This is a genomic window from Kibdelosporangium banguiense (assembly GCF_017876405.1).
Classification (GTDB): domain Bacteria; phylum Actinomycetota; class Actinomycetes; order Mycobacteriales; family Pseudonocardiaceae; genus Kibdelosporangium; species Kibdelosporangium banguiense.
The window spans coordinates 10332930-10448272 of record NZ_JAGINW010000001.1 but is presented as its reverse complement, the minus strand read 5'-3'; the positions used below and the strand labels follow the sequence as shown (position 1 = coordinate 10448272).

Below are 115343 nucleotides of genomic sequence, written 5' to 3'. Positions count from 1 at the left end.
CGCGGCGCTGCCGGAGACGTTCGAGGAGGTGCTCGCGGACCGGATCGCGGAGGACGCGCCCGCGCTGATCGACGGCGTGGTCGCCAACGACCGAACCGTCTACGTGTTCGTCGGCTCCAGCTGCCATGTGGCGTCCAGGGCGCTGACCGCCACGCTCGACGTCGGCTCGCTTGGCCGTATCCGCAACAACATCGCCGAGGGCGGCAAGGTTGACGCAGCCCTGGTCAACGGCGAACACACGTTACTGTTCTCCGGCGACCAGTACGTGCGCTACACGGGTACCGACTATGACTATGTCGACGACGGATACCCACGCACGCTGGAATCCGGACTGTCCGCCGAACTCGGCATCGGTGCGCTGCCCGACGAGTTCAAGGATGGGATCGACGCCGCCTTCCGCAGCGTCGACGGTATGACGTACCTGTTCGCGGGCAAGCACTATCTGCGTGGCGACACTGCCGCGCCTGCGCCGATCGCCGGGCAATGGGGCAAGGTGCGCAACGACTTCGCCGATGGCTCGAACGCTATCGACGCCGCGTTCGTGGCCCCTGCCGGTGAGCTGTACGCCTTCCGCGGTGGCCAGTATCTCCGTTACCGCGCAGGCGAGTTCACCACGGCCGACGAAGGCTATCCGCGCACCATCAAGGATGACTGGGGGAATCTGCCCGCGTCGTTCGAGGCGTCGATCACCGGCGCGTTCGGCTTCGAGGGCCGGACCTATCTGGTGCGGGGCAACGAGTACGTCCGTTACACCGCCGGCCGCTACCACGAGATCGACCGTACGTACCCACAGACGTTCCGTCAGCGGTGGTCGGACTGCGGTGACTACCGGCTCACGGACGTGGCCACGATCACCCGGTTCGTCGACCTTGCCCGGTCACGCCCGGCCGGCCTCGTGGACCTGCTGCACATCGGCGCCGACGACCCGTTCGAGGTGCTCGCCGGGATCTTCGGCTGGGATGTCGACGAGCTGAGGTGGGTCAAACGCAACGGTGGTTTCCTGCCCGCCGGCCACGACCAGGAGCACCGGTTCGAGATCGAGTTCCTACTCAAGGCACGTGAGCTGTTCGAACTGGCCGGAAAGCTGGGTACCGGGCCGTCCCGCGTGTTCGGCGAGATCTGGTCGCGTGTCCACAACGGCCAGGACGGAGGCCTGGAACAGGCGGCCTCCGTGCTGTACGAGCTGCTCGAACGGCAGCACACCGCCGAGGAATGGCCGGTGCTCTCCGGGCAGCTGCACGACGAGCTGAACATGGCCAAACGCGACGCTCTGGTCGCGGCCGTGCTCGCCGACCCGTCGCAGCCCGGCCTGGTCACCACTCGCGACCTGTTCGAGCAGCTGCTGATCGACGTGGACATGGGCGGTGAGGCGCGTACCTCCAAGGTCCGGGAGGCGATCGCCGCGGTCCAGCTGTACCTGCACCGCTACCTGCTCAACCTGGAGCAGGCCACAGTCGAGACCGGCGCGGACGAGCAGGCCACGAAGCAGCGGCTGAAGCGGTGGTGGACCTGGATGCGGGCCTACCGCACCTGGGAGGCCAACCGGAAGGTGTTCCTGTACCCGGAGAACTACCTGCGGCCCGAGCTGCGTGACCTGAAGTCCTCGGCGTTCCGGCAGCTCGAGGACGATCTGCTGCAGGGCGAGATCACCGATGACGCCGTCGTGCGGGCGTACAGGAAGTATCTCGACGAGTACACCGAGGTGTCCCGGCTGGCCATCGCCGGCGGCTACGTCCACCCCACCGGGGACGACGACCCGTCAGGCCGCGACCTGGTCCTGTTCGCAACGACCAGGACGGACCCGAGGCGGTACTACTGGCGGCGGGCGGAACTACGCGGAACCGAGCGCGTGTCGACCACCTGGGAGCCCTGGGAGCAGGTCAACGTCCAGATCGACGCGGACGAGGTGGCCCCGATCCACGCGTTCGGCCGGGTGTTCGTGTTCTGGGCGACGGCCGACTCGACAGCCCCGTCCGGATCCACGACGTCCGTCGTCGCGGTCAAGGACGGCGACAGCCAGCGGGTGTCCACGACGGCCGCGACCAACCGCGTCAAGATCTGCTACTCGTTCTGCGACCTCAACGGCCAGTGGCTGCCGGTGCAGAGCAGGGTCGTGGACTCCGGGCTGAGCGGCGCGATCAGCGAGCTGAAGGTGGCCGTGGAGCTGGGGCAGTCCTCGGCCGATGGGCACGAGGCCATCCAGGTCACCTGCTCCTACGTCGACATCGTGACCCACCCACGGACCGTCACGACCCGGTTCACCACGCGGTTCGCGTTGCCGCCGGAGCTCTCCCCGATCCCGATCGGGGAGACCAGGGAGAAGGTTCTCGGCGAGGTCGCCCAGGACCAGGACAAGGCGTTGCTGCGCAAGGAGCTCCTCGACGACGCGCCGGGTAACCACAGCACCGAGGCCCGGATCGTCACGTTCAACAGCACCGAGGGGGACGGCGACTGGTTCAGCCTCGACCATCGCGGCGGCAGTTTCCTGTTCCGGCCGGGTGTGATCGGTGCCGGCGAGGCAGTCGAGTCGTTCTCGCTGAAGAAGGACAACGTCGGGCTGCCCAAGTGGAGCCATGTCGACGCGGCGGTCGAACTGCCGGGCGGGACCAGGCTGTTCTTCCAGAACGGGCCGTCGACCCCGCGCTACCTCGTCGTGCCCAAGTCCACGGACCCGGACGCCAGGGACAGCACCGAGGATGAGGACAACGCCGAGATCGAGGACACCGGCAGCCTCGGCGGTCTCGGCAGTCAAATCGGCCACATCGGCCACGGCGGCCGCGGTTGGGATCGGGGCGGCAAGCCAGGGCCGGACACTGGCCCGGTCAGGAAGACAACCCGGCCACAGCCGATCAGCAAGCGCTGGAATCTGCCGACGGTGACCGCGGCGTACGTCGCCAACGACGCCTTGTACCTCATCAGCGGCAAGACACTGACGCGTTTCGCCATCGTGGACGGCGAGGTGGCGCGGGAGGCCGACCAGGGTTTCCCGGTGGAGTTGCCGCACACCGTCGACGCGGTCTTCCAGCGAGATGACGCCCTTTACGTGTTCGACAGGGGGGAGTACGCCCGCATCGACCGTTCCGTCGAGCTGCACCACAGTCTGTTGACCTGGCAGAAGATGGAGGGCGGCTGGGGCGGCCTGCCGCGGGGCTTCGACGTGCGGTTCGACTCCGTGCTGGACGGCGGCACGCAGCTGTATCTCTTCTACGGCAGTGAATACGTCCAGTACGCGAAGCACGTCCCGGTCCCACGCCCGTACAACCGGGCGACCCAGCCGTACGAGGTCGTCCGCCTCACCACCAGCACCGCGCACAAACTCAACGAGAAGCTGCTGATCGGCGGGGTTTCCGCGTTGCTCGACCCGCGCACCCAGGAGTTCGACGAGGTTCCCGCGTGCAGCACGAAGTTCTCCGGCGAGACCACGATCCATGTCCGCAGCACCCGCGTGACCGAGGACCGGCTGCCGGCCAGTACGCACCTGGACTTCGACAGCGCCAACGGGATCTACTACTGGGAGATCTTCTTTCACGCCCCGCTGCTCATCGCGCAGGCGCTCAACAAGGCGCAGCGGTTCGAGGCCGCGCGGCAGTGGTACGAGGCCGTCTTCGACCCCACCGAGACCACGAGCTACTGGCGATTCCTGCCGTTCCTCGCCGTGGATCCGGAGGCACTGGCGGACGGCTGCCTGGATGACCTGAAGGCACTCGAGCGGTCGGCGGACTCCAAGACGCTGGGCAAGGCGCATCTCGCCGCCGAGGACATGAGAGGCCTGGTCAATCCGTTGCTGGCGAAGGCCGGCCGGCTCGTAGGGGTGTTCCGCCGGTACAGCAGGCTCGACGACGACCTCGCCGCCGATCTTGCGGCGCTCGCGTCGTCCACAGTGCACACCGAGATCGAGCGGCGGATGCTCGGCCTGCCCGGCACCGTCGGCAGGCAAACACTCGGCACGCTCAACGGCCTGCGGGAGAAGACCGCGATCATCGCCGGGCTACGGCGGCAGTACTACCTGCTCGGCGACCCGGACAAGCTCGTCGGGGCCTACCAGGACGACCCGTTCGACCCGCACGCGATCGCCGGGTGGCGTCCGGTGGCGTACCGCCGGTCGGTCGTGATGGCCTACATCGACAACCTGCTCGACTGGGGCGACATGCTGTTCCGCCAGTACACCCCGGAAAGCATCGACGAGGCCCGGATGCTCTACGTCCTGGCGTACGACCTGCTCGGGGCCCGGCCGGAGGCACTGGGCACGCGGCTGCTGCCGGCGCCGCGTGGTCACGGCGGGTTCGAACCCGGTGAGCTCGACCCGAGAGTCGTGCTCACCGGTGACGGTGTCCTGCTGGAAGGCGAGGGTTCGGTCCACCGCGGCGTGGGCAACGAGTACTTCACCGTTCCCGGCAACTCGATGTTCGCCGAGTACTGGGTCCGGGTGGAGGACCGGCTGCGCAAGATCCGGCTGTCCCAGAACTTCCTCGGGATCAGCCAGCCCGTGCCGCTGTTCGCGCCGCCGATCGACCCGATGGCACTGGTCGAGGGGGTCGCGTCCGGTGCGGGGCTGGACCAGATCACCGCGAGCGCGGCCGCGCCGGTGCCGCAGTACCGGTTCAGTTTCCTGTTCCGGCAGGCGCAGGCACTTGTCGACCGGGTGCGTCAGCTGGGTGGTGACCTGATCGGCGCACTGGAGAAGCGGGACGCCGAGGAGCTCAACCTGCTGCAGAACCGGCAGGAGGCCACGATCCTGGACATGACCCGGGCCATCAAGGACGCCGAGGTCAAGGCCGCGCGGGAGAACCTGGCCGAGCTCAGGACCGGGCAGGAGGCCGCGGGCGGCCGGGTGAAGTACTACCAGGGGCTCGTCGACGAAGGGCTCACCGACCTGGAGGTGGCCCAGATCGCGTCGCTGGCCACGGCCGGCGCGGCGCACCTGTACTCCAGTGCCAACAAGATCGGTGCGGCGTTCGCCTACGGCATGCCGCAGGCGCTGATCGGCCCGTTCATCATGGGCACGGAGATGGGCGGCAAGCAGGCCGGCAAGGTGTTCGACAAGTCGTCGGAGATCTGGGAGTCGATCGGCGAGAGCTTCAGCATCATCGGCGAACTGCTCGGTGTCACCGCCGCGCACCAACGGTCCATGGGCGAGTGGACCGACCAGCTGCGCGAGGCCAAGAGCACCGTGGTGCAGATCGGCCACCAGGTGGCCAGCGCGGAGCAGCAACTGGCGATGGCCGAACGGGAACGGGACATCCTCCTGCAGGACATCGCGCACAAGCAGGCCGTCGCGTCGTTCCTGAAGGACAAGTTCGGCACCGCACAGCTGTACTCGTGGATGTCCGGCCGGCTCGGGGAGGCGTACTTCCAGGCCTACAACCTGGCCTACGACATGGCCAGGTCGGCCGAGCGGGCATTCCAGTTCGAGCGTGGACTCGATGAGGCGGACGTGCGCCACATCCGGCCGCAGTACTGGGAAAGCCGGCACAACGGGCTGCTCGCCGCGGAAACCCTGGGGCTGGACCTGGAGCGGATGGGCAGGGCGTTCCTCGACGCGGACAGCCGGGGCATGCAGATCACCAGGCAGGTGTCGCTGCTGGAGCTCGACCCGGTCGCGCTGCTGCGGCTCAAGACCGGCGGCAAGTGCGAGATCGCGCTGACCGAGGCGATGTTCGACCGTGACTTCCCAGGGCACTACCGCAGGCAGATCCGGACCGTCTCGGTCACGTTCGCCAACACCGACGGCGAACGGCTCGGTCTCAACGCGACACTCAGCCAGCTCGGTCACCGGACTGTGATGGCGCCGGACGCCAAGGCGGTGCGGCACCTGCTCGACCCGAAGGGCCCGGCTCCCGCGACCGTACGCGCCGACTGGCGGGCCAGCCAGCGAATCGCACTGTCGCAGGTGGACCAGTATGCGGAGAACAACGGCCTGTTCGAACTGCGTTACGACGACGACAAGTACCTGCCGTTCGAGGGCACCGGCGCGGTCTCCACGTGGCGGCTGGAGCTGACCGGGCGATGCCCCGAGGACCTGCTCGACGTGGTGTTCACCGTGAAGTACACGGCCCAGGCCGGCGACTCGGTGTTCACCAACGCGGTGCGGGGCGTGCTCAAGCCGTACCCGGCCGCGCGGTTGTTCGACGTGGCCGGCGAGTTCCCCGCGGAGTGGACGCGGTTTCTGACCGGCGGCGACCCGGAGCTCCGGTTGCCGATCACGCCGGATCTGCTGCCCGGCATGGTGAGCCGCCAGATCACCGGCATCTATCCGAAGTACCAGGGCGCCGGGCGGTTCGTACTCGGCGGGGACGCCAAGTTCGCGCTGAACAACGGGCAGTTGCTGCCGACTCCCGGGCTTTCGTTGCCCGGCAACGGCGATGCGGGGCTGGCCTTGCGATTCGACGGTGACAGGACGGCCTTGACCGGTCTGGGTCTCGTCCTGACCTATAAGTCCGGCAACTGAAGCTGCGGAGAGGACTACAGGCATGAGTGGGGCGTTTACCAAGGCAGGGAAATTAACACCATCGGGGGGCCATAAGGCGGTCCGGTCCCGGCCATCGTCGATCTTCTCGCAGAACTCGTTCTTCTCGAAGAAGAACCCGGTCTTCCCGAAGAAGAAGACCAAGAAAGAGCCCTGGCTCAGCGGATTCGGCGAGCAGACCAAGACGTTCTTCAAGTTCGGGGCAAGGCGAGTCGAGATCCTGTTGCTGAAGGACGCGCACAGCGGTGCCGTGATCGGGACCTCGTATCCCACCAAGCAAGAGGACACCTTGCAGGTGACCAAGTGGGCCGGAGTCCCCAAGCGCACCTCGGACGTGTCATACCTCAAGAACCTCGGCGCGAAAGGGAAGTCGGGCAAGCAGGGCAAGACAGGCAAGCAGGAGCGGGTGCCGTCCCCCTGGGCGGGAAGCCAGTTCTTCTACACGCACGCCCATGCCAACAAGAAGATATTCGCTGTCTCGCTGAAGGCGACGAAGAAACAGCCCGCCCAGAAGGTGCTCATCGATGGGGCGACCTACGCACGGCTGCTTGCCCGCAGCCCGTTCCTGCGGAAGTTCTTCGCGAAGAACCCGACCATGATGCTGGTCATGCTCTCCTGCAGTGTGGCGCATCCGGAGGCCGTATCAGGGAAGACCGCGGTCGAGAAGTTGCGCGAACTGGGTTTCACGGGGGACGTTTTCGCACCGAGCGGAAAAGGCACCCGGCTCGTGTCGGGTGACGAGAGAACAAGTCGGTACGGCGTCCAACCGGACACGACTTCCAAGGGCGAACCCGTGCCCGGCGAGTTCGTCGGATTTCCCGGCACGACTGTCCGGCAAGAAGAGGAGTGAGGGAGAATGGTCGTCATGGTGGATCAGCAGCCAGCGCCGGAGGACACCGCGGACTGGGCCGTACTGCTCGACCCGGGATGGCAGCCCAGTACCGAGGACGAGGTCCCGCCCGTCCAGGCGATCGTCGGCGGCTGGTCGCTCGACGAGGAGGGCAACCCCGGCCGGTTCGAGCCGAACCCGCAGTACGTGCCGTCCGACGCGTCCTCCCCGACCGACCTGGCCGATGCCGTGATGCACATGATCATCGCGGGTGAGGCCGACGTGGCGGTACTGATCGACGTACTCGGTGAGTCGACCATGGAGATCGCGGTGGACGAGGAGGGCTATCCGCTGGTCGGCCCCGCCCCGGACGACGTGCCGTGTGTCGCCGTGATCACCTCGGAGCCGCACCGTGAGCGTGTCGGTGCCGAGCATTGGGCGACGGTCACCATCGAGGAGCTCGTCGAAGGTCTGCCGCCGGACACCGACATCCTGCTGAACCCGGGCAGCCCGGCCTCGACCCGGATAGTCGCCCATACTCTCCGGGAGAGCATCGCCGGCAATTCCTGACCAGCCGCCATGGCCGCCGGGCACCCGGCGGCCTGGCAGGCAATGCGCGGTCAGCTCACAAGCACTGCTCGTCACCAGGTGACAGGCAGGCGCCACAGTGCCCGGACAGCGGCGCTCTGCCTCCATTCGAGTTCGGTGTGCGGGACTGCGACGTCGAGCTCGGGGTAGCGGCGCACCAGTGCGGCGAGCGCCATCCGCATTTCGGTTCTGGCCAGCTGGGCGCCGATGCAGAAGTGCGGGCCGTGGGTGAAGCTCAGGTGTTGCGACGCGTTGGCTCTGGTGATGTCGAGCTGGTTGGGGTTCTCGAACACGGCGGGGTCGCGGTTGGCGATGTTGGGCACGCCGATCACGGCGTCCCCGGCCTCGATCAGGTAGCCGTCGATGTCGACTTCCTCGGCCGCGATCCACGGGATGGTCGCCAGGATCTGCTTGTCGTAGCGCAGCAACTCCTCGACGGCGTTGTCGGCGAGTTCGGGATTCCGCCGTAACAGGTCGAACTGGCCAGGGTTGCGTGACAGCGCGACGATGCCGTTGGAGAACTGGTTGAGGGTCGTTTCGAACCCGGCGACCAGCAGGGTCTGAATGTTGATCACGAGTTCGGCTTCGGTCAGCCGATCACCCTCGTCATGCACTTCGACCAGCGCGGTGGTCAGGTCGTCGGCCGGGTGTGCACGCTTGGCCGCGACCAGTCCGGCGAGATAGGCGCCCACCTCCTGGTGGGTGGTGGCCATCTCCTCCGGTGCCCCGGCGGTCATGAACCGGTGCGCCCATCCACGCAGGTTCGACCGGTCCGACTCGGGCACGCCCAGCAGTTCGCAGATCACCGTGATCGGCAGCGGCGCGAAGAACATCTCCATCAGATCGGACGGCTTGTCGAAGCTGTCGAATCCGTCCAGCAGGTCGTCGATGATCGACTGGATCCGCGGGCGCAACCGCTCGACCATGCGCGGAGTGAACGCTGCGGCGAGCAACCGCCGCACCCTGGTGTGCTTTGGCGGATCCATTACCGAGATGACGTCGGTGACACCGACAAGTGCCGGCACAGTGACCGGAGCGTCCGGACTCGTGACCGGCTGCCGAGCGAACCTCAAGTCGGACATCACCTGCCGGTTGGCGTGGTAGCCGAGTGCCAGCCAGACTTCCTTGCCACCCTCGGCCATTCGCGCTCTGGCCATCGATCCCTCGGCGAGCAGGCGCAGGCCCTCAGGGTCGGTGTCGTGGCCGGGCGGCGTATCGAACGGGAAGGCCGGAAGCGTGGATACAGCCTGTGTCTCAGTCATGATTACCTGTCCCCACTCTCTGGTACCCGGATTTTCCCGCCGAAAACGAGACGGCGATAGCGCCGTTTGCCGACGTGGTTTCCACCGGTGAAAGACGGGCGTGGGCGCACCGCGCCGGTTCCGTGTTCAGCCATCACAAGCGACGATCCGTCCGCGCACCTGCGTAATCGGGTCCGTGCGGCCGGCCTGGCATCAGACGGCAGCGGAATGCGGATGGACGTCCTGAGTGGACAGATACAGCAGTTCACCGGTTGCGCCGCCGAAGCGGCCGGCCGTCCGCCTGGCGAACCTTTCCTGGATATGAGTGTCGTGGCGGTATTGCTGCGGGAGTTCCTGGCGGGGACGGAACGCGCGCTCAGCGCCCGGTTGCGCCAGAGCCACCCCACCGAGGCACACGATCACGCGGGGAGCCCAGGTGTTGTCCGCCGCGGTGATCGCGTACACAGTGGCATAGCGACATCACGTCCGGGTGGGGCACTGGCAGGCAGTTGCCCGGATCCGCGCCCCTGCCAGTTCGGCGTGGCGCGGGCTCGATACCGGCCGAGTTCAAGATCTTCCCAACCGTCGATGCGGCGATCGGATGTCCGAGCCCGACGAGCTCGCCCTGGATCCTTCTGTGCCCCCAGCGTGGATTTTCCCGGGCCAGGCGAAGGACAAGCTTCTTGATCGTTGCATGGGTGGGTGGCCGTCCGGTGCGTTGTCGGAGTGCGCTGTAGTCCCACTTCCAGGCGACGAATCTACGGTGCCAGGCGAGGATCGTCGCGGGTTGGACGGGGAAGGCGTGCCAGCGGTGGCGGGGGAGTAGCGAGGAAAGGGCGGTGAACCAGAAACGGTCCATTGGTTCGTACCGGACTTGACCAGTGATTTGGCGGCGGAGGACTGCGTTCTCGTGCCGGAGCACGAGCAGTTCAGCGTTCTTGGTGCTGTCCTGGCGTAGCAGCACGGCGGGGACGGACAGCAATCGTCGGGTCAGGTGGTACAGCAGCGACACGATCACTGGAACGTAGTCTCAGCGCCTGATCTGATGGCCTGACCAGGCGCTACGACTTTTCGAGCGGTTCAGGTTTCGAAGAAGTCGCAGCCCAGCAGGACTTCCGCCTGGGAACGGAGGAACTGGGCCCAGATGCTGGACGCGCGTTCGGGTGCGGGGTCGATGCCGGTGTCGGTGAGGATCTGCCAGACGGTCGAGGCGGCGAGTTTGATGCCGAGGACGAGGAGTTCGCCGTGGATGCGGCGGTAGCCCCAGTTCGGGTTTTCCTTGGCCAGGCGCAGAACCAGGACTCGAATAGACCGGATGGTGCGCGGTCGGCCCGGGCGTTTCGGTCTCGACATCCTGGCGTGGTGTCGGCGGAGTAGGTCGCGGTGCCAGCGCAGGATGGTGTCGGGGCGTACCAGTAGGCGGAGTCTGTGCAAGATTTGGCGTGGTAGTCGGTGCAGGAGCGCGGTGAGTAACGCCCGGTCAGCCGGGCTGAACCGCACCCTGGTGTCGCCGAGTTGCCGTTGCAGTACTCCGATCTGGTGGCGCAATGCGAGGATCTCGATGTCTTTGTCCCGGTTGCTCACCGGGATCAGGCGAAGTAGGGCGAAGGTGTTGGTCAGGCCGAGGTAGGCCAGTCGCAGCAGCACGGCCGGTCATCCTGCCGTAGGACCGCCGAACGGTAAGTGGACGGTGCTGATTCACCGTGTGCAGCGTCTGACCAGCACGGATGAGATTTTCGGCAAGCGCAACGTTCCTCACGCTGCGGCCGGAACAGGCTGCCCGGTTGTTCGGCTCGGTACGGCACCCAGACGCCACGGACCCCTCAGTGGCGCACGACTGACCATCCTTTGTGGACCCGCGAAGATGGCTCAAGAAGGACCACGTGACCGGCAAAACCAGGCAGGGCAGGGGCAGGGCGGTTGCAGGTAGTGCGGCAGGGCGACGTGGGTGGTCCGGTCAGCGACCTCGCTGTCACCCATGACGGTGCCTCGTGGGCGTGGGTCGTCGGAGACCGGCTATGGGTAGGTGATCCCGTTGGCGCTGACCAGGGTTCGGCGCCTCTGCCGGGTGAGGCCGCTTACCGGTGGTTGCCGTCCGGGCGAGGTCCGTGCGTGGCGAACGGCACCGGTGACGAGGTGCGGGTGGAGATCCGCACGCTGGACACTCGGGGTGCTCGGCGCGAACGAAACCGTTTGTTCCACTGTCAGGTTCGTCGGGATGTTCGCGGGGTACCGCGGCAATGGAGCGTACGGGGTATTCGCGCAGTAGCTCGGCCGCTTGGTCGGGTTTCCGGGCGACGGTCGCCTGCATGATCTTGCAGGTGTTCTCTGATTGTGTAGCGGCCGGGCGCGACGGACCATTGCCGGTAGAGCTTGGCCTCGTCTCGAAGGGCTTGGCGATCTCGACCAGGCGCCGGTTCTTGCCACCGCCGAGCAGGGCGACGTTCTCGTGCCGGAGCACGAGAACGTCAGTGCCTTGACGAGCCGCTACAGCTTTCGAGCGGCACAAGATGCCAGCAAGATCACGGAAGATCGAGTCTAAGGCGCGAGGAGGTACCACCATTGGCTTGTGTAGCCGTCGCGGCATTCGGCTATCACTACTGGGGTTCCTTTCGCGTTGGAGCCCAGGTCCATGCATTTGCCGTTGCCGCCGTAGTTTCTGATGGTTCGGTCGGAATAGCGAACCCACTGCTGGCTGGAGTAGAGGTAGTGGCAGTCGGTGATCCCGACGACTGTTCCCGACGCGTTCGAGGCGATGTCTGCGCAGTAGCCGTTGTAGTTGCGGAAGGTTTCGGTGCCTTCGTAGCTGTAGAAGTACCACCACTGGCTGGTGTAGTTCGGGGAATGGCAGTCGTTCATGCCGATCACGGTGCCGGGCCGGTTGGCGGCGATGTCCATGCAGTAGCCGTTGTAGTTCTGGATGCGCCAAGGCCCTGAGATGCCGGTGATCCCTTCCGCCTTCGCCCACGGCGGTCTGGTGTCCTCTGCGTCAGCCAGGGCATTTGACGCGAACAGCAAGGCCGTTACCACTGCGACGACAGAGAACAGTCTTCTGGCAAGCATTTTTGACCCCCTATGTTCGAAACCCCGCCTTCTCTGAGCATGCCAGTAGTGGCTCACGCTTGTATAGATGTGAGTGTCAGTGAGCGGTGGGTGGGCGAAACCCATGGATTGGTAAAGCTTTGAGGTGCTGGGTGGGTGTAGTCACCTCGCGCGCAGACGATCGATGTTCGGCTGCTCATGTTTTCCAGGCGTGCCAAGGCAAAGAGACATGCTGTGTGGGCCTGGGTTTCAACCCGGCACTGGCCCTGGACCTCGAGCCGACCAGGGTGCGGGCCACCGCCCTGGCGATCAACGCCCACCTCGCCGTCGTGCAGGGAGACATCCCCGCCGCCACGGCCATGGCGCAGGAGTGCCGGGACTGGGCCCAGTCGCGAGGCGAGGAGGCGGTACTGGCCTACGCCGTCTTCGTCCAGGGAGCCGCCGCGAGGTTCAGCGGCGACCTCCCACGCGCACAGACGCTGCTGGAGGATGCTCTGGCACGTTTCCAGGCCCTCGGCGAACTGAACAGCACCGTGGTCATCGCCTACGTCACGCTGTTCGGAGTAGCCGTGTTCCAAGGGGACTTAACGAGCGCCGTCGCGCTGGGCCGGCACGCCCGTGCGCTCTGCGGGCAGCACGGCGAGCAATGGGCCCGCGCCGCGATGGCGGCCATTCGAACACTCGTGTGGTCGGAGTCAGTCCGTTTCACCCGCCAGTTCCGTGGCGATGCCTGAGGCGATCGTGTACGTGTCACCGAGTGGGCGGGTCGGATGCGCCGCTGCGCGCCGCGCCCAGTTGTCCGCGCGCGAGCACCAGTCGTTGAACACCGGCGGGATGCCAAGATCGACCGTCTTCGCCAGTTCGGTGAACCACCGCTGCCATCGTGCGCGGTAGTACTGGCCGACCAGGCCGTGCCAGTCGCGGTTGGCGTACTCATGGAGGACCCCGCAACCCTTGATCGTCCAGATCGTGAGGATCGATCTGGCGTTCCACAACAGGATCTCCTCCTCGAACGGGGTGCTGGCCCACGCTGTCGCGCGCTGCTCCCACGGCCCGAGCATCCACTGTTCATGGGTGCCGAGTATGCGGTCGGTCAGGTCGGCGTAGTGCAGGAAGCGTTCGCCGAGTCGTTCCACGTCGAGTCGGTTCTTCGCCTGGTAGGCCGAGCGCACCCGGTCCAACAGCTTGCGGGCGCGGTTGGCCAGCACCTGCCGGGTCACGTCGACCAGGTCGTACCGGTAGGTGCTGAGTTGGCGCAGCATGGGATGCACCCGAAGCAGCGCCGTGAGGGCGGGTTCGAACTGCTCCGGCGGATAGCGCCATATCTTGGGCGCGAACGACGACGCCGAGGTCACCGTCAGTGCGGGTTCCGCGGCGAACGGCGTCTCGTAAGGGCCGTCGCCGCTGGTGTGCCCGGTCGAGGAGTACGAGTAGGCAGTGTTCAGTAAGACCCGCCAGGCCGTCAGCGCGTTCTGGTCGGCGGTCCCGTAGCGCCGCCGCACGTAGTCGGCGATCCACCCGTCAAGCTCCACCGGCTGGTCGTGCCAGGTCATCTCCGCGAGCAGGTCTGCGACGACCGGGTTGTGGTAGGTGCCCTCCAACACCATCGCGGTACCGGTGAGCCGCTCGCGATCGGGTGCGTTGCGCACAGCGGGCAGGGTGCGTCCGGGCTCGACGAGGTTGCCGAACATGCCGAGCCGGCCACCGAAGTTCTGGATAGTGCCCCACGCCCACGGCGCGCCCCAGAAAGTGTTGGTCTTGTTCCACAGTGGACCGTCGTCGGAGTCCAAGTCCAACACGATGACCCGGTTCTTGTCGATCGACTCGATCAGCTCCTTGCGCGGGTTGTCTTGCCACGCCTGGAGAAGCCAGGTCGCATTGGGCACCGCCTTGGTGAGCGCGTTCTGCACCTCCCGCCCGGCATCGCCGATCTTGACGTCTCCGAGCACCCCGCCCTCGTGCATCAGGTCGTTGGAGTAGTGCGTCGTGGTGCCGAAATGCGTGGCCTGCAAGCGGTAGAACTGTTCGGCGAGCCGCGGCCACAGTGGATCAGTGGCCGCCAGCCACCACGGCCTCGGATGCCCGGCGGAGTCCTCCTGCGGGATCACCTTGGCGAAGGGGTTGCGCTGCGCGAAGACGCGGTCCGGCACGTGGCCGATGAAAGCCGGGAACACCGGGGTGATGCCGAGCTGCCACATGCGTTCGTTGATCCGCCGGCCGAGCTCGGCGCGCTTGTGCAGCAGCTCCACGCTCACCGGGCCGCTGTAGGCGGACTCGCCGTCGTCATAGCCGGTGATCTCGCCGTACCACTGCCATGGCTGGTGCGCGGGCTGCGCGATCCATTGGCGCACCTCGTACTCGTTGAGCCCGAAGCCCTGGAACAGCTCGTACCAGATGATCTCCTGGCCCACCATGGACAGCACGCGGTTGTAGCCGCTGGCGGCGAGTAGGTCGAGCTCGCGCTCCCAGTCCTGCCACGACCAGAACGGCATGGTGTAGCCGAAAACCGTGAAGTTGTAGGCATAGCGGTCGGTCAGCGACGTCGTCCTGGTGATCGGCTGGCTCGGCGCGGGCAACAGACGGGGGAGGTCGAGCCGGTCACCGTTGGTCGACAGGTGCCCACCCGCGACGTACTTGAGCCACCAGCCGAATCCCGACATCAGCGCGACCGGGCTGCTCGCGCCCAGTTCCACGGCGCCGCGTTCACCCGCGATGTCGAAGACGTCATAGGCTCCGTTCGGAGGTTCCAAGGGGCGTAGGTCGAATTGTTGCGCCCATCCGGTATTCCCGCCGAGCAAACGGGTGATCGCCGCTCTGAGCGCTGTTGCGTCGAATGTGCGGGGCGGACGCGAGGAATCCGCTGACGTCAAACCGGGGGTGACCGCCCCCAGTGCTCCGGCCAGCGCGGTCTGCAGGAAGCCGCGGCGGTGGAAACGCGTCATGTGATCGCCTCCAATGCCGGTTTCCCTGTACCGCTCGAAAAGTCATCGCGGCTGGTCAAACCACGTATCGGTCTTCGTTGGTGACGCCGCCGACGAACGGGAACATGGCGGCGCGCCGCAAGCACTGCTCGCGCACTGTCACCACTACGCCGTCCTGCGCAACCAGATCACCGCGGGTCCGAGGCCCGCGCCAGGGTTTGAAGACTGTTCGGTCCCCGCATCCTCAGGGTCTCACGAACGAGCACAGTTATGCCGCTTGACGTGCAGCGATGACTTTTCGAGCGGTACAGGGATCGGCCGCCAGTACTGCCGCTTCCAGCCGACGCAACTCACGCCCCGGTTCGATCCCTAATTCGTCGACCAACGCGGTCCGGGCGCGCTGAAAGGCCGCGAGCGCGTCAGCTTGGCGGCCCGACCGGTACAGCGCCAGCATGAGCAGTTCCCACAACCGTTCCCGGAACGGATACCGGATCACCAACGGCTCCAACTCACCAACGAGGGGGAGATGCTCACCCACTCTCAGCCGGGCACTGATCAAGTCTTCAGTGGCGGCCAGTCTGGTCTCGGTCAGGTGGGCCGCTTCGGCGCGCACCCACTCGCCCGGTCGGCACTCGACCAACGGGTCCCTCCGCCACAGCCCCAACGCCTGGCGCAGCAACTTCACCGCGGTTTCCGTCGCTCCCTCTGCCAGCGCCTCCCGACTCTGATCGACCATCGTCTCGAAACGAACCACGTCGGCCGCCTCGGCCGGGGCGAGCAGCACATAACCAGGCCCCTGGGCGGCGATCAACCCCGCCAAGCTCGCGTCCTGCAACTGATGCCGCAAACGCGCAAGATGGCTATGCAGCGTCTTGGTGGCCGTCGGCGGAGGCAACTCCCCCCACAAGGCGTCGACCAGAGCCTCCCGTGACACCGTCTCACCAGGCCGGACCCCCAACCGAGCCACCAGGGTGCGTTGAACAGACCCGTGCAGCACCACCAGACCACGCGCCGCGGCCATCTCCAGCGGCCCCAACAACCGAATATCAATATTCGCTGACATCACGTCCCCGTACGGCTAGCCTTATCCGGCAGTACAGCTATTCCGGAGATCTCCATAATATCTGAAGGCCTAGAACCAGACGAACTGAAACTCGATTCGACTAATAGCGAAGCAAGATGCCGTGAAGCCACCTCCAAAGGCGCCATTTGGCCAATGACACAATTTCGCGATGCCGGAGGCGTTGATATCCGCGTATTGGGGTCGGTGGAGGCCACCAGACCGCACGGCTTGGTGGAGCTGTACGGAGGTGGTCAGCGAACGCTGATTGCCCGCCCGCCTTCTGATGGACCCGAGCAGACGCTGCTGCCTCCGGTCGCTGCGCGGCAAGACTGGTCGCAAGCCGGGAAACAGCCGAGGGCGCAAGGGTTTTTGCTGGAACTGGTCGACGATCCAGACGAGATCATCATCGCCACCTGCCCGAGTGCTGCCAGGGCTGCGGCAGCGGGCTGGAGGCGGCGGTGCCGGCGGGCGTAGTGCGCCGCCAGGTCACCCATATCGCCCCCGGCGTTGGCTACGGTCACCGAGCACCGCTTACACCAGCATCGCTGCGGGTGCGGGCAGCTCACCGCCGCGCTGGCCCCTGCCGGTGTCGCTGGGGCACCTGCATGAACAGATCCTGCGAGCCGACCCGGCTCTTGACGCGGTCGTCCCGGACACGGCGGGCGGTGTCCGCACAGAGGTCGTTCAGGCACCGGCCGGGCCCGGGACGACTGAGCAGGGGCAAACACCGGCCTGGCACGCGCGGCGTTCCCGGTGTGCCAGCTTCCGCCCGCCGTCACTGGCGTCCCAGGTGCTCCGGAACGCCGCAGCTGTGTTCCGGAGCAACAGCGACCGAAGAAACGAAGCCGAATGCCAGCAGCTACTGGGTGGGCTGGATATCGCCCACCACGATGCCGTCGCGGCGCGCCTCCACCGGGGGCATGCCGTGGCTGTGGCGGTCGCTGGATGCCAGCGAACAGGTCAAGGCAACGTGGGGAGATCCTGCACCAACTGGATGTGCGGGCGAGCTCATCAACCTCTTGCTGACCGCGCTGCCTGACCACAGCGACGAGCCCTCAACGGACCAGCAATACGCCATCGAGAACCTGCATTCCGCCCTGCGGCACTGCCCGCTCTCTTGGACGGCAACGCACACGTTGTCACCACACATCCCCGCCGCCTCGACGGCGCACCGGCGGACCTTCCCAGCGGCACTCTGGGGTTCGCGCGACCAAGGCATGGCTGGCAGCTCCTCGTTGATGTCGGGTTGCGCGACCCCGCAGCCGCTCTGCAGCCCCATTGCAGTCGACTGTCGGTGCACTGGCTGACACAACGAGTCGACGACTCACTTCCGCGTTTCCTTATTACACAAGGAGCACGACCAGTGTTCACGACCGCACCAGCAGGCTTGAGCCTCTCCCGACGCCAATTTGCCATGCTCCAGGCTATCGCCGCGGGTCGCGGCGAGATCACCGGCAGTTGCGAACCCGATCTGTTCATCGACGGCCTGGCCTGCTGCGACCAGAGCGCCGCCCACCACCTCGCGCACGCCGGCCTCGTGCATGCCACGTGCGCAGCGGATGTGGGTCAGCGCGTTCCTGCCGAACTCACCGCCCCGGGCCACGCCGTACTCGCGACGCTGGCAAACACGAACTGGCCGGCGCACCACTCCCGGACAGGCGCCTTCGACCCGCCCCACCGCATCGGTGCGCTGCCCGAGGGCCTGGGGCAGCGAGATCGTCGAGTGCGACGCGGAAACACCCTGCGGCACGCCGCCGAGAAGCCATCCGGGCAAGCAGGCCGCCTCGACAGAGGCCATTGCCACCCGGAACACCACCACCGTTCGCGACCGGGAGGCTGCCGCATGACCATCGCGCCACTCACCACGCCGTCACCCGTTAGATCCAGCCCGGAAAGGGACCAACGAGATGTTGCTCTACGAAGTTCTGGCCAGAACCCAAATGCGCGAGGCGGAACAGTTCGCCCACCACCACCGGATGGCTCGCGAGCTCCGCTCCAGCCGACGATGGCGCAGACTGGCCACATGGGCCCAGCAGAAGGCCGAGCGGGCCGAGCGTTCGCTGTGACTGGCGACTGTGCCGTGCCGCTCTCCCTCTCTCCGGGGCCGAGAAACGATGCTCATGGGAGCCTGTGGACAGCAGAGTTTCCAAACAGGGGCGCCCGATCAGGGGATGGCGAGAATCGCAGAGCGAAGTGTCGTTTTGAACCACAACGAACCAGACGACGTCGGTTGCCAGCACCAAGGTCAATTGGTTCGACGCCAAGCGAGGTTCTCCGCGCAGCGAGCCCATCACATTGTCGACCCACCCGACCAGATACGTCATAAGAGCAGTATCCAAGCCTCGGCGGATTCACATGGTCGTCGCAATACGGTCTGGTTAGGACTGTAGCGCCTAGGGTGAGCATCCACGAATACCGTCGGTGCGACCTAGAAGATGTCGGCTAGTTCCGGGTCGTCGGGTGGCAAACACTGCCGTGTTCCGTTGTGAGAGTAGTCCGTTGTCGACGGAAGCCCGGGACGGTGGTCCGAGTTGTTCTGTCAATCACTGGACCAACAACCGCCTGCGATCGGGGTACAGGACCCGCGGCCGTACGGCAACCCCTCCATAACCAGGTGGTGTCTCATTGGTGGTGAAAGGCGTAAGTGTGCAAACGCGCTGGCTGTGGGATGGGAGGCGAGTCGTGGTAGCCGCCGGTCGTCCCGGAGTGATCTTTGCCCAGCCAGGATTGGGTTCCGAAAGCAGTGAGATCGCCGCGATCACGTCGCGTCCGGCCACCCCGAAATTGACTGGTCATCGTAGGCAGCGAAAGGAAGGGTCGGGCTTTCCGGAGGCTCGGAATGGAGAAGGAATGCGGGGCGGTGACGTAGGACTGGGAGACGGTGCCCGTCGTCTGGTGGGGCGCGTGCGGGAGAAGGAGTTGCTCGAGCAGGTGCTCCTCGATCGTCCGCGCGACGAGGTGACCCGAGTGATTGAGGTCGTGGGCGAGCCGGGCATCGGCAAGTCCCGGCTGTTGGGTGAGATGCGCGCTGGGGCGTGTCGTCAGGGCTGGATGGTGTTGGCCGGTCATGCCACGGAGCTGGAACGTCACAACTCGTTCGGGGTCTTTCTTGATGCGATGGGTGATCATGTCGCCTCGCTCGACCCGCATGATCTCGCCGGGCTCGGGACTGAACTGGTGGGTGAGCTCGCGATGGTGTTTCCGGGGATCTTAGTGCCACGGGACTCTGCGGAGGCCACACACGAACGCTTGGCCCTCGGCGTCGAGCGTTACCGGTTGCACCTGGCGATATGTGCTCTGCTGGGGCGCCTGGCGTCTCCCTTGGGGTTGGTGCTTACCCTGGACGATCTGCATTGGGGAGATGTCGCCTCGTTCGAGCTGCTGGGGTATCTGCTCCGCCACCCACCTCGCGTGCCCGTCGTGCTGGTACTTGCCTACCGTCCCGGTCAGCGACCTGGTCGGCTCGCTGCCGTGCTCACCCAGGCCATGCGGGAAGGGATGGTTCGCCGGATCGAGCTCGGTCCGCTCAGCCTGGACGAAGTCGCCGAATTCCTTGGTCCCGATGTCGACCGGGTACGGTGCCGGGTCCTGCACCAAGCCAGCGGTGGCAACCCGTTCTACTTGGAAGCGCTGGCCCGTGTTCCCGAGGTGCAGTTACCTACGTCGGCGGTGGCGGAGTCGCGGTCGGGTGCTTTGCTGACTGCCCAATCGCGAAGCGCGGTGTTGTCGCTCGATGATGTTCCTGCCGTTGTTCGCGCGAGTCTGCAAGCCGAACTGGCGATGTTGCCCGAGCGGGTCCGCTTGGTCGCGCACGCGTCCGCTGTTGCTGGTGATCCCTTCGAGCCTGATCTCGTGGCCGCGGTCGCGGGACTGAGTCGTCAGGGGGCCGACCTGGCTCTGGACGAACTGGTCGCCCGTGATCTCGTCCACCCGGCGGGCCCTGGCCGTTTTTCCTACCGCCACCCGATAGTACGCGCCGCCGCGTACGAGGACGCTGGCGCTGGCTGGCTGGTACGGGCTCATGCCAGGGCGTGGAACGCACTGGAGGAGCGGGCGGCTTCGGTGGTGCGGTGTGCGCCCCATGTCGAGCATGCGGCGCTTTCCGGGAATGACAAGGCGATCGCGGTGCTGGTCGCCGCCGCCAAGGCGGTGGCCGGCCGGGCACCGGCCGATGCCGCGCATTGGTTGTCCGTGGCACTGAGGTTGCTGCCCGATGAGGGCGAGGGCGACGTACGCCGCCTGGAGTTGCTCACGGACATGGCGACGTTCCTCGGGATCAGCGGCCAGTTGTGGCAGGCCAGGGACGTCCTGCATGAGGTGTTGAGGCTCCTGCCCCGCACGGCGGCGGATCGGCGGGTGCGGGCGGTCTCGTTCTGCGCCGCGCTCGAACATCTGCTGGGCCGGCACGCCGAGGCAAGTGCTCTGCTGCTGACGGAACTGCGAGGACTGCCTCAGCTGGAGGACGGCGGCGCGACGGCGCTGCAGCTCGGCCTGGCTGAGGCCAGCCTCCGGCGTGGCGACGTCGCCGGTGCCCGCACCTGGGCGGGCACCGCTCACATGCTTGCCAACCGTCATGAGGATCGCGCCGCGCGGGCGACCGCAGCCAGTTTCGCGGCCTACGCCGACTATCTCGCCGCCGACATTCCAGCTGCGCTCAAGCACTGTGACCATGCGGCCCTGCTGGTCGACGGGCTGACCGACGGCGAGTTGGCGCAGCGGCTGGACAGCGTGGCGTGGCTCGGTTGGGCCGAGCACGATCTGGAACGCTATGACGCGGCAGGGCGGCATCTCGAACGCGGCCTCGCGCTGGCCCGCGCCACCGGTCAGAACTATCTGCTGACCACTCTGCTGGTCAGTCGTGGCAGCGTGTTGTTGTGGCAAGGGCTGCTGACACAGGCTGAAGACTGCTTCGCTGACGCGGAAGAGGCCGCATTGCTGGTGCGCAGCCAGTGGTTGCACGCGTTCGCGCTCGCCATGCGGTGCCGAGTGGCGGCGTTGACCAGGGAACCCGATCAGGCGCTGCGGTTGGGACAGCAAGCGTGCCGTCTCGCCGGACCGCCTGCCGACTGGCTGTCACTGTGGACGGCCAAGCTTCTCGCACACGCCCACCTGATGACCGGCGATCCCGATGAATGTTCGTCCATTCTGGACATCGCCGGTAGCGACCCGGAGCTATCGACGGTCGATCCGGCTCGCCGGCCGGCCTGGTTCGAGTTCCTCACCACAGCCGCCCTGGCCCTGGACCGCGCGGCGGAGGGCGAACAATGGGCCACGCGCGCCGAAGCAGCGGCCACCAGCCTGGTGGCGCTGCCGGGCCGCAGGGCGTTCGCGCGACTTGCCCGTGCCAGAGTGCTGTACGCCTCCAGCGACCCGGCACACGCCAGTACAACGGCCCGGACGGCCGCCGCGGAGTTCACCAAGAGCGGCAATCCCCTCGACGCGGGCCGAGCCTGGCTGGTGGCCGGCACCGCGACAGCCGCCGCCGGCGAACGGCCCCGCGCCCTGGAGGACCTGGAACAGGCTCGTGCCCTATTTGCCCACTGCGGCGCCAGCGGACTGCAGGAGCGGGCCAGCCGCGAACTGCGCAGGCTGGGGCGCCGGGTGCCGCGCGGCGTTACCGGACAACGCAACCCTCGCGATGCCATCGGACCTGCCGCGCTGACCTCCCGGGAGAGGGAGGTGGCCGAGTTGCTGGTCACGGGGATGACCAGTCGGCAAATCGCCGCGAAGCTGTATCTGAGTCCCCGGACCATCGACCACCATGTCGAGCACATCACCGCCAAGCTCGGCGTCACATCCCGAACCGGCGTCGCCAGCGCGCTTGCCATGGTCGGTGGCGATGTGGGCAGTGTCCCGGATGTCTCTCATTCGTGCCGGCAGGCACGCTGAACTCCTCGGCAGGCACGACCGGCCGGGAGGGAAGACGGCGTGAGGCGCGCGCTAGGGATGTGCGCTTCACGTCGGCCCCGGTGGGGCCCAGGCAAATGGCTCCCTGGGGTCCGCGTGACCGTATCCACATCAAGGCCGGCGCGGCCGCACGGGCGGTCAAGCAGGACAGCCCAACCACACCGGTCGCCCTGACGCTGTTCTGGGAATTCGGCGCTCGGGGACCGTCCACCGCGAACTCGCCGTTCAACCGGATCGGCCCCGACTCCGGCAATCTCCAGTGGACAGACGGTGACGGCGTCAAACACGACCTGCTGGCCAACGTCGACGTCGTGCTGCTGTCGATCTTTACCGACAACGCCCCGCTGAGCATCTCCATCGATCGAGTCATGTCCACCCTGGACAAGCGAGTGTCCGAACTGTCCAAAAAGCTCAAGAAACTAGTGAAGGTGGGCATCGGCGAACTGGGCTACTGGTGCGGACACGACCCGCACCAACCTCCATCAGTGGACGACCTGGTGCACAAATGGTGTAAGGACATGAACCGCGTGTGGCCGCTCGGCAGCACCCGTACGGACAACGCCAGCATCGACGCAACTCGCGCCTACCTGGTCGATCAGTACACCCACGCGGCGCTGGCCACCGACCACGGTTTGGGCGGCGGCTTCTACTGGTACGCGCTGCAAGAGATGTTCCCGCACAACACCACAACCAGCCTGCGCGCAGCACTCAAGAATGTCGCCGACGCCGTCGGTCCCAGGCCGGCCAGCCAATCCGATACGGCGGTGCCCGGGAAGCCCTGCTGACCTTCAGCTGCGCAACGCCACCATGGCGTTGCGCAGCACTCATTGGCGGGTAATTGCAACCTGCCATGTAGGCAGTGAGCCTTTTTCATCCTGCGGTGACCTCGTAGTTCTGTAGGACGTGGATGGCCTTGGCGAGTCGGCCGATGCGATGCGGGCTGACACGGACTTTGTGCAGGATGCGCCAGTACTTGAGCTGGGCGTTGGCGCGTTCGCCGGGGCCGCGCAGCCGAGCGTGAGCGCGGTTGGCATCCTTCTGCGACTCGGGTTTGTTCTTGCCCTTGTACGGGGTGATCACCTGTTGGCTGGTCTCGTCGTAGCCGTGGTAGCCCTTGTCACCCAACGCGATCAGCCCCGCATCGCGCAGCGCGGCGAGGATGTTCCAGATCCGGGCGGCCGCGGTGTCGTGCGTGCTGCCCGGCAACTCGCCGGACACCCACAGGATCGTCCCATCCGGAGACGCGATCACCTGCAAGTTCACCCCATGGCGCTTGTGCTTGCCGGAGTAGAACGGCCGGTCGACGGCGATCCGGTCGATCGGGATCAGCGTGCCGTCGATGATCACGTACGCCATCTTCTCGCGTTTGGCCTTCCGCAACGCCGCCCGGAGCTTGGGCGCCCGAGCAGCCAGCAACTCGACGGTTTCGTTGACATACCGCCAGCAGGTCGCGGTGGAGATGTCGAACCCGGCGCCGACCTGCGCGAACGGTTCACCCTTACGCAGATACACCAGCACCGACAGCGCCTGCTGGCCTGGGTTGAGCTTGCGCCACGCCGAGCCCAGCTCTCGGCGGTGAGCGCGGATGAGATCGGACACGAAGGTCAGGGTCTGACGTGACAACGGCAGCGCGGCACGGTAAAACAGCATCTGAAGCCCTTGGTTGTACGGACATGGATCTTGGTCGATTGCTGTCCTACCAAGGGCTTCGTCACGTCCGCGGTAACGACACGCCGATGAACATCACCTTGTCACCTCGGATCCCTTACCCACCAACATATCCACACCAGGATGAAAAGCGCTCAGTGTCGCGGACGTCTTCTTTCGCGCCGCAGTGCAGGCTGAACTCCAATCCCAGATATCAAGCAGTGAAATCAGTTCGGGCAATCTCAGCGTGGGCTGGGAAATCACCCCGCTGAGGGGCCCGGGTTCTGTCCTCAGCTACATCGAATCGTCGGTTGGTTCCCAAGTTTGGAGGAACAATGAAAAAGGTCTCCGTCGTGCTCGCCGCGATGCTGAGTCTGGGTTCCCCGTCGACTATTATTACGGCCCCAGCGGCTGGCGCCGCCAATCCGCCTGCGCACGCCTACACCAGCGTGACCGGCCATCAGCGGTCTGTCGTCTCGTTACCGGATATCTGCTCGCGAATGGACGCAGAAGGGTTATGCGCCAGCGCGGGTGATGGGAGCCGCCGCGGCGCGACCGGCCAGCGGGTCCCGCACCAACGGGCTGCCGAGGAGTTGATCGACCATCTCAACGCCATCGGCTGGCCCCAGGAGAGAAAGTACAACCGGTACCGGCAGGGGCAGGAGGAGACCATCGTGCGATGGGGACAGCCCGGTCGGCCCGACACCTACAAAAACGTCTCGCAGTGCGCCTCGTTCGTCACCGAAACGCTGAAGCACACGTACTCACACTGGGCCACCCTCAGCTTTTTCCATACTCATTTCGGCAACTACAGCCCGTTCGCGCGCGATTACCACGACGCGATCGCGAACAAAAAGCCGATACCACACTTCAGGAGGGTCACGAAAGTCACCGATCTCCGGCCGGGCGACCTCATTGCGATCAAGTATCCGGAGTCACAAGACTTCACCGGCCACGTCATGCTGGTACGCAGAGTCACCGGCCGTGAACAGACCGGCCCAGCCCTTGACGACGCCACGGCGTACGTGGTGGAGATCATCGACACCACCAAGGCCGCGCACGGCCGCGTCGGCCAAAGTGGTGCTTACCGGGACACGCGGATCACCGCGAGCACAGAAGAAACCGGCGCCGGGTACGGCCATATGGTCTTCTACGCCAACAACAAGGAGCGCACATTCGCCGGGTACCGGTGGAGCGTGACCAGCCACCAGATCGTCCCGGTGGACAAGCACCCCATCGTCGCGGCCAGAATCACCCCCTGACCAGATCCGTAGTGCGGTGGCACGTCGCACCGGCACGGATGCACCACCGGATCCCGTCGATCAACTGTCCTTCCTCTATTCCCTAACGACGGCCTTGTGGGTTGCCGAAAACTCCGTCCGTGCTGTTCATGCGGACCGGTAGCACTCGACGTTCAAGCCCAGGACGAGGAGTTCGCCGTGGGAGCGGAGGAACTGTGCCCAGGTGCTGGACGCGCGTTGGGGTGCGGGGGTGATGCCGGTGTCGGTGAGGATTTGCCAGACGGTGGATGCGGCGATTTTGATGCCGAGGACGCGGAGTTCGCCGTGGATGCGACGGTAGCCCCAGTTGGGGTTCTCCTTCGCGAGGCGTAGGACCAGGATTCGGATGGATCGGATGGTGCGTGGCCGACCGGGGCGTTTTGGTCGGGATGCCTTGGCGTGGCGTTGGCGGGAGTATGTCGCGGTGCCAGCGCAGGATGGTGTCCGGGCGTGCCGGCAGTCGGAGCCTGCGCAAGCTCTGGCGTGGTAGTCGATGCAGGAGTGCGGCGAGTAACGCTCTGTCGGTCGGGCTGAATCGCACCTTTGACCAGCACGGATGCGGTTTTCGGCAAGCGCAAGGCCTCCGCGGCCAGGCAGGCAGTGGGCACGTGATCAGAATCGGCGGCCCTGGAACGAGACCACCGGCACGATTTCGGTGCTGAATCGCTGAGTCGCGGCGCGGTAGGGGCCGAACCAGCTTTCGTCGCCTGCCGGGACTGCTGCCAGGAACTGTGTGCGGTTGCCGGTGTGGCTGATTTCGCGGACCTGGTTGCCGGCCTGGAGCAGGAAACCGATGACGAGGTCCTCGAAGGCGCGTTGCTCGGGCTCGGTGAGCGGGCGCTCGAAGTAGTAAACGTGCCATTGGTCGGCGATCGGCTGCGCACGTTCGGCGGCATCGATCTCGGTCCAGTCCAGCCGGGTGATTTCGGGCCGCCGCAGCAGTTCGGCTGTCGCGGCGGAGTCGGATCCCGGCTGGATCACCGCTCTGATTCGGGGACGGCCCAGGTTCCGTGCGGCCAGCAGGTACTTGTGGCCCCTGGTTACGACAGGGCCGCCGGGTTCGGCCCGGATTCCGATGGCCGGTGACGGCTCGAACAGCGAGAGGTAGTGCTCCAGGTGCTCGGGCACGAGCGACGAGTCGCGGTCGGGAAACCGGGACTCGTCGATCACCGGCAGGTCGGGCGGCATTTCGATCAGCTCGATGGGCACGGTGTCGCATCCTGGTCGGGTTGGTCGTCTTGGTCGGAGTAGGTCGCCATCCGGTCGAACTCGTCGAAATTCTCCATCGGGATCCTGGTCTCGGTCTGACCGGGGGTGGGTGGCTGCGGCACCGGAGTCTCCACTTCGATGCCGTGTCGCCTGGCGAACTCGTCGAACTGGTTGCTCGGCACCTCGACCCGCAGCACGCCGGGCCCCATGCCGCGGCCGTTGCCGCCGGCCAGGTCGGCGTAGTACCGCGCGGTGTCCTCCTGCTGCGTCAGGTAGGCGCCCGGGCCGTTCGCCGGCGGCATGGCGGCCTGGTTGGCGCGGATCCGGTCAGCGTCCAGCGCCTGGTTGGCGACGACCTCCTGGAGCGCGCCCCACGTCATGCCGCGGTAGAAGACCGTGGTCTCCGACAGGCCGAGCGGGTCGATCCAGTGCATCGCGTTCGACACGTAGGCGTGCGGGTTCGGACCGGCTGCCAGCCCGAGCGGGTCCGGGCTGGCATACCGGCCGGACAACGGATCGTAGTAACGGTGGTAGTTGTAGTTCAGCCCGGATTCCTGGTCGCGGTACTGGCCAGGGAACCGCAACGGGCAGTCAGCTGGGCTCTCGGCCTCGTCCAGGTCGACGCCCCACAAGGTCGTGCGGCCCTGCCACGCGACGGTTCCGTCCGGCGTCACCAGTTCGGTGGGCGTGCCGACCATGTCGGTAACGATCGCGTAGAACTGCGCGTCGATGGACTCCTGCTGGCTCACCGCGCGGAACGTGCCAGGTTCCCAATCCCAGGTGGTGGTCCGGCCGTCGTGCGCCTGTTCGGCGAGAACCCGGCCGTCCCAGGTAAAATCGACGCGCTCGGCCACCGACCCGTCAGCGTCCAGCCTCCGCTTGCCGATCCTGCGGCCGAGCGCGTCGTAGCTGTACCGCCACTGCTCGCCGTCCGGAGTAACCACAGTGGACAGTTGGTCGTGCGGATCCCAGTCGTAGCGCCACGTGCGGTCTCGCTGCCGCCGTTGGACGATACGGCCTTGCGCGTCGTGTGTATAGCGGGTCTCTCCGGCGCGTTGGATCAGCGTGCCCGCATACTCACGTTCGCCCGCAGCCGAAGCGCCTGCCGAGGCCGCATACGCGATGTTGCCGAGCGAGTCGTAGGCGTACTGCTCGGTCCAGTCACGCCCGTGCACGGCCGTGATCCGGCCAGCTGGGTCGAGATCGAACTGCCGTGCGCCGGACAGTTGGTCGACGACCGCCACCAGATGCCCGGACTGTCCATAGCTGTATGACCGCCGCTGGATGAGCTGGGCGTCCGGCACAGAGCCCGCCAACGACTGGGACCGCAGGCGGTGGTTTCCGTCCCAGATCTGGGAAAGGACCGTATCGCCCACGATTCGTTCGATCTCGCGGCCCGCGGCGTCGCGGCCGAACCGAAGCGTCTCACCGGCTGTGTGCAGCGCGGACGGTTTATGGTTGCCGTCGAATTCCCATGTGCATTCCACGCCGCTCGGTGTACGGCGGTGTACACGCCTGCCCAACGCGTCATAGGCCGAGGTGAGCGTGCGGCCGTCGGTTGTCTCAGCCGTGATCCGGCCCAGCGGGTCACGTGTCAGAACGAGATCCGCGTCCCGGTTCGTCGCCCGCACCATCCGGCCCACCGAGTCATAGGCGAACGTCGCGACGTCGCTTATGTCACTGCCGACTTCCCGCCGCACCACGTTGCCGAGTGGATCATGTCGATAGCGCACAACGTCACCGACGCCGTTGACGAATTCGACCAGCTGCCCGGCCGCGTCGTAGCCGTATCTCATCTCACGGCCGTTGAAGTCCTTTTCCCGCAGCAGGTTTCCGGCCGGGTCGTAGTCGTAGCGCCACACCTGCCCGTGCGGATTGGTCACTGCCACCAGGCGCAACTCGGTGTCGTACGTGTACTCCGTCCGCCCTCCGCCTGCGTCCGTGCGGGCCGCCAGCCTGCCGAAATGCGTCGTCTCGAACCGCTCCTGGTTTCCGGCGGCGTCGACGTGCTCGGTCATGTTCCCCTGGCTGTCGTATCGCCAGCGTTCAGTCGATCCGTCCGGCAGGGTGCGCGACGCCAGCCTGCCCTCGACAGTCCAGCTGAAGTGGGTGACGCCGCCTATCGGGTCGGTCATCGCGGCTACGCGGCCGAAAACGTCTCGGGTGAACACCGTGCGTGCGCTCATAGCGTCGGTCACGGCGATCGGCAAGCCCGCGGCGTTCGTCTGGATACGCCGGGTGCTGCCGACTGGATCGGTGACAGCGATCAGATGTCCTTGTGCGTCATAGCCATACTGTGTGACCGCGCCCGTCGGGTCCGTCACGGCAGTCAGATTGCCGCGCTCGTCGTACTCTTGATGCCACGTCGCTCCGTCTGGGTACACAGTCCGCACGGGGAGCTGCAAAACGTTGTAAGAGACGGTGATCGCCGTACCGTCGGGGCGCGTCACCCCGATCAGGTTGCCGTCGGCGTCGTAGCTGTAACGAACCGTACGGCCGAGAGGGTCCGTATGGGACAGCAGACTGTCGTGGCTGTTCCATTCGGACACTGTGACATTGCCCAGAGCGTCCACTTCTCGGACGACCTGGCCGTCCTCGTTGAGGTGGAACACTTTCCGGTGGCCGAGGGAGTCCGTGTAGGTCGTGACGCGGTCGCCGTACTCGAACGTTCCGGCGAGATACCCGTCCGGGCCACCGGTCCGCACACATCGGCCGCGCTCGTCGTAGACGTAGTGGAACCAGCGACCGGTACGGTCCTGCCAACGGGTGATCCGTCCTTCGCTGTCGTACTCGTAGCGCATGCCACGTCCCGACGAATTGATCACCTCTGTCAGGCGTCGGGCCTCGTCGTAGCGATAACCGACCACACGCACGGCGCCAAGGTGCAAGGCCGTGATCAGACCTTCGCTGGTCTCGGCCCTGAGGTGGTAGCCCCCGGAATGCCGGATGCCGGTGAACGTGCCGTCCGGGGCGTAGTCGAAGTCGATCCGGTTGCCGTTGCGGTCGGTCATCGCCCGGAGCGCCAGCACTGTGCTCTCGTTGCCCGGCGCGAAATGCAAGGACTGGCCGAGGACCGGATTGGTGATCGTGTATCCCGAAGCGGTCACGGTGAGCGGCCAGCGCGGTCCGTGCTCCGGCAGGACCGGTGATTCGCCCGTGGGCAGGGGATAAGCCAGCAGCATCCCGTCGGCGGCCGCGAAGTACAGGCCGCTGTCGACTGCCTCGATCCGCTGGTCCAGTGTGGACGCCCAGGACCGGCCGAAGCCGCGGCCCACCCGGTAGGACGAGATGTGGGTCCTGGCCAGCACCAGTGGCAGTGCGCCGGGAAGGCGCAGGTCGAACTGACTGAGCACCATCTCCCCGCTGGCCACGTCGATCGGGTCGTTCTCGCAACGACGGCCGTTGGCCTCGCGTGAGGTCTCCGGTGACGTGTTGCTCCTGACGTCGTCGCCGGATGCGCCGTTCCTCCCGGGGCGTGTGTCGTTTCCGCCGACGCTGCCGGGTTCGTCGGTACCGGTGCCAGTGCCTGATGTGTCGGTGCCGGGCGATGACGGGCCATCCGCTTGGGCGCCAGGTGCTTTCGTGGAGCTGGGGCTGGTACTGCCGGGTGCGTCGCCCTTGCGGCCGAGCTTGCCGAGTTTCGCGATGATCTCGTCGAGTTTGTCGATGACCTTGCGGATGCGTGGCGTGACGTTGCCGATCGTCTTGACGAGTTTGCGGACCAGGTCGCTGATCTTGGCGATGACCTTCGAGATCGCGGTGGTGGCCTGAGCGACGATCACCGGCGTTCCCAGCCCGAGGGTGGCCACCGCCTCCAGTGCCCACGTGATCAGCTTGCCGACGATCTCCGCGACCAGGTCACGCACGAGCTCGCGGACCGCGGCGACAACCTCACCCATGATCATCACACCGGCGGAGATCCCGTCGGCCAACGCACCCGCGCCGGCGATCGCGTCCGCGGTCTCAGTCGCCTTGCCGCGGTACGTATCCGCAGCCTGCCCCGTCCAGGCTGCCGTGCCGGTCTTGACCTCGTTGCCGTAGTCCGCCGCGATCCTGCCGACCTCAGCAGCGACGTTTCCCCAGGTCTCGCTGAACGACCGGATCACCGGCGGGTCGCCCGCGAACCAGTCCAGCGCCTCCTTCAACGGCCGCACATGCTCGATCAGCCACGACACGCCATACGACGCGACAGTCCCGATCGGATCAATAACCATCGATAAGACCTCAAGACCGACGCCGACCGCACCAAGACCAGCCGCGACCCAGTCACCACTGCTGATTCCGTTCGCCAGGTCCATCGACGACTCGGCGATCCCAATTCCCGTGACAGCGGTCGTATCGCTCTGCGCGCTCGCAACAAGCGGATTACCTTCGGGCATAACGTCCCCCAGGCGGTTCGGACTCGATGCGTCCGACGGGCCTGCGCCCCAATCAGTTCCGCACCACGCACGAATACGACCGTCATCCGTAATGGATTAGCCCGAACAGCCCTATGGCAAGTCGAACTGGTCCCAGCGCGCACCGGCGTCCTCAATGGACTGATCAACGAGTACCGTTACGCGGCTTGACGTGCAGCGATGACTTTTCGAGCGGTACAGGGGATGCAGGCGACATTGCTTGACACCATGGCGTCCGGGTCGATGGTGTGGATCACGTTGTATACACGTTTGTGTGCTTGCGCCAAGCGCAACGGCATCATCGGGTGGAACGACCCGAGGCGCATCTCCTGTGCCATGTAGACAGTCGCCTCGTTGAACGTGATCCACATGGTCACGTCACCGGCATACCGCCGCACGACCTGCTCGGCGTCGGCCAGCCACCGGGGTGCATCCCGGCGTTGCCCCAGCAACCGGTCCACGCCGGGTACACCCAGTGGTCGAGCGTGATCATCGGCCGCGTCCCGGCGGCCCGGACGCGCGCGAGGACGTCGTCATAGAACTGGAAGTCCCACGACCCGGGCTCAGGCTGTACTCGCGCCCACTCCACGCACAGCCGGAAGACCTGAACACCGAAGTCAGCGGCCAGCGCGATGTCCTCGGGGTACCGGTGAAAGAAATCCACCGAGTCCTGGTAGTTCTGGGAGTGCCGACGCCAGTTACTGTCCGGATCCGACCCTCCGGCTGGAACCCGGATGCCGCCACACCCCACAGAAAACATGGGCTTCAGGCGAACGGGTTGTGACGGTATTTCACTCGACTGGGTGGTTCGTGACACGAATGGGCAAGACTTGCCGGTTTCTATGCTCCTAACCCCCTGCCCAACTGTCTTATGAGTCGTGACAACCGAGTCCGAGAGTCTGGCTTTGCTGTGCGTCACTCACCGCGCGCTGGTGTTCAAGACGTGCCGGCAGATCCTAGACAACGACCAAGACGCCGAGGACGCCACCCAGGAGGTCTTCGAGCGGGCCACCCGCTACCTGCAGGGCAAGAGCGTCGAGAAGCCCTCGGCCTACCTCACCCGTGTCGCCAGAAACGCCGCGTATGAGCTGCTGAAACGCAAGCTCAAGCGGCTCGAGACCACACCTTTGCCCGAAGACATGGTCCCCGCGCAGGCCTCCCCGGACGAGGCGGAGGAACGGCTCACCCTGCTGGCCGCACAGCAGCTCGCCGAGCAGATGAGGCCCTTCCTCACCGCGAAGCAGTACAAACGGCTGCAGACCCGGATCGCCGAGGGCGCGGGACGGATCTCCGAAGACGAGGCGGCCGCCGCGCTGGAGATCAAACAATCCAGCCTGCACGCGACCGACGCGCAGATGTCCAAGATCCTCACCGATGCGGCCATCGCCGCCCGCTTCACCGCCGCGCCGACATGCGACTGCATCGCGCGCCTCGCACACGAGGAACCATCCCGCGCGCTGGCGAAGAAGATCGAGGCGCACATCGAGACCTGCCAGGTCTGTACCGACCGGCGCACCCGGGAGAAACGCCGGATCTACGAGACGTTCTACTCACTCCCCGGCGTGCTCACCGTCCCCAGCGGCGCGAAGTTGGTGGCGATCAAGAAAGGCCTCATCGTCGTCGGCGTCGGAGCCGCGGCATGCCTCACCATCGCCGTGGTCAAGACAAGCCCGTTCACCACCGACCTCCCCGCCGAGCAAGCCGCCCCACCGCCAGTCGCAGCCTCGGCGACCACATTCCCCACGGCCACTGTGGTCGCCTCGACGACCGCATTCCCCACGGCCACTGTGGTGGCACAAGCCCAAACCAGTGTGGCCCCACCGAAACCGACCCCGGTGACCCTGCCAAGCACACGCCCGCCCAGCAACGCACCCGCGCACCCAGCCGCCTCATCACCCGCCGTCCGCACGGACACACCCCTGACGATCACCGTCGGCCCCGACGCGATCGGGAACCGCACGATCACCCCAACCGGTTGCGCCGGACCGAAAACCTCCGCCATCCGAGTGGGCATCACCTCATCGGACGGCATCTACCTGGTCAGACTGGCTACGCAGCTCAACAACAAGACCAACACCACCGAAATGCGCAACACCGGCGGATCCACCTGGACCGGCACGGTCGGCCCGTATCGGTCCACAAAGGGCGGTCCTGTCAGGATCGCCGTGGTGGCAGTGGACAAGGGCGGCCGGATAGCCGAGCGCTACATCGGAATAGTGATCCTCGACCCTTGCGGCCGATGAAAGGTGGGGCGGCTGCGGTGGCGCGGTCCGCAGCCACCCCACGACCTGGAGCCAAGATCACCCACAAGTGTTCGAGAATGACACAGCAGTGGGAACCTGTCGGAAAACGCTCTCCGGGACTCTTGATCGAGAGTCTTTATAGGCGTGATAGGAAAAACGGAGCTGGAACGGCTCTATCGTGAGTACTTGCCTTTCGTTGTACTGGTCGAAAACTCGGCTACCGGTTCTGGCCTGGACTTTCATGCGGCGGGCCGGTACTCGTTGAGCGGTCCGCCGAGAGTCGGTCGGCGTCGGGTCCTGTCGATCTGGAGCCGGTCGGTGCACTCTCGGCGGACGGAGCCGATCCAGCGTTCGGCGAAGGTGTTCATCCGTGGGGCTTGCGGTGCGGTGAGCATGATCTGGATGTCGACGGAGGTGAAGACGGCGTCGAAGGCGGTACCGAACTTCGCATCGCGGTCGCGAATGATGTGTCTGAATCGGTGCCCGGCCTCTTCCAGATCGCTGGCAAGTTCGCGGGCCACCTGAGCCACCCAGTCCGTGGTCGGATGCTCGGTAATGCTGAGCAGGTGGACCCTGCGGGTCTTGATGTCGATGATGAACGCGACGTACAGCCGCTTCAGTGTCACGGTGTCGATGTGGAAGAGGTCGATAGCGAGCAGGCTGTCGGCTTGGGCGCGTAGGAAGGTGCGCCAGGTGTCGTCGCGGCGTGTCGATGGTGGGACTCCGTTGGCCCGCAGGATCTTGCGGATGGTCGAGGCGGCGACCCTGCGTTTGCCGAAAATGTCATCCGTGCAGGTCAAGCGGCGTGGTGGTGCTCGTTGAGGATGCCTGTCCCGGTCGAAAAATCGGTTACCGGTTCTGGCCTGGACTTTCATGCAGCGGGTCGGTACTCGTTGAGCAGTCCGCCGAGACACTGCCGGCGTCGTCCTTGTCGGTGCTGCTTGTGGGTAGCAGCCGGAGGAAAGCGAACATGCCGGTGATGGCGAGGTAGGGGAGACGCAGCACAACGGAGCATCCTGGTGTGCTCGGCTGCTGGCGATCCTTGAGGTCTGGAATTCGCAGGTCAGTGCCCATGGATGTCGTTTTCGGCACCCACACGGTCGTCCGCTCAGGCGTCGGCGCGTGCTGTAGTCCCATTTCCATGCGATGAACGTGCGGTGCCAGGCCAGGATTGTCGCGGGCTGGACTGGGAAGATCGCGTGCCAGCGGCGTCGGGGGAGCAGCGAGGACAGCGCGGCGAACCAGAGCCGATCTGCTGGCTCGTAGCGGACCTGGCCGGTGATTTGGCGGCGGAGGATGGCGTTCTGGTGCCGGAGCATGACCAGCTCTGCGTCCTTGGCGACGTCACGACGCAGCAGCACCACCGGAAAGGACAGCAGCCGTCGGGTCAGTTGGCACAGCAGCGACACGATCACCGGATCATGATCCCAACGGCTTCACTGTAGTGCCCTGACCAGCTGCGACGACTTTTTCGAGCGGCACACGCTGTCCGCTGCTGCAGCGGACCACCTGGTGCTGCGGCCATCTCCCCGGTCGGACAATGGTCGGCGAGAGACCCGGCCCACCGGTCCGGTGACGCAGCGCCTGTTGATCAGGAAGGGGTCCGCATCCCACCTGCACACGGACCCCTGAGCCGCTATGTCGTCCTGCCCTTGCCGGTGTGTGCTTTCTCGAACGCCCGGATGACGTTCGCCGGGATGCGGCCGCGGTCAGCAAGCTCGAAGCCGTTGCGGCGGGCCCAGCCCCGAATCGCCTTGGTTTGCTTGCGGCTTGCGGCCGGTGTGGTCGCCGTGGGCAAGGTGCCGCGCTTGACGCGGCCACCGGTGCGGCGAGCAGCTCTGACGAAGTCGTCCAGTTGATCACGGAGCTTGTCCGCGTTGCCGGGCGTCAGGTCGATCTCGTACACCGTGCTGTCGAGGCCGAAGGTGACCGTCGTGATGTTGTCGGCAGCAGTGCCGTCCAGATCATCAACAAGCTGTACAACAACTTTCTGCGCCATGCAGTTCTCTCTTTCCATCTGTGGTCCGTGCTTCACGGCAGCGAGGCGACGTATCGGTCCGCATACACGACGTTGGCATCACCGTTACGGCGCAACGGCGTGTCTCCGCCGCCCGGATGTTGGCGTGATCATTCATCGAATCGCCCGATCGGGCGGGTTGACCGCCGACGTTCGCGGGTCGCGAGGGTGACGCATCCCGCTCCAGCCAGTGGGGGTACCACTGCACCGACTCCCGGCCACAGCTTCTTCTTCGTGATAGCAAGGTAAGCGTCGACGCCGGCTGCGGCGACGACCATCGTCGCGAGGGCCGCCCATACGGCCGCACGCCGAGCAGACGGCGCAAACGGACGGTTGGCGGGTGCTGGTCATGACCGGCCATCCTTGGGGATACAGCCGGTATTGCTGGCTGCACAGGCAGGGTTACGAACCATACGGCGTGATACCGCATGTCCGGCGCCTCACAGGTTTCGATGGCTTCCCGCCTACTTATGGTCGTAGGGATGGTGTTGTAGGCCGCGAGCCAGCCGTGGAGAGGTAGTCGCCGCGGCAGGTGAAGACGGTAGCGCCGCGCATGCTGGGCTGGTGCCGTTGTCGCTTGTGGGGTGGCGGAACATCCTGTTCGCGCCTGAGGAGCGGACTGGCAGATCTGTCCTGTCGATGGGCGGATGGTGGCGGCGTTGGGGCAGGCGCTGTCGAGGCTGTCCGGGTGGTCGGTGAAGGTGGTGTCGGTGGCGCGGTCGCGCCGCAGCGCGAGGTGGCCAGGTTCGTTGAGTTGGCAACGGTGCGGTGGGCGGCCGGTGGGCCAGTCGGGATTGCTGATGTCCCGTTCGCCAGCAAGTTCGTCGCGCCGTCTGGGCTCCATCGATCGCTGCGGCGATCGAACGGCTCGCCGCAGCGATCGTTGTGCTCAATAACCCGGCATTCGTTAGTCACCTTGGCACCTCTTGGAGGAATCATGCGTGACGAGGGGGCAAATCGTCGCACGCCTCGGCGCACCGACGTTGTACGGCATGGCCGGGCTGATGGCGCGTGCCCAGCGTGGTTTCCGCATCCAGCTGCCAGGCCCGCCACACGATCGGTCCACAACGGATTCGATCAGCCGAACCGGTCGACGCTTGGTCCTGTACCCGCGATATTCCGCGATGTGCGGGGGTTGAGTGTTTCGAATCAGGGCAATGGTCCCAGAACCGATCCTGAGTGGACGATGGGAACCAACCTGCCGGCTGTTACTCCTCGCGTACCAGACTCGGGTCGTGCTCGTTCGCGTGCTCGGCGTCAGCGGGCGCTGGCTGCTCGAAGTAGGCGCGGCGGACGGCCCGGACGGTGTGCACCCGCAGGCGGAGGATGGCCTGCTGGAGCAGGGACAGTGCCTGCCTGGCGACCACGTTGAACAGGCCCATGGTGATGTCCGGCTCGCCGAACACCACCAGCAGGATGGAGCCCTCGACCGGGAAGACGGCGACGTAGCCGGACGCGCCTTCGAACATCGCCGCGCGCGGCGCGCCGAGGTTGGCCTGCCCGGTGAACTGGGCGGCCAGCCCGACCGCCGCGGCCGCCATCGCCGCGACACTGCCCTCCTCGATGCCATGGGTGGCGCTGCCCAGCACCAGCCCGTCCCGAGTGGCCACCAGCAACCCGATGACACGATCGACGCGGCCGCGGATGTCTCCCAGCGCCTCGGTCACCGCCGCCTCGGCCAGCGTCAGCGCCTCGGCGGCGTCCGACGGCGGCGTCACCATCGGCCCAGCCGGCGCAGGGGCCCGCCGCGCAGAGGCGGGCCTGCGCGTGGGCAGCGCGACGGGATCCGTGGCCGATCTGGTCTGCGTCTCGGTCATACGATCAGGTCGGCTTCGATGCGCTTGAGCTGATGCCGGGCCAGCGCGAGGTTCGCCCGTTCCCGATCCAGGACCAGATAGAGGAACAGCGTCGAGGTGCGCTTGGCCGGGCGCAGCAGCCGGATCAGATGGTACTGGCGGTGCAGGGTGATCAGGATGTCCTCGATATCATCGTTGAGCCCGAGGGTGGACATCACCCGCAGTTTCGACCGCACCACCTCGGTATTGCCTGCCGCGGCAACATCCAGGTTCAACCAGTCGCCACCGCCCAGCGTGCCCAGCGACATCCCACTCTCATAGTCGACCAGCGCGGCACCCACCGCGCCGGCAATGGACATCGCCTCTTTCAGCGCCCTGTCGATATTCATCGTGAATATTTCTCCTCGTGTCGATACGGGCACGCGACCGACGGCGTGCCTAATGGTCCCGCCCGCTACAGAGGGGCCCTAAGGACCGCTCGGCGGATCACCTTATGCCACGGTGGCTTACGAGTACATACCCGTGGGGAGCAACATCGATACCCGTCGGTAACGAACGATATTGCTTGCCTGGCGGCATCAAACGATCTTTCACGCAATACGGAGTAATCGCGACATGCGCATCCGCACTGTCGCACGAACCGCTGCAGGCTGCCCGGTTACTGTCCAACCGATCCGGAGTGGACCTGACGGCTCGACGTGAAGATAATTCGGTTTCCCGATTCCTGTCGATACAGGAGCTGTGCGTCCTGAATTCCACATGTCGCATATCAGCCAATGACGTGCTACCGCCAAGATCTCCGGCGTCGAATACGGAAGCTCCCAACGCCTCGGCATAACTCGGCATAGTTGCGCAGGCGCTGACGAAAGCGGACGAGGAACAGCCGCAACCCGCGCTGATCGGCTGGTTGCCGAAGCCGTGACGACTGGAGAAGGCCGCCTGCCGGAATCCACGGCCGACGTAGGGGACGGATCACGGCCGGCGATCCGTCCGGTCGAAGATCCCTTACCGAGGCAGCGTTCCGCTGCCGCCGTGGCCATGGGCAGGGCAAGCTCGGTCTGGCCAGCCACAACGCGAGGGCCGTGTCGTTGCCGAGCACGGCGACGGCTCGGGCCACGCCGCGCGCATCCACCGACTGACGGCGGTGCCGCGCCGCGACGTATCAGTGGTCCGTGTCCAGGCCGACCGCCTCGGCGGCGCAGCCCCCGTCGCTGCGATACCGCTGGTCATCACCGTGATACTGATGATCGCCTGTGATGCTTACCGATATAGGCTTGGCTGTCTTGCGAGAGGGACATGGGTATCGGGTCTGGTGAGGATTGCACAAAAGGGGGCTTGGCAGGATGGCGGATCCCACCGGTTTGCCCGCGGTGCACCGGGGAGAGGGCACCGGGCAGCCGCCGGAGGTCGACACCAGCAGGGCCAGCATCGCCCGGGTGTACGACGCGTTCCTCGGCGGCAAGGACAACTTCGCGTCCGACCGGGTCGTCTACGACGCGATCATCGAGATCGCCCCGCAGTGTGCGGAGGTCGCCAAGGCGAACCGGCGCTGGCTGAACCGCACGATCAGCTACCTGTCCGCGTACGTGGGGATCGACCAGTACCTCGATCTCGGCGCCGGGCTGCCCACGGTGGAGAACACTCATCAGACAGCGCAACGCTTCACTCCGCACGCGGTGGTGGTCTACGTGGACAACGACCCGGCCGTGAACGCCTACGGCCGCGCCTTGCTGGAGGAGAACGACCGCACCCACTTCGTCACCGCCGACCTGACCGACCCGGCCGTGCTCCTGGCGCACCCCACGGTGACCCGCGCCCTGGAGTTCGACCGCCCGATGGCGCTGATCCAGTGCGCCACCCTCCACCACGTGGACGATGAAGCGAATCCCGCCGGGATCATGCGCCACTACATCGACACGCTGCCGTCCGGCTCGTACATCGCGCTGACCCACTGGTGGGACCCAGCGGACGGCAGCGAAGGCTCCGCGCTCGCCCACGAACTTGAGCGTCGCTGGCGGACCTCGAGCATGGGCACCGGCCGCTACCGCACCCGCGAGGAAATCCTGTCGTTCTTCGACGGCCTGGAGCTGCTGGAGCCCGGCCTGGTCGAGCTGGACCAATGGTGGCCAGCCGGACCCCCGGTCCGGAAACTCTCGCTCGTCGAGCACCTGATCCTCGGCGGTGTCGGCCGCAAACCCTGACCGGCAATCCGGTTGCGGGACAACGCCATCGAGCCGGTCAACGCCGCATCCGCCGCGCCCTCGACGCCTGCAGCGGGCCGGAAAGTCCGCCCAAGACGCTGACCTGCGGGACGTTGACCGACCACTCGCGCCCGGACCTGTACCGCTCGAAAGTCATCGCTGCACGTCAAGCGCGTAACTGTGCCTTGGTCAGGCCCTGAGGGTCCTGGTGCGGAGCAGTCTGTGAGCCCTGACCGATCACCGGCGGATCCGCGCACGCGTGGTCTCGTTGGTATTGCGCCGCCGCGTACCTGGTCGTTGGTAGCGTTGTCAATGAAGACCGACATGTGGTTTGACGTGCAGTGATGACTTTTCGAGCGGTACCGGATAGGGCTACGGCCGGGCGACCAGGTTTGCCGGGTCGATCTCGAAAGCGAAGGGTCGGGTAATCGTTGTGCGGGTGCCGGCCGGGGCGGTCCCCAGGTGGACGTGATTGCCGGTGTGGTGCAGTTCGAATACCAACAACTCCGGGGCGGTTCCCTCCAGTTCCAGGCGGAAGTACAACGGCACTTTCGCGGCCGCGTACAGGTCTGGTTTCACCACGCGGTCGTTGATGTGGGTGGACGGGCTGACGATCTCCACGACAGCCAGGACGGACCCTGGCGGGAATTTCGTTGTGTCCTCGTCAGCTATCTGTCGGTCAACGATGGCGATATCTGGTACACACAGACGATCCGGTAGTCGAGCAGGCCTGGTCGGGATGACGACGTTCACAGCCTCCAGGATCTCCACGTTCGCCACGCCGGCGGCGGCCGCCGCTGATTCCAGGAGGTTTGCCAACCGCCGCGATGCGCGCTGGTGCAGCGGTTCCGGCGCTGCGCTCACCGTGAGTACACCAGGGGCAAGCAGTTCATAACGGTTGTGGGCCCCCTGGTCCTGGATTTCCTCTACATCCGCGATGGTCCAGAGGCCGGTGTGTTCAGCCAGGGCGGTGCTCACGGTCTGCCCCCTTCCTGCGTCTGGTCTGCTACGAGTGTCCCATGAAGCTGCCCGTAGTGGGCACATCACCAGGACACGGTGCTGTGTTGCCATCCGGCACTGCAGGCTACGAAGGCGCGGGCATCGGCGTGCACACCCCACTCAAACAACCTGCCGGTGACCAAGTACTCGACGCGGACAGCCGCACCTACAACGCGCTCCTACGCGGACTGCGCTGCCTGGGTGAACGCGGCTTCGCGCTACTCACCGGCCGCTGGCGCACCCTCCACCACATCACCGCCAGCCCCCGCAAGATCGGCGACATCGTCAAAGCCGCACTCGTTCTCACCCATTTCGAACACGGCCGACTCACCTGAAGTAGGTGAGATCACCTCAATGGGGTTGACATAAAGAAATGAACGAGGAATATCGGCCCGTTGAATTTCAACGTACCACGGCGCCCGTGTGCGCTCGACGAATTCATGTGAATAGACCGCATATGAAACAAGCCCGTGGGTGCGGCCTGGACTGTCTGCGACTTTAGTTGTACGTACGGCTACCTAAGACGGTGGTTGGCGATCGGCGGATCGGGGAAAGATCAGTGCATGGTCTGGCGCCCTGTGATCGCACTGTTACTGCTGGCACCATATCTCGGGGAGGTGCTGTCGACTGCTACTTCTCCGCTCAACCTGCTGGTGCCGTGGAAGTACGCGATGTTCGCGGCGCTCTACGGCAGCGGGGCCCTGCTGTGCCGGGAGGTGGCGCGCCGGTGGGGGCTCGGTCTGCCCGGGCTGATTCTGCTCGGCATGGCGTACGCCGTGTACGAAGAGGCGCTGGTCGACCGGTACTGGTTCGATCCGGCCTACGCCCGCGACACCGGGGTCGGCGCGTACTCCGAGGTCTGGGACACGAACCTGTTGCTCGCCACGCACCTCACGGCCTTCCACACCGCGGTGAGCATCTGCTCGTCGATCCTCATCGTCACCTGGCTGTTCCCAGACTATCGCGACCGCTCCTGGATCCCCGCCCGCGGCCTGGTCGTCCCCGCGATCGCGATGCTGACGGTCCTGTTTCTCACCACTGAGACCTACGTGCGGCCGCCGCGCGGTCCGGTGTTCGTGGCGATCGGGATCGGTGTCCTGCTCGTGGTGGCGGCGTTCTACACCCGGCGTCTGCCGCCTCTGAATCGCACGCCACCGGCTCGCCCACGACCACGCTTGCTCGCCCTTGTGGCCCTCGTCTGTGCGGGCACGCACTTCACCCTTGTCTATGCGGTCCCGGCGATGGGCATGCCGTGGCCGGTTGGACTCGTCGTCACCCTGATACCGCTCGTGGTCGGTGCCCTGGCCGTCTGGCGCTGGATCACAACGGGGCCATTCGGACACGACTCGCTCTGGGTGGTCACGGGGATCATCGCTTTCTTCATCGGGCTCAATGCCTACGCCGGACTCGGCGGCCGCTACGACCTCTCCATCGGCGCCTTGCTCCTGGCCGCGGGTTTGGTCTGGCTGCACCGCCGTGTCAAGGCGACCGACGCGACATCCGTGGGTTGACAACGACAAGCCTCTCGGGGTCGGCGGTCGGAAACGCTTACGGGTAGCGCATCTGAGGCCAAAGCTTGGCCAACGACTCGTGCGGGTCCTTGCAGAGGACCAGGGGCTGGCCGGTCAGCGCGCCGGCGTTGCCCTGCACGACACCGAGCCGCTGCACGTTGCCGAAGAGCTTGTCCATGTTGTCGTTCCAGCCGACGAACAAGAAGGTGCGGGCGTCCGCGGGTGGGGTGCCCATGTAGCCGTATCCGACCGAGAAGCTGTAAACCCGCTTGGGCAGGCCGCGCTCAGGGCCGAGGACCTCCAACGCCGCAGCACTGGTGTACTCCGTCGTGACGATGACGGTGTCGCGCCGGGTTTCCTCGGGCAGCGCGCGATATGTGGCGGCCACCGAATCAGCCAGCACCGGCCATGTGACCTGCTGTGCCCAGTCGGTCCAGCCGACCGCCAGCTGGTCCTCCAGGTTGTCCTCGCTGATCTGCTGTCCCGCCGAGATCTTCGCGTTGGTCTGCTCGACCAACGACCGTGGCAGCAGTGCCAACGACGGCACCGTCAGCAGCGCGGACAGCACGAACACCGGCCAGCTGACCGTCCAGCGCCACCACCGGGCGGGCTCGCCCAGTTGCATCTGCACGGCCGCCGCGGCGAAGACCGCCGGGAAGATCGCCGCCATGTAGGTGAACCGGCCGTTGACGATCATGAAGACGACGATCATGGCCAGCGTGGCCCAGCCGAAGAAGCGGTAGTCCCGCAGGTGCGGCGAGCGCAGCAGTTTCCATGTGCCGTAACAGAACAGCACGAGCCCGACGGCGATGCCCGCCATCAGCAGCATGTTGGGCAGGAACCCTGCCCTGCCGCCGAGCAACTGATCGTTCTGCTCGCCGACCATCCTCGCGTGCTTGAGCTGCGGCCACTCGTTGGCCGCCTGCCAGATCAACCCCGGCAGCGCGGTCACCACGGCGATACCGGCGCCTGCCCACAACAGCGGGCGGCGCAGCATGTCGCGTGGTCCCGAGAGCAACACGCCGATCGCGATCGCCACCCAGAGGACCGGCACCAGGTACTTCGTCTGCAGCGCCACCGCCGTCGTCACGCCCGCCCAGAGCAGCGGCATATGCGCCGCCCGGCCGGTGACGCCGTCCTGCCGCAGCCGCACCCAGCGGATCACCTGCCAGATGATCATCAGCCAGAGGATCGCGTTGAAGGAGTCGGTCTGCAGCAGGTTGCCGAACGGTGCGAAGGCGATCGCGTACGCGGCGGCGGCGACGACCTGCGCCTGGCGTCCCCCGCGCATCTCCCTGGCCACTTGGGCCGTGAGGAAGACACCCACCAAGATGGCCAGCAGGGACGGCAGTCGCAGCGCGTACACCGAGCCTGGGAACAGGCTGTCCATCAGCCACGCCACCAACGGCACCAGCGGCGGCTGGTCTGCGTACCCCCAGTCCAGGTGGCGCCCTGCCGCGATGAAGTACAGCTCGTCACCGTCGTAGCCGTATCGCCCGAGCAACAGCAACAGTGGCACCGCGATCGCCGCGGCGATGAGCGACAGCGGCTTCCACGCCAGTGGCGCGAGCGCGCGGCCGGCCTCCGGCGGCACCTGTCGCGGGGATTCGACAACGCTCATTTTACGAGTACCTCCACCTGACCCGGTGAGTCGTGCGGCTGCTGGGAATGCTCGGAGAAGTCCGGATGGATTGCGGATGCTGCGCAAACGTGCATGATCCTGCAATCCGAGAACGTTACGTGTTCCGGCGATCACGGGATCAATTCCTTCGCCGCGGGAAAGATAACGTCGATGCAAGTGGATTGACCGCTCCGTGCAGCGAGCGGTTGATACGTGTGCCACGCAATTGACTTCGCATGGATTGTCTTGCCAGCGAGACACGGCCACCGCGAACATGCCTGGTATGGCCACCGGGCGCCGCGCCACGAGTCCGCCCCAGCTCACTTGGCACGGGCCGCCTGCCCCAAAAGGACGGTGCCGATGGTCCGGCTGTCCCAGTCCGGATGTCCCGCTGAACCGGCAATCCGATGATGGTCCGTGACGGATGTTCAGCGCGCGGCCCGTCCGAATGGGCAGTTCACCGCCGATACCCCGGAAAAACCTTCGGCTATTGCCCGACTTGTTACGGGGGATTTTTCCGAAACGCTATGGGCGGGGTCGCGAGGCGTGAGACTATGCGCCACGCATGGGGAAACTACTGGGGTCTGGGGCGAAAGAACAGCGATGAGACTCTTTGCCGGGGGAGAGGGGGTGGAGCCAGTGCTGCTCGTCCTCGTTACCGAATGCCCGCCGCCAGGTGGACCGCTCGGCCGGGGCCTTTGGCAGCGGCGGTTGCGACGGATGGGCGCCGCGTGCCCCTCGGCCGCGGGGACTTGACACAACACGCAACGGATAAGAGGGCGCGCTCGTCAGATGCGTGCGATGGGGGTACTGGGGACGAGTCGAAGTCTCGGCGCATCACACGGCATCGTTAAGGGGTCGCTTTGGGGTTACGCATTTTGGGTCCGCTCGAGTTGATCTCGGACGGCCGGTCGGTCAAGATCGGTGGGCCACGGGAGCGTGTTGTCCTCGCCGCGCTCGCGCTGCGGGTCAACCGGGTGACCTCCTTCGCTCAGCTCATGGAAGCCGTCTGGGACGACGATCCGCCGCTGACCGCTCGCGGCCAGATCCAGAGTTCCGTCTCGGCGCTGCGCAGGCTGTTCACCGACTGCGGCCTGCCTGAGGCCATCAAGACGCACGCATCGGGCTACCTGCTCAACCTGAGCGACGACGACCTCGACAGCGAGCGGTTCAGCAAGCTGGTCGCCACGGCGCACCAACAGATCGCCGAGCGACGGACCGCCGACGCGGCGGCGACCCTGCGTATGGCGCTGAGCCTGTGGCGCGGGCCGGCGATGGACGGTGTGCAGAGCGACCACGTGGCCCGCGCCGCGTCGGTGCTCGACGACGGCCGGCTGACCGCGACCGAAGAACGTCTGCGGCTGGATCTGGAACTGGGCAGGCACGAAGAGCTCGTCAGCGAACTCCTCACGCTGCTCACCGAGAACCCGTGGCGGGAACGGCTGTACGGATTCCTGATGCTCGCGCTGTACCGGTGCGGGCGCCAGACCGACGCGCTCGACGTGTGCCGGCGGGCCCGGGCCGTCCTGGCGAACGAGATGGGTATCGAACCCAACCAGGAACTGCGGGGTCTGGAACAGGCCATTCTCAACCGCGACCCGTCGCTCGACTCGCCGTCGGACGCCGGATCGCGCGGCACCGGCGAACACGTGGCCTGCCCGCGCCAGTTGCCCAGCAGCATCGCCGACTTCATCGGCCGCGACGACCACTTGGCCGAGATCAAACGCATCCTCACCGACGAGCAGACGGACGCCGCACGGTACGCCGTCCCGGTCATCGCGATCTCCGGGCGCGGTGCGGTCGGCAAGTCCGCGCTGGCCCTGCGGGCAGCGCACGAACTGGCCGAGTCGTACCTGGACGGCCACATCTACGCGGACCTGCGGGGATTGACCGGGGGCAACGCGACCTCGGCACTGCTTGCCCGGTTCCTGCGGGCCCTCGGCGTGGAGTCGGTCCTGCCCGACGACCTCGCTGAGCGAATCGAGATGTTCCGCAGCCGCGTCGCTGGCAAGCGGCTGCTGATGGTGCTCGACGACGTGACCAGTGAAGAGCAGGTGTTGCCGGTGCTGCCCGGGAGCCCGCGCTGCGCGGTCGTCGTGACCAGCCGGGCCCGCCTGGCCGGTGTGCCTGGTGCGCACTGGATCGACGTGGACACCTTCGACGACGCGACGTCGATGGAGATGCTCGCCCGGATCGTCGGGTGGCCCCGCCTGAAGGCCGAGCCGGAGGCCGCGGCCCAGCTGGTGACGTACTGCGGCGGGCTCCCGCTGGCCCTGCGGATCGCCGGTGCGCGCCTGGCGTCCCGGCCGCAGTGGCGGATCGCGGAGCTCACCCGTCGGCTGAAGTCCGAGGTGCGCAGGCTCGACGAGCTCAGCCATCGCGGGCTGGAGGTGCGCTCCAGCATCGCGTTGACCTACCGCAGCCTGCCCGAGCAGGCTCAGCGGCTCTTCCGGCTGTGCGCGTTGATCAAGGCCCCCGACTTCCCCGGCTGGACCGCGGCCGCGTTGCTGAACACCGACCTCCGGCAGGCCGAGGACGCGCTGGAGCGCTTGGTCGACGTGCAGATGCTAGACACGAAGGTGGGCGAGGACGGTCAGCTGCGCTACAGCGTGCACGACCTGATCCGGGTCTACGCGCAGGAATGCCTGACGGAGTCCGAGACGGCCGAGGAACGCGACGCCGCGCTGCGGCGGATGCTCGGTGCCCGGCTCGCGCTCGCCGAACGGGCCCACCGCAAGGAATTCGGCGGCGACTACACGATCCTGCACGGCAGCGAGCCGCGGCTGGACTTGGCCGAATGGGACACCCACGACCTGATCGGCTGCCCGATGAAGTGGCTGGACAACGAGCGAGCCGCGCTGGTGTCGTCGGTGCGGCAGGCGGCCGAGGCAGGCATGGACGAGCTGTGCTGGGATCTCGCGCTGACCTTGATGAGTCTTTTCGAGATCAAGGGGTACACCGACGACTGGCGGGAGACCAGCGAGCTCGCCCACGCCGCCGCTGTCCGGGCAGGCAACCGGGTCGGGATCGCGGCGATGCTGTACTCGCTGGGAACGTTGCACATGACGCAAAACCACTTGGCCGACGCGGACCACTCGTTCACCTCGGCGCTGGAGATATTCGAGGCGGAGAACAACCTGCACGGTCAGGCTCTTGTGGTGCGCAACGCGGCGTTCATCGACAGCACATGGGCGAGGTTCGGCACGATGCTGGCCAGATACAACTCGGCTCTGGTCAAGATGCGCGCCGTCGGTGACCTCATCGGAGAGGTGCACATCCTGACTTCCATGGCCAAGTTCCGTGTCGACGAGGGCGAGTTCGACGAGGCGGACCGGATGCTGTCCGGCGCCCTGGCGTTGTGCGGCCAGGCCGGTTACGAACGCGGCGTGACACATGTGCAGACGAGCCTGTCCGAGCTGTACCTGGCCACCGGACAACTGGGGTTGGCCCGCCGTGCGTTGAACGACGTGCTGCGTACCGCAAGGGAGATCGGAAACCGCGTCGGCGAGGCGCATGCCCTGTATGGACTTGGAGTCGTGCGGCGAAGAGAAGGCCGGATGGACAGTGCCGAGGCCACCCTGGCGCACGCTTTGTCTGTCGCCGAAGGGGTCGGTGACCGGATCCTTGTGGGGCAGGCGCGGCACATGCTGGGCGACATAGCCATCGCCAGAGCCGACTACGCCACCGCCGGAAAGCACATCGAGCAGGCCATGTGGCTGTTCGAAGAACTCGGAATGCTGTTGTGGCAGGCGAAGGCGTTGATCCTGCTGTCGGAAGTGCACGATGACGCGGGCGAGAACGAACTGATGAAGGCCGACCTCGAACAGGCGCGCTGTCTGCTGGCCGGGATCGGTGCCAAGCAGTCGGATCGGTTGTTACGCCAGCTGGACGAGGCAAGATCCGCCTTGGTCCCGGAGTCCTCGCGGGGGTGACCGGCCTAGCCGTTCACCCCCGTCGGCGACTGCCTATCCCGCCGACATCCAGCCGTCGGCCACCTGGTCGGGTGCCTCCACGGCCGGATCGCCCCGGAGCATGGCCAGATGCAGCCGCTGTGTGGCGTTCGACGGTTTCACACCGAGCTCCTCGGCCATGGCCGACCGCAGCCGCTGGTACATCTCGAGTGCGCGCCACTGCTGGCCGGAGCGGTAGAGCGCGAGCATGTACTTCGTGCTGAAGTTCTCCGACATCGGGAAGCGCGCACACAGCCCGGCCAGCTCGCCGAGCAGCCCGCGGTGCCTGCCCAGCCGCAGGTCGGCCTCGATGCGCAGGTCGAGATCGCTGAGCCGGTTCTCCTCCAGCCGTACGATCTCGACCATCAGGTGCTGGCCGGCGACCACGTCGGACAACGCGGGCCCGCGCCACAAGGCCAGTGCTGCCGCGAGATTGCGGCTTGCCGTCTCATGGTCACCACGGTCGGCGGCCAGCCGGCCAGCCTGCGCGAGCTGTTCGTAGCGGCCCACGTCGATGTCACTCGCCGGCACCCGCAAGCTGTAGCCGATCGGTTCGGTCACCAGCAGCCGCTTGGCGTCGTAGCCGGAATGGTCGCGCAGGGCCGTTTCGAACTCCCGGCGCAACTTGCCGATGTAGGTATGCATGGTTGTGCTAGCGGACTTGGACTGCTCCGTGCCCCACAGTTCGTCCATGATCATGGACACCGACACCGTACGGCCCGCGTTGAGCGCGAGCAGAGCGAGTAGCTGCCGCTGTTTGGCCGCGGACGGTACGGTCGGGATGTCATCCAGCCTCGCTTCGAAGCTGCCCAAAAGTTTGATCGTGCAACGCACGCGTAAACCCCATTTACGTGTCGCCGTTCGGTCGGCCGAAGCCGTGTGTGCATGTCGCACAAGGGATGCAGCTCGATGCCGGGACCCCCAGTCGAGCTCGGCGACCCCAGCAGGGTGTCGCCAAGCCCGGCATTCATCCCCGCAACCAGTGGTGTCCGGCAGCGCGATGGCTGCCGTCTCGATCCCGCCGTGGTGATCGAGCCCTGCCCGGTCGGCTGGTGCACCACTGTGTCGAGCGGGCCGGACGGCTCGGCGGAGCGCAGCAGGTCACCTTTGCGCAGCCGCGATGCGGGTCTGCCATAGCGATCGCTCCTCCGGAGTCCGTGCCGTACGGGCTGTACTCCAATGATCGTGATCGCGATCCTCAACCGATCCTCAACCGGTCTGCAAGAGCTGCAATGGCCGGGTGCCGAGGAAGTATCCGGACAAAAGGCAAGCCAGTTGGCGTCACGATCCGTCCGGTGGCGGGTCTGACAGTCCGACTGGACCGTGTGCGCCCATGGAAAATGGGCCCGGCGGCAGGTGCCACCGAGCCTACATTCGTCCTGATGGCTCTAGACGTGCAGTTCGGCTCCGTGGTCGGCATAGTCAGGCACGAGGACCTCCGTTGCCGCGCGGTCGAGCATCGTCAGCACCCACTGGTCAAAGTCGACTCCCACGCGGTCGGCCGCCTCACGCCACTTGCCGACGCGGTTCTTGGGCACGTCGATCCGCGAGTTGGCATGCACCGGTCGCTCAGACTGGGTGCTATGGCACTGCGCGACGGCGTTGCGCAGCTGCTTGGTCGTCCACATCTCCTGTTCGGCCTGGTCCAGCAACCGGTCCTGCTCCTGGAAGGGCAGCGACGCGACCTCCGTGTGGTGTTTGAAGGTCAGCTTCGGCCGTCGCCGGCTCATCTCGAACCGGCGCGCGACCCACGCGTAGTTGCGTAACGTCTGGTACCGCAGACCCGCGTTCTGGATGGCGAGCTGGTAGCGGTCGGAGTAGTTCGTCTTGCCGAATACGAGCCAGTCCCCGAGCCACCACGCCGACGAGTCCGCGATGCCGGACAGCTGACGGCCCGTCTTCTCCCATTCGTCGTACCGCAGACCGACGGGAATCTGCAGCCCGATACCGGTCATCCGAACCCGCGGGATCGGGGACCGCACCGCCGACTGTGGCGTCACCCCCGGTGCGACGTCGTTCGACCTCGTCAACTCAGCCATCTCGGCCACGAAACCTCCCTCTGCGCGGAACGCGACAAGATCCCCAAGCGTTCCTGGACCCGTAGACCATGTTGGGGGACAGGGGTTGCCGCAGCCTCAACGCTCGTGCTGGTTGCGACCGCACGTCCGGCTTTACTTTGCCTTGAGTGGCGCTCAAGCGGCTGGATCGCCCGTCTCTGCCGACTTGCGGATCCGGGCCCGGGCGTCGTGCAGGGCGTAGAGCCGCGCTATGTCGTGGAACGCCTCCTTGGGCTCCCATTGGGCCGGGTCTTCAGGATTGACCTTCACCACACCGAACGACGCCATGTCGAGATCGCGCTGGGGGTCGGCGAAGTGCGGGTAGTCGCGCAGGGCGAAGGTGTACACGAAACAACCGTGTACGCCGTGGCGGTTCCAGAGGTTGATCAGTTCGCCCACGTAGGCGGCCTGGACGCGCTCGCTGCGCACGTTGCCCTTCCTGATCCGGGGGTGGATCCCGAACCAGGAGATGATCTTGAACGAGCCCGGCCCACGCTGCGCGCCGCCGATGTGGGCACCGCAGCCGAACTCGGTGATGACCAGCGGCTTGCCCGAGTTCCGCACGTGGTTGCGCAGCCGTTCCTCGAACACCGGGCCGTTGTTGCGGGTGCGGTAGAGGTTGATCCCGCAGTAGTCGAAGGCGGACCAGTCGACCTCCTCCCACGACGCGGAGGCGTAGGTGATCGGACCGTGGAAGTTCGCCCTGGCCACCACGGCCGCCCTGCCGAGCAGCTTGTTGACCATCCGGTTGATCCGGCGGCGGAAGAACCGCCGGTACCTGATCATCATCAGCCGGATCGTCTCGGCCATGCCAGGCAGGCCCGCGCCGAGGTGCACCGAGAACTCACAGCCGACGACAAGGGTCACGCGACCGGGGTGGCGGCTGCGCAGTTCCTCCGCCGCGATCGCCGTCGCCTCGAGGTTGCGCAGCACCCTGCGGTGCGTGAGGTCGATCGGATGCGGCTCGATCCAGGCGTCCAGCCCGATCTGGATGGCGTACTGCGCGGCCGCGATCATCTTCTCGATGTCCATGCCGATGAGGATCACGGCCGTGCAGTGCAGCTGCGTGCGGATGACGCGCAGATCGGCATGGGCGACTTCGGCCGACACCTCGTCGACCATGTACGAGATTCCCCTGATTTCCAGCGTCACGGTCGTCCTATCGTGCGGCGAGCGCGTCGTCGGCGGCCTGGTCCAGCAGGTCCCGGGCGGCCCGCACCTCCGCGGCCATCGGCCGGTCCGCGTCCAGTGGTGGGGACACCCGTGCCAGGTCGGCCCAGAGCCCCGACTCCTCGGCCGGGTGACCGGTGATCGCGGCGAGCTGGGTGACGCCGAGCGCCAGGGAACCGATCACCAGCCAGCCGAGTTCGAGCGCCTCGGCGACGGAGTTGGCTCCGTTGAGCGCCATCGGCACGTGGTCCTGGTTCCAGCCGTTGGTGGGCAGGGTCGTCAGCGAGGACGGTGCGGCCAGCTGCCTGATCCTGGAGACGAACGACGTGGCGCTGATGTGCACGCCGGCGAGGCCGCACCCACGACCCGCCCGCGGGGTGAGCATCGGTGGCAGGTCTCCGTTGGTCGCCGGGCTGAGCAACAGCCCGAGCTGACGTTCGGCGAGGTAGACGGCCATGTGCATGGCCAGTCCGATCTGGTCGGAGGTGAGCCCGACCGGCATGGCGTGGAAGTTCCCGCCGTGCAGCACCCGACCGTCGAAGGTGATGGGATTGTCCTGGCAGCCGGCGACTTCCCTGGCCAGCACGTCGCCGGCGTTGTCCAGTTGGTCGAGCACGGCGCCGAGCACCTGCGGCGCGCAGCGCAGGCTGTAGGGCTCCTGCAGCGGGCGCTCAGGGTTCCTGGTCATCCCGGCGGGCAGCTCCTGGCGGATCCACTCGGCCGCGGTGAGCTGGCCGAGCTGACCGCGGGCGATGCCGTGCCCGGCTTCGTAGTGCTCGGGGTTGGCACCGAGCAACAGCGCGAGCCGGCCGGTCAGGATCGCCGCCGCGCGCGTCAATCGCATCGCCGACTGTTGGTTGAGCACGGACATCGCCAGGCTCGCGCCGGTGCCGTTGACGAAGGCGAGTGCTTCGCGGACAGGCCACTCGAACGGCTGCGCACCCAGCGCGGCAAGCGCTTCCCGCGCCGGCACTGCCGACCAACGCCCGTCGCGGTCGCGCTGCCACGCCTCACCGAACCCGGTGAACGCCAATGCGGCGTGCGCCAGGGGTTGCAGGTCGCCGCTCGCGCTCACCGTGCCGTGCCGGGGGATCACCGGCGTGAATCCCCGGTTCCACAGGTCGGCGACGGCCTGCCAGAACTCGGGTGACACCGCGGAGTACCCCTTGCGCATGTTCTGGATCCGCAGCCAGAGGATGAGCCGGGAGACGTCCGGGCTCAGCGGCTCGCCCTGGCCGGTGCCCAGGTGCGAGATCAGCGAACTTCCTTGCTCCAGCTCGGATTCCGCGCCGTACTGCACGAGCGGGCCGAAGCCGCGGGTCAGGCCGTAGATGGGCAGGTCGGCCGCGAGGTGCTCCTCGATGGTTCGCGCGCTCGCCGCCATCCGGGCGATGTCCTCGTCGCCGCACGGCTGGAGCTCGGCGTCCCACCCGGCGCTGTCGACGACCTGTGCCAGGTACCTCGTACTGGCCAGTTCCGGCGCGGGGCTCTGGGCGATCTGCGTCACGGTGTCACAACCTCTGCTTTCTCAGTGTTCGACTGTGGGTGTGCGGTGGCTTTGCCCAGTGCGGACCGCTCGATGCGCGGCACCACCCGGAGGCGTCTGGGACGCACGCCCAGCCGCCGCACGGCGGCCGGGATGTCCAGTTCGGACAGTTCTGTGCCGGGTTCGAGCACGACGAGCAGTTCGACGTGCTCACCGATCAGCCCGTCGGCGACCGGCACGAGGGCGAGATCCGCGCAGCCGAGCACGGCACGGACGGCGTGTTCGGCCTCGTCGAGGTTGATCCGGCGGCCGTTGACCTTGACCAGTCGCCCGGACCGGCCCACCATCCGGAAAGTCCGGTCGTCCACGGGCACGACGAGGTCATCGGCCACCCATTGCTGTGGCGGTCGCTTTCCCGGCTGGAAGGCCATTCGGGGACTGCGCACGGCCAGCGGGATCTCCTCGCGTACGTCGGCCATCGCGGGCTCGGCGAACGAGACGTCCGGGAACAGTGTCCACGGCGGCGGCTCGCCTTCGTTGAATCGCCTGGTCGCCACGCCGCCCGCCTCGGTCGAGCCCATCACCTCGACGACCGCCGCACGCTCGCGACCCGCTTCCCGCAAGAATTTCCCGGCCGTTGCCGGCAGCATGGCGCCGCCGTAGAGGACGGTGATGTGGTCGAACCGGCGGACCCAGTCGATGTGCTGGAGCAGCAGCTGGAAGATCCAGGGCGTGGCCATCACCGCGATCCGGCGGTGCGGCAGATCCGGCATCTCGCCGACGAACGCGGCGCGGTACCACACCGTGATCCCGAGCTGCGCCGGGACCAGCACAGTGGCCAGTGCGCCGAACAAGTGCCTGGGCGGGACGAAGGAGACCACCGCCTCCGGCCGGTCCGGTGCGATCAGCCCGGCGAGCATGCCCGCCTCCAGCCAGACCTTGTCCCGCGACCGTTGCCAGCAGTGTGACGGCCCGGTCGAGCCCGAGGTGTGGAAGTCGATGACCGGCGGCAGCTCGCTCGCGCAGAGGCCGGCCGGGTCAGCGACGCTGTCCCAGCGGCTGCACCACACACCATCGGTCACCTCCGGTGCGGTGAAACCCAATGATAGCAACCTTTTCGGGGACAACGTCGGATAACCCACAGGAACTCCTCGTCGAAAAATATGGCTCACCGTCCCGGAGTCCCATGATTTCCTGGACGCCGTTGCCGGGCAAGGGGAAACGGTTTGTCCCGCCAGCAGGACAATGAAGGAATCGCCTATTGGTGAGGATCCAGTCGCGACAGTTGTCCGCCTGGCGACCCGCGTGGTCATGTTGTGCTTTCGTGGCAATCGAAACATATCTGAATACGCTTGCGGTCGTCCTGAAAGGAGTATCGCGTGAAGGTTCTCGTCACTGGTGGTGCTGGGTTCATCGGCTCGCATTTCGTGCGCACCATGCCGGATGCCCGTGTCACCGTGCTCGATCTGCTCACCTATGCCGGCGACCGGGCCAACATCGCCGGCGCCGGCCACGAGTTCGTCCACGGTGACATCTGCGACGCCGAACTGCTCAGCCGTCTGGTTCCGGGACACGACATCGTGTTCCACTTCGCGGCGGAGTCGCATGTGGACCGCTCGATCGCGGGTGCCTCGGATTTCGTGCGCACCAACGTGCTCGGCACCCAGACCCTGCTGCAGGCCTGCCTGGAGGCGGAGATCCCCAAGGTCGTCCAGGTCTCCACCGACGAGGTCTACGGCACGATCGAGACCGGTTCGTGGACTGAGGACGAGCCACTGCGGCCGCGCTCGCCGTACGCGGCGACCAAGGCGAGTGCCGACCTGATCGCCATGGCCTACGCCACGACGCACGGGCTTCCGGTCTCGATCACCCGCTGTGGCAACAACTACGGGCCGTACCAGTTCCCGGAGAAGGTGATCCCGCTGTTCATCACCAACCTCCTTGAGGGCAAGAAGGTCCCGCTCTACGGCGATGGCGGCAACGTCCGCGACTGGATCCACGTGGACGACCACTGCCGCGCCATCCGGCTGGTCGGCGAGAAGGGGCAGCCAGGCGAGGTCTACCACGTCGCGGGTACGGCCGAGCTGAGCAACGTCGAACTGACGCGGCTGCTGCTGGACGCGGTGGGCGCGGACTGGTCGTCGGTCGAGCAGGTGCCCGACCGCAAGGGCCACGACCGGCGCTATTCCCTCGACGACAGCAAACTGCGCGCCGTCGGCTACCGGCCTGCGATGTCCTTTGAGGAGGGTCTCGCGGCGACTGTTCGCTGGTACGTTGACAATCCTTCGTGGTGGAAGGCGAAGCGCTGATCGGCCGGAGCCCAGCGGGAATCCGGCACCGGACATCGGGCACGTGTGGCCATGAGACGTCGTCGTGTCCCGCTGGCAGGACACGATGCGCCCTGCGGCGAAATGACGAACTCCCGTTGAAATCGTTGATACATATCGAAGATCGGATGGGATCGTGAAAGGTATCGTTCTCGCCGGCGGCAGCGGCACGCGGTTGTACCCCTTGACGAAGGCGACGTCCAAGCAGCTGCTCCCCGTCTATGACAAGCCGATGGTGTACTACCCGCTCTCGGTGCTGATGCTGGCAGGCATCCGCGAGATCCTGATCATCTCCAACCCCGAGAACGTTCCGCAGTTGCGTGCGCTGCTCGGCGACGGGTCCCGTCTGGGACTGGAACTCACCTACGCGGAGCAGGCGGAGCCGCGCGGGATCGCCGAGGCACTGGTGATCGGCGCGGACCACATCAACGGTGAGCCGTCGGCGCTGATCCTCGGCGACAACATCTTCCACGGTGCCGGCTTCCAGGGCATCCTGCGGGAGGCACAGACGGGACTGGACGGCTGTGTGCTGTTCGGCTACCCCGTCTCCGACCCGGAGCGGTACGGCATCGCCGAGACCGACACCGACGGCAACCTCCTCTCCATCGAGGAGAAGCCGCTGCGGCCGAGGTCCAACAACGCGCTCACCGGCCTGTACTTCTACGACGCCGAAGCCGTGGAGATCGCCCGCGACCTCGCGCCGTCGGCCCGCGGTGAGCTGGAGATCACTGACGTCAACAAGCACTACCTGAAGAACGGACGGGCCAAACTGGTCCGGCTCAGCCGCGGTTTCACCTGGCTGGACGCGGGGACCCACGATTCACTGCTTGCCGCGAGCCAGTACGTGCACGTGCTTGAGCAGCGCCAGGGTGTGCGGGTGGCCTGCCTGGAGGAGATAGCCCTGAACATGGGGTACATCGACGAGGAGCAGTGCCACCGGCTCGGCGTGGAGATGAAGAACTCCGAATACGGGCAGTACCTGATGCAGGTCGCACAGTAGCCGGGACCCTAGGATCATGAACGAGGACCGGGACGCCGAAATCCGCGGGCTGCCCACACGTGGCCGGCGCCGACGCCAGGAAGAGAAGGGCTGACAGTATGGACCTGCAGGAGCAGGACCGGTTACACATCCACCAGAAACTGTCCCTGTCGTTCCGGCGCTACCAGGTCTTCCTCGACGACGGCGCGGGCAAGGCGGGCGACAGCCAGATCGCGTTCATCGAGCAGGACAAGTCCTCGTTCAAGGACAAGGTCGTCATCTACACCGGCGAAGACAAGTCGCAGGTGCTGGCCGAGGTCAAGGCCCGCAAGCTGATCGACCTGGCCGCGGGCTTCGACGTGGTGACCCCGGACGGTGACCCGATCGGCGGCTTCAAGAAGGACGTCGGCAAGTCCGTCATACGCACGACGTGGACGCTCGAGCAGGAGGGCGAGCCGCCGATCACCGTGATCGAGCGCAGCAAGGCGATCGCGATCAGCCGCAGGCTCTGGACGTTCCTGCCGGTGGTCGGGGAGTTCCCGTTCCCCATGCGGTTCCACTTCGACTTCGTCCGCGACGAAAAGGTCGTCGGCGGCGTCGACAAGACCTACCGGCTCAGCGACAACTACCTGGCCTGGACCGACCAGCCCAAGCTGGACCGCAGGCTGTTGATCGCCATCGGGGTGGCACTGGACTTCCGGCAGGGCCGCTGACCCGCGGATCCGTCTGTTTGTGAAAGGAGGGCCGGGCAACCGGCCCTCCTTTTCGCTTTGACAGGTCCTGTTGTGGGTCAACGAGATCGCGCTCCTCGGCTCGGTTTGGGCAACCGCGGGTTGGCGCAGATGGAAAAGCCCAGTCGCACGTGGTGATGTTGCCGTCAGGCGGTGCGGTGCTTGGTGGTGAGTTCCTCAAGCCTGCCGACGAGTTCGTTGGGACTGGGTAGGGCGCGCATCTCGTCGCGCAGGCGCTGAGCTCCCTGTTGGAAGGTGGGGCCGAGCAGGCGATGGACGGCGTCGCGGACGGCGTCGCCGGATGCCTCGCTGGGTGGGATGCGTAGGCCGGCGCCGAGGGCGGCGAGGTTGCGGCCGAGGATGGGCTCGTCGAAGTGGTAGGGGAGGGTCAGCTGCGGGACTCCGTGGACGGCGAAGGTGGAGAGCGTCCCGCCACCGGCGTGGTTGATGGCGGCTGAGCAGGTCGAGGCGAGTGCGTCCAGCGGAACCCAGGTCTCCAGGCGGGTGTTGGCCGGCACGCGGTCCAGTTTCGCCTCCTCGGCCTCGTCGAGGACGGCGACGACTTCGATGTCCAGGCCGGCCAGCTTGTCGAGGATGTCCTGCAGGCTGAAGGCGAAACCGTTGAAGAAGCCGGTGGCGGTGAAGCCCATGGTGATCGCGATCCGGGGGCGTTGCGCGGACACCTGCAGCCAGCGGGGGATGCTGGCCCGACCCCCATAAGGGATGTAGCGGCTGTGCAGGTAGTCCAGGCCCTCAGCCTCGATCTGCAGGCCGCGTGGGTACTGGTCGATCGTGAAATGCCCGCACGTCATGTCCTCGGTGAACTCCGCGCCGTACTTGCGGGCGTAGCCGCCGAGCCAGTCGGCGAGCGGGTCGGCCTGCTGCTCCGGCGGTCGCGCGTCCTTCAACTGGAGGAATCGCTGCCGCGCGACGCCGAACGCGTCGATGCCGAACAGCATGCGGGCGTGGGCAGCACCGCAGGCCTTGGCGGCGATCGAGCCGGCCAGGGTGAACGGTTCCCAGATGACGAGGTCCGGCTGCCACTGCCGGGCGAACGCGACCAGCCCGCTGATCATCGGGAAGTTTTCGTACTTGGACCGCTCCGCGTCCTCGGCGTACGCCGACAGCATGCCTTCCCAGGTGGCTGTTTCCGGACAGTCCACGACGTCGTACGGCGGGTGCAGGCCGGGCCGTGCCTCCTCGAGCATCTCGGGCGTCACCCGCATCGCCGTGAGCAGCCGGTCGGACGTGGTCTGCCGGCCGACCGGAACGGAGGTGAGCCCGGCCCCGGTGACGTGTGGTGTGGCGAAGTCCTGGTTGGCGACGCGGACCTCGTGCCCGGCGGTGCGCAGTGCCCAGGCGAGCGACACCATCGGGTGCAGGAAGCTCCCGTCGTTGACGGTGGCGAACAACACCTTCATGGTCGCTCCTGACGATGCTTGATGGTGAGTTCTTCGAGTTGGCCGACGAGCTCGTTGGGAGTGGGCAGCGCGAAGATGTCGCTGCGCAGCTGCTGGGCGCCGCGCTGGTACGCGGGGTCGTGCAGCAACGCGCGCACCCCTTCGACGACCGCGGTCCCGGTGACCTCGCCACCCTGCAGCGTCAGCGAACCGCCCACCTGCGCCGAACGCCGGGCCAGTTCGGGTTCGTCGAAGTCCCACGGCAGGTTGAGCTGGGGCACGCCATGACGGGCGGTGGTGAGGAATGTGCCGGGCCCGGTGTGGTTGATCACGACCGAACAGGTTGCCGCGAGCGCGTCGAGCGGGACGTAGGAGACGAGCCGGACGTTGTCCGGGAGGGTGCCGAGCTTGTGCTGCTCGGATTCCGCGATGGTGGCCACCACCTCGATGTCCAATTCGGACAGACAGCGCAGCATGCCAGCCAGGTCGACAGTGTAGCCGGTGAACTGTTCGGTGGCGGTGCTGCCGAGGGTGAGCGCGACCCGGGGGCGTTCGGGTCGCGCGTGCAGCCACTTCGGTATCACCGCCGTCCCGCCGTAGGGCGTGTACTGGTACGGCAGGTAATGCAGGCCTTCCGCTTCCATCCGCAGGGAATCGGGCAGTGGGTCGATGGTGAAATGCCCGGTGACCAAGTTCTCTGTGAAGTCGAATCCGTACTTGCGGGCGTAGCCGCTGAGCCAGTCCGCGAGCGGGTCGGGCTGTTCGCCCTTCACACGCAGGTAGTTCTCGCGGGTGACACCGAAGACGTCGATGCTCCACATCAGACGGGCATGGGCCGCGCCGCACGCCTCCGCCGCGAGTGCGCCGGCATGCGTGGTGGGCTCCCAGATCACGAGGGCGGGCTGCCACTGGCGGGCGTAGCTGACCAGGCCGTCGATGAGCGGGAAGTTGTTCACCTTGTGCCACAACGCCAGCATGAACCGGTAGCCGGTGTGCATGGCCTCCCGGCTGATGTCCTGCGGGCGCATCACCGCCGTGTCGTACGGCGCGGGCAGGCCGGGCTCGGCGTGGTCGGGGTTGGCCTCGGCCAGCCGGTGCCAGCTGGTGTCGTGCCCGTCCACCGGGACAGCGGTGAGCCCGGTCCGGGTGACCTCGTCGGCGAATCGCGACTGGCACGCGAACCGCACCTCGTGGCCCGCGGTCCGCAGCGCCCAGGCCAGCGGCACCATGCTGAACAGGTGCGTTCGCTGCGAGTAAGTGGTGAACAGGATGCGCATCGTGGTTCCCCCAATGGGATCACCGCTGGGTGATCAGCGGGTGCGGTACTTCACAGTCAGCTCTTCGATCCGGCCGACGATGTCGTTCGGCGTGGGCAGCGCGAAGATCTCGTCGCGCAGTGCGGTGGCGCGCTCGCCGAACACCGGCTGGGTCAGCAGCCGCCGCACGCTGTCCCGGACGTTGTCGCCGGTCACCTTGCTGGCGTGGATCTCCAGCCCGGCGCCTTGCTCGGCGAGCATCCGGCCGAGCAGCGGCTGGTCGAAGTGATAGTGCAGGGCGAGCTGGGGTACCGGATGACGCGCGGTCGTGGCGAGTGTGGCGAGACCGGCGTGGTGGATGACCGCCGAGCACGTCGGAACGATGGCGTGCCATGGGACATAGGGCACGAGCCGCACGTTGGCCGGGACGGCGCCGAGCTTGTGCTGCTCGGACTCCGCGACGGTGGCCACCAGCTCGATGTCCAGTTCGGACAGTGCGGTCAGGATGTCGATCAGCGGGACCGTGTAGCCGTTGTAGACATCGGTCGCGGTGCTGCCAAGGGTGAGCGCGACGCGCGGCCGTTCTGGTGGCGCCTGCAACCACTTCGGGACGATCGCGGGTCCGCCATATGGCACGTACTGCGTGCGGACGTAGTCCACGCCATCGGCCACCATTTGCAGACTGCGCGGGAACTGGTCGATGGTGAACTGCCCGGTGACCATGTCCTCGGTGAACTCGAACCCGTACTTGCGCCCATAGGCCGAGAACCAGTCCGCGTACGGGTCTTCCTGCTTCTCAGCAGGCTGCTCCGCCTTCAGCCGGAGGAACTGGTTACGGGTCTCGGCGAACACGTCGACGCTGAAGAGCATCCGGGCGTGCGCCGCACCGCATGCCTTGGCCGCGATCGGGCCGCAGAGGGTGAACGGGTGCCAGACGACCAGATCGGGCTGCCACTGCCTGGCGAAGTTCACCAGGCCGCCCAGCATGGGGAACATCTCGAACTTGAGCGACTCGAGCGCGCCCGCGCACGCCTCCAGCGTGTCCTGCCAAGTGGCGTTGCCGGGGTCGTTCACGATGTCGTACGGGGGCGGCAGCCCGGCACGGTACTTCTCGACGACCTCGGGTGTCACGCCCCGCGCCACGAGCATCCGGCCGTCGCCGGTCGGCCGGCCGGCCGGCACGGCGGTCAGCCCGGCCTGGGTGATCGTGTCGGTGAAGTCGGGCGTGCTGGCGACCACGACCTCGTGGCCCGCGGTGCGCAACGCCCACGCCATCGGCACGAGGTACAGGAACGTGCTCTTCTGGGGCAGAACGGTGAACAGGATGCGCATGGTGTCCTCGGTCCTGACGTCTCAGTGGGCGCGGTACTTGGTGGTGAGCTGCTCGAGCCGGCCGACGAGCTCGCAGGGTGGGGGCATGGCGGTGATCTCGTCGCGTAGCCGGGTGGCGCTGTCGCGAAATCCGGGTTCTTCCAGCAGCCGCAACAGTTGCTCGCGGATGTTCTTGCCCGTGACCTGCTCGCCGCAGAGCATCAGCGACGCGCCCTGCCGCGCCGAGCGGCGGGCCAGCTCCGGCTCGTCGAAGTCCCACGGCACGTTGAGTTGCGGTACGCCGTTCCTCGCTGTGGTGAGGTATGTGCCGGGTCCGGTGTGGTTGATCATTACTGAGCAGGTGGCTGCGAGGGCGTCGAGCGGGACGTAGTTGACGACGCGTGTGTTGTCCGGGACCCGGCTGAGTTTGTGTTGTTCGGATTCGGCGATGGTGGCTACGACTTCGATGTCCAGTTCGGACAGTGCGTCGAACGCGTCCTGGACGGAGAAGGAGTATCCGGCGAACCGGTCGGTGGCGGTAGTGCCGAGGCTGAAGCCGACGCGGGGGCGCTCAGGTCGCGTCCGCAGCCATGTCGGGACGACGGTCGGCCCGCCGTACGGGATGTACTGGATGGGTACGTAGTGCAGGCTGCCGGCTGTCATCCGCAGCGACGGGGGCATCTGGTCGATGGTGAAATGCCCGGTGACCATGTCCTCGGTGAACTCGTAGCCGTACTTGCCGCCGTAGCCGCCAAGCCATTCGGCGAGTGGATCACCGTGTTCCCCAGGCGGAGCTTGTGCCTGCAGCCGCAGGAAATGCTCACGCGTGGCGCCGAGAACGTCGATGCTCCAGAGCATGCGGGCGTGGGCGGCGCCGCAGGCCTTGGCAGCGATCGCGCCGGCGTAGCTGAGTGGTTCCCAGATGACAAGGTCGGGTTGCCAGTGGCGGGCGAAGTCCACGACCCCCGCGATGATCGGGAAGTTCTCCGGCTTGTGTCCCTTGGTCACCGCGTGCAGGTGCCCGTACAGCTGCTCGGGCCAGGTGATGCCGTCCGGGTCCTCGACGATGTTCCACGGAACCGGCAGGCCCATCCGGGATTTCTCGAGCAGGTCGGGATTCATGCTGTCGACGCGCCACAACGAGGCGTCCCGGCCGACCGGCACGGCGGTGAGCCCGGCCTGGGTGATCGTGTCGGTGAAACCGGGCGCGCTGGCGACTACGACCTCGTGTCCTGCGGCGCGTAAGGCCCATGCGAGCGGCACGGTGTGCAGGAACGTGGTCTTCTCTGGGATGACAGTGAACAGGATGCGCATCGCAGGCCCCTACGACACCCGGGTCCGGTGCTTGACCGTGAGTTCCTCAAGGTCCGCGACGAGCTCGTTGGGAGAGGGCATGGTGGTGATCTCGTCGCGCAGAACACCGGCTTGCCTGCCGAACGCGGGTTCGTCGAGTAGCCGCAGTAGGTATTCGCGGATGTTCTTGCCCGTGACTTCCTCGCCGTGGAGCATGAGTGAGGCGCCGTGTCGTGCTGAGCGTTGGGCGAGTTCGGGCTCGTCGAAGTTCCAGGGCAAGTTGAGTTGTGGGACCCCGTTGCACGCTGTGGTGAGGTATGTGCCGGGTCCGGTGTGGTTGATCATTACTGAGCAGGTGGCTGCGAGGGCGTCGAGCGGGACGTAGTTGACGACGCGTGTGTTGTCCGGGACCCGGCTGAGTTTGTGTTGTTCGGATTCGGCGATGGTGGCTACGACTTCGATGTCCAGTTCGGACAGTGCGTCGAACGCGTCCTGGACGGAGAAGGAGTATCCGGCGAACCGGTCGGTGGCCGTGGTGCCGAGAGTCAGCGCCACCCGGGGCCGCTTTGGCACGGCGTGCAACCACTTCGGGATGACAGCGGGCCCGCCGTACGGGATGTACTGCAAGGGCAGATAGTGCACGGTCTCGGACCGCATGCCCAGACTGGCGGGCATCTGGTCGATGGTGAAATGCCCGGACGTCATGTCCTCGGTGAATTCGTAGCCGTACTTGCGGCCGTAGCTGCCCAGCCAGTCGGCGAGCGGATCGGCCTGCTGCTCGGCGGGTTGCTGCTTCAGCATTCGCAGGAAGTGGTCGCGGGTGACGGCGAAGACGTCGATGCTCCAGAGCATGCGGGCGTGGGCGGCGCCGCAGGCCTTGGCAGCGATCGCGCCGGCGTAGCTGAGTGGTTCCCAGATGACAAGGTCGGGTTGCCAGTGCCGGGCGAAGTTCACCAGACCGGCGACGATCGGGAAGTTCTCCGGTTTGTGACCCTCGTCCACCGCGATGGTGAATCCCTCGAGCAGGTACTCCCACACGGCGTTGCCCGGGTCTGTCACGACGCTCCACGGCAGCGGCAGGCCGGCCCTGGACTGTTCCACCAGTTCCGGGTTGATGCCGTCGACGCGCCACAGCGGGGCATCGCGGCCGACGGGGACCGCGGTGAGCCCGGCTTGCGTGATGGTGTCGGTGAAGCCGGGCGCACTGGCGACGCGGACATCGTGCCCCGCGGTGCGCAGAGCCCATGCCAGGGGCACGGTGTGCAGGAACGTGGTCTTCTCTGGGATGACCGTGAACAGGATGCGCATCGCGGTGTCCTCGTATCGGTTTGGCCGTCAGCGAGTGCGGTATTTGGTGGTGAGTTCTTCGATCCGGCCGACGAGTTCGTTGGGGGTGTCCGTGGCGTGGACTTCGTCGCGTAGCCGGCCGGCTTCCTTGCTGAACGTGGGTTCGTTGAGCAGGCGCAGCACGCCTTCGCGGACGGTGTCGCCAGTGGTGTCGGCGGGGTCGATGGCCAGCCCGGCACCTTGCTCGGCAAGCTTGTGGCCGAGGATCGGTTCGTCGAAGTGGTAGGGCAGGACCAGGTGGGGGACGCCGTACCGGGCGAAGGTCGACAGTGTGCCGAAGCCCGCGTGGTGGATGGCCGCCGAGCACGTCGGAGCGAGGGCGTGCAGCGGTACGTACGGCACGAGCCTGGCGTTGTCCGGTATTCGGCCGAGCTTTTCCTGCTCGGACTGTGCGATCGTGCCGACCACTTCGATGTCCAAATCAGACAGTGCTTCGAGGATGTCGCGCACGCTGACGGCATATCCGCCGAAGTGCTCGGTGGCGGTGGTGCCGAGGGTCAGCGCGATTCGGGGCCTTTCAGGTGTGGTGTGCAGCCACTTCGGCACGACGGCGGCTCCGCCGTACGGGACATACTGCGTGCGGACGTAGTGCACGTCGTCGGCGTCGACCTGCAGGCCGGGCGGGAGCTGGTCGATGGTGAACTGCCCGCATGTCATGTCCTCGGTGAACTCGGCGCCGTACTTGCGGGCGTAGCCACCGAGCCATTCAGCCAGGGGGTCACCTCGGTCCTTGGGTGCCTGCCGGGCCTCCAGACGCTGGAAATGCCGGCGCGCCAAGGCGAAGACATCCACGCCGTGCAACAGCCTGGCGTGCGCGGCACCGCAGGCCTTGGCCGCGATCGCCCCGACCGGCGTGAACGGCTCCCACAGGACCAGATCGGGCTGCCAGTGCCGGGCGAACTCCACCAGGCTGCTCGCCATCGCGAAGACCTCGAACTTCGCGTGCTGAACCGTGTGGTGCCATGCGACGAGCAGGCCGTGCCAGTCGGCGTTACTGGGCTGCTCGACCACGTGGTACGGCCACGGCAGGCCCCGCCGCACCACCTCGCGTTCCTCGTCGCTTTCCCCCTGGGCGTCGACGAGCCGGGAGACGCCGAGGTCCCTGCCCACCCCGACAGCGGTCAGCCCGGCCTGGGTGATCTCGTCGGCGAACAACGGCTGGCTGGCGACGCGGACGTCATGACCTGCGGTGCGCAGTGCCCAGGCCAGCGGCACCACGCAGGTGAAGGTCGCCGTCCCGGGATTGATGGTGAACAGGATGCGCATGATGTTCGTCTTCTCCGTGTCAGCGGACCCGGTGCTTGGTCGTGAGCTCTTCGAGGTCACCGACCAGCTGGTTCGGCGTGGGCATGGTGTACAGCGCGTCCTGCAGGTGCGCGGCGCGTTCACCGAACGCGGGCTCGTCCAGCAGCCGCGCCACGTTCTTGCAAACGATCTCGCCGGTCGCCTGGTCGGCCCTGATCATCAGCGAGCCGCCCTGTGCCGCGGCACGGCCGGCCAGCAGCGGCGAGTCGAAGTCCCATGCCGCACTCAACTGCGGAACACCGTGTAACGCAGCGGTGAGGAACGTGCCGAAGCCGCCGTGCGTGATGATGGCCGAGCACGTGGCCGCCAGCGCGTCCAGCGGGGCGTAGGAGACGATCCGCGCGTTGTCCGGGACCCGGGTCAGCTTCCGTTGCTCGGACTCCGCGATGGTCGCGACCACCTCCACGTCCATTGTGGACAAGTTGTCGAGGATGTCCTGCACGCTCACCGAGAAGTCCGCACCGTGGTCGGAGAGGCTCACGCCCATACTGAGCGCCACGCGGGGACGCTCCGGCCGGGCGTGCAACCACTTCGGGATCACCGCGGCACCGCCGTAGGGCAGGTACCGCATGGGCACGTAGTGCAGGCCCTCGCCTTCCAGCCGCAGCGAACCGGGCAGCTGGTCGATGGTGAACTGCCCGGTGATCATGTCCTCGGTGAACTCGGTGCCGTACTTACGGGCGTAGCCGTCGAGCCATTCGGCCATCCAGTCCTTGCGGTCGCCTTCCGGCTGCAGGCCCTTGAGCCGCAGGAACTCGCTGCGGGTGTAGCCGAAGACGTCGACGCTCCACAGCAGTCGTGCGTGCGCCGCGCCGCAGGCCTTGGCCGCGATCGGGCCCGCGAAGGCCAACGGCTCCCACAGGATCAGGTCGGGCTGCCAGTGCCGGGCGAAGTTGACGACCCCGCCGATCATCGGGAAGCTCGCCTGCTTGTGCCAGACCAGCAGCGTGTTGCCGTAGCTCTGGGCCATGTGCGCCCAGGTGGCCTTCTCCGGGGATTCCGCGACGTCGTACGGCGGGTGTTCCTGCAGGCCGTACTTCGGTTTCCAGGTCCAGTCCCGGAAGTCGTCGTGCCGGGGGATCAGGTCCCACAGGTCGACGTCACGGCCGACTGGCACGGCGGTCAGCCCTGCCTGGGTGACGGTGTCGGCGAACCTCGGCTGGCTGGCGAACATCACCTCGTGACCCGCGGTCCGCAGCGCCCATGCCAGCGGTACCAGCGCATAGAAGTGCGCCTTCTCCGGGTTAACGACGAACAGCACACGCATCGCTGTCAGCTCCGTCCTGCGATAGCCGGGGCGCGGCGGTGGTCAGAGGCCAGCTTCTCGAGATAACGGACCAGCTCGTTCGGGCTTGGCATCGCCATTACCTCGTCGCGCAACCGGTCCGCGCCTTGTTGGTATGCGGGCTCGGTGAGAATCCGGACCAGCCGGTCGTGCACGAGCGCGCCGGACGCCTGGGACAGGTTCAGGGCGAGGCCAGCGCCGTGTGCCGCGACCTTCTGGGCCAGCGAAGGCCCGTCGCTGTTCCAGGGCACGACCAGTTGCGGCTTTCCGTACTGCGCCGTGGTGAGCAGCGTGCCGATGCCGCCGTGGTGCATGATCGCCGTGCAGGTGGGGACCAAGGCGTGCAGCGGGGCGAAGGTCACCATTCGGACGTTGTCCGGAACGGTTCCGACGTGCTGCTGGGCTGTCTTGGACAGGGTGGCGACTATCTCGACGTCCAGTTCGGCCAGTCCGGCGAACAGGTCCGGCAGTTCGATGGCGTGCCCGGTCAGCTCGGCGGTGCTGATCCCCATGGTGATCGCGACGCGCTGCTTCTCAGGCTGCTTCTGCAGCCAGGCAGGCACAGCGGCCGGGCCGCCGTAGGGGACGTAGCGCATCGGCACGTAGTTCAGATCGGCCTCGACACTGAGGGACGGCGGCACGACAGTGATGGTGAACTGGCCGGTGACAAGGTCCTCACTGAAGTCGAACCCGTACTTGCGGGCGTACGGCCCGAGCCAGTCGGCCAGCGGGTCGGCCTGCTGATCGGCCGGCTGCTCGGCCTTGAGCCGCAGGAAGTGCTTGCGTGCCACGCCATAGGTGTCGAGGCTGAACAGCAGCCGTGCGTGCGCGGCGCCGCACGCCTCGGCGGCGATCGCGCCCGCGTAGGTGGACGGCTCCCAGATGACCAGGTCCGGCTGCCAGTGCTTGGTGAAGGCGACCAGGTCCGGGATCAGCGGGACATTGCTCATCTTGTGCCACCGGGGCACATGCAGGTCGTAGCCGAACTTCAGGTAGTTCCAGGTGACCTGGTTCTCGGGCCAGTCGACCGTGTCGTAGGGGATCGGGATGCCGTTCATCCCGACGGCCAGCCAGTCCAGGTCGTTGGTCATGACCTGCCAGAGATCACGGTTGGAGCCGATCGGTACCGCGGTCAGCCCGGCCTGGGTGATGGTGTCGGCGAACTTGGGCGCGCTGGCGAAGACGACCTCGTGGCCTGCTGTGCGCAGCGCCCACGCCAACGGTGCCATGGCCAGGAAATGGGTCTTCTCCGGGTATGTGGTGAAGAGGATTCTCATTGTGTAGTCCCAAAGCTGGTGATGGCTGGTGTGTCAGCGCGTGCGGTACTTGGTGGTGAGCTCCTCGAGCGTGCCGACGAGCTCGTTGGGGGAGGGCAGCGCGAACATCTCGTCGCGCAGTGCGGTGGCGCGCTCGCCGAACTGGGGTTCGGTCAGCAGGCGTAGCAAGCTTTCGCGGACGTTGTCCCCGGTGACCTTGGTGGTGTGGATCTCCAGGCCCGCGCCCTGCTCGCGCAACAGGCGGGCGAGGATGGGCTGGTCGTAGTGGTAGTGCAGGGACAGGTGCGGAATCGGGTGCCGGGCCGCGGTGGCCAGGGTCGCGGCGCCCGCATGGTGGATGATCGCCGAGCAGGTCGCCACCAGCGCGTGCATCGGCGCGTACGGCACCAGTCGCGCGTTGTCCGGGATACGGCCGAGTTTGGCCTGTTCGGCCTCGGTGACCGTGCCGACCAGTTCGATGTCCAAATCGGACAGCGACTCGAGGATGTCGGCGATCGGCACGTTGTAGCCGCCGTACACCTGGGTCGCGGACAACCCCAGGGTGAGTGCGACACGGGGCCGCTGCGGCGGGGCCTGCAGCCATTTCGGGACGACGGCCGGGCCGCCGTAGGGGATGTACTGCATCCGGACGTAGTCAAGGTCTTCGGCCTCGACCTGCAGGCTGCGCGGGAACTGGTCGATGGTGAAGTGACCGGTCGCCATGTCCTCGGTGTACTCGTAGCCGTACTTGCGGCCGTAGCCGCCGAGCCAGCCCGCGAGCGGGTCGGTCTGCTCGGCGGCCGGCTGCTCGGCGTTCAGCCGCCGGTACAGCTGCCGGAAGCTGCCGTAGACGTCGATGCCGAACAGCAGACGTGCGTGCGCGGCACCACAGGCCTTGGCCGCGATGGGGCCCGCGAAGGTCAGCGGGTCCCAGATCACCAGGTCCGGCTGCCACTGCCGGGCGAACTCGACGAGTCCGGCGACCAGCGGGAAGTTGTCGAACTGGTGCCAGTCCACCAGCGCCTCGGCCATCTGGGGTTTGACGTAGTCCCATGTGGCCTTCGCCGGGTCCTCGACGGCGTCGTACGGCGGGATGATCCCGGCCCGCTGCATGTCGGCGTCACCGCCGAGTTCCACCATGCGGCGCAGGTCCAGGCTGCGGCCGACCGGGACAGCGGTGAGGCCGGCCTGGGTGATCTCGTCGGTGAAGCAGGGCTGGCCGGCGAACCTGACCTCGTGCCCGCCGGTGCGTAGCGCCCAGGCGAGCGGGACCATGTACTTGAAGACGGTCCGCTCGGGATTGGTGACGAACAGGACGCGCATCGGGTGTCCTCCTTTTCCGTGGTCAGCGCTTGACGGGGCGATGGTCGGCGGTGAGTTCCGCCAGTTCGCCGACGAGTTGGTTCGGCGCGGGAAGCGCGAGCATCTCGTCGCGCAGCAGCGCGGCCCGCCCGGCGAAGGCAGGCTCGTGCAGCAGTTGCAGCACGTGCTCCCGGATGGCCGCGCCGGTCACGCGTCCACCCGGGATGGTCAGTGCGCAGCCCTGTTCTGTCGCCAGGCGGGCCAGCATCGGCTCGTCGAACTCCCAGGGCACGTTCAGCTGCGGCACCCCGTTCAGCGCGGTGGTGAGCAGCGTGCCAGGGCCCGCGTGGTTGATCACCACCGAGCAGGTGCGGGCGAGGGCGTCGAGCGGGACGTAGGAGACGATCCTGGTGTTGTCCGGCACGCGGCTGAGCTTGTGCTGCTCGGACTCGGCGATGGTGGCGACGAGTTCGATGTCCAGATCGGACAGTGCGTCGAGCGCGTCCTGGACCGAGAACGTGTAGTCACCGAACCATTCGGTGGTGGACGTGCCGAGAGTGAGCGCGACCCGGCGGCGTTTGGGCGGTTCGCAGAGCCACTTCGGCACCACGGAGGCGCCGCCGTAGGGGACGAACCGCATCGGCAGGTAGTGCAGGTCGGCGTTCCGGCGCAGCGAAGCGGGCATGTGGTCGATGGTGAACTGCCCGCTGATCATGTCCTCGGAGAAGTCGTATCCGTACTTCCTGCCGTACGCGGCAAGCCATTCGGCGAGCGGGTCGGCCCGGTCGGACGGTGGTTGCCCGTTCAGCAGTTGGAGGTACCGGTCACGGGTGAGCCCGAAGATGTCGACGCTCCACAATAGACGGGCGTGTGCGGCCCCGCACACCTTCGCGGCGATCGCCCCGGCGTAGGTGGTCGCCTCCCAGATGATCAGGTCTGGTTGCCAGGAACGGGCGAACTCGACCAGGTCGGTGATCAGCGGGACGTTGTTCTGCTTGTGCCAGATCTCCAGGACGTGGCGGTATCCGTCGCGCATCGCCGCCCAGCCGATGCTCTCCCCTGGGTACGCGGCGTTGTACGGCTCGGGCAGCCCGACCCGCTCGGACGAGGCCCGGTCCGGGAACGCCTCGGTCAGCCTGCGCCAGTTGTCGGTGGCCTGTCTGCCGACCGGGACCGCGGTGAGCCCGGCCTGGGTGATGATGTCGGTGAAGAACGGCTGGGTGGCGACGTGGACCTCGTGCCCCGCAGCGCGCAAAGCCCATGCCAGCGGCACCATCGGCTGGAAGATGGGCTTCTCCGGGTATGTCGTGAACAGGATCCGCATTGTGTCTTTCTCTGTGTTCGTATCGGGTGCGGCGGTCGGCGGGTCAGGCCGGACTTCGCACGCCTCGGTACTCGGCGGTCAGCTTCTCCAGGTCGCCGATCACCTCGTTGGGGGCGGGCATCGCCAGTACCTCGGCCTGGAGCCGGTTGGCCGCCAGCTGGAACTTCGGCTCGCGCAGGATTCGTGTCAGGCGGTCCTTCACGGGTCTGCCGGAGCCCTGGAACACATGCAGGGCGAGACCGGCACCCTGCGCTGCGACCTTCTGCGCGAACGAAGGACCGTCGTTGTTCCATGGCAGGAGCAGTTGAGGCTTGCCGTGCACCGCGGTGGTCAGCAACGTGCCGAACCCACCGTGGTGCATCACCGCGGTACAGGTGGGGATGAGCGCGTGCAGGGGCACATATGACACGAGCCGGACGTTGTCCGGCACGGACGGAATGCCCCGCTGCGCCGCCTCGGACAACGTGGCGACGATCTCCACGTCCATGTTGGCCAGTTCGGTGAAGATGTCCGGCAGGTCGACCGCTTCCCCGGTCAGGTCGCCGGTGCTCAGCCCCATGGTGATCGCGACCCGCGGCCGGTCTGGCTCGGCGTTCAGCCACGACGGCACGACCGCCCGCCCGGCGTACGGGATATGCCGTACTGGCAGGTAATGCAGCCCGGCCTCTACCCCGAGTGACGGCGGCACAAGCGAAATCGTGAACTGGCCGGTGATGAGTTCTTCGCTGAACTCGAACCCGTAGCGCGGACCGTACGAGGCGAGCCATTCGGCGAGCGGGTCGCCGCGCTCGGCCGCCGACTGCTCGGCGTTGAGGTCCAGGAAGCGCTCCCTGGCAACGCCGAAACCGTCCACACTGAACAAGATGCGCGCGTGCGCGGCGCCGCAAGCCGCCGCCGCGATGGCCCCGGCATACGTCGACGCCTCCCAGATGACCAGGTCCGGCTGCCACGCACGGGCGAACTCGACCAGGTCCCGTACCAACGGGACATTGCACATCCGGTGCCACATCGGCACCTGGATGTCGTAGCCGTCCTTCAGATAGCTCCAGGTGACCCGGTCGGCCGGCCAGTCCACAGAGTCGTAGGGCACGGGCATCCCGTTCAGCCCGATCCTGAACCAGTTCTCGTCCCTGGCCATGATCTGCCGCAGGTCGCGGTTCGCGCCGACCGGCACCGCGGTCAGGCCCGCCTGGGTGATGACGTCGGCGAACTTCGGCTGGCTGGCGACGCATACCTCATGGCCGGCCGTGCGCAGCGCCCATGCCAGCGGTGCCATCGCCATGAAGTGCGTGTTCTCGGGATAGGTGGCGAACAGGACTCTCATCGCGCCGTCTCTCGTCGTCGTTCCACCGTTGTTTTCACCGGGTGCGGTGTTTCGCGGTGAGTTCCTCCAGGGCTGTCACGACCTGGTTCGGCGTGGGCAGTGCTTCGGTTTCCGCGCGTAGCCGGTTCGCGCCCTCACGGAAGGCCGCGTCGGTCACTAGGCGCTGCACCGCGTCACGGATGCTGTCGCCGGTGGCGACGGACGAGTCGATCGTCAGCCCTGCGCCCTGGCTCGTCAGCCTGTTCGCGAAGATCGGCTCGTCGAAGTGGTACGGCAGGGTGAGTTGCGGTACGGCGTGCTGGGCGAAGGTCGCGAGCGTGCCGAGCCCACCGTGGTGCACGGCCGCGGCGCAGGTGGGGGCCAGCGCGTGCAGGGGCACGTAGGACACCAGCCGAGCGTTGTCCGGGACATGGGCGAGCTTGCGCTGCTCCGCTACCGGGACCGTGGCGACGAGTTCGATGTTCAAATCGGACAGTGAGTCGAGCACTTCGGAGAGCGGTAGGTTGTAGCCGTCGAAGATCTCGGTGGCACTCAACCCCAACGTGAACGCCACGCGAGGGCGGTCGGGCGGCGCTTGCAGCCACTTCGGGACGGTGGCCGGGCCGCCGTAGGGCACGTACCGCATACGGAGGTAGTCCAGGCTGCCGGCCGGGATCTGCAAGCCGGGCGGGAGGTGGTCGATGGTGAAGTTCCCGGTGACCATGTCCTCGGTGAACTCGAAGCCGTATTTCCGTCCGTAGCCCGAGAACCAGTCGGCGAACGGGTCGGTCTGCTGCTCGGCGGGCTGTGCTCGGTTGAGCGCCAGGTAGCGCTCGCGGACCCCGCCGAAGATGTCGATGCTCCACAGCAGACGGGCGTGCGCGGCGCCGCATGCCTTGGCGGCGATAGCACCCGCGAAGGCGAGCGGTTCCCAGATCACCAGGTCGGGCTGCCAGTGCCGGGCGAAATCGACGAGGCCGGCGATCATCGGGAAGTTGGCTGTGCGGTGCCAGCCCCACACAGCCTCGGTCATCCCCGGCTTGAGGTACTCCCACGTGGCCCTGTCCGGGTCGTCGAAGGCGTCGTAGGGCGCCATGATGCCCTTGCGTACGGCGGCGAGCCGGTCCGGCTGGCTCGCCGTGATCCGCCAGAAGTCGCTGGCGTGGCCGACCGGAACGGCGGTGAGACCGGCGTTGGTGACGACATCCACGAAGCCGGGCAGAGTCGCCACGCGGACTTCGTGCCCGGCGGTGCGCAGTGCCCACGCCAATGGCACCAAGTGGTAGAAGAAGGTCTTCTCCTGGTAGGTCGTGAGCAGGATGCGCATGGTCAGTCTCTCGTTGCCGGGTCAGCGGATGCGGTGTTTGGTGGCGAGGGCTTCGAGCTGCGGGACGAGTTGGTTGGGAGTGGGCAGGGCCAGGATCTCGTCGCGCAGGGCCGTGGCGCGCTCGGTGAACCGGGGTTCGGTCAGCAGCCGCTGCACGCTTTCGCGGACGTTGTCCCCGGTGGCCTTGGTGGAGTGGATTTCCAGGCCCGCGCCGTGCTCGGCGAGTTTGCGGGCGAGGAACGGCTGGTCGAAGTGGTAGTGCAGGGCGAGCTGGGGGATGGGGTGCCGTGAGGTGGTGGCGAGAGTGGCGGCACCGGCGTGGTGGATGACTGCCGAGCAGGTGGGAACGAGAGCGTGCCAGGGCACGAAGGGGACGACGCGGACGTTGTCCGGGATGGTGGGAAGTAGGTGTTGCTGTGACTTGGCAACGGTGGCGACGAGTTCGATGTCCAGTGTGGACAATTCGGTGATGATGTCGGCGACCGGCTCGTTGTAGCCGTTGAAGTGCTCGGTGGCGCTCAGGCCGAGGGTCATGGCGACGCGAGGGCGTTGCGGCGGGGTATGCAGCCATTTGGGAATCGACGCGGCGCGGCTGTACGGCACGTACTGCATACGCACGTGGTCCAGCTCGCCGGGCTTTGTCTGCAGGCTCTGCGGGAACTGGTCGACAGTGAAGTTCCCGGTGACCATGTCTTCGGTGAACTCGAAGCCGTATTTCCGTCCGTAGCCAGAGAACCAGTCGGCGAACGGGTCGGTCTGCCGCCCCTCGGGCTGCTCGGCGAGCAGGCGCAGGAAGTGCCCGCGGGTGACGCCGATGACGTCGGGGCCGAAGAGCATCCTGGCGTGCGCGGCGCCGCATGCCTTTGCCGCGATGGGGCCGGAGAACGTCAGCGGGTCCCAGATGATCAGGTCCGGCTGCCAGTGCCGGGCGAACTCGACCAGGCCGCCGATCATCGGCGCGCAGTCCATCCAGTGCCATCCCCGTACGGCGCCGGTCATCCCCGGCTTGAGGTAGTCCCAGGTGGCCTTGTCCGGGTGGTCGAAGGCGTCGTAGGGCTCGGGGACTCCGGCCCGATCGGTCTCAAGCAGGTCCTCCTCGGTGCTCGCCTCCTCCATGGACCGTGCTGTCGAGGAATGGGCGGCCGCGGTGCCGATGCCGTTGCGGCCGACAGGCACAGCGGTCAGCCCTGTGCCGACGATCTCGTCGGTCAGACAGGGCTGACTCGCCACGCGGACCTCGTGTCCCGCGGTGCGCAAGGCCCACGCCAACGGCACCAGGTACATGAAGATGCTGGGTGCCGGGTTGACGGCGAACAGGACGCGCATCGTGCCGTTTCCTCTCCGCCCCGTCACCAGACGGGGGTGCGGTGCTTGATGGTGAGTGCTTCGAGCTGGGGGATGAGGTGGTTGGGGGTGGGTAGCGTGAACATCTCGTCACGCAGGGCGGTGGCGCGCTCGGTGAACCGGGGTTCGGTCAGCAGCCGCTGCACGCTTTCGCGGACGTTGTCCCCGGTGACCTGGGTAGTGTGGATTTCCAGGCCCGCGCCGTGCTCGGCGAGTTTGCGGGCGAGGAACGGCTGGTCGAAGTGGTAGTGCAGGGCCAGTTGGGGCACCGGGTGACGTGCGGTGGTGGCAAGCGTGGCGGCGCCGGCGTGGTGGATGACCGCCGAGCAGGTCGGAACTATGGCGTGCCACGGGACGTAGGGCACGATGCGCACGTTGTCGGGAATGGTGTTGAGCAGGTGCTGTTGTGATTCGGCGACAGTGGCGACGAGTTCGATGTCCAGTGTGGACAACTCGTCGACGATGTCCGCGACCGGGACGTTGTAGCCGTTGAAGTAGTCGGTCGCGCTCAGGCCGAGGGTCATGGCGACGCGGGGGCGGCGAGGCGGCTCCTGTAGCCACTTCGGCACGACAGCCGCGCCTCCGTACGGGATGTACTGCATCGGCAGGTATTCCAGGCCGGACTCCAGGCGCAGCGAACCCGGCAACTGGTCGATGGTGAAGTTGCCGGTGGTCATGTCCTCGGTGAACTCGAAGCCGTACTTGCGCCCATAGCCGGCCAACCAGCCGGCGAGCGGGTCGGCCTGCTGCTCGATCGGCTGGCTTGCCTTGCGCAGCAGGAACTGCTCGCGGGTCGCGCCGAACACGTCGATGCCCCAGAGCAATCGCCCGTGCGCCGCGCCGCATGCCTTGGCCGCGATCGAACCCGCGTAGCAGAGCGGTTCCCAGAGTACGAGGTCCGGCTGCCAGTGCCGGGCGAAATCGACGAGGCCGGCGATCATCGGGAAGTTGGTCAGCCGGTGCCAGCCCCGCACCGCGTCCTGCATCCCGGACAGCAGATAGTCCCAGGTGGCCTTCTCCGGGTGGTCGAAGGCGTCGTAGGGCTCGGCGACGCCGCCACGCAGGTCGCCGAGCTTCTCCGGGTTGTTGGCCGCGACCCGCCACGGATCGCGGTCGTGGCCGACCGGGACGGCGGTCAGCCCGGCCTGGGTGACCGTGGCGGACAGGCGCGGCCCGCTGACAACGCGGACCTCGTGGCCGGCCGTGCGTAGCGCCCAGGCCAGGGGTACGAGGTAGTTGAAGTAGCTCTTCTCCGGGTTCAGCGCCACCAGGATCCGCATCAGGTCCGCCCCTTCAGGCCGTACTCGGTGACGAGTGCCGTGTCATCGCCGCGGCGAGGCAGTCCAGCCCTTCGAGCAGCGAGACCTGCGGCGCCCAGCCGGTGGCGTCCTGGAAGGCCGACGGGTCGAGCACGAAGTCGAGTTGGTCGGTCGGCATCGAGTGCTCCGCGGGCGGCACGCTGGTCACCGGGACCGGTTCGGCCCCGGTGTGCGTGGCCACCGTCTTCGAGATCATCTTGAACAGGCTGGCGATGCTGACCGCCTGGCCGGTACCCACCAGCCAGTACCGGCCCGCCGTGCGCTCAGGCCGGTCCAGCGCTGCGACGAACGCGCGTGCCACGTCGTCGACGCACACCAGGTCGCGCGTGACTGTGCCGTCGTGCCACATGGTCAACGGCTGGTCCGCGAAAGCCCTACGCATCATGGCCGACACCACCCCGCGGTCGAGCGCAGGTGAGTCGGTCCCTTGCGTGTAGAGCGTGGCCAGTCGCAACGTGGTGCCGCGGATCAGGCCTTCTTCGGTGGCGGCCAGGATCGCACGTTCGGCGTCGAGCTTCTGACGGTCGTAGGCGGTCAGCGGTGCGTCGGGCTCACTGCCGTCGATCCGGTCCTTTGAGGACTTGCCGGCCTGGGACATCGACCCGGCGAGCAGCACGACCGGCGGCCGCGCCGGCTGAGCGGTCCGCACGGCTTCGATGAGGTCCTGCACCAGACCGAGGTTGACCCGTTCCGCCACAGGGTCGGTCGAGGACACCCGCCAAGTGCTCGCACCGGAGATGTGCGCGACGAGGTGGATGACGGCGTCGGAGCCGTCGATCGCCTCGGCCACCGCGCCGGGCTCCGTGAGGTCGACCGTGCGCATGTCGATCTCGGCAAGCGGCTGCGGGGGAACGGTGGTCGGCCGCCGCCCGACCAGACGCAGCCGGATGGGCCGCTGCGCCAGCTCGCGGGTGATCGCGGTACCGACCAAGCCGGACGAGCCGAGCACCGTGATGAGTGGTTTCGCCGCGTTCGTGTCCACGGTTCTCCTTGCGTTTGCCGTCGAGTGGATCGAGCCTCCGGAGCGGGACTCCGTAGGCCTAGTCGGTGCCGCTCACCGCGGGCTCGGGGACCGAACGGACCTGGTCCCAGCTCATCTCCCCGATGGGCGGGGGAAGGGCCGCGATGTCGCGCAGGTCCGCCTGGGTCATTCGCAACTCCGCGGCCGCCGCGTTCTCGCGCAACCAGCGCAGGCGCCGTGTTCCCGGGATCGGTACGACGTTGTCGCCCTTGGTCATGATCCAGGCGATCGCCACCTGTGCCGCGGTGGCGCCGTGCCGCTCGGCGATCCGGTTCAGGCCGTCGACGATCGTCAGGTTGCGTTGCATCGCCTCGGTGCCGAAGCGGGGATCTCCCCTGCGGGAGTCGCCCTCGGCGATCTCGCCGGGACCGAGCACACCGGACAGATACCCCCGGCCGATCGGGCAGAAGGCAAGGAATCCCACGCCGTTGCGCTGTGTCCACGGCAGGATGTCGCCGAGGTTCTTGGTGACCCAGACCGAAAGCTCGTACTGGACCGCGGCGATCGGGAAGATTGCGTGCACGCGCTCGATCTCGTCGAGTGTGGCGTGCGAGATGCCCAGGGCGCGGACCTTGCCCTCGGCCACCAGGTCGGCCAGCGCGCCCCAGGACTCCTCGATCGGGACCTCGGGGTCGACGCGGTGCAGCTGGTAGAGGTCGATGGCCTCGACCCCCAGCCGCCGCAGCGAGCCTTCGCACGCCGCCCTGAGGTGCTCCGGGCGGCAGTCCCGGCCGAACTTGCCGCCCGGCCGCGGCACGAGGCCGCACTTGGTCGCAATCTTCACCTCGTCCCGGTGCGCCGCGAGCGCCTTGCCGAGCAGCAGCTCGTTGGTGAACGGGCCGTAGACGTCGGCGGTGTCGAAGAAGTTGATGCCGAGCTCGACGGCGTGGTGCAGTACGCGGACCGATTCCTCGTCGTCCCGGTCGGCCGGTCCGTATCCGTGCGACATGGAGCTGCAGCCAAGGCCGATCTCGCTCACGGAAAAGCCGTCGGTGAGTTTAATGTGCCGCATTTTTGCCCCCAATTTCACCTTCAGTCGGGTGATCCGGTTTTTCCGGACTGGGCGGTGGTGATGCCTTTTCGATGAACTCTGCTGCCAGCCAGGGGGTGGCACCGTTGATGAATGCGAGCGCCTGATCGAGTCCGGCGTCAGGCGCACGATAATAGCGATGGCCCGCTGCCGTCGGTATACCGACGGTCATTCTTCGGGCCACCCGCTGGAAAATTGTCTGCTGCAATTTCCAGCCGGCGACGGCACGGGTCTGCAAGGCAACTGTCGCCTGGCCCGTCGCGCCACTGCGCACCACGAGGTAGTCCCCGGCGAGCGTGTGCCCGAGCGTGTAGTAGGCGATCACGCCGAGGGTCCACGTGAACGGCAGGAACAACAGCGGGATCTGCCAGATCCAGTCCGCCCAGACCCCGGTCGCGCCGAGCCAGAGCATGATCCCGGCCACCGCCGCGGGTACGTAGGTGGCCCGCATCAGCCGTTGCCGCAACGCACTTCGTGGGTGCCGCAGCAGCGGCGCCTCGAGCGGCTCGACATCGCCCGGCAGCACGTACTTCGCCACCCGCCGGGCTTCGCCGACCGGGCAGCGCGGCAGGATGTTCGCGGTCTCCTTGCGCATGGCGTGGATTCCGGTGGTGACGAGTGTGGTTTCGGCGAGTCGCATCCACCGCAGCAGCAGCGGCTCGTAGATGTGGATGCCGCGGATCCGGCGATCCTCGCGGTACACCGACTGGGTGGTGAACAGGCCCTGCCGGGTGAGCAACGCGCCGCTCTGGTCGACCGTCCGGACCAGTTCGAAGTTCCAGAACTTGGCGACGAACTCGAACGCGAGCCCGAAGAAACCGAGCACGAATACCGCGGCCACGCCGACAAGCACCGAAAGGCCGGTACCGAGACCGGCCGAAGCGGCGGCGTTCTCGACGATCTCGATGAGGTCGATGTCGAACGACCGCAGGAACCAGTAACTGGCGTGCAGGAACATCGCGGCCGCGAAGAAGGCCCAGAACTGGAACATCGTGTAGAAGATCCAGTACCAGCGGAACCTCGCTATCACGGTTTCCTGCTCGGCAGGTTCGGGGTGCTGGTCGGGAATCAGTTCCCTGCGCAGCTGCGCGGCCATTTCCTTGCGCAGCGCGTTGAGGCTGAAAGTCGACTTGAGCCCCGACTCGCCCGCTTCGATGTGCACCACACGCAGCTGCGCGATCCGGTGCCTGATCCGGGCACTCGTGTCAATGCTGCGAATACGTTCCCGCGGCACGCCGCGGTATTCCAGGAAAAGCCAGCCGGTCCGCTTCTCGACGCGCTCCTCGGTGATCCGGTAGCGCGTGGTGAGCCAGCGCTGCAGATCCAGTGCCGTGGTGAGCACACCGAACCCGCAGGCGACCAGCAACGGCCAGACGTCGCCGCTGGGGAACAGGTACAGCCCGAGCAGGCCGGAACCGAGCGACAGCAGGAAAACCGTCGCGTTGACCCACACCACCCGGATGTCGAGGTGCTTCCACGGCACGGTGTCACCGGCGCTCGCCGCAGCGGGCTCGGCCGGCGCCGTCTGCGCGGTCACGTCGCATCCCCGGGGGTGTTCTGGGTGATCTCGTTGAGATGCCGGACCGCTTCCCTGGCCACCTCGGCGTCCAAACCCTCGATCTTGACCGAGCCCTCGCTGGAGGCGGTGATGACCTTGATCGTGGCCAGCCGCAGTGCCCGCTCCAGCGGACCCTGCAGCGTGTCGATGCTCTGGATCCGTGAGATCGGGACGATCCGCCACTCGCGGCTGATCCAGCCGCTGAGCGCATACACCATCTGATCCGTCGTTTCCCATCGGTGCACCAAGTAGCGATACGTCGGCATGAACAGCAGATTGACCACGAAAACGCCGGCCGCGACCCAGGTGATCGGCCCAAGCCACGTGCGGATGGACGGAAAAATCGCGTACAGCGTCACAAAAACGCCAATGACACCGATTGCCCAGAAAAACGTGTTGAGCGTGCGCCACAGAATGAACCGCGGGTTCAGCCGGTGTCGCGGCTGGCGGATCCGGAACGAATCAGCGCTGCGCTGCTCCAGCTCCTCCGCGGGTGCCGAGGAGTCCGAAGTGGACAGCGACGTCTTGTCCATCGGATATGAGTCCGATCTGTGCGGAGTTGCTTTTCTCTCCGGTTTACGGCCGGTTCGCGACGGTTGTCGCGCGAGTCGGTTCCCGTCTCGCTGGCGAGACATTCGCCCTTGGCGCCGGCCGGACGGGGTGTCCGGCAGTGCGGCGTTTCCGGCGCCAAGGCGGCCTGTCAGGCCCGGGCGGAACCGTCGGTCACGGCTGCGGCCGGTGCGTCGCCGGCCTCGTCCTCTTCGCCGTTCGGGTGCTCGTTCTCCCACTTCACGATGGCCACGATGTGCGTGGCCAGGTCGCGGAACTCCTCGCCGTACGAGTAGCTCTCGAACTTCTCCAGAAGCTTGCGGCCGGTGGCGTTCTCGATCTGCAGCAGCATCTGGATGACCGAGAAGGAATCCATATCGGCCAGGCTCTGCGGCTCGGGCATGTCGGGCTGCTCGTCACAGATGACCTTCGCAATGTCCCGCACCAATTTCTCGACCTCGTCGACGTTCGCCAGGTCGACCTCGGCAGCGCCATTCTCCTCGTCATACATGTCTTGATCGGCCCTTCCCGACTAATTTGGCGAATTACCTCGTTGTTGTGGACGCGACCGTAGCCACGGCTCGCTTTCGCGGTCAACAAGAACGAGTCCATGTCCCGCTGGCGGGACGGGCACTCTGCCAACGGCTTTATCGCAGCGGTGTCCCGGTGTACTTTTTCGACAGATCTCCCCGGTGCCCATCCGTACTTATTCGACGGATCCTCGGTACCCGCCCGCATGCTTTATCCGAGCTTTATCCGATTGGGTAGCGGCTGACCCTCTGGAGGTGACCTGCCCTCATGACGCAGTACGTCTGGGGTTATTTGCCGGAGTACGAGAAGGAACGGGACGACATCCTCGACGCTGTCGACACCGTGTTCCGCTCCGGCAAGCTGGTGCTCGGCCCGAGCGTCGCGGCGTTCGAGCAGGAGTTCGCTGCCTACAACGGCGTCGAGCACTGCGTCGGTGTCGACAACGGCACGAATGCCATCGTGCTCGGCTTGCGTGCGCTCGGCGTTCGCGCCGGCGACGAGGTGATCACGGTATCGAACACGGCGGCGCCCACGGTGATCGCCATCGACCAGGTCGGCGCCAAGCCTGTCTTCGTCGACGTCGACCGGGACACGTACCTGATGAAGATCGACCAGGTCGAGGCCGCGATCACCGATCGCACCCGCTGCCTGCTGCCGGTCCATCTGTACGGGCAGTGCGTCGACATGGCGCCCCTCAAGCAACTCGCCGAGAAGCACGGCCTGCCGATCCTCGAGGACTGCGCCCAGGCACACGGTGCGCGGCACCACGGCCAGATCGTCGGCTCGTTCGGCAAGGCCGCAGCGTTCTCGTTCTACCCCACCAAGGTGCTTGGTGCCTATGGTGACGGTGGCGCGACGATCACCTCCGACAGCGAGGTGGACGCGCGACTTCGCCGGCTTCGCTACTACGGCATGCAAGACGTCTACCACGTCGTTTCCACGCCCGGTTTCAACAGCCGCCTCGACGAGGTACAGGCCGAGATCCTGCGTCGCAAGCTGACCAGGCTGGACGAGTACATCGCACGACGCAGACTGATCGCGTCGCGCTACGAGGAGGCCTTCGCGGGCACCGACCTCGTGACGCCGCGCTTGGCGCCGGGCAACGACCACGTGTACTACGTCTACGTCGTCCGCCACCCGAAGCGCGACCAGATCATCGAAACGCTCAAGCAGCACGGCATCTCGCTGAACATCAGCTACCCCTGGCCGGTGCACACCCAGAAGGGCTTCACGCACCTGAACTACCCCAAGGGTTCGCTGCCGGTGACCGAAGAGGTCGCCGACGAGATCTTCTCACTGCCGATGTACGCCTCACTGTCCGATGTGGAGCAGGAGCGCGTCGTCGACATCCTGCACGGGGTGCTGGCAAACCTCTAGACCCGCCGAGGGCCGCGGCATCGTGCCCCACCGTTGACGTACCTGGAGGCTCACGACCATGAAGCGACTGGCGGTTCTGCACGAGGAACTCAACTTCCGACCGTGGACGCCTGACGGCACGCTCACGTCCACCGGCGAGTTCCACGACTGGTGGGCCGACCGGCACGCGAACGGGCACTTCGCCGTCGAGCAGGTGCCGTTCGAGCAGTTGAACGACTGGCACTTCGAGCCGGAGACCGGCAACCTCGGCCACTCGAGCGGGCGGTTTTTCACCGTCGAGGGGCTTCAGGTGCGCGACGGCGCGGTCGACACCTGGTCACAGCCGATCATCAACCAGCCGGAGATCGGGATCCTCGGCATCCTGGTCAAGGAGATCGGCGGGGTCCTGCACTGCCTGATGCAGGCGAAGATGGAGCCGGGGAACGTCAACACCCTGCAGCTCTCGCCGACCGTGCAGGCGACCCGCAGCAACTACACGCAGGTGCACCGCGGCAGCAGCACCCGGTATCTGGAGTACTTCGTCGGCCCCGGCCGCGGCCAGGTGCTGGTGGACGTGCTGCAGTCCGAGCAGGGCGCGTGGTTCTGGCGCAAGCGCAACCGCAACGTGGTCGTCCTGGTCACCGGGGACGTGCCGGTGCACGAAGACTACTGCTGGCTCAGTCTCCAGCAGATCGGTGAACTGACCCATGTGGACAACCTGGTCAACATGGACGCCCGCACTGTGTTGTCCTGTATCCCGTTCTCGCTGCCAGACGAGGGCGACGCCCCGACCGGTGAGTTGTTCCGGGACGCGCTGGTGCGCTCGTACCAGTACCAGAGCCGCGGCGGGCCGGTCCCGGCGCTGCACACCGCGGGCGGCATCCTCAGCTGGTTCACCGAGGCCAAGACCCGCTGCGAGTGGTCGGCCCGGCTCACCGCGCTGAAGTCGGTGCGGGGCTGGTCGCGCGACGAGAACGAGATCACGGCCGACAACGGCAAGAGCTTCCGCATCATCGGTGTGGAGGTCCACGCGGGAACGCGCGAAGTGAAAAGCTGGCGTCAGCCGCTTCTGCATCCGCGCGGCAACGGGCACGCGGCCTTTGTCGCCAGGCCGATCAACGGCGTGATGCACCTGCTCGTCCAGGCACGTCCGGAGTACGGCCTGATGGACATGGTGGAGATGGCTCCGACCGTGCATCTGTTGCCCGGTCAGCATGTTTCTGATGTCCCGGACGCGTTCCTACGCGACGCGCTGACGCCGGGCGGCGGCAAGATGCACTACGACCGCGTGCTCTCCGAAGAGGGCGGCCGGTTCTACCACGCGCTTACCCGCTACCAGGTGATCGAGGTCGGCGAAGACTTCCCGCTCGAGGTGCCTGCCAACTTCTGCTGGATGACCGTGCGTCAGCTGATGGACCTGTTGCGCCACGGCCACTACCTCAACATCGAAGCCCGCAGCCTGCTCGCCTGTATCCACAGTTTGTGCTGACGGGTTCGCTCGGCCAAGGCTACGAAGGGAGGTAATTGTGCGACTGCTGTTCACGACCGCGCCGCTGAGCGGTCATCTGTTCCCCATGGTGCCGCTGGCATGGGCGGCGCGGGCCGCCGGCCACGAGGTCCTGGTCGCGACGACCAGGAACTTCGCGCCCACTGTGCTGGCAACCGGGCTTCCCGCGGTGTCGTGGGGACCTGACGCGGACTTCGTCGGCATGGTCGCCGACGAGCCTCCTATCGAGGCGGACAACGTGCCGCAGCGCCGTTATGCCCACGGCAAGGCGTTCGGCCGGATAGCCCGGCGTGCTTTGCCTGGGGCGCAACGAGTCATAGCCGCGTGGAAACCGGACGTGATGGTCTGCGAGCGTGCGGAGTTCGCCGGGCCGGTTGTCGCTGCCGCGAATGACGTGCCGTACGCGGTGTTCCACTGGGGCGTGCCCGCTCTCGAGGAGTACCGCGAGGCCGCGGCAGGCGAACTCACGGATGTCCCGGGATTCTCGGCGTTGCCCGCGCCGATCGAGACGATCAACCCGTGGCCGGTTGGCATGCGTTTGCCGTATGCGGCAACCCATCAGGGCCTGCGGAGCATCGCCTACAACGGCGAGGGGGCGCTGCCCGACTGGCTGTTGCAGCCTGCCCGGCGCCCGCGGGTGTGCGTCACCTTCGGCACGTTGCTCCCGCGCGTCGCGGCGCTCGGGCTGCACAGTGTCGTGGCCCCGACGCTGGCGCGACTGGCAGGGCTCGGCGTGGAGCTGTGCCTCGCCGTCGACAACGACGTTCTGGCGCAATGGCCGGAGCTGACGGAATCGGCGACCGTGGCCGGCCGGATGCCGCTCGGCCAGGTGCTGCCCACGTGCGACCTCATCGTCAACCACGGCGGACAGGGCACGGTGCTGACCGCGCTGGCGGCCGGTTGCCCGCAACTTGTCCTGCCGCACATGGACGACCAGTTCGACAACGCCGCGGCCGTGGTGAAGGCGGGGGCCGGCATGAGCCTGTCCCTCGACGAGTTCATCCCGGCCGTGGTGGGCGAACGATGCGAGACCCTGCTCGGCGACCCCGGTTTCGGCCGTGTGGCGGCCGATGTGGCGACCGAGATCGAGGCACACCCGTCTCCCGTCGAGATCGTGGACCTCCTCGCGAAGCTGGCCGCCTGATGACCGACCTGGAGAACGACCTTGGGAGTAGATGGAGTATGCCGGGCTCACTGAAGATCGTCGAGATGACGATCCCCAACGCCTACCGGCTCATCCCGGAGCAGTACCCCGACCGCCGAGGAAGCTTCCACGAGGGATTCCGGGCCGACGAACTCTCCGAGGTGATCGGTTACCCGTTCGTTGTCGGGCAGGCGAACTACTCCGTCAGTTGCCGCGACACTGTCCGTGGCATCCACGGCACTTTGCTCCCACCGGGCCAGGCCAAGCTGGTCACGTGCATCGGTGGCGCGGTGATGGACGTGGCGGTCGACCTGCGCATCGGGTCGCCGACGTTCGGCCAGTACGACATCACCTACCAGGACGAGGACTCCGGGATCGCGGTGTATCTGGCCGACGGCCTCGGCCACGCGTTCCACGCGCTGACCGACGGCGCCCGCATGAACTACCTCTGCTCGGAGGAGTACGTGCCGGGCACGATGCTCGAGATCAATCCGCTGGACCCGGACATCGGCATCCCGTGGAAGCTCACCGGGGAGCCGATCATGTCACAGAAGGACGGCGGCGCCCTCGGACTCAAGCAGGCCGAGGCCGCGGGGCTGCTGCCGACCTATGAGCAATGTCTTGCGCACTACGCCGCGCTGAAGGCGAACGGGCCTTCGCGTTCAGCCAAGGGGATAGCGGCCGCCGAGTGACGATCACTGTCCTGCACATCCACTGATTACCGGAGTTTGCGCCGATGACGAGTAACGACACGGCCCAGCGGCTACGTTTTGGGGTCATAGGCTGCGCGGACATCGCGTGGCGTCGAACCCTGCCGGCGATGATCACCAACCCCGCGATCGAGGTGGTCGCAATCGCCAGTCGTGACCTCGGGCGCGCAACCGAGTTCACCAACAAGTTCGGTGGTACCCCGCTGGCGGGGTACTCCGGGGTGGTCGAGCGCGAGGACGTGGACGCGGTCTACATTCCCCTGCCCCTGATGATGCACGGCGAGTGGATCGAGCGGTGTCTCGACGCCGGCAAGCACGTGCTGGTCGAGAAGCCGATGACCGACAGCTACAAGGAGACCAGCAGCCTGATCGACCTCGCCCGGTCGCGTGGCCTGGCACTGATGGAGAACTACATGTTCCTCCATCACTCCCAGCACGCCACGGTGCGCAAGGTGCTCGCCGACGGCGTCATCGGTGAGGTGCGCGGCTTCCGTGGCGACTTCACCATCCCGCCCAAACCTGCCGGGGACATCAGGTACCAGTACGACGTCGGGGGCGGGCCTTTCCTCGACTTCGGTGGCTATCCGCTGCGTGCGGCCCTGCACGTGCTCGGCAAGAAGCTCCAGGTGGTGGGCGCGGTGTTCCGCCGCGACGCCGATCTGGACGTAGTGATGTCCGGCGGTGTCCTGCTCGCCACCGAACAGGGCGTGCCGGTGCAGCTGACCTTCGGCATGGAGCACTCCTATCGGAACTCCTACAGCCTCAGCGGAAGCATCGGCAGTCTGACGCTCGACTGGGCGTTCACGCCGCCGCACACCCACCGCCCGGTCATGCGGATCGAACGGCAGGATCACCGCGAGGAGCTGGTGCTCACTGCGGAGGATCAGTTCGCCAACGTTGTGGACATCTTCGTCGACGCCGTGTTGTCCGGCGACGATCTGCGGCGGGAGCACGAGGGGACGCTGGAACAGGCGGCCCTGATGGAACAGATCAGGATGGCGGCAGTGACCGTCAACGTCTGAGCAAGCGCTGAAAGAAACTGCCTGCCGGCGGGCGACGATGCCCGCCCGTCGGGCGCACCAAATACGAACAACGTCGCGCGCGGGTTTGACAGCGTCACCCTTGCGTTGTTGACCGGTCTGTAGGAGTTCAAATGTCGAACAGTTCCCAGTGTCGTGTGTGTGGCGGAACCGTCACCGAGTTCTTCGACTTCGGGCGCCAGCCGTTGTCCGACGCGTTCCACAAGCCGGACGCGGACTTCGAGCAGGAGTTCTTCTTCCGGCTCGCCGTCGGGTTGTGCGACACCTGCACCATGGTCCAGCTGATGGAGGAGGTCCCCCGGGACCGGATGTTCAACGAGGAGTACCCGTATTTCTCCTCCGGCTCGGCGTACATGCGCACCCACTTCGAGTCGCTGGCCAAGCACCTGCTCTCCGCCGAGCTCACCGGTGACGACCCGTTCGTGGTCGAGATGGGTTGCAACGACGGTGTGATGCTCAAGACGATCGCCGATGCGGGCGTCCGGCATCTCGGCGTCGAGCCGTCCGGCAGTGTCGCGGACGTCGCCGCCGCCAAGGGAGTCCGGGTCCGCAAGTCGTTCTTCGAGGAGTCCACCGCGCGGGAGATCCTGGCCGAGGAGGGCCCGGCGGATGTCATCTACGCCGCGAACACCCTGTGCCACATCCCTTACATGGACTCGATCCTGACCGGTGTCGCGACGCTGCTCAGGCCGACCGGTGTGTTCGTCTTCGAGGACCCGTACCTCGGTGAGATCGTCGCGCGTACGTCGTTCGACCAGATCTACGACGAGCACTTCTACTTCTTCACCCTGCGCTCGGTGCAGGAGATGGCCTCACGGCACGGCCTCGAGCTGGTCGACGCCGAGCGGCTCACGGTGCACGGTGGTGAGGTCCGCTACACCTTGGCGCCCAAGGGATCCCGTACCCCGACCGACGCGATGAAGGCACTGCTCGCCGAGGAGGAGGCGGCCGGCCTCACGAAGATCGAGACGCTGCGGGGCTTCGGCGCCAAGGTGGAGAAGAACCGGGACGACCTGCTGGAACTGCTGCGCACGGCGAAGGCCGAGGGCAAGCGGGTGGTCGCCTACGGCGCCACGGCCAAGAGCGCGACGGTGACCAACCTCGCCGGCATCGGCCCGGACCTGGTGGAGTTCGTCTGTGACAGCACGCCTGCCAAGCAGGGCCGGGTCACCCCGGGCACGCACATCCCGGTGGTCGAGTCCGCCGAGTTCGCCAACCCGTACCCCGACTACGTGCTGCTCTTCGCGTGGAACCACGCCGAGGAGATCATGGCGAAAGAGCAGGCATTCGCCGACGCGGGCGGCAAGTGGATCCTGTACGTCCCCGATGTCCGGCTGGTCTGACGGTCGCGCAGGCCCGCCCTCGTCGAAAGGAATCGCTGTGAGCACACAGAGCACTTTGGTCGCCGTCCCAGGGGCACGAACTGCGGCGGGCATCTTCAACTCGGTGGTGGCGGGATTCGCCGTCGCCACCGCGTGGGAGATCGGCGTGCTGGACGAGCTGAACGATGTCGGCAGGCTGAACGTCGCGGCGTTCAGCGCGAGCCACGACCTGCATCTGGCGTCGGTGCGCAGCGTGTTCGCCGCGCTGGCCTCGGCCGGTGTGGTCGTCCGGGCGGGCGACACCGTCTCGATCGGACCGCAGTTCGCGGACGTCTACCAGAACAAGGCGTTCTTCCACTGGCTGACGATCGGCAGCGGCGAGCTGTTCGCGGCGATGCCGCGGATCGTGCGCAACCAGAACAGGTCCGGGGAATTCCACCACCGGGACGCGGCGGCGATCGCCTTCGCCTGCCGGGAGATCAACGCGCGGTCGTTCGACCCGGTGTTCTGGCAGGCGATGGGATCGCTGGACTTCCCGCTCACCACCGTCGCCGATCTCGGCTGCGGCAGCGGCGGCCGGCTGGCACAGATCGCGGACCGGTTCCCCGGCGTGCAGGGCATCGGCATCGATATCTCGGCCGACGCCCTGCACGCGGCCGAGACTTTTGTGGACGAGGCCGGGTTCGGCGGCCGGTTGCGTTTCATCGAGGGCGATGTGCTTGCCCTGCAGCCGGACGAGCGGTTCGCGGACGTCGAACTGCTCACCTGCTTCATGATGGGGCACGACTTCTGGCCGAGGGAGCAGTGTGTGGCGACACTGCGCCGGTTGCGGCAGGTGTTCCCCAACGCACGCCGGCTCCTGCTGGGCGACACCGCGCGCACCCAGGGAATTCCGGACGAGGACAAGCCGGTGTTCACACTGGCCTTCGAGACGGCACACGACCTGATGGGCGTGTACCTGCCAACGCTCGCCGAATGGCAGGGCGTGTTCGAGGAAAGCGGATGGCGTTGCGTGAACGTCCGCGAGGTGCACACACCCGCCGACTCGGTTCTTTACGAGCTGGAGGCGCTCCGCTGACGGGACGTGCCACATGATCACGCGGTCAGGTGTCGTCGCAACTGGGGGGATCGGCCTGTGTCGACCGTGCGGACCGGGACCGCGGTGTGTCGGCAGTGCGCAATGCGCGGTGAGGCCGATAGAGCGGCTATACGGCCTTGGTACGCCGGGTGGTCCGAGGGCTGGAGGGCGGGAACTCGCCGCGCGCGACCTGCTCGGCGACGCCGTGCCAGAATTTCAGCGCGGCCTGTTCCAGGCCCAAACCGAGTTCCAGCGTCACCATGCGGGCCGCGACGTCGTCGAGCCCGGCGAGCTCGTTGAAGAACAACTTGATCTCCGCGATGTCGCGGAGCTCGAAGTGTGCGTTCACCGGTTCGGCGAGCCAGTCTCGTAGCGCCGCCCCGCCGTTCGTTGTGATCGTGTACAGCTTCCGCCTGCGGCCGTGCTGCTCCTCCTGGAGGTCGAGCAGCCCGGCATCCTCGAGCCGCTTGGGCTATAGGAATACAGCTGTGCGTGCGGGAAAGTCCAGAAATAACCGATGGACCGTGTAGGTGCCGACAATTACGTCCGTCGAGGTCAGGCGGCGTGGTGATACTGGTGGAGGATGCCGCCGAGTCGATCTTGTCGTCGGATGTCGAGGTATTCGAGTGCGTGTGGTTTGGTGATGGGTGGCGGAAGTGGCCGTTGTGGTGCGGCGGCGTGTAAGGCTCGGTTGGGTCGGTGGTGGTTGTAGAAGTCTTCGTATTCGCGGAGCGCGTGGAGTAGGTGTCGCTGGTTGTAGATGAGGGTGCGGTCGAGGAGTTCGGTTCGGCAGGTGCGGATCCAGCGTTCCATGATCGCGTTCATGCGTGGCATGCGGATGCCGGTGGTGATGGTGGTGATCCCGCTGTCGGTGAGGACGGTGTCGAAGGCGGTGGTGTATTTGCTGTCGCGGTCCCGGATCAGATATCGCACCGTAGTGGCGCCGGCGTCCTCGAGGTCCATGACGAGGTTTCTGGCTTGTTGAGTGGTCCAGGCCGCGGTGGGGTGTTCGGTTGCGTCAAGGATGCGGATTCGTCGGGTGGTGTGCTCGATGACGGCGAGGACGAACAGCCTGGTCCCGGTGAGTGTTCGAGCTTCGAAGAAGTCGGCAGCGAGGATGGCGTGTGCCTGGCTGCGCAGGAAGTTGGCCCAGTTCTGTCGGTCGCGACGAGGTGCCGGTTCGATGTTGTTGGCTCTGAGGATCTCCAGACGGTGGAGGGTGCGATTTTGATGGCCAGGGCGGCCAATTCACCATGGATGCGGCGGTAACCCCAGTTCGGGTTCTCGCGGGCGAGCCGGAGGACGAGTGTTTGGATGCTGCGGATGGTGGGTGGTCTGCCTGGCCGCTTTGGTCGGGATGCTCGGCCGTGGCGTTTGTGGAGCAGGTTGCGGTGCCAGCGCAGGATAGTGTCGGGGGAGACGATGAGGTGGAACGTGCGCAGTGTGGGTCTGGGGAGGCGGTGGAGCAGGGCGGCGAGGAACGCGCGGTCGGGTGGAGTAAGGCGTGGTTTGGGGACGTGGCGTTGCAGGATGGCCTGTGCACGTCGGCTGCGGCTTCGAGAGGGAGGATCTCGGTGACGGCGGCTTTCAACGTGCCCGCTCCGACCAGCCGGAGGACGTCGTGAAGTTCGGACTCGCTGCAGGACTTGGTCCCAAGGAGTGCGATCTCTTTGAGGATCAGCCGCGCGGGAAGCAGCTTCAAGCTGATCCTACAGCGCCCCAGCCGGATCGCTGGTGCCCAAGACACGCTCGAGTGCCGCACGCATGCTCGTCGACGCGCTGGCGTTGAAGGCCACGACGTGCGGCAGGACGATGGTGTGGATCTCCGCGTGAGGTAAGGCCGAAGGTGCCGCCGAGCACGTGGCAGAGCTTGTGATGCTGGGTTTGCCGTTTGTGTTGTGGCGTGAGTCGGCATTGGCCGGTACGCGTCAGCAACCGGTATTGACCGGGTGCTGTTCTGGTTGATTCTGAGCTTGTGGGCGGTGCAGGGCAGCGGTCGCGAAGGGGAAACCTTCCGGAGGACCTGAACAGCTTTGTCGGGCGCCAGCAGGAGATGGCCGTGGTGAGGAGGTCGCTGGAGTCGGCGCGGTTGCTGACGTTGACCGGTCCGGGTGGGGTGGGCAAGACCCAGCTGGGGTTGCGGGTGGCCAGGCAGGTGCGGCGGGCGTTCGCGGACGGTGTGTGGCTGGTCGAGCTGGCCGCGTTGCAGGATCCGGGGTTGTTGGCGCAGTCGGTGGCGGATGCGTTGGGGTTGCGTGATCAGTCCGTTCGTTCGCCGTTGGCGGTGGTGGCGGATTATCTCCGGGACAAGGAGCTGCTTCTTGTTCTGGACAACTGTGAACACCTGCTGGAGGCGTGTGGTCTGGTGGTGGCCAAGCTGCTCGGTGCGGCCGGGGGGCTGCGGGTGCTGGCCACCAGCCGCCAGGTGTTGCGGCTGGAGGGTGAGCACGTTGTGCCGGTCGGCCCGTTGTCGGTGCCGGACCCCGATCGCCTGCCATCGCAGGGGAATGTGCACCAGTACGAGGCGGTGCGGTTGTTCGCTGAGCGGGCGGTGGCTGTTGTGCCGGGGTTCGAAGTCGATGCCGGCAACCGGGCGGCGGTTGTGGGGGTTTGTCATCGGCTGGATGGGATGCCGTTGGCGATCGAGTTGGCTGTGGCGCGATTGCGGGTGCTGTCGCCGGAACAGTTGCTGCAACGGTTGGATGACCGGTTCCGGCTTCTGGTGCGGGGACCCCGGTTCAAGCTGCTGCGTCATCGCACGCTGCGGGCGACGATCGACTGGAGTTTCGACCTGTGTGAGCGGGAGGAGCAGGCCTTGTGGGCGCGGGCGTCGGTGTTCGCTGGTGGGTTCGACCTGGACGCGGCGGAGGCGGTCTGCGGTGACGGCGGGATCGACCGCGACCAAGTGCTCGACCTGGTGGCCGGACTGATGGACAAGTCGATCCTGGTCAGGGAAGGGCACGGGTACCGTGCGCGTTACCGGATGCTGGACACCATCCATGCTTATGGGCGGGACAGGCTGCGTGAGTCCGGTGAGGAAGCGACGCTACGCCGATGGCACCGGGACTATTACCTCGGTCTGGCCGAACTCGGCAAAACTGAGTGGTTCGGCCCTGACCAGGTCGAGGTGTTCCGGCGCACCCAACGTGAGCACGCCAACCTGCGCATCGCGCTGGAATTCTGCCTGAGCACCGCGGGCGAAACCCGCACCGGCCTGCATATGGCCGCCGCGCTGCACTTCTACTGGGTCGGCTGCGGCTTCATGGCCGAGGGACGCCGCTGGTTCGATCGGGCCCTCGCGGTCGACACAGAGCCCAGCTTGCCGCGGGCCGCCGCGTTGTGGGCCAACGCCCACCTAGCTGGCGTCCAGGGCGCCCACCGGTCCACGAACGACATGGCCGAAGAGTGCCATGCCCTGGGGCTGCGGCTTGAAGATGAGACTTCGCTGGCGTGGGCCCTCCTGCTGCGGGGACACCATGCCATGATGACCGACGATCAGTCGCTCGCGGTGGCGCTGTACGTGGACGCGCTGGCTCGCTTCGAGGCGCTCGGAAAACTGAACAGCATGGCGATCATTGTCTATATATTGCTGGTCTTCGTGTTTGTTTTCCTGGGCGACTTCGCCCAGGCGGTCACCGTGTGCCGGCAAGGCATCGCGATCTGCGAGCCCAACGGCGAGCTATGGGTCCGCAGTTATCTGCTTTATACCCTCGGCTGGGCGGAGTGGTCTCAAGGCGAGATGGAGCAAGCCACTGTACACGCGCGGGAATCGTTGTCTCTCAAGAAGGCATTGAACGATCTCCTGGGCATGGCTGTAGCGGTCGACCTGATGGCATGGATCGCGGCTGCGGCGGGTGACGGTGAGCGGGCGGCGACGTTGCTCGGCGCGGTCGGGCAGCTGTGGGAGTCGACGGGTGGCCGGGCCCAGTTGGGTTCGCCAGCCTGGATCGTCCCGCACGATGCGTGCGAGCGGCAGACCCGCAAGGCCCTGGGTGACCATGCCTTCCGAGCGGCCTTCGCTCGCGGTTACGAATTCGGCCTTGACGAAACGGTCGCCTACGCGCTCGGCGAGAAACCGCAACCCACCACCGAAACGGACACTGAAACGGGCAGCGCAGAGGTGTCGCTGACTCGGCGGGAACAGCAGGTCGCGGAGTTGGTCGCCGAAGGGCTGACCAACAAACAGATCGCGGACCGGCTGGTGATCGCCCAGCGCACCGCCGAGGGCCACGTCGAACGCATCCTGGCCAAGCTCGGTTTCACTAAACGCGTCCAGATCGCCGCATGGATGGCCGAACAGCCGGGAACCCGAGGCACGTGACAACCGCAGGCCAAGTCAGACATTCGGAGAACGACGGGTTTTCCGTGGTAGCCGCCACGAGCAGCACGAGCCGGTCCTCGACGGCTCCGAGCAGCGCGTCCTGCTGGGTCTTGGAGAAGTGGTGCACCTCGTAGATGAACAGCACAGTTTGATGGTCGCGGCGACGGCGCGCATCGTTGATCATCTCGCACAGTTCCTTGACACCGCTGGTCAGCGCCGAGAAAGCGACGAAGTGCCGGTATCGACGGTGGCGAGCAGGCGCGCGATCGTGGTTTTCCCGGTGCCGGGCGGGCCGTCGAGCAACACCGACGCCCTGGTCGAAAACTCGGTTACCGGTTCTGGTCTGGACTTTCATGCGGCGGGTCGGTACTCGTTGAGCAGTCCGCCGAGACACTGTCGGCGTCGGATCCTGTCGATCTGGGCCGGGAACGGGATCGGTTCGTCGTCGGGAGCACGCAGACGCATCCGGTCGCCTTGGTGGCTGCGTCCGGCGTTGTGGTGGGCGACGTAGGCGTCGAGCACGTGGCGTAGATGGCGTTCTCCGGTGATAAGGACTCGGTCGGTGCATTCTCGACGGGCGGAGCCGATCCAGCGCTCAGCGAATGCGTTCATCCGCGGAGACCGCGGTGCGGTGAGCACGATCTCGATGCCGATCGAGGCGAAGACCGTGTCGAAGGCGGTACCGAACTTTGCGTCACGGTCGCGAATGAGGTGTCTGAATCGGTGCCCGGTCTCCTCCAGATCGCTGGCAAGTCCGCGCGCCACCTGAACCACCCAGTCCGCAGTCGGATGCTCGGTAACGCCGAGTAGGTGGACCCTGCGTGTCTTGATCTCGATAGCGAACGCGACATACAGCCGCTTGAGTGTCACGGTGTCGATGTGGAAGAAGTCGATGGCAAGGAGGCTGTCTGCCTGGGCTCGCAGGAAGGCGCGCCAGGTGTCGTCGCGGCGTGTCGATGGCAGGACTCCGTTGGCGCGCAGGACCTTGCGGATGGTCGAGGCCGCGACCCGATGGCCGAGGCGACGGAGCTCACCCTGGATACGAACCACGCCCCAGGTCCGGTTCTCCCTCGCCAGGCGCACGATCAGGGCGGCCAGTTCATCGCCGATCGGCGGACGACCCGGCGGTGTCGGCTGTCGCCACCGCGCGGCGATTAGCCTGCGGTGCCAGCGCAACAACGTTCCCGGCGTGACCATCCGGTGGACGCGTAGGGCCTTCGGAAGCATCCGGGCAAGCCCGGCCAGGACCGCGCGATCCGGCCAGGACAGGTGAGGTCTCGGATTACTTCGTCGCAGCACAGCGACCTCATGTCGCAAGGCAAGTATCTCCGCGTCCTTTGACGCTGACGATCGAGCGAACAGGGCAAGCCAGGACAGCACCTGACCACAGAGCCGATAGACCAGACGAACAGACACGACCACCGATCATTGGACGTCACGATCACCCAGGTCAAACCGGGTTACCGAGTTTTCGACCAGGACAGGGATCCGCAAACGCTTGAGCACGCGGCGGACGCTCGATGCGGACACGCGCTGACCGAGCTTAAGTAGCTCGCCCTGAATCCTGCGATGTCCCCAACCAGTGTTCTCTCGTGCCATTTGTTGGATCAGCGCGACGATGCTGCGGTCGATCGGAGGGCGTCCTGTCCGGTGGGGATAGGTCCGCTTCTTGGCCACCAGGCGACGGTGCCAGCGCAGGAGGGTGCCTGGTGTGACCGACCGCTGTCTCCGGAGCAGGCCGGGTAGTCGCCGCGCTAGTACGGCGAGCACCGCGCGGTCGGCCCAATCCACGCGTGGACGGTGGGTTCGTGCGCCGCAGCACGGCGATCTCGTGCCGCAGGACGAGTAACTCCACGTCCTTGGATGCCGAGGACCGGCCGAGCAGGACGAGCCAGTCACTGAGCCGGATGAAGATCAGGTACAACAGTCGCAAGCCCACGCCACACGATCATGCCTCAGCATCAAAGCGTGGATCGCCGCAGGTCACGACCTCGGCGCAGAGTTCTGAAACCCCACAGGCCGCCGCGAGCCAGGTCGACGAAAGTCCGAAGTGGCCGCATCGGCGGAGCAAGTACCTACTGGTGTCCATAAGGGACTAGTCCATAAGAGACTTGCTGCGTTGAAGATCCTGTCGTAGAACTCGTCGATCGCTCAGGTTTCGTTCGAGGAGGGCCGTCCAGAGCGGGCCATGGCGCAGTAGAGGGCGGGCGACGACGGCGCTTCCGGCAACGGCGGGAGCGGGGCATCCGGGGAGGCGAAGGCGCGGAGCATCTGCCCAACGAGCCGGCGCCAGGCCTCGGGCGCGTCGTCGATGGTGGCGGCGATGACGCCGGCGTTGGCCATGAGCAGGACGACGAGGTCCTCCGAGGCGAAGTCGGCCCGCAGGTGGCCGGTGGCCTTGGCGCGGGCAATGAGTTCCAGGAAGCCCTCGTAGGACTCGGCACGCCGGGCTTCGAGGGCTTTGGCGGCGGGAAAGGTCATGGCCAGCACAGCGGCGAAGCCGCGGTCGGCGGCCTGCATGGCGCAGATGGCCTCGATGTAGCGCGTGAAGGCGCGCCAGGGGTCGGGGTCGGCGAGCGCCTCGGCGGTGGCGGCGGCGTAGTTGTCCATGCGGTCGGCGAAGACGGCGTTGATCAGGTCCTCGCGAGTGGTGAAGCGGCGGGACAGAGTGGCCTTGCCGACACCCGCTTCGCGGGCCACCGAGGCCATCGAGACCCCGAGGCCCTCGGTGGCGTACAGCCGACGGGCGGCGGACATGATGCGCTCACGGTTGCGCTCGGCGTCCGCACGCAGGGCGGTTTCGGACTGCTGACCTGGTGGTTCGGGCGGTGTCACGCCTACCACTCTACTAAATGGAACGCCCTTCCCGATTACGTGCTACGGTGGTGCCAGGAAACGGGAAGGCCGTTCCACTTACTGTGAAGGTGGTTGTCCGTGCGTGCTGCGACATTGGAGTCCGTCCCGGCCAGCCCTGCTGTCGGCGAGGTTGAGATCCCGCGTCCGGAAGCGGGTGAGTTATTGGTGCGGGTGGCTTCGGCCTCGGTGAACGGGTTCGACACCGCTACCGCCGCCGGTTACCTGCAGGGGCTGATGGAGCACCGGTTCCCGCTGGTCGTGGGCAAGGACTTCGCCGGGACGGTCGAAGCTCTTGGCGAGGGTGTCGACGGGTTCGCGGTGGGGGACGCGGTCTTCGGCGTGGTGATGAAGCCGTTCCTGGGCGCGGGTTCGCTGGCCGAGTACGTCACCGTGCCGGCCTCCTACGGTGTCGCCCACATCCCGGACGAGCTCAGCGTGCGCGACGCCGGTGCACTGGGCCTGGCGGGCACGGCCGCGCTGGACACGCTGAACGCAGTGGACCCGGACAAGGACGAGACGATCCTGATCTCCGGCGCCACCGGCGGTGTCGGCAGCCTGGCCGTGCAACTCGCCGCCGCCCGGGGTGCCCGTGTCATCGCTACCGCCCGCCCCGGCGCGGATACGGACTTGGTCACCGGCCTCACCGACGCCGAAATCCACGTAGTCGACTTCACTGACGACCTCGACGCCCAGGTCCGTACATACGCGCCGAACGGCGTGGACACCGTGCTGCACCTGGCCGGTGACGGCACCCAGCTCGCGGGCCTGCTGCGCCCAGGCGGGCGCTTCGCCTCCACCCTCGGCGTCACTCCCGACGGCATCACCGCCTTCTCGGTGATGGCCGACCCCACCCCTCAGACCCTTGCCCAGCTGGCCGCCGACGCCGCCTCCGGCGCTCTGCGGGTCCCGGTCACCGCGACCTACCCCCTGGACCAGATCCACGAAGCGTTCACCGCATTCAACGCAGGCACGCTCGGCAAGGTCGCCATCACCTGCTCCTGACCCCGCACACCTCGCAACGATCTCGGAAGGAATCTCGGCATGACCTCAACGACCCCTGCCCCATGGGAGACCGTAGACCCAGCCCTGATCAACCCCCGCGCGGTGCGTCTGGTCGAGGCATTCAAAGACGCCCTCGCACGCATGCGCGACGAACACGGCCTCACCTTCGACGACCTGAACACGGTCACCACACTCCTCACTCAACTGCACGACGCCACCGGCGTGCCACTGTCCTTGTGCGCGATGCCCTTGTTCAGCGAGGTCTTCCAGGGCGGCGGTGACGGCTACACGATCTCCGAGGACGTCGACAGCCCGACCTGCATCCCCGGTTCTCCCATGATCGACAACCCAGGCACGCTGCCGATGCGCCCCGACGAGCCGGGCGTGCCGCTGGTCGCCTCCGGCCGCGTCCTGGACGGTTACGGCAACCCGCTGGCCGGCGCGGAAATGGTGATCTACCACGCCTCCAACGACGGCATCTACTCCGGCATCTGGGACGACGGCCAACCCAAGTACAACCTGCGCGGCCGCCAGATCACCGACACCGAAGGCCGCTACGCCTTCACCACCATCACCCCGGTGCCCTACTCCAACACACCGAGCCAGGCCGTCGACGCCGTGGCGGCGGCTGCCGCGGCGCTGGGCCGCAGCCTCTACCGGCCGGCCCACATCCACTATGAGATCCACCACCCCCGCCTGCTCAAGCCCTATCGAGGCGAGGTCTACTTCGCCGGCGACCCCGTCATCCCCGTCGACTTCGTCGGCCCCAAGATCGCCGCACCATCCCTGCAGGCCGACACGACCCTGCACGACGACCCGCAGGACATCGCCGCCCACGGCTTCGACCGCCCCTTCAACACCGCAGTCTTCGACTTCGTCCTCAAGACCCCTACCAGCCCCGACACCGCCGTCCGCCCCTTGCAAACGGCATGGCCAGAGCCGAAGCCGAAGCCTCAAGTGTGGCCTTCCTGAACACCACGTTCACCCCTCCGTTTTCCCCAATGAAAGTTGTCTCGAAAGACATCCCAGGAGCGTAGATGTCAAGCGGCAAGCGACTCGATGTGATGAGACCAGGCGGTTGTTTCGTCGTAGAGGGTGCCGGTTTTGAGGCAGCCGTGGAGGATGCCGACGAGTCGGTTGGCGAGTTGGCGCAGGGCGGCGTTGTGCTCGCAGCCACGGGCTCGTTGCCGGTCGTAGTAGGCGCGGGCGCCGGGAGAGTGTCTCAGTGCGCTGAAGGCTTGGGTCATGAGAGCGTCGATGAGCCGGTCGTTGTGGATGAAGCGGGCCAGGGCGACCTTCTTTTTGCCGGACGCGCGGGTGATCGGGGAGGTGCCGGCGTAGTTCTTGCGGGCTTTGGCGGTGGTGTAGCGGTGCGGGTCGTCGCCGAACTCTGCGAGCACCCGGGCGCCGAGCACCTGTCCCAGGCCGGGCTGGGAGGTGATGATCTCAACGGCCGGGTGCTGGCCAAAATAGGCCTCGACCTGCCCTTGCATGGCGTTGATCTGGGTGTTGAGTACGGTCAGGACCGCGATCAGTGCCTGGACGGAGGCGGCGTAGGCGGCGGTGACGACCTCGGGCTGGCCGAGGTGCTCAGCGCGCAGCGCGGCCTGGATCGCGGCTGCTTTGTCGGCGATGTTCTTGCGGCGGGCGCGTGTGAGCGCGGCGCTGATCTGCGCGGTGGTCAGCCGGGCGGCCTGCGCCGGGGTCGGGGCCTTGGCCAGCAACTGCAGGGTGTCGGCGGCGTCCAAGTCGGTGAACGCGACCAGCGCGGCCGGGAAATAGTCGCGCAACGCGTGACGCAGACGCTGGGTGTGCCGGGTCCGTTCCCAGATCAGGGTTTTGTGGGTGCGGGTCACGACTTTGACGGCCTCGCCCTGCGCGGTGTCCCCGGCGATCGGCCGCAGCTCGTGGGCGTGGGTGCGGACCATGTCGGCCAGCACGTGTGCGTCCCCCGGGTCGCTTTTGGCTCCGGAGACCCCGAGCCGGTCACGAAACCTGGCCGCCTGCAGCGGGTTGACCGCCAGCACGGTGTATCCGGCGGCCACCAGCGCCCGCACCCAGGGGCCGCGGTCGGTCTCGATGCCCACCAGCACCTCGACCTCGTCGGCCTCGTCTCCGGCCAGCCCGCCCAGGATGGTGTGCAGCCGGGCCATTCCCGCCACGCCCTCGGGCAGCCGGGCTTTGGCCAGCCGGCGGCCGGAACTGTCCATCACCTCCACATCGTGATGATCCTCAGCCCAGTCATCACCTACGAACAACCTCAACAAGCTCTCCCGTCTCCACACTGTCGATCACCCGGTGCAGCCTGCGAGAGAACCATCAGCGACCTAATCAAGCAGTGCTCACGCCAACCAGCAGCAGGCACGACATCCCATCAGCGATCAACTCTCTCGGCCATCCGGCAGGGGCACGATCTTTCGTCAGGACTCATACGTCCAGGAGCACAAAGTGCTCACCTGCCGGCGGCTACCACCAGGAGTCTGCCGGATGGCAACTCCCAGAACTGATTAGGATCGCTATGCCCAGCATCGCCATTGTCGGAGCCGGCCCCGGTATGGGCCTGGCCATCGCCCGAACCTTCGGCGCCAACGGCTTCGACATCGCCCTCATCTCCCGCAACCGCACCAAACTCGACGAACTGGTCGGCCGACTGAAGGACGAGGGCATCACCGCCGCCGCGTTCCCCGCGGACGTACTCGACCGCGACGCGCTCACCCAGGCGCTCAAAGACGCCGCTACGCACTTCGGCGGCATCGACGTCTTGGAGTACTCCCCGGTGGGAACGTTCGGCTCAACCGTACTGACCGTCCCCACCGAGACCGACCCGTCCCACGTGCAGCACGAGATGGAGTTCCAGCTCTACGGAGCCATCACTGCCACCAAGGCGGTGCTGCCCGCCATGCGCGAGGCCGGCGCGGGCACCCTGCTCTACACCACCGGCGCCGGCTCGATCGACCCCGTCCCTCAGGTCGGCAACGTCAATGCCGCCGCCGCGGCGCTGCGCAACTGGGTGATCAATCTGCACAAGGAGCTGGACGGCACCGGCATCCAGGCCGCGCACGTCGCCATCGACGTGATGATCGGCGACTCGGACACAGTCGTGCCCGGAATCAAGTCGGTGCCAGCCGAGCAGATCTCCCCCGTCTACTGGGACCTGCACACCACCGACCGCGACAAGGCCGAGCGCGTCTTCAGTGGCTGACGACGGCACCCGCACAGACTCTGCGGGACTGTACAAACTTTCGGCTCTGGCCCGTAGTCGGTGGTGACCCTGGGTACCTGTCAGGGCAGAAGGATGCGGTGGCGGAGAAGGGTGAATCCGGCGCGTCCGTGCATCTGTCTCATGATCCTCTTGGTGCGGGTGTTGACGCCTTCGGTGCGGCCGTTGTGGTAGGGCAAAGTGAGACCGGCGTCCACAGCGGACCGGTCGATCTCGAGACCGTTGGTGAAACTGCGCAGATGCGGCAGATTAACGGCGCGAGCCGCCGCGATCCACTCGGTGAGTTTCACGTCGTTGCCCGCGGCCGGTGTCAGCATTGCCATCGATCGCTGACCTGCACCGCGTCGGGCAGGGCACGGCGGACGGCTTCGGCGTAGGTGGCCGAACCGTCCCGGCACACGACCTTGACACCGGGATGCTCGCGTAGCCAGGATTCCTGGGTGGCCGCGTCGCGGCCGGGCAGCACCGCGACACGTCGACCGGTCTCGGCGTCGATGACGATCGTGGCGTAGCGCTGGCGGCGACGCAGGGCAAAATCGTCCACGCCGATCACCCGCGGGACCGACTGCTCAGGCAGCGGCAGTTGTAATAGACGGCGTAACGCGGTGCTGCGGGACACCGGCATGGCCAAGAGGTTGGTCAGGCGTGCGGCCGCCCGGCCGCACAACTCTTGCGCCACATGGGATATCTGGCGGACAAGCCGCACCGTGCGGCGCTGGTGGCGTTCCAGGAGGCCGGGAATCTGTTCTCGGAAGGTTTGCCGCCGGCAGCCCTGCATCGGACAAACCAGTCGCCGTACGCGCAGGTGCACGACGACGTGGCGGCCGTCGACCGGCACGTCGGTCACCGTTCGGCGATGGTACCCATGCACCTTCGCCGTGGCGGTCCCGCAGACCGGACACGGCACAGCCACATCCCGAGTACGGGCCGTGATCACCACCCTGCCGCCGCTGTCCCCCACGTCCTGAACGACCAGCGCCGACAGGCCTTGGTGAACCACCACTGCACCGCCCCGGTCGGGCTTTGGCGCTCGTAGGCGGTCCAGACTCGCTGAAACTCCTGTGCCACCCCGATCGCCGCAACACCAGACCGACCAGTCGCGGCCTGGCGGTCCAGGTATGGACGCATCAACCCCAGCTTGCCGCCCACATCGTTCTTGCCGAACTTCACCCACGGGATGTCGTTGGCATCCGCGAAATCCGACACCGCCCGACGGAACCGGTCACCCAACTGCTTGAACAACGCCGGCGACGGGAACGGATATCCCAAGTAACCGGACAGGAACGCCACCACCTGCGCGCTGGTCTGCAGCTTCGGCACATAAGCGTTGAGATAGATCCGGTCCAGACACTGGATATCCAACGCCACATGCCCGTCGAGCACATCGTTGACCGTCACCACATGCCCGCCCATGACCCGCCTCCATCACCACGGCTACGCAGGCGAGCATGCTCCAATCCGCAACGGGCACGCCAGACCAGCCACCCCGCTCGGCGGTCAGAGGCGACGCCTCACTACTACTCCAGCTGGGCTTCGTGATCTTGGCTGGTGAGGGGTGGACGTCGCCAGGGAGGAGGGCCGGCTCGACGAGGCCGAGTACAGCGGTCGGGTCGACTCCCTGGTGACCGCGACGACCCGCGGTGACCTGGTCCGGATGACGGCGGATCTCCCGGAACGCAAGGGAGTTCGGGAGTGGGCCGACGGCCTGCGGGTGCGTGGCGTGGACCGCGAGGACGCCCGCCGCTGGCTCGATGAGACGGCGGCGCGGGGACGTTTGTCCGACCAGGAGTATCAGCAGCGGCTGGTCGCGCTGTCCACTGTGGCGACCTACGACGCGGTGGCCGACGGGGCGGTGAAGCCGGTTGAGGCACACGGCCTGGAGGCCGCCATCCGGCGGGCTCACCGGCGCCGGGACATCGACCTCCTGCTGGCGTCGCTGGCGGAACGGACCAGCGACCGGGAACGCCAGCACACCGTCGACGCCCTGACGGCCGCGCACCAGGCAGGCCAGCTGGACGCCACCGAGTACACCGTACGGGCCGGCCGGGCACAGAAGGCTGCCACCGACTCCGACCTGGCGCCACTGATGGCGGACCTCCGCTGGCGCCTGTCCGAGTCCAACCGGCAGGCGGTCGCCGACCAGCTGAAGCGCGCATTCGACGAGGGCCGGCTGAACCTGGCCGAGTTCGACGAGCGGGTCGCCGCCGCACACGCGGCCACGACCGAGGCAGACGTCGCGCCCCTGGTGGCCGACCTGGCCGCGCCGCCACGGCCGAAGCGCCGAGGATGGAGCGACGACTGGTTCGACCTCGTGGTGGCCAACTCGGCACTCATCACGGCGCCGCGCCACCAGATCCTCAAGGTGGTAGGAAAGACGTACCTGGTGGCGGTCGCGCTGGTCTACGCGTACTTCCTGGTGCGGCACACGATCGTCGCGGTGACGGTGTTGTGGCTGGCGGCCATCGCGATGCTGGCGGCCGGACGCGCGTTGAGGTTGTTCGCGGGCCCGGTGGCCAAGCGCGAGAAAGCCGCCCTCGACGGGCTACGAGTGGACCTCCTCCGCCGACTGCGTAGGAAACACGGTGAAATCAAGACGATCACAGTCGAGTACCCGGCCGTCAAGACCTACCACGAGAACGGGCAGTGGAAGGCGGCGTTACGTCCGGGCGGGGCGCAGCTGGATAGTGCACAGTCGCGGATGGTGTGATGGCATCATCGGCGCGGTGAGTATCCGTGTTCTGGTCGCGGACGATCAGCAGGTGGTCCGCCGAAGCTTTCGGCGCGTCCTGACCAGTCAGGCCGATCTGTCGGTGGTGGGTGAGGCCGGGGACGGAAGGACCGCCGTCGACCTGTCGAGGGAGCTTCGGCCGGATGTGGCGCTGGTCGATGTGCGGATGCCCGGTGTGGACGGGATCGAGGTGACTCGTCTGCTCGCCGGACCTGATGCCCTGGTCCCGGTGCGGGTGGTCGTGGTCACCACGTTCGATTTGGACGAGTACGTCTACCCCGCGCTGCGGTACGGCGCGTCCGGGTTCCTGCTCAAGCGGGCGGGCCCGGGGTTGCTGATCGAGGCCGTCCGGGCGGCGGTGGCTGGTGACACGTTGATCAGCCCGTCGGTGACGGTGCGCCTGCTGCGGCATGTGATCTCGCCCGGTCCGGCGCCACACGTGCCGGCGGAGAGGTTGACCGAACGGGAGGCCGAGATCGCCGGCCAGGTGGCGACCGGCAGGACCAACGGGGAGATCGCCGCCCAGCTGTTCATCTCACCGGGCACGGTGAAGACCCACGTCGCGAGCATTCAGCGCAAGCTCGGCGTTCGCAACCGGGTCGGCATCGCGGTCTGGGCGTGGGAGGCGGGCCGTGCGGGCCAGTAACCTGGCTCGGTCCTGCGCCGCCGTCGGGATCGTGTTGCTGAGCGTGGTGTCGTTCGTCAGTCCCGGGACCGGGGTGGGCGTCGTGCTGCTGGCGTGCTCGGCGGTGGCCGTGGCGGCGGTGTGTTGCCTGCGGTGGCCGCTGGGGCCGGTGTCGTTTCCGGTGGCCGCCGGTGCGGCCGGCTCGATCTCGCTGGCCGTCGATGTCGCCTACGGAGGGCCGAAGGCGCTGGTCGCGGCGTGGCTTCTGGTCGAGTTCCCGGCCCTTCTCGTGGTTGCCTGGCTGGTGGTGCGCCGGTTGCCGGCTCGGTCGGCCGCGTGGCTGACGGCCGTGCTCGGCCTCGCCGTCGTGGCCCTGCCCGTGCGGTTCGCGCTGAGCCGGGACCACCTCGCGTGGGCTCCGACGACGTTCCTGGCCTCGACGGCGTTCTTCTTGCTCGTGTGTGTGTTGGCGGTCGCCTACTACCTCCGGGTCCAGGAAGGCCGCAGGCGCGCGGCCGTCCTTCGGGCTCGCCGGGCCCAGCGCCTCGGCATCGCCCGCGATCTGCACGACTTCGTGGCTCACGAGGTGACCGGCATCGTGCTGGAGGCGCAGGCCGCGCGTGTCGACATGCATGGGGCTGAGGCATTTCTGGAGCGGATAGAGGAGTCCGGCCAGCGCGCACTGTCCTCTATGGACGACATGGTGCACGCGCTGCGGGACGAGGACGGCGCGCTGGCCGGCAGGCACGGTCTGGTGGACCTGCCCGCGCTGGTGGAACGGTTCGCCGCCACCGGCGAAGCCGAGCTGGACATCGCGCCCGGCGTCGGGGTCGTACCACCTGACACGCAGTCCTTGGTCTACCTCGTCGTGCTCGAAGCGCTCACGAACGTTCGACGTCACGCCGGGGCGGGCGCCACGGTCCGCGTCCGCGTCTGGGTCGACGACGGGGCCGTCCGGGTGTCCGTCGTCGACGAAGGCGGTGGGCGCCTCCTGCACACCGGTCGGCGCGGCGGCACCGGCCTGGCCGGTCTGGCCGAGAGGGTGGACGCGGCCGGTGGCCGGTTCACCGCGGCTCCGTTCGGCAAGGGCTGGCAGGTCGCCGCGGCTTTCCCACTCCGGGATTCGTGAGGCGATATCTGCCGATCGGGAGATGTGCCCGCACAGGGCTGTCCTCGAGGCTGGCGCCATGTCACAGGGATCAGATAGTCCACAACGGCGCGCCACCCGCGGGTGGGTCGCGATCGCTCTCGCGGTCGGGCTTCTCGCAGCGGCGGTCATCGCCGGTGCGCGGACGGCTCTCGGAGACGGCACACCGGACCGGGCGGCCATCGCCTGGCACGGTTGCCAGGCCGGGCCGGAGGACGAGGTCGGAAAGGCACTGGACGAGGCCGGGGCGCAGTGCGGCGAGATGACGGTCCCGCTGGACTACGCGCGCCCGGATGCGCGCACTATCACCGTCGCGGTGTCCCGGATCAAAGCTGCGGATCCGGCGAACCGGCGCGGCGTCCTGCTGATCAACCCCGGCGGCCCCGGGGTCCCTGGCCTGGAACAGGTGCTGATCAACCAGCTCGTGCCCCAGGTCGCGGCCCGGTACGACCTGGTCGGAATGGACCCGCGGTTCATCGGACGCAGCACTCCGCTGCACTGCCGGTGGACCACGAACACCTTCCTCCGGTCGGCCGGTCCCGATCGGCGCACCTTCACCGAGAGTTCGGCGTTCGCCGAGGACCTGGCCGCGGGCTGCGCCCGGCAGAACAGGGACCTGCTGCCATACGCCTCGACCCGCAACACCGCCCGCGACATCGACGTGTTGCGCGCCGCGCTGGGCGAGCAGAAGATCTCCTACCTTGGCGCGTCCTACGGCACCTATCTCGGCGCGGTCTACCTGCAGATGTTCGGCGACCGCGCCGACCGGGTCGTGCTCGACGGCGCGGTCGACCCGACGGTCTACGGCCCCAACCTGCTGGCGCGGTCCGCCCCCGCGATGGCCGCGGCGCTCGAGCACTGGGCTGGGTGGGCGGCCGGTCACGCCGACCGGTTCCACCTGGGCGCCACCACGAGCTCGGTTCTCTCCACTGTGGACCGAATCGCTCGGGCCGCCACGCACCGTCCACTTCGGCTCGGTGAGTTCCAGGTCGACGCGCATGTGTTGCCGTACCTGCTGATCGCGCCCCTCGCCGACGACAGCGAGGAGACCTATGCGGCGCTCGCCGGAGACGTGCGCGTACTCGCCGCCGCCGCCGGTGGGGAAGCGGTGGTTCCCACGCCGTCCCTGACGCAGTTCCTCACCGAGCTGTTCACGGGTTCCGGCGCCGCCACCGACCGCGCCGGAACCCCGATCCTCTGCGCCGACCGGGCGACCTCCCGTGACCCGGGCAGCTATCTGCGGGACATCGAGGAGCATCGCGCCGACGAGCCGCTGTTCGGGCCGCTGACCCGCAACATCACGCCGTGCGCTTTCTGGCCGACCGAGCCGGTGGAACCGCCGACCCTGGTGCGCAACGCCGTCCCGGCGCTGATAGTGGGCTCCTCCGGCGACGCGTTCGCTCCTCTGCCGGGCCAGCAGGCCATGCACCAGGCGCTGACCGGATCGCGGCTGGTGACCCTTCGAGGATCGTTCCGGCACACCGTGTTCCCCCTCGCCGGCAGCCCCTGCATCGACACGGCGGTCAACCACTATCTGCTGGACGGCGTCCTGCCGGAGACCGACACCACCTGTGACCAAGCACGCCCGGGTCGTTGATCCGACAGGACCCATGCGACCCAGACCGTGACATCGGCCTGAACTCTCCGCCGGGGTCGGGGTGCGGCGGATGCGGAGCTGGCACGCCAGCCCAGGCCCGCGACCACTCACCACCGAGCGATCACGCCATACCGTCTAGATCGGGTGAACTTCACTGGCAGTGTCGACAGTCCGCGAAACAGTGGCGACGGCCGCCACGTCAACGTGTCGGCCGGTACCGCCAGGAGTACGTCGGGGAGCCGGTCGAGCAGGACCTCGATCGCGGCCTCGGCGATGACCTTGGCGATCTCCTGGGCCGCGTACGGGCACCCGTGTTCGCCGTTGCTGAAGGACATGTACGCCTGGTTGCCGGTCAACATCTGCGGGTCCGGCCGCACGAGTGGGTCGTGGTTGGCCGCGGCAAGACCGAGGATGAGCAAGTCGTCCTGGCGGATCTTGCCCGTTTCGCGTTGCGATGGTTGGAGGCTTACGGCGGCCAGCTGCTCCACTGGGCAGCCACCGCCCAAGACCTGCACCAGCCGAGAACACTGCTAGAGCTTGCCATCGCAGCACATGCGGTCTTCCTACTGTTTAGTGGCAATTCCGCGGCTGCCGAGTTCCACAATGTCTGATCTTGCCGTCCGGGTCGATCCGCGCCTGGCCGGCGTGAGCGAATGTCCGGTGCCTGGGCATGTGCCGTCATCGTGACATTGATCGGGGTAGCACACAGGCGGTCATTGGCTTCTGCCTGAGCGCGCGCCCGGAGTCTCCGAATCGCCCGGCTCGCGGGCGCGCAGTTGACGCCCGCGAGCCTCTGTGCGGGATGTGGCCGGACGGCTTACGCGGTGATGCGGTGGCGCGCGAGGGCGTCGTAGAACGGTTGGTGGTGATCGGCGATGCGGCGCAAATGCTCGTTGGTGTCGGGAGTCTCGCGCTGCTTCGGCTTCTTGGCCTCCAGCCCGCGGCTCTCGGCCACCTCCGAATGCCAACGGGTGGTGCGCTGCCACTTGTTCTGTTCGCCGGGATTCCAGTGCATCGCTTCGGGTTTGAACTCGAGACCGACTCGCTTGCAGTAGGCCCGGACTGTCGCTTCCGGCTTGGCCACCAGGTCGTCGCCGTCGATCACCAGTGGGACTTCGCCGGTCGCCGACCGCACCGCGTCGAAGATCGCGTGCAGGTACTCGAATCCGTATTCGTCCAATGTGGCCTTGGGATTCATCGCGTAGTGGGAGGAGATCGCGCCCCGCGGCTCACGGATCATGAACGTGTTGACCACGTCGCTGAACAGACGGCCGTCTTCGAGCAACTGGGGGTATTTGTAGTCGGAGGTGTCCTTGGCGAACACCCGGCGCTCGTTGGCGTTGACCTCGAACATCGCGTCGAGGAGTTCGATCGTCGACGCGACGCGCATGCCTGCGAACTCGTAGTGGCCGTCCACCTGCAGGTACGAGAATGGCTCGTGGGCGACTTCGAGGTCGCCGCGTTCGAGCATGATGCGCAGGAACGCCGTGGACCGGGATCGAGGCACGGCCCACAGCACAATGGGCTTCGGCGCGGCACTCATTGCGACCACCAAGTGGGTTCACGGTCCCAGCGGTGTTCACGCAACTGCGCCATCAGGTCCTCGCTCAGTGGTTCGGCGTCACTCGTGGCGATGTTGCTCCGGACGTGCTTGAGGTTGCGCATACCGGGGATCACCGTTGTGACGTCAGGGTTCTGGAGGATGAAGCGCAGTGCGAGTTCGGGCATGGTCATGCCGTCCGGCACGATCTTCGCCAGCCGCTCCGCCCGCTCCACGCTCGGGATGAGGTTCTCCGGGACGAAGTACGTGTTGCGCCAGTCGCCTTCGGCCCAGCGGCTGTCGCGGGTCAGGGTGCCGGTGAGGGTGCCCTCGTCGAAAGGCACTCGGGCGATCACCGCGATGTCCAGTTCACGGCACGCCGGGAACAGCTCGTCCTCGGGGGACTGGTCGAAGATGTTGTAGATCACCTGCACCGCGTCGATCAGCCCGGTGTTCAGGGTTTCCAGTACATTCCAGGGTTCCCAGCGGTTGACGCTGATGCCGACGCCCTTGATCAGACCGCGTTCCTTCATCTCGCCGATGGCGTCCTGCCAGGCCGTGTCGTGTGCCCAGGCGTCCTCCCAGACATGGAACTGGAACAGGTCCACCGACGGCACGTCGAGGCCTTTGAGGCTCAGCTGCAAGTACTCCCACAGATGATCCGGCGGGTACACATCGGACAGTTTCGAGTCCCGAGTGGACGGGAAGGTGCGGTCCTTTGGCGGTGGTTTGGTGGCGGCGTACAGCCGGCGATCCGGATGCCGCTTGAGCAACTGCCCGAGCATCTCCTCGCTGTGTCCGCGGCCGTAGATCCAAGCGGTGTCGAAGTAGTTGCACCCGAGCCGGACGGCCTCGTCGAGTGCGGTGTTGCCGGTCTCGTCGTCCGCGCCAGTCCATCCGCCTTCGCCGCCGGCTATACCCCACATGCCGTAGCCGACGTCGCTGACCATCCAGCCCAGCCGGCCGAATCGGCGTTCACGCATCGTTCCTCCTCCCTCGCCTAAACGGCGGTCACCTTGCTCCAGCGGTTGCCGCCCGAGCCGAACCGGGTCTGCTGCACCACGCCGCTGGCCACCTGCATCCGTTCGACCTGAGCGATTCCCCTGTGGACGGACAGGGTCACGCGGCCGTTGATGTCGCCGACGAGCCGGTCGATGGCGACTCGCGCCGCGTGCGCGGCCGGATCGAGCCAGCGCGCCTCATACATCGCAGCACCCAACACTGCGGCCAGCCGGTCGTACAGCTCGCTGCAGGTCGCGTCGAGGCTGGCTTGCAGGATGCGGCTCCAGGCGCGGTCGAGCAGCTCAAGGCCGGGCGCCTCGTAGATGCCGCGGCAGACCGTGCCGATGATGCGCCGCTCGACCACGTCACGCAGCCAAATGCCGTGCCGCGCACCGGTTTCGTTCGCCACGGCCATCCATTCGACCGGGTCGGGGCCGCTGCCGTCGATGTCGGCGACCCGGCCGTCCCGGAAGGTGACCTCGACGGTCTGCAGATCGGCCGGAGTCTGCCTTGGCCACTTGCTCCACCGCGGATCGAGCCGGGTGACCGGCGTCTCCAGGTCTTCCAGTTCGGCCGATTCATGGGAACTGCCGGCGAGATTGGCGTCGGTGGACCGCTCCGCGCTGCTGCCCCGATCGAGATGCAGACCGTACTCGGCGACGGCCTGGAGCATCCGCTCGCGATCGGGGAATCGTTCCAGCGCCTGCGGATTGGTCCACGGCTCGATGACCGACAGCTCCGGCGCGACCTGGGCGCCGTAGCGCGCGAAGCGGCGCTGATCGTTGCCGCCGCCGACACAGCCGTGGGCGAACGCGTGGCATCCGTCCGCCATCATCAGCGGCGCGAGCTGGCTGACGAGCACGAACCGCGCGGCGCCGGTCGTGTTCCAGTAACCGCCGTCGTGGCGGGCGCGATACCGCAACAAATCGGACGCTGTCGCAGCCATCGCTGATCGCAAATCAACGATCACGACTTCGTCGCCGAAGGTTCGCAGCGAAGCGGCGACCGCGTCCATCGTCGGGCGATCAGATTGGCCGATGTCGGCAATATAGTGCTTCGCCGGAGTGGACAGTTCATGCAGCCAGACTCCGACGGCGAGGGCGGAAAGCCCGCCCGATTGAAATACCCCGATAACCTCGTTTTTGTTGGCTTGCACCACGAGCTCCCCACTTATGCTGGTGGACGGGCGCGATTCGGCTCCATACGTCGACCTTCTCCGACTCTAACCGTCCGGTGGTGAGTCGGCATGACAAGCCGGTTGTGCGACGCCACCACAACTGTCGTGTCGGGGTGACCGTCGTGATATGTATCGACGTTATGTGACACGTATTTATCGGGGCTGAGCTGGGGCTGTGTGAATATGCTCGCAAGATCACGGTCCACAATGGTCTTAAAGAGAACTTTACTCTATCCGGGTGATGTGTGTATGGTGGCCGAGTGCTCGGGTAACCGCTAAGCATGGGATTACAGGTTCACGCGTGTGATGTGGTCGTGGGTCCGGATGGCCCGAGGGTTGAGCCGTCCTATCCTGCTGCGCCAACGGAATCGTCGTCGGCACGGCATCGGAGGGCGTCGGTGCCGGGGTGGTACCGGCTGTGGATCATCGCCGTCGCGGTCTCGCCGGGCACGGCGGCGACGATGATCACGCGTGTCCGCTCGTGCGCTTTTACCCGCGCCTGACAATTCGCGCGATGTGCAACTGGCCATCCACATCCGTCAAATACAGTAGACGCTTGGGCACTCTCGTCATGCGGACCGAGGGTGGGTCATGGCAATCTGAAACTCATCGACCTGTTGGTCGCAGATTTGCCTGACGCGATGATTTTTCCAGTCGAGACTATGGGGGCACGATGCCGCGCCATCAGCAGACGAACGAGAGTGAACACGCATTAACTGGCATTCACTCGTCCCTGGGGCCGCACCACGCGTTCCCCCGGCATAGCACTGTCCTGGATCTGTTTTGTGAACAAAGAAGGATCGCGCCGGAGCGGCCGGCCATCCGCTATCGCGACACCACGATGAGCTACGCCGACCTCGACGCCGCAGCCAATGCGACCGCTAATCTGTTGATTGAAAACGGTGTGTCGAAACGGCAATTGATACCCGTGCTCGTCGCCGACGGGCCCGAATTCCCGACAGCACTGTTCGGGGTGATGAAGACCGGCTCGGCGTTCGTGCCGCTGGATCCGGCCTGGCCGATCGACCGGCTCAACGCGATCATGGCCGAGCTGACGCCGCCGGCCATCGTGGCCTCGCCCGCGACCGTGGAGACGGTCACCGAGCTGCGGTGGGCGCTGCCCACGGTGGTCGTCGACTGCGCGCAGGCGCGGCACGATCCGACTGCCCCGATCCCGCCACCGGCCGGCCGGGAACCCGGACCCGAGGACTTGATCTACGGATTCTACACGTCCGGCTCGACAGGAACGCCCAAGTGCGCGCTCAACCACCACCGCGGCCTGGTGAACAGGCTGACCACGATGTCGCGCCGGTTCGGCGACGGGGCCGATCACGTGACGCTGCAGAACAGCCGGTCCACATTCGACTCCTCGATGTGGCAGGTGTTGTGGCCGCTGGTCTCCGGTGGCCAGGTGGTGTTGCCGCACCGGGACGGGATTCTCGACCTTGAACAGACCGCGCTGACCATCGGCCGCTACGGCGTCACGGTCACCGACTTCGTGCCGTCCGTGCTCGCGGTGTTCGTCGCATTGCTGGAGTTGCGTGAGGACCTGCGTGAGGCGACATCGTGCCTGCGGCGCGTGCTGATCGGTGGGGAACCGGCCACTCCTGGTGTCGTGCACCGGCTACGCGCACTGCTGCCGGGCATCAAGGTCACCAACACGTTCGGCCCGACTGAGTGTTCGATCGGCTCGGTGTTCCACGAGATCACCGACGCCGACGTGGACCGGATCCCGATCGGGCGTCCCATCGACAACACCGCCGCGATCGTGCTCGACGAGGACCTCAAGCCCGTCGGCGTGAACACGCCCGGCGAGGTGTACCTCGGCGGTGAGTGCGTCGGCGCGGGCTACCTCAACGATCCAGAGCGCACCGCCGGGGTGCTCGTGGACAACCCGTTCCCGGAGATCCCCGGCGACAAGTTATACCGGACAGGGGATCTGGCGCGGGTCGGCGAGGACGGGCTGCTGTACTTCGCCGGCCGGATGGACGAGCAGGTCAAGCTCGGCGGAGTCCGCGTCGAACTCGGCGACGTCGGGTCGACACTGACCGACCATCCGCTGGTCGGCAGCGCGATCGCGGTCGTACTCGGGGAAGCCCCGGAGTCCACTTTGGTCGGATGCGTCACCCCGCGCTCGGCCGACAATCCGCCGAGCCCGGAGCAACTTCGCGAGTACGCGGCGGAGAAACTGCCTGCCGAGCAGGTCCCGCAGCAGATCGTGGTGCTCGACGCCCTGCCGCTGAACCACAACGGCAAAGTGGACCGCAAGGCGTTGTCCGCGATCGTCACGGCCGAGACGGCACGGCAGACGGGCCCCGCCGATCACATCGAACCGCCGGCCAACCCGATGGAGGAGCTGATCTGTTCAGCCTGGTGCGAAGTGCTGGGGCTGGGCCAGGTTTGTGTGGTCACGCCGTTCGTCGACTACGGCGGCAACTCGCTGATCGCCAACCGGCTCACCGTCGCGGTCAGCGCGCGGCTGGACACGACAGTGCGGCCAAGGGATCTGCTTGTCGAGCCGACCGTGCGCGCCCAAGCGGAACGGCTGGCCAAGGGAGTCGACGACGACAGCGCCGAACTGGCCTACCTCAAGCACGACATCGAGTGGCGTCCGCCGCAGACGCTGCTGGTCACGGGCGCGACCGGGTTCGTCGGCGCGCACATCTTCGCCGAGTTGCTGGTCAACTCCAACTCGACGCTGATCTGCCTTGTGCGGTGTGCCGACCCGACTGACGGCGTCCGGCGGTTGACCGAGGCTCTCGATCAGTACCGGCTGACGTCCGCGTGCCAGCTGTTGCCCGCGATGCTCAAGACCGGACGGGTCGAGGTGGTCCCCGGTGACCTGGGCAGTGAGCTGCTCGGCTTGTCGCAGTGGCAGTTCGACGCGATCGCGTCGAGCGTGTCCGGCGTCGTCAACGCCGCGGGTGCGGTGAACTTCCTGTCCGGCTATCTGGACCACCGCCCGACCAATGTGCGTGGGGTGCAAGAGCTCATCAAACTCGCCGCGGGCGGTGCCCGCGTGCACACCCTGTCCACGTTGAGCATCTTCCCGCCCAGCGAACCGAACGGCAGGCGCATCACCGAGGATCAGATGCCGGCGCTGGATCACGTCGCCCTGGATGGCTACAACAGGTCGAAGTACGTCGCGGAATGCTTGCTCGCCAACGCACGCAAGCGTGGCATCGGCTCGGTGGCGTACCGGCTCGGCGAGGTCTGGCCGCACCAGTCGATGGGAATGGCCAACCCAGGTTCGCTCGCGCACAACCTGTTGTACGCGTGCGCTCGCACGGGATGCGTGTTCCAGACCGACGCCAAGACGGACGTGACACCGGTGGATGTGGTCAGCCAGTTCGTGGCTGGTGCCGCGACCGGCGACATCGAGGTACCCGACGGCGCGGTGCACGTGCTGTGGCCGCGAACGCTGCGCTTCGCCGAGGCGTTCGAGGCGCTCGCCGATCGATGCAGGCTGGACCACGTGGCCTACGGGCAGTTCCGCGAGCGCGTCGAGGCCGCTTCCGAGCACGACCAGAGGCTCGCCGGGCTGCAACTGCTGTTGCCGCCACCGAACGGCAACGGTGACGCCGCGCCGGCGGAGTTCGACCGGATGTTCACCGACAGCTGCAGGCAGTTCGACACCGAGCGGTTCAGCAACCACGCGGTCTCGCTGGCGCGGCCCGCGGCGGACGCGCTCGCGACGTTCGACAGCTATCTCACCGGACTGGCCGACGTTCCCGCTTTGGTACCACAGGAGAGGTAAACGCGATGGAAAACCAGTTCGTCGTGGTGGTCAACCACGAGGAGCAGTACTCGATCTGGCCGGACGGCCGGGAGATTCCGAACGGCTGGCGTGCGGCCGGCGTTTCCGGCAGCAAGAGCGATTGCCTGGCACACATCGCGGGGGTGTGGACCGATCTGCGCCCGCTGAGCGTGCGCCGGTGAAGGAGGAGATCAAGACCATGAACACCACACCCAACGAGGGCAATGCCGCCGATATCCGGCGCGCACTGCTGGAGAGGAAAGTCCGCCAGCGGGTGGCGGAAAGGGCCGAGCGGGAGCGGATCGTCCAGGTTCCGCGCACGGGCAAGATGGCCATCGCCGACCAGCAGCGGTTCCTGTGGTTCCTGCACCAGATGGTCGGCGGCGCCCCGGTCTACAACGTGCCGTTCGCGATGCGCCTGCGCGGCCCGCTCGACGTCGGCCGCCTGTCCGAGGCGTTCCGCGGGATCGTCACGCGGCACGAGAGCCTGCGCACCCGGTTCGGCGATGAGCACGGCGTGCCGTTCCAGGCCGTCGATCCGCCGCCCGAGACGTGGGACCTGCCGGTGACCGACGGCACCGAGGAGTCCATTCAGGACTGGATCGACCAGCATGTCCGGGCGGAGTTCGATCTGCGCAACGGACCGCCGTACCGGTTCGGGTTACTGCGGCTCGGTCCGGAGGACCATGTGCTGTCCATCGTGTGGCATCACATCGTCATCGACGGCTGGTCGTCACGCCAGTTCGCCGACGAGCTGGCGACCCGCTACAGCGATCCGGGCGCGGAGTTCGAACCGATCACCCTGCACCCCGCAGACTACGCGGCGTGGCAACGGCTTTGGCTGCTCAGTGAGGAACCGGAGAAGCAGGTCGAGTACTGGCGCTCCACACTGGACGGGATGGAACCGCTGGAGATCCGCGGCGACTGGCCGCGTCCCTCCGCGCCCACCGGCGCCGGGCACATCCACCAGGACCGTCTGCCGGACGATCTCGCCCGGGACATCCGCGACATGGCCAAGGCCGAGGGGGTTTCCCTGCTCGCCTTGACGATGGCCGGGTACCAGGTCGTGGTGAACCGCTACACCGGTCAGACCGACATCGCGCTCGGCTCCGTCCTTTCCGGACGGACGCGCTCGGAGACCGAGCCGATGATGGGGTTCTTCGCCAACACGGTCGTGGTTCGCGGCAACCTGGACGGCAATCCGGTGTTCCGCGACCTGGTGCAGGCCACCAACAACAACATCATCGAGGCGATGGCGCACCAGGACGTGCCGTTCGGCCGGCTGGTCGAGGCGCTCAGCCCTGAGCGGGTGCCCGGGCGCAACCCGGTGGTCGCGCACCTGTTCACGCTGCTGCCGGAGCAGATGATCGCACGCTGGCGGCTGTCCGGCGTCGATGTCGAGATGCTGACACCGCAGCCTGAGACGACTCGGTTCGACATCACCTTCCAGATCAACGACCTGCCCGACGGCGGCTTGGGGGTGTGGATCGAGTACACCTCCGAGCTGTTCGACCACAGCACGATCCAACGACTGGTCGAGCACTTCAAGACGGTCATGGCCGACGCGCTGTCCAGGCCGGACGCCCGGGTGGACGCGCTGGACATCATGCCCGACAGCGAATACGTGCGCGTGCTCACCGAGTGGAATCCCGAGCCCGGTGCAGTCGATGGGCGTCTGCTGCATGAACTGTTCGCGGCCCGCGTGGCCGAGGCGCCCGACGCGGTCGCTATGAGGTTCGAGGGGGAGGACCTGACCTACGCGCAGTTGGACGAGCGGTCGAGCAGGCTGGCACACGCCCTTGTCGACGACTTCAAGGTCGTGCCAGGGCGCGTGGTCGGCGTGTTGCTGGAGCGCGGATTCGACCTGCCTGCCGCCGAACTCGGCGTGCTCAAGGCGGGCGGGGCGTGGCTGCCGCTCGACCCGCAGTATCCACCGGACCGGCTGGCCTATCAGCTGAGCGACGCCGACGTGGCGGCGGTGGTGACGACGTCGGATCTGGCTGATCGGGTGCCCGCCGAGCTGCCGCGGATCCTGATGGACACTGATGCGCTTGACGGACGTGAGGTTTCGACGCCTTCGGTGTCCGTGGGCCAGGAGGACGCGGCCTACGTCATCTACACGTCGGGCTCGACCGGAACGCCCAAGGGAGTCATCGTCCCGCATCGGGCGGTGGTCAACTTCTGCACCACCTTCCAGCAGATGTTCTCGGTGACGCCGGACGACCGGATCCTGCAGTTCTCCAACCCCGCGTTCGATGTCAGCGTCTCGGACGTGTTCTCGACCTTGACCGCGGGCGGGACCATTGTCGGCGCGCCGCGTCCGGAGCTGCTCGATCCGGAGAAGCTGCAGGCGTTGCTGGCCAAGGAGCGGGTGACGATGGTCGACATCCCGCCTGCCGTGCTCGGCCTGCTCCATCCATCCACATTGGACGATCTGCGGGTGTGCTTCATCGGTATGGAGCCGTTCGGCCCGGATCTGGTCAACAAGTGGTCCAAGCCAGGACGCGAGTTCCACAACGGTTACGGGCCCACCGAGGTCACTGTGACGTGCGTGGACTACCTGTGCCCGGCGGAGCCGCTGGACGGGCCGCCGCCGATCGGCCGGGCGATGGCCAATCAGCGTGCCTACGTGCTGGACAGTGCGTTGCGGCCGGTGCCGGTCGGCGTGCCCGGCGAGCTGTACATGGCGGGCGCTGGTCTTGCCATCGGCTATCTCGGCAGGCCGGACCAGACCGCCGAGAAGTTCCTGCCCGACCCGTTCGCGAGCGACCCAGGCGAGCGCATGTACGCCACCGGCGACCTGGTGCGCTGGAACGCCGACTGCAACCTGGAGTTCCTCGGCCGGGTCGACCGCCAGGTGAAGCTGCGCGGCCTGCGCGTGGAGCTCGGCGAGATCGAGCATGCCATCGAAAGCTTCCCGGGAGTGCGGCAGAGCGTCGTGACCGTGCGAGACCAGGGCACGACATCGGCGTGGCTGGCTGCCTACGTAGTGGGTGAATTCGACCAAGATGAGCTGCGTGAGCACCTGACCGAGCGGCTGCCGCTGCACATGGTGCCCACCGACTACGTGGCGCTGGAGAAGCTCCCGCTGACCTCGACCGGGAAGATCGACCACACGAAGCTGCCCGATCCACGCCCGGGCGGCGACGTGCAACAGGTCGAGCTGACCACCGAGACGCAGCGCCGGGTGGCCGAGATCTGGCAGGGCTTGCTCAGCCTCGATCCGGGCACGATCGGCGCGCAGGACAACTTCTTCCTGCTGGGCGGCAACTCGCTGCAGGTGACCCAGTTGGTTTCCCGGGTGCGTGACGCCTTCCAGGTGACGCTCGACCCGCGGCGGTTGTTCAGCTACCCGATGCTCAGCCAGTACGCGGGCCAGATCGACGAGGCGCAGCGGGCACTGCTGGGCGATGACGAGGTGTCGAAGCTGCAAGCCGAGATCGCCGAGTTGTCCGAAGAGGAACTCGATCGGATG

At 66.7% G+C, this 115343-nt stretch carries 91 protein-coding genes and 2 pseudogenes (2 of these 93 cut by a window edge); 36 read left to right on the top strand and 57 right to left on the bottom strand.

Annotated features, from left to right (window positions below; all coding sequences use genetic code 11):
- The 3 genes in view from JOF56_RS46980 to JOF56_RS46970 are tightly spaced (at most 22 nt apart) and all read left to right on the top strand, a layout consistent with a single transcriptional unit that may run on beyond the window.
- On the top strand, positions 1-6448 hold the 3' portion of the coding sequence (locus tag JOF56_RS46980) for a Tc toxin subunit A-related protein (RefSeq protein ID WP_209645985.1). Its footprint begins 6098 nt before the window's first position; only the last 6448 of its 12546 coding nucleotides appear in the window; the start codon falls outside the window, past its left edge; its stop codon occupies positions 6446-6448.
- Between the two features lie 22 nt (positions 6449-6470).
- A complete protein-coding gene (locus tag JOF56_RS46975) occupies positions 6471-7316 on the top strand; it encodes a hypothetical protein (RefSeq protein ID WP_209645984.1) in 846 nt (281 codons plus the stop codon).
- 15 nt (positions 7317-7331) lie between these two features.
- Complete coding sequence (locus tag JOF56_RS46970; protein WP_209645983.1) at positions 7332-7865, top strand: type VII secretion system-associated protein; 534 nt, start codon at positions 7332-7334, stop codon at positions 7863-7865.
- A gap of 71 nt (positions 7866-7936) precedes the next feature.
- Here the strand turns inward: JOF56_RS46970 and JOF56_RS46965 are convergent, their stop codons facing one another.
- The 4 genes from JOF56_RS46965 to JOF56_RS46950 all read right to left on the bottom strand — a co-directional run bounded on the left by JOF56_RS46965 (position 7937) and on the right by JOF56_RS46950 (position 12187).
- Positions 7937-9145 carry a cytochrome P450 gene (locus JOF56_RS46965; RefSeq protein WP_209645982.1) on the bottom strand — a complete coding sequence of 403 codons (1209 nt, stop codon included), beginning with the start codon at positions 9143-9145 and terminating at the stop codon, positions 7937-7939.
- A 192-nt stretch (positions 9146-9337) separates the two neighbouring features.
- Positions 9338-9589, bottom strand: a complete 252-nt coding sequence (locus JOF56_RS46960) for a hypothetical protein (RefSeq protein ID WP_209645981.1) — start codon at positions 9587-9589, stop codon at positions 9338-9340.
- Positions 9590-10204: 615 nt separating this feature from the next.
- On the bottom strand, positions 10205-10771 hold the full coding sequence (locus JOF56_RS58915; protein WP_307855576.1) for a helix-turn-helix domain-containing protein: 567 nt from the start codon (positions 10769-10771) through the stop codon (positions 10205-10207).
- A gap of 891 nt (positions 10772-11662) precedes the next feature.
- Positions 11663-12187, bottom strand: a complete 525-nt coding sequence (locus JOF56_RS46950) for an RICIN domain-containing protein (protein ID WP_209645980.1) — start codon at positions 12185-12187, stop codon at positions 11663-11665.
- Positions 12188-12402: 215 nt separating this feature from the next.
- Here JOF56_RS46950 and JOF56_RS46945 point away from each other — a divergent pair, with 215 nt between their 5' ends.
- Positions 12403-12900: a tetratricopeptide repeat protein gene (locus tag JOF56_RS46945; RefSeq protein ID WP_209645979.1), complete on the top strand. Its 498-nt coding sequence runs from the start codon at positions 12403-12405 to the stop codon at positions 12898-12900.
- Here the strand turns inward: JOF56_RS46945 and JOF56_RS46940 are convergent.
- The 3 genes from JOF56_RS46940 to JOF56_RS61145 form a co-directional block, all read right to left on the bottom strand.
- Positions 12862-15108 carry an alpha-N-acetylglucosaminidase gene (locus tag JOF56_RS46940; RefSeq protein ID WP_209645978.1) on the bottom strand — a complete coding sequence of 749 codons (2247 nt, stop codon included), beginning with the start codon at positions 15106-15108 and terminating at the stop codon, positions 12862-12864. The genes JOF56_RS46945 and JOF56_RS46940 overlap by 39 nt on opposite strands.
- A gap of 247 nt (positions 15109-15355) precedes the next feature.
- Positions 15356-16108 (bottom strand): AfsR/SARP family transcriptional regulator, encoded by a 753-nt coding sequence (locus tag JOF56_RS46935; protein ID WP_209645977.1) that lies wholly within the window; start codon positions 16106-16108, stop codon positions 15356-15358.
- Between the two features lie 1366 nt (positions 16109-17474).
- Entirely contained in the window at positions 17475-17948 is a 474-nt protein-coding gene (locus tag JOF56_RS61145; protein ID WP_209645976.1) for a hypothetical protein, read from the bottom strand.
- Positions 17949-18057: 109 nt separating this feature from the next.
- Here JOF56_RS61145 and JOF56_RS46925 point away from each other — a divergent pair, with 109 nt between their 5' ends.
- The 3 genes from JOF56_RS46925 (at position 18058) to JOF56_RS46915 (ending at position 22842) form a co-directional block, all read left to right on the top strand.
- A complete protein-coding gene (locus JOF56_RS46925) occupies positions 18058-18216 on the top strand; it encodes a hypothetical protein (protein ID WP_209645975.1) in 159 nt (52 codons plus the stop codon).
- Between the two features lie 784 nt (positions 18217-19000).
- Positions 19001-22039: an ATP-binding protein gene (locus JOF56_RS46920; protein ID WP_209645974.1), complete on the top strand. Its 3039-nt coding sequence runs from the start codon at positions 19001-19003 to the stop codon at positions 22037-22039.
- A 95-nt stretch (positions 22040-22134) separates the two neighbouring features.
- Complete coding sequence (locus JOF56_RS46915; protein ID WP_209645973.1) at positions 22135-22842, top strand: hypothetical protein; 708 nt, start codon at positions 22135-22137, stop codon at positions 22840-22842.
- 85 nt (positions 22843-22927) lie between these two features.
- On the opposite strand, the gene JOF56_RS46910 is transcribed toward JOF56_RS46915, so the two are convergent.
- Positions 22928-23707 carry a transposase family protein gene (locus tag JOF56_RS46910; RefSeq protein ID WP_209642021.1) on the bottom strand — a complete coding sequence of 260 codons (780 nt, stop codon included), beginning with the start codon at positions 23705-23707 and terminating at the stop codon, positions 22928-22930.
- A gap of 332 nt (positions 23708-24039) precedes the next feature.
- Between JOF56_RS46910 and JOF56_RS46905 the strand changes: the two genes are divergently transcribed.
- Positions 24040-24966 (top strand): hypothetical protein, encoded by a 927-nt coding sequence (locus JOF56_RS46905; RefSeq protein WP_209645972.1) that lies wholly within the window; start codon positions 24040-24042, stop codon positions 24964-24966.
- A 630-nt stretch (positions 24967-25596) separates the two neighbouring features.
- Here the strand turns inward: JOF56_RS46905 and JOF56_RS46900 are convergent.
- From JOF56_RS46900 to JOF56_RS46885, 4 genes are all read right to left on the bottom strand, one after another.
- Entirely contained in the window at positions 25597-26193 is a 597-nt protein-coding gene (locus tag JOF56_RS46900) for a hypothetical protein (protein WP_209645971.1), read from the bottom strand.
- Positions 26178-30572, bottom strand: coding sequence for an RHS repeat-associated core domain-containing protein (locus tag JOF56_RS46895; RefSeq protein ID WP_209645970.1), 4395 nt, complete (start codon positions 30570-30572; stop codon positions 26178-26180). The genes JOF56_RS46900 and JOF56_RS46895 overlap by 16 nt, the downstream gene beginning before the upstream one ends.
- 176 nt (positions 30573-30748) lie before the next feature.
- A complete protein-coding gene (locus JOF56_RS46890) occupies positions 30749-31051 on the bottom strand; it encodes a glycoside hydrolase family 1 protein (protein WP_209645969.1) in 303 nt (100 codons plus the stop codon).
- On the bottom strand, positions 30964-31254 hold the full coding sequence (locus JOF56_RS46885) for a family 1 glycosylhydrolase (protein ID WP_209645968.1): 291 nt from the start codon (positions 31252-31254) through the stop codon (positions 30964-30966). Before JOF56_RS46885 ends, JOF56_RS46890 begins: the two co-directional genes overlap by 88 nt.
- 214 nt (positions 31255-31468) lie before the next feature.
- Here JOF56_RS46885 and JOF56_RS46880 point away from each other — a divergent pair, with 214 nt between their 5' ends.
- Positions 31469-32833, top strand: a complete 1365-nt coding sequence (locus tag JOF56_RS46880) for an RNA polymerase sigma factor (RefSeq protein ID WP_209645967.1) — start codon at positions 31469-31471, stop codon at positions 32831-32833.
- Positions 32834-33072: 239 nt separating this feature from the next.
- Here JOF56_RS46880 and JOF56_RS46875 read toward each other — a convergent pair whose 3' ends face one another.
- From JOF56_RS46875 to JOF56_RS46865, 3 genes are all read right to left on the bottom strand, one after another.
- Positions 33073-33633: a DDE-type integrase/transposase/recombinase gene (locus JOF56_RS46875; RefSeq protein WP_209645966.1), complete on the bottom strand. Its 561-nt coding sequence runs from the start codon at positions 33631-33633 to the stop codon at positions 33073-33075.
- Positions 33634-33682: 49 nt separating this feature from the next.
- A complete protein-coding gene (locus tag JOF56_RS46870; RefSeq protein ID WP_209645965.1) occupies positions 33683-33976 on the bottom strand; it encodes a hypothetical protein in 294 nt (97 codons plus the stop codon).
- 493 nt (positions 33977-34469) lie between these two features.
- Positions 34470-34832: a histone-like nucleoid-structuring protein Lsr2 gene (locus JOF56_RS46865; RefSeq protein ID WP_209645964.1), complete on the bottom strand. Its 363-nt coding sequence runs from the start codon at positions 34830-34832 to the stop codon at positions 34470-34472.
- 959 nt (positions 34833-35791) lie between these two features.
- Between JOF56_RS46865 and JOF56_RS46860 the strand changes: the two genes are divergently transcribed.
- Complete coding sequence (locus tag JOF56_RS46860) at positions 35792-35989, top strand: hypothetical protein (RefSeq protein ID WP_209645963.1); 198 nt, start codon at positions 35792-35794, stop codon at positions 35987-35989.
- Positions 35990-36058: 69 nt separating this feature from the next.
- On the opposite strand, the gene JOF56_RS46855 is transcribed toward JOF56_RS46860, so the two are convergent.
- Together JOF56_RS46855 and JOF56_RS46850 are read right to left on the bottom strand one after the other, a co-directional pair.
- Positions 36059-36667 (bottom strand): roadblock/LC7 domain-containing protein, encoded by a 609-nt coding sequence (locus JOF56_RS46855; protein ID WP_245378691.1) that lies wholly within the window; start codon positions 36665-36667, stop codon positions 36059-36061.
- Positions 36664-37035, bottom strand: coding sequence for a hypothetical protein (locus tag JOF56_RS46850; RefSeq protein ID WP_209648905.1), 372 nt, complete (start codon positions 37033-37035; stop codon positions 36664-36666). The genes JOF56_RS46855 and JOF56_RS46850 overlap by 4 nt, the downstream gene beginning before the upstream one ends.
- A 954-nt stretch (positions 37036-37989) precedes the next feature.
- Between JOF56_RS46850 and JOF56_RS46845 the strand changes: the two genes are divergently transcribed.
- Entirely contained in the window at positions 37990-38847 is an 858-nt protein-coding gene (locus tag JOF56_RS46845) for an SAM-dependent methyltransferase (RefSeq protein ID WP_209645962.1), read from the top strand.
- Positions 38848-39219: 372 nt separating this feature from the next.
- Here JOF56_RS46845 and JOF56_RS46840 read toward each other — a convergent pair whose 3' ends face one another.
- Positions 39220-39825, bottom strand: coding sequence for a Uma2 family endonuclease (locus JOF56_RS46840; RefSeq protein WP_307855575.1), 606 nt, complete (start codon positions 39823-39825; stop codon positions 39220-39222).
- Positions 39826-39866: 41 nt separating this feature from the next.
- Here JOF56_RS46840 and JOF56_RS46835 point away from each other — a divergent pair, with 41 nt between their 5' ends.
- Together JOF56_RS46835 and JOF56_RS46830 are read left to right on the top strand one after the other, a co-directional pair.
- The gene (locus JOF56_RS46835) at positions 39867-40181 is read left to right on the top strand and encodes a transposase family protein (RefSeq protein WP_245378690.1); all 315 of its coding nucleotides are present in this window, start codon (positions 39867-39869) and stop codon (positions 40179-40181) included.
- Between the two features lie 228 nt (positions 40182-40409).
- Positions 40410-41357 carry a hypothetical protein gene (locus tag JOF56_RS46830; RefSeq protein WP_209645961.1) on the top strand — a complete coding sequence of 316 codons (948 nt, stop codon included), beginning with the start codon at positions 40410-40412 and terminating at the stop codon, positions 41355-41357.
- A gap of 37 nt (positions 41358-41394) precedes the next feature.
- Here the strand turns inward: JOF56_RS46830 and JOF56_RS46825 are convergent, their stop codons facing one another.
- The gene (locus JOF56_RS46825) at positions 41395-42978 is read right to left on the bottom strand and encodes an ArnT family glycosyltransferase (protein WP_209645960.1); all 1584 of its coding nucleotides are present in this window, start codon (positions 42976-42978) and stop codon (positions 41395-41397) included.
- Positions 42979-43856: 878 nt separating this feature from the next.
- On the opposite strand from JOF56_RS46825, the gene JOF56_RS46820 reads away from it, so the two are divergent.
- Positions 43857-46910, top strand: coding sequence for an AfsR/SARP family transcriptional regulator (locus tag JOF56_RS46820; protein ID WP_209645959.1), 3054 nt, complete (start codon positions 43857-43859; stop codon positions 46908-46910).
- Positions 46911-46943: 33 nt separating this feature from the next.
- Here the strand turns inward: JOF56_RS46820 and JOF56_RS46815 are convergent, their stop codons facing one another.
- Positions 46944-47741 (bottom strand): AfsR/SARP family transcriptional regulator, encoded by a 798-nt coding sequence (locus tag JOF56_RS46815; RefSeq protein WP_209645958.1) that lies wholly within the window; start codon positions 47739-47741, stop codon positions 46944-46946.
- A 96-nt stretch (positions 47742-47837) separates the two neighbouring features.
- Between JOF56_RS46815 and JOF56_RS46810 the strand changes: the two genes are divergently transcribed.
- The gene (locus JOF56_RS46810; RefSeq protein WP_209645957.1) at positions 47838-48065 is read left to right on the top strand and encodes a hypothetical protein; all 228 of its coding nucleotides are present in this window, start codon (positions 47838-47840) and stop codon (positions 48063-48065) included.
- Positions 48066-48316: 251 nt separating this feature from the next.
- On the opposite strand, the gene JOF56_RS46805 is transcribed toward JOF56_RS46810, so the two are convergent.
- From JOF56_RS46805 to JOF56_RS46790, 4 genes are all read right to left on the bottom strand, one after another.
- A complete protein-coding gene (locus JOF56_RS46805) occupies positions 48317-48967 on the bottom strand; it encodes an LmbU family transcriptional regulator (RefSeq protein ID WP_245380846.1) in 651 nt (216 codons plus the stop codon).
- Positions 48968-49120: 153 nt separating this feature from the next.
- The gene (locus JOF56_RS46800; protein ID WP_209645956.1) at positions 49121-50137 is read right to left on the bottom strand and encodes a glycoside hydrolase family 113 protein; all 1017 of its coding nucleotides are present in this window, start codon (positions 50135-50137) and stop codon (positions 49121-49123) included.
- A 7-nt stretch (positions 50138-50144) separates the two neighbouring features.
- On the bottom strand, positions 50145-51662 hold the full coding sequence (locus JOF56_RS46795) for an aromatic amino acid ammonia-lyase (RefSeq protein WP_209645955.1): 1518 nt from the start codon (positions 51660-51662) through the stop codon (positions 50145-50147).
- The gene (locus JOF56_RS46790; protein WP_245378689.1) at positions 51659-52744 is read right to left on the bottom strand and encodes an AMP-binding protein; all 1086 of its coding nucleotides are present in this window, start codon (positions 52742-52744) and stop codon (positions 51659-51661) included. Before JOF56_RS46790 ends, JOF56_RS46795 begins: the two co-directional genes overlap by 4 nt.
- A 276-nt stretch (positions 52745-53020) precedes the next feature.
- On the opposite strand from JOF56_RS46790, the gene rfbB reads away from it, so the two are divergent.
- The 3 genes from rfbB (at position 53021) to JOF56_RS46775 (ending at position 55660) form a co-directional block, all read left to right on the top strand.
- On the top strand, positions 53021-53950 hold the full coding sequence (gene rfbB, locus JOF56_RS46785) for a dTDP-glucose 4,6-dehydratase (RefSeq protein WP_209645953.1): 930 nt from the start codon (positions 53021-53023) through the stop codon (positions 53948-53950).
- 154 nt (positions 53951-54104) lie between these two features.
- Complete coding sequence (gene rfbA / locus JOF56_RS46780; protein ID WP_209645952.1) at positions 54105-54968, top strand: glucose-1-phosphate thymidylyltransferase RfbA; 864 nt, start codon at positions 54105-54107, stop codon at positions 54966-54968.
- Between the two features lie 98 nt (positions 54969-55066).
- A complete protein-coding gene (locus JOF56_RS46775) occupies positions 55067-55660 on the top strand; it encodes an LURP-one-related family protein (RefSeq protein ID WP_209645951.1) in 594 nt (197 codons plus the stop codon).
- Positions 55661-55824: 164 nt separating this feature from the next.
- Here the strand turns inward: JOF56_RS46775 and JOF56_RS46770 are convergent, their stop codons facing one another.
- The 19 genes from JOF56_RS46770 to JOF56_RS46680 all read right to left on the bottom strand — a co-directional run bounded on the left by JOF56_RS46770 (position 55825) and on the right by JOF56_RS46680 (position 78719).
- Positions 55825-57099: an activator-dependent family glycosyltransferase gene (locus JOF56_RS46770; RefSeq protein WP_209645950.1), complete on the bottom strand. Its 1275-nt coding sequence runs from the start codon at positions 57097-57099 to the stop codon at positions 55825-55827.
- Positions 57096-58355: an activator-dependent family glycosyltransferase gene (locus JOF56_RS46765; RefSeq protein ID WP_209645949.1), complete on the bottom strand. Its 1260-nt coding sequence runs from the start codon at positions 58353-58355 to the stop codon at positions 57096-57098. Before JOF56_RS46765 ends, JOF56_RS46770 begins: the two co-directional genes overlap by 4 nt.
- A 33-nt stretch (positions 58356-58388) precedes the next feature.
- The gene (locus JOF56_RS46760; RefSeq protein ID WP_209645948.1) at positions 58389-59666 is read right to left on the bottom strand and encodes an activator-dependent family glycosyltransferase; all 1278 of its coding nucleotides are present in this window, start codon (positions 59664-59666) and stop codon (positions 58389-58391) included.
- A 21-nt stretch (positions 59667-59687) separates the two neighbouring features.
- A complete protein-coding gene (locus JOF56_RS46755; protein WP_209645947.1) occupies positions 59688-60959 on the bottom strand; it encodes an activator-dependent family glycosyltransferase in 1272 nt (423 codons plus the stop codon).
- Between the two features lie 9 nt (positions 60960-60968).
- Positions 60969-62246 (bottom strand): activator-dependent family glycosyltransferase, encoded by a 1278-nt coding sequence (locus JOF56_RS46750; RefSeq protein WP_209645946.1) that lies wholly within the window; start codon positions 62244-62246, stop codon positions 60969-60971.
- A 27-nt stretch (positions 62247-62273) separates the two neighbouring features.
- Positions 62274-63551: an activator-dependent family glycosyltransferase gene (locus JOF56_RS46745; RefSeq protein ID WP_209645945.1), complete on the bottom strand. Its 1278-nt coding sequence runs from the start codon at positions 63549-63551 to the stop codon at positions 62274-62276.
- Between the two features lie 19 nt (positions 63552-63570).
- Entirely contained in the window at positions 63571-64857 is a 1287-nt protein-coding gene (locus JOF56_RS46740; protein ID WP_209645944.1) for an activator-dependent family glycosyltransferase, read from the bottom strand.
- Positions 64858-64862: 5 nt separating this feature from the next.
- Positions 64863-66152 carry an activator-dependent family glycosyltransferase gene (locus tag JOF56_RS46735; protein WP_209645943.1) on the bottom strand — a complete coding sequence of 430 codons (1290 nt, stop codon included), beginning with the start codon at positions 66150-66152 and terminating at the stop codon, positions 64863-64865.
- Between the two features lie 33 nt (positions 66153-66185).
- On the bottom strand, positions 66186-67454 hold the full coding sequence (locus JOF56_RS46730; protein ID WP_209645942.1) for an activator-dependent family glycosyltransferase: 1269 nt from the start codon (positions 67452-67454) through the stop codon (positions 66186-66188).
- Between the two features lie 22 nt (positions 67455-67476).
- Entirely contained in the window at positions 67477-68757 is a 1281-nt protein-coding gene (locus tag JOF56_RS46725; RefSeq protein ID WP_209645941.1) for an activator-dependent family glycosyltransferase, read from the bottom strand.
- Between the two features lie 43 nt (positions 68758-68800).
- Positions 68801-70081, bottom strand: coding sequence for an activator-dependent family glycosyltransferase (locus tag JOF56_RS46720; RefSeq protein WP_209645940.1), 1281 nt, complete (start codon positions 70079-70081; stop codon positions 68801-68803).
- Between the two features lie 34 nt (positions 70082-70115).
- On the bottom strand, positions 70116-71387 hold the full coding sequence (locus JOF56_RS46715; RefSeq protein ID WP_209645939.1) for an activator-dependent family glycosyltransferase: 1272 nt from the start codon (positions 71385-71387) through the stop codon (positions 70116-70118).
- A gap of 21 nt (positions 71388-71408) precedes the next feature.
- Positions 71409-72713, bottom strand: coding sequence for an activator-dependent family glycosyltransferase (locus JOF56_RS46710; protein ID WP_209645938.1), 1305 nt, complete (start codon positions 72711-72713; stop codon positions 71409-71411).
- Between the two features lie 23 nt (positions 72714-72736).
- A complete protein-coding gene (locus JOF56_RS46705; protein WP_209645937.1) occupies positions 72737-74011 on the bottom strand; it encodes an activator-dependent family glycosyltransferase in 1275 nt (424 codons plus the stop codon).
- 13 nt (positions 74012-74024) lie between these two features.
- A complete protein-coding gene (locus JOF56_RS46700) occupies positions 74025-75032 on the bottom strand; it encodes an NAD-dependent epimerase/dehydratase family protein (protein WP_307855574.1) in 1008 nt (335 codons plus the stop codon).
- Between the two features lie 58 nt (positions 75033-75090).
- Entirely contained in the window at positions 75091-76083 is a 993-nt protein-coding gene (locus JOF56_RS46695; RefSeq protein WP_209645936.1) for an aldo/keto reductase, read from the bottom strand.
- The gene (locus tag JOF56_RS46690) at positions 76070-77638 is read right to left on the bottom strand and encodes a PH domain-containing protein (RefSeq protein ID WP_209645935.1); all 1569 of its coding nucleotides are present in this window, start codon (positions 77636-77638) and stop codon (positions 76070-76072) included. The genes JOF56_RS46695 and JOF56_RS46690 overlap by 14 nt, the downstream gene beginning before the upstream one ends.
- The gene (locus tag JOF56_RS46685) at positions 77635-78192 is read right to left on the bottom strand and encodes a PH domain-containing protein (protein ID WP_209645934.1); all 558 of its coding nucleotides are present in this window, start codon (positions 78190-78192) and stop codon (positions 77635-77637) included. The genes JOF56_RS46690 and JOF56_RS46685 overlap by 4 nt, the downstream gene beginning before the upstream one ends.
- Positions 78193-78359: 167 nt before the next feature.
- Positions 78360-78719, bottom strand: a complete 360-nt coding sequence (locus JOF56_RS46680; protein WP_209645933.1) for a hypothetical protein — start codon at positions 78717-78719, stop codon at positions 78360-78362.
- A 287-nt stretch (positions 78720-79006) separates the two neighbouring features.
- Between JOF56_RS46680 and JOF56_RS46675 the strand changes: the two genes are divergently transcribed.
- The 7 genes from JOF56_RS46675 to JOF56_RS46645 all read left to right on the top strand — a co-directional run bounded on the left by JOF56_RS46675 (position 79007) and on the right by JOF56_RS46645 (position 86896).
- Complete coding sequence (locus JOF56_RS46675) at positions 79007-80116, top strand: DegT/DnrJ/EryC1/StrS family aminotransferase (protein WP_209645932.1); 1110 nt, start codon at positions 79007-79009, stop codon at positions 80114-80116.
- A gap of 58 nt (positions 80117-80174) precedes the next feature.
- Positions 80175-81584, top strand: a complete 1410-nt coding sequence (locus JOF56_RS46670) for an NDP-hexose 2,3-dehydratase family protein (RefSeq protein ID WP_209645931.1) — start codon at positions 80175-80177, stop codon at positions 81582-81584.
- A 37-nt stretch (positions 81585-81621) separates the two neighbouring features.
- On the top strand, positions 81622-82746 hold the full coding sequence (locus JOF56_RS46665; RefSeq protein ID WP_209645930.1) for a nucleotide disphospho-sugar-binding domain-containing protein: 1125 nt from the start codon (positions 81622-81624) through the stop codon (positions 82744-82746).
- A 38-nt stretch (positions 82747-82784) separates the two neighbouring features.
- Positions 82785-83438, top strand: coding sequence for a dTDP-4-dehydrorhamnose 3,5-epimerase family protein (locus tag JOF56_RS46660; protein WP_209645929.1), 654 nt, complete (start codon positions 82785-82787; stop codon positions 83436-83438).
- Between the two features lie 44 nt (positions 83439-83482).
- On the top strand, positions 83483-84478 hold the full coding sequence (locus JOF56_RS46655) for a Gfo/Idh/MocA family protein (protein ID WP_209645928.1): 996 nt from the start codon (positions 83483-83485) through the stop codon (positions 84476-84478).
- A 131-nt stretch (positions 84479-84609) separates the two neighbouring features.
- A complete protein-coding gene (locus JOF56_RS46650; protein ID WP_209645927.1) occupies positions 84610-85839 on the top strand; it encodes a class I SAM-dependent methyltransferase in 1230 nt (409 codons plus the stop codon).
- Between the two features lie 37 nt (positions 85840-85876).
- Positions 85877-86896 (top strand): SAM-dependent methyltransferase, encoded by a 1020-nt coding sequence (locus JOF56_RS46645; protein ID WP_307855573.1) that lies wholly within the window; start codon positions 85877-85879, stop codon positions 86894-86896.
- A 127-nt stretch (positions 86897-87023) separates the two neighbouring features.
- Here the strand turns inward: JOF56_RS46645 and JOF56_RS46640 are convergent, their stop codons facing one another.
- The gene (locus JOF56_RS46640; protein WP_307855572.1) at positions 87024-87245 is read right to left on the bottom strand and encodes a hypothetical protein; all 222 of its coding nucleotides are present in this window, start codon (positions 87243-87245) and stop codon (positions 87024-87026) included.
- Between the two features lie 206 nt (positions 87246-87451).
- Entirely contained in the window at positions 87452-87859 is a 408-nt protein-coding gene (locus tag JOF56_RS46635; RefSeq protein ID WP_245378688.1) for an integrase core domain-containing protein, read from the bottom strand.
- Between the two features lie 1096 nt (positions 87860-88955).
- Here JOF56_RS46635 and JOF56_RS46630 point away from each other — a divergent pair.
- The gene (locus JOF56_RS46630) at positions 88956-91217 is read left to right on the top strand and encodes an ATP-binding protein (RefSeq protein WP_209645925.1); all 2262 of its coding nucleotides are present in this window, start codon (positions 88956-88958) and stop codon (positions 91215-91217) included.
- A 25-nt stretch (positions 91218-91242) separates the two neighbouring features.
- Here the strand turns inward: JOF56_RS46630 and JOF56_RS46625 are convergent.
- From JOF56_RS46625 to JOF56_RS46610, 4 genes and pseudogenes are all read right to left on the bottom strand, one after another.
- Positions 91243-91535, bottom strand: a pseudogene (locus tag JOF56_RS46625) (AAA family ATPase); the annotation flags it as partial.
- Between the two features lie 33 nt (positions 91536-91568).
- Positions 91569-92633: an integrase core domain-containing protein gene (locus tag JOF56_RS46620; RefSeq protein ID WP_209645924.1), complete on the bottom strand. Its 1065-nt coding sequence runs from the start codon at positions 92631-92633 to the stop codon at positions 91569-91571.
- 9 nt (positions 92634-92642) lie between these two features.
- The gene (locus tag JOF56_RS58905; RefSeq protein ID WP_245378686.1) at positions 92643-92894 is read right to left on the bottom strand and encodes a hypothetical protein; all 252 of its coding nucleotides are present in this window, start codon (positions 92892-92894) and stop codon (positions 92643-92645) included.
- A gap of 474 nt (positions 92895-93368) precedes the next feature.
- Complete coding sequence (locus JOF56_RS46610) at positions 93369-94052, bottom strand: TetR/AcrR family transcriptional regulator (protein WP_307855571.1); 684 nt, start codon at positions 94050-94052, stop codon at positions 93369-93371.
- A 99-nt stretch (positions 94053-94151) separates the two neighbouring features.
- Here JOF56_RS46610 and JOF56_RS46605 point away from each other — a divergent pair, with 99 nt between their 5' ends.
- A complete protein-coding gene (locus JOF56_RS46605) occupies positions 94152-95075 on the top strand; it encodes an NADP-dependent oxidoreductase (protein WP_307855570.1) in 924 nt (307 codons plus the stop codon).
- Positions 95076-95114: 39 nt separating this feature from the next.
- Positions 95115-96047, top strand: a complete 933-nt coding sequence (locus tag JOF56_RS46600) for a dioxygenase family protein (RefSeq protein WP_209645923.1) — start codon at positions 95115-95117, stop codon at positions 96045-96047.
- A 68-nt stretch (positions 96048-96115) separates the two neighbouring features.
- Here the strand turns inward: JOF56_RS46600 and JOF56_RS46595 are convergent, their stop codons facing one another.
- Positions 96116-97333: an IS110 family RNA-guided transposase gene (locus JOF56_RS46595; protein ID WP_281065624.1), complete on the bottom strand. Its 1218-nt coding sequence runs from the start codon at positions 97331-97333 to the stop codon at positions 96116-96118.
- 260 nt (positions 97334-97593) lie between these two features.
- Here JOF56_RS46595 and JOF56_RS46590 point away from each other — a divergent pair, with 260 nt between their 5' ends.
- Positions 97594-98277 carry an SDR family NAD(P)-dependent oxidoreductase gene (locus JOF56_RS46590; protein WP_209645922.1) on the top strand — a complete coding sequence of 228 codons (684 nt, stop codon included), beginning with the start codon at positions 97594-97596 and terminating at the stop codon, positions 98275-98277.
- An 80-nt stretch (positions 98278-98357) separates the two neighbouring features.
- Here the strand turns inward: JOF56_RS46590 and JOF56_RS46585 are convergent.
- Both JOF56_RS46585 and JOF56_RS46580 read right to left on the bottom strand, forming a co-directional pair.
- Positions 98358-99298 (bottom strand): annotated as a pseudogene (locus tag JOF56_RS46585) (ISL3 family transposase).
- On the bottom strand, positions 99229-99708 hold the full coding sequence (locus tag JOF56_RS46580; protein WP_209645921.1) for a hypothetical protein: 480 nt from the start codon (positions 99706-99708) through the stop codon (positions 99229-99231). Before JOF56_RS46580 ends, JOF56_RS46585 begins: the two are co-directional and overlap by 70 nt.
- Positions 99709-99850: 142 nt before the next feature.
- Here JOF56_RS46580 and JOF56_RS46575 point away from each other — a divergent pair, with 142 nt between their 5' ends.
- Genes JOF56_RS46575 through JOF56_RS46560 form a run of 4 tightly spaced genes read left to right on the top strand, consistent with a single transcriptional unit; the run spans position 99851 to position 104392 of the window.
- Entirely contained in the window at positions 99851-101002 is a 1152-nt protein-coding gene (locus JOF56_RS46575; RefSeq protein ID WP_209645920.1) for a DUF1707 domain-containing protein, read from the top strand.
- Between the two features lie 16 nt (positions 101003-101018).
- Positions 101019-101669 carry a response regulator gene (locus JOF56_RS46570; protein ID WP_209645919.1) on the top strand — a complete coding sequence of 217 codons (651 nt, stop codon included), beginning with the start codon at positions 101019-101021 and terminating at the stop codon, positions 101667-101669.
- Complete coding sequence (locus JOF56_RS60470; RefSeq protein WP_209645918.1) at positions 101656-102777, top strand: sensor histidine kinase; 1122 nt, start codon at positions 101656-101658, stop codon at positions 102775-102777. Before JOF56_RS46570 ends, JOF56_RS60470 begins: the two co-directional genes overlap by 14 nt.
- 58 nt (positions 102778-102835) lie before the next feature.
- The gene (locus JOF56_RS46560) at positions 102836-104392 is read left to right on the top strand and encodes an alpha/beta hydrolase (RefSeq protein WP_209645917.1); all 1557 of its coding nucleotides are present in this window, start codon (positions 102836-102838) and stop codon (positions 104390-104392) included.
- Positions 104393-104499: 107 nt separating this feature from the next.
- Here JOF56_RS46560 and JOF56_RS46555 read toward each other — a convergent pair whose 3' ends face one another.
- The 5 genes from JOF56_RS46555 to JOF56_RS59795 form a co-directional block, all read right to left on the bottom strand.
- Positions 104500-104907: a cytochrome P450 family protein gene (locus tag JOF56_RS46555; RefSeq protein WP_372448320.1), complete on the bottom strand. Its 408-nt coding sequence runs from the start codon at positions 104905-104907 to the stop codon at positions 104500-104502.
- Positions 104908-105209: 302 nt separating this feature from the next.
- On the bottom strand, positions 105210-105935 hold the full coding sequence (locus JOF56_RS46550) for a sulfotransferase-like domain-containing protein (protein WP_209645916.1): 726 nt from the start codon (positions 105933-105935) through the stop codon (positions 105210-105212).
- Positions 105932-106915 carry an aldo/keto reductase gene (locus JOF56_RS46545; RefSeq protein ID WP_209645915.1) on the bottom strand — a complete coding sequence of 328 codons (984 nt, stop codon included), beginning with the start codon at positions 106913-106915 and terminating at the stop codon, positions 105932-105934. Before JOF56_RS46545 ends, JOF56_RS46550 begins: the two co-directional genes overlap by 4 nt.
- Before the next feature lie 17 nt (positions 106916-106932).
- The gene (locus JOF56_RS46540; protein ID WP_209645914.1) at positions 106933-108090 is read right to left on the bottom strand and encodes an argininosuccinate synthase domain-containing protein; all 1158 of its coding nucleotides are present in this window, start codon (positions 108088-108090) and stop codon (positions 106933-106935) included.
- A gap of 367 nt (positions 108091-108457) precedes the next feature.
- The gene (locus JOF56_RS59795; RefSeq protein ID WP_281065594.1) at positions 108458-108580 is read right to left on the bottom strand and encodes a hypothetical protein; all 123 of its coding nucleotides are present in this window, start codon (positions 108578-108580) and stop codon (positions 108458-108460) included.
- Positions 108581-108784: 204 nt separating this feature from the next.
- On the opposite strand from JOF56_RS59795, the gene JOF56_RS46535 reads away from it, so the two are divergent.
- The 3 genes in view from JOF56_RS46535 to JOF56_RS46525 are tightly spaced (at most 5 nt apart) and all read left to right on the top strand, a layout consistent with a single transcriptional unit that may run on beyond the window.
- Entirely contained in the window at positions 108785-111868 is a 3084-nt protein-coding gene (locus JOF56_RS46535; protein ID WP_281065593.1) for a non-ribosomal peptide synthetase, read from the top strand.
- Positions 111869-111873: 5 nt separating this feature from the next.
- Positions 111874-112050, top strand: a complete 177-nt coding sequence (locus JOF56_RS46530; RefSeq protein WP_209645912.1) for an MbtH family protein — start codon at positions 111874-111876, stop codon at positions 112048-112050.
- A protein-coding gene (locus JOF56_RS46525; protein WP_209645911.1) for a non-ribosomal peptide synthetase crosses the window boundary here: on the top strand, positions 112047-115343 show its 5' portion. The gene runs 18 nt beyond the window's last position; 3297 of the gene's 3315 nt are visible here — the first part of the coding sequence; the start codon lies at positions 112047-112049; its stop codon lies beyond the right edge, outside the window. The genes JOF56_RS46530 and JOF56_RS46525 overlap by 4 nt, the downstream gene beginning before the upstream one ends.

Coding starts and splice junctions, on each gene's coding strand:
- JOF56_RS46975 (WP_209645984.1), top strand. CDS start 6,471: ATGAGTGGGGCGTTTACCAAGGCAGGGAAATTAACACCATCGGGGGGC.
- JOF56_RS46970 (WP_209645983.1), top strand. CDS start 7,332: ATGGTGGATCAGCAGCCAGCGCCGGAGGACACCGCGGACTGGGCCGTA.
- JOF56_RS46965 (WP_209645982.1), bottom strand. CDS start 9,145: ATGACTGAGACACAGGCTGTATCCACGCTTCCGGCCTTCCCGTTCGAT.
- JOF56_RS46950 (WP_209645980.1), bottom strand. CDS start 12,187: ATGCTTGCCAGAAGACTGTTCTCTGTCGTCGCAGTGGTAACGGCCTTG.
- JOF56_RS46940 (WP_209645978.1), bottom strand. CDS start 15,108: ATGACGCGTTTCCACCGCCGCGGCTTCCTGCAGACCGCGCTGGCCGGA.
- JOF56_RS46935 (WP_209645977.1), bottom strand. CDS start 16,108: ATGGCCGCGGCGCGTGGTCTGGTGGTGCTGCACGGGTCTGTTCAACGC.
- JOF56_RS61145 (WP_209645976.1), bottom strand. CDS start 17,948: ATGGCCTCTGTCGAGGCGGCCTGCTTGCCCGGATGGCTTCTCGGCGGC.
- JOF56_RS46925 (WP_209645975.1), top strand. CDS start 18,058: ATGTTGCTCTACGAAGTTCTGGCCAGAACCCAAATGCGCGAGGCGGAA.
- JOF56_RS46920 (WP_209645974.1), top strand. CDS start 19,001: ATGCGGGGCGGTGACGTAGGACTGGGAGACGGTGCCCGTCGTCTGGTG.
- JOF56_RS46915 (WP_209645973.1), top strand. CDS start 22,135: ATGGCTCCCTGGGGTCCGCGTGACCGTATCCACATCAAGGCCGGCGCG.
- JOF56_RS46910 (WP_209642021.1), bottom strand. CDS start 23,707: ATGCTGTTTTACCGTGCCGCGCTGCCGTTGTCACGTCAGACCCTGACC.
- JOF56_RS46905 (WP_209645972.1), top strand. CDS start 24,040: ATGAAAAAGGTCTCCGTCGTGCTCGCCGCGATGCTGAGTCTGGGTTCC.
- JOF56_RS46895 (WP_209645970.1), bottom strand. CDS start 30,572: ATGCCCGAAGGTAATCCGCTTGTTGCGAGCGCGCAGAGCGATACGACC.
- JOF56_RS46870 (WP_209645965.1), bottom strand. CDS start 33,976: ATGGAAATGGGACTACAGCACGCGCCGACGCCTGAGCGGACGACCGTG.
- JOF56_RS46865 (WP_209645964.1), bottom strand. CDS start 34,832: ATGGCGCAGAAAGTTGTTGTACAGCTTGTTGATGATCTGGACGGCACT.
- JOF56_RS46855 (WP_245378691.1), bottom strand. CDS start 36,667: ATGACCGAGACGCAGACCAGATCGGCCACGGATCCCGTCGCGCTGCCC.
- JOF56_RS46850 (WP_209648905.1), bottom strand. CDS start 37,035: ATGAATATCGACAGGGCGCTGAAAGAGGCGATGTCCATTGCCGGCGCG.
- JOF56_RS46845 (WP_209645962.1), top strand. CDS start 37,990: ATGGCGGATCCCACCGGTTTGCCCGCGGTGCACCGGGGAGAGGGCACC.
- JOF56_RS46835 (WP_245378690.1), top strand. CDS start 39,867: ATGAAGCTGCCCGTAGTGGGCACATCACCAGGACACGGTGCTGTGTTG.
- JOF56_RS46830 (WP_209645961.1), top strand. CDS start 40,410: ATGGTCTGGCGCCCTGTGATCGCACTGTTACTGCTGGCACCATATCTC.
- JOF56_RS46825 (WP_209645960.1), bottom strand. CDS start 42,978: ATGAGCGTTGTCGAATCCCCGCGACAGGTGCCGCCGGAGGCCGGCCGC.
- JOF56_RS46810 (WP_209645957.1), top strand. CDS start 47,838: ATGCCGGGACCCCCAGTCGAGCTCGGCGACCCCAGCAGGGTGTCGCCA.
- JOF56_RS46805 (WP_245380846.1), bottom strand. CDS start 48,967: ATGGCTGAGTTGACGAGGTCGAACGACGTCGCACCGGGGGTGACGCCA.
- JOF56_RS46775 (WP_209645951.1), top strand. CDS start 55,067: ATGGACCTGCAGGAGCAGGACCGGTTACACATCCACCAGAAACTGTCC.
- JOF56_RS46770 (WP_209645950.1), bottom strand. CDS start 57,099: ATGAAGGTGTTGTTCGCCACCGTCAACGACGGGAGCTTCCTGCACCCG.
- JOF56_RS46765 (WP_209645949.1), bottom strand. CDS start 58,355: ATGCGCATCCTGTTCACCACTTACTCGCAGCGAACGCACCTGTTCAGC.
- JOF56_RS46760 (WP_209645948.1), bottom strand. CDS start 59,666: ATGCGCATCCTGTTCACCGTTCTGCCCCAGAAGAGCACGTTCCTGTAC.
- JOF56_RS46755 (WP_209645947.1), bottom strand. CDS start 60,959: ATGCGCATCCTGTTCACTGTCATCCCAGAGAAGACCACGTTCCTGCAC.
- JOF56_RS46750 (WP_209645946.1), bottom strand. CDS start 62,246: ATGCGCATCCTGTTCACGGTCATCCCAGAGAAGACCACGTTCCTGCAC.
- JOF56_RS46745 (WP_209645945.1), bottom strand. CDS start 63,551: ATGCGCATCCTGTTCACCATCAATCCCGGGACGGCGACCTTCACCTGC.
- JOF56_RS46740 (WP_209645944.1), bottom strand. CDS start 64,857: ATGCGTGTGCTGTTCGTCGTTAACCCGGAGAAGGCGCACTTCTATGCG.
- JOF56_RS46735 (WP_209645943.1), bottom strand. CDS start 66,152: ATGAGAATCCTCTTCACCACATACCCGGAGAAGACCCATTTCCTGGCC.
- JOF56_RS46730 (WP_209645942.1), bottom strand. CDS start 67,454: ATGCGCGTCCTGTTCGTCACCAATCCCGAGCGGACCGTCTTCAAGTAC.
- JOF56_RS46725 (WP_209645941.1), bottom strand. CDS start 68,757: ATGCGGATCCTGTTCACGACATACCCGGAGAAGCCCATCTTCCAGCCG.
- JOF56_RS46720 (WP_209645940.1), bottom strand. CDS start 70,081: ATGAGAGTCCTGTTCGCCACCTATCCCGAGAACACGCACTTCATGGCG.
- JOF56_RS46715 (WP_209645939.1), bottom strand. CDS start 71,387: ATGCGCATCCTGCTCACGACCTACCAGGAGAAGACCTTCTTCTACCAC.
- JOF56_RS46710 (WP_209645938.1), bottom strand. CDS start 72,713: ATGCGCGTCCTGTTCGCCGTCAACCCGGCACCCAGCATCTTCATGTAC.
- JOF56_RS46705 (WP_209645937.1), bottom strand. CDS start 74,011: ATGCGGATCCTGGTGGCGCTGAACCCGGAGAAGAGCTACTTCAACTAC.
- JOF56_RS46695 (WP_209645936.1), bottom strand. CDS start 76,083: ATGCGGCACATTAAACTCACCGACGGCTTTTCCGTGAGCGAGATCGGC.
- JOF56_RS46685 (WP_209645934.1), bottom strand. CDS start 78,192: ATGGACAAGACGTCGCTGTCCACTTCGGACTCCTCGGCACCCGCGGAG.
- JOF56_RS46680 (WP_209645933.1), bottom strand. CDS start 78,719: ATGTATGACGAGGAGAATGGCGCTGCCGAGGTCGACCTGGCGAACGTC.
- JOF56_RS46675 (WP_209645932.1), top strand. CDS start 79,007: ATGACGCAGTACGTCTGGGGTTATTTGCCGGAGTACGAGAAGGAACGG.
- JOF56_RS46670 (WP_209645931.1), top strand. CDS start 80,175: ATGAAGCGACTGGCGGTTCTGCACGAGGAACTCAACTTCCGACCGTGG.
- JOF56_RS46660 (WP_209645929.1), top strand. CDS start 82,785: ATGCCGGGCTCACTGAAGATCGTCGAGATGACGATCCCCAACGCCTAC.
- JOF56_RS46655 (WP_209645928.1), top strand. CDS start 83,483: ATGACGAGTAACGACACGGCCCAGCGGCTACGTTTTGGGGTCATAGGC.
- JOF56_RS46650 (WP_209645927.1), top strand. CDS start 84,610: ATGTCGAACAGTTCCCAGTGTCGTGTGTGTGGCGGAACCGTCACCGAG.
- JOF56_RS46635 (WP_245378688.1), bottom strand. CDS start 87,859: ATGGACCTCGAGGACGCCGGCGCCACTACGGTGCGATATCTGATCCGG.
- JOF56_RS46600 (WP_209645923.1), top strand. CDS start 95,115: ATGACCTCAACGACCCCTGCCCCATGGGAGACCGTAGACCCAGCCCTG.
- JOF56_RS46590 (WP_209645922.1), top strand. CDS start 97,594: ATGCCCAGCATCGCCATTGTCGGAGCCGGCCCCGGTATGGGCCTGGCC.
- JOF56_RS46580 (WP_209645921.1), bottom strand. CDS start 99,708: ATGGGCGGGCATGTGGTGACGGTCAACGATGTGCTCGACGGGCATGTG.
- JOF56_RS46560 (WP_209645917.1), top strand. CDS start 102,836: ATGTCACAGGGATCAGATAGTCCACAACGGCGCGCCACCCGCGGGTGG.
- JOF56_RS46550 (WP_209645916.1), bottom strand. CDS start 105,935: ATGAGTGCCGCGCCGAAGCCCATTGTGCTGTGGGCCGTGCCTCGATCC.
- JOF56_RS46545 (WP_209645915.1), bottom strand. CDS start 106,915: ATGCGTGAACGCCGATTCGGCCGGCTGGGCTGGATGGTCAGCGACGTC.
- JOF56_RS46535 (WP_281065593.1), top strand. CDS start 108,785: ATGCCGCGCCATCAGCAGACGAACGAGAGTGAACACGCATTAACTGGC.
- JOF56_RS46530 (WP_209645912.1), top strand. CDS start 111,874: ATGGAAAACCAGTTCGTCGTGGTGGTCAACCACGAGGAGCAGTACTCG.